The organism is Streptosporangium sp. NPDC004631 (assembly GCF_053601935.1).
Map to the genome: position 1 here is coordinate 1 of NZ_JBSGCR010000028.1, position 99,645 is coordinate 99,645.

The 99,645-nt window shown below is 71.8% G+C and carries 75 protein-coding genes; 36 read left to right on the top strand and 39 right to left on the bottom strand.

What is annotated here, in order from left to right; translation table 11 throughout:
• Nucleotides 1–350 precede the first annotated feature (350 nt).
• Together ACWEF2_RS24290 and ACWEF2_RS24295 are read right to left on the bottom strand one after the other, a co-directional pair.
• A complete protein-coding gene (locus tag ACWEF2_RS24290) occupies nucleotides 351–1,568 on the bottom strand; it encodes a helix-turn-helix domain-containing protein (protein WP_453818655.1) in 1,218 nt (405 codons plus the stop codon).
• A gap of 248 nt (nucleotides 1,569–1,816) precedes the next feature.
• On the bottom strand, nucleotides 1,817–2,143 hold the full coding sequence (locus ACWEF2_RS24295) for a TraR/DksA family transcriptional regulator (RefSeq protein ID WP_453818656.1): 327 nt from the start codon (nucleotides 2,141–2,143) through the stop codon (nucleotides 1,817–1,819).
• A 199-nt stretch (nucleotides 2,144–2,342) separates the two neighbouring features.
• Between ACWEF2_RS24295 and ACWEF2_RS24300 the strand changes: the two genes are divergently transcribed.
• From ACWEF2_RS24300 to ACWEF2_RS24315, 4 genes are all read left to right on the top strand, one after another.
• The gene (locus ACWEF2_RS24300; RefSeq protein WP_453818657.1) at nucleotides 2,343–2,786 is read left to right on the top strand and encodes a pyridoxamine 5'-phosphate oxidase; all 444 of its coding nucleotides are present in this window, start codon (nucleotides 2,343–2,345) and stop codon (nucleotides 2,784–2,786) included.
• 146 nt (nucleotides 2,787–2,932) lie between these two features.
• Nucleotides 2,933–4,615, top strand: coding sequence for a DNA polymerase/3'-5' exonuclease PolX (polX, locus tag ACWEF2_RS24305; protein WP_453818658.1), 1,683 nt, complete (start codon nucleotides 2,933–2,935; stop codon nucleotides 4,613–4,615).
• A gap of 81 nt (nucleotides 4,616–4,696) precedes the next feature.
• Nucleotides 4,697–5,905, top strand: a complete 1,209-nt coding sequence (locus ACWEF2_RS24310) for a sulfite oxidase (RefSeq protein ID WP_453818659.1) — start codon at nucleotides 4,697–4,699, stop codon at nucleotides 5,903–5,905.
• A gap of 273 nt (nucleotides 5,906–6,178) precedes the next feature.
• Complete coding sequence (locus tag ACWEF2_RS24315; protein WP_453818660.1) at nucleotides 6,179–7,654, top strand: WS/DGAT/MGAT family O-acyltransferase; 1,476 nt, start codon at nucleotides 6,179–6,181, stop codon at nucleotides 7,652–7,654.
• 25 nt (nucleotides 7,655–7,679) lie between these two features.
• On the opposite strand, the gene ACWEF2_RS24320 is transcribed toward ACWEF2_RS24315, so the two are convergent.
• Nucleotides 7,680–8,273 (bottom strand): TetR/AcrR family transcriptional regulator, encoded by a 594-nt coding sequence (locus ACWEF2_RS24320; protein WP_453818661.1) that lies wholly within the window; start codon nucleotides 8,271–8,273, stop codon nucleotides 7,680–7,682.
• Between the two features lie 275 nt (nucleotides 8,274–8,548).
• On the opposite strand from ACWEF2_RS24320, the gene ACWEF2_RS24325 reads away from it, so the two are divergent.
• The gene (locus ACWEF2_RS24325) at nucleotides 8,549–9,472 is read left to right on the top strand and encodes an aldo/keto reductase (protein WP_453818662.1); all 924 of its coding nucleotides are present in this window, start codon (nucleotides 8,549–8,551) and stop codon (nucleotides 9,470–9,472) included.
• 111 nt (nucleotides 9,473–9,583) lie between these two features.
• Here the strand turns inward: ACWEF2_RS24325 and ACWEF2_RS24330 are convergent, their stop codons facing one another.
• The 9 genes from ACWEF2_RS24330 to ACWEF2_RS24370 all read right to left on the bottom strand — a co-directional run bounded on the left by ACWEF2_RS24330 (nucleotide 9,584) and on the right by ACWEF2_RS24370 (nucleotide 17,624).
• A complete protein-coding gene (locus tag ACWEF2_RS24330; RefSeq protein ID WP_453818663.1) occupies nucleotides 9,584–11,194 on the bottom strand; it encodes a solute symporter family protein in 1,611 nt (536 codons plus the stop codon).
• The gene (locus tag ACWEF2_RS24335; protein ID WP_453818664.1) at nucleotides 11,191–11,817 is read right to left on the bottom strand and encodes a DUF485 domain-containing protein; all 627 of its coding nucleotides are present in this window, start codon (nucleotides 11,815–11,817) and stop codon (nucleotides 11,191–11,193) included. Before ACWEF2_RS24335 ends, ACWEF2_RS24330 begins: the two co-directional genes overlap by 4 nt.
• Nucleotides 11,703–12,959: a YcaO-like family protein gene (locus ACWEF2_RS24340; protein ID WP_453818665.1), complete on the bottom strand. Its 1,257-nt coding sequence runs from the start codon at nucleotides 12,957–12,959 to the stop codon at nucleotides 11,703–11,705. Before ACWEF2_RS24340 ends, ACWEF2_RS24335 begins: the two co-directional genes overlap by 115 nt.
• Before the next feature lie 5 nt (nucleotides 12,960–12,964).
• Complete coding sequence (locus ACWEF2_RS24345; RefSeq protein ID WP_453818666.1) at nucleotides 12,965–13,105, bottom strand: hypothetical protein; 141 nt, start codon at nucleotides 13,103–13,105, stop codon at nucleotides 12,965–12,967.
• A 78-nt stretch (nucleotides 13,106–13,183) separates the two neighbouring features.
• Nucleotides 13,184–14,683 (bottom strand): sodium/solute symporter, encoded by a 1,500-nt coding sequence (locus ACWEF2_RS24350; RefSeq protein ID WP_453818667.1) that lies wholly within the window; start codon nucleotides 14,681–14,683, stop codon nucleotides 13,184–13,186.
• Nucleotides 14,680–15,078 (bottom strand): hypothetical protein, encoded by a 399-nt coding sequence (locus tag ACWEF2_RS24355; RefSeq protein WP_453818668.1) that lies wholly within the window; start codon nucleotides 15,076–15,078, stop codon nucleotides 14,680–14,682. Before ACWEF2_RS24355 ends, ACWEF2_RS24350 begins: the two co-directional genes overlap by 4 nt.
• On the bottom strand, nucleotides 15,075–15,836 hold the full coding sequence (locus ACWEF2_RS24360; RefSeq protein ID WP_355600160.1) for a LytR/AlgR family response regulator transcription factor: 762 nt from the start codon (nucleotides 15,834–15,836) through the stop codon (nucleotides 15,075–15,077). Before ACWEF2_RS24360 ends, ACWEF2_RS24355 begins: the two co-directional genes overlap by 4 nt.
• Before the next feature lie 258 nt (nucleotides 15,837–16,094).
• Nucleotides 16,095–17,291, bottom strand: coding sequence for a sensor histidine kinase (locus tag ACWEF2_RS24365; protein WP_453818669.1), 1,197 nt, complete (start codon nucleotides 17,289–17,291; stop codon nucleotides 16,095–16,097).
• Between the two features lie 120 nt (nucleotides 17,292–17,411).
• Complete coding sequence (locus ACWEF2_RS24370; protein ID WP_453818670.1) at nucleotides 17,412–17,624, bottom strand: hypothetical protein; 213 nt, start codon at nucleotides 17,622–17,624, stop codon at nucleotides 17,412–17,414.
• 262 nt (nucleotides 17,625–17,886) lie between these two features.
• Between ACWEF2_RS24370 and ACWEF2_RS24375 the strand changes: the two genes are divergently transcribed.
• Nucleotides 17,887–18,582: a TenA family protein gene (locus ACWEF2_RS24375; RefSeq protein ID WP_453818671.1), complete on the top strand. Its 696-nt coding sequence runs from the start codon at nucleotides 17,887–17,889 to the stop codon at nucleotides 18,580–18,582.
• Nucleotides 18,583–18,631: 49 nt separating this feature from the next.
• Here the strand turns inward: ACWEF2_RS24375 and ACWEF2_RS24380 are convergent, their stop codons facing one another.
• From ACWEF2_RS24380 to ACWEF2_RS24390, 3 genes are all read right to left on the bottom strand, one after another.
• Nucleotides 18,632–19,207, bottom strand: a complete 576-nt coding sequence (locus tag ACWEF2_RS24380; protein WP_453818672.1) for a hypothetical protein — start codon at nucleotides 19,205–19,207, stop codon at nucleotides 18,632–18,634.
• Nucleotides 19,208–19,845: 638 nt separating this feature from the next.
• On the bottom strand, nucleotides 19,846–20,577 hold the full coding sequence (locus tag ACWEF2_RS24385) for a DUF3618 domain-containing protein (protein WP_453818673.1): 732 nt from the start codon (nucleotides 20,575–20,577) through the stop codon (nucleotides 19,846–19,848).
• Complete coding sequence (locus tag ACWEF2_RS24390; RefSeq protein WP_453818674.1) at nucleotides 20,574–20,975, bottom strand: phage holin family protein; 402 nt, start codon at nucleotides 20,973–20,975, stop codon at nucleotides 20,574–20,576. The genes ACWEF2_RS24385 and ACWEF2_RS24390 overlap by 4 nt, the downstream gene beginning before the upstream one ends.
• Nucleotides 20,976–21,200: 225 nt before the next feature.
• Here ACWEF2_RS24390 and mads6 point away from each other — a divergent pair, with 225 nt between their 5' ends.
• On the top strand, nucleotides 21,201–22,613 hold the full coding sequence (gene mads6 / locus ACWEF2_RS24395) for a methylation-associated defense system protein kinase MAD6 (RefSeq protein WP_453818675.1): 1,413 nt from the start codon (nucleotides 21,201–21,203) through the stop codon (nucleotides 22,611–22,613).
• A gap of 89 nt (nucleotides 22,614–22,702) precedes the next feature.
• Here mads6 and ACWEF2_RS24400 read toward each other — a convergent pair whose 3' ends face one another.
• The 3 genes from ACWEF2_RS24400 to ctaD form a co-directional block, all read right to left on the bottom strand.
• A complete protein-coding gene (locus ACWEF2_RS24400; RefSeq protein ID WP_453818676.1) occupies nucleotides 22,703–23,641 on the bottom strand; it encodes a diacylglycerol/lipid kinase family protein in 939 nt (312 codons plus the stop codon).
• Nucleotides 23,642–23,795: 154 nt separating this feature from the next.
• Nucleotides 23,796–26,570 (bottom strand): immune inhibitor A domain-containing protein, encoded by a 2,775-nt coding sequence (locus ACWEF2_RS24405; protein WP_453818677.1) that lies wholly within the window; start codon nucleotides 26,568–26,570, stop codon nucleotides 23,796–23,798.
• Nucleotides 26,571–27,091: 521 nt separating this feature from the next.
• On the bottom strand, nucleotides 27,092–28,762 hold the full coding sequence (gene ctaD / locus ACWEF2_RS24410; RefSeq protein WP_453818678.1) for an aa3-type cytochrome oxidase subunit I: 1,671 nt from the start codon (nucleotides 28,760–28,762) through the stop codon (nucleotides 27,092–27,094).
• Nucleotides 28,763–29,054: 292 nt separating this feature from the next.
• Between ctaD and ACWEF2_RS24415 the strand changes: the two genes are divergently transcribed.
• From ACWEF2_RS24415 to ACWEF2_RS24440, 6 genes are all read left to right on the top strand, one after another.
• Entirely contained in the window at nucleotides 29,055–30,416 is a 1,362-nt protein-coding gene (locus ACWEF2_RS24415; protein ID WP_453818679.1) for an FAD-binding oxidoreductase, read from the top strand.
• 158 nt (nucleotides 30,417–30,574) lie between these two features.
• On the top strand, nucleotides 30,575–32,377 hold the full coding sequence (locus tag ACWEF2_RS24420) for a protein kinase domain-containing protein (protein WP_453818680.1): 1,803 nt from the start codon (nucleotides 30,575–30,577) through the stop codon (nucleotides 32,375–32,377).
• A 94-nt stretch (nucleotides 32,378–32,471) separates the two neighbouring features.
• Nucleotides 32,472–33,284, top strand: a complete 813-nt coding sequence (locus tag ACWEF2_RS24425) for an enoyl-CoA hydratase-related protein (protein WP_453818681.1) — start codon at nucleotides 32,472–32,474, stop codon at nucleotides 33,282–33,284.
• A gap of 258 nt (nucleotides 33,285–33,542) precedes the next feature.
• The gene (locus tag ACWEF2_RS24430) at nucleotides 33,543–33,749 is read left to right on the top strand and encodes a hypothetical protein (protein ID WP_355600069.1); all 207 of its coding nucleotides are present in this window, start codon (nucleotides 33,543–33,545) and stop codon (nucleotides 33,747–33,749) included.
• 151 nt (nucleotides 33,750–33,900) lie between these two features.
• A complete protein-coding gene (locus tag ACWEF2_RS24435; RefSeq protein WP_453818682.1) occupies nucleotides 33,901–34,752 on the top strand; it encodes a helix-turn-helix domain-containing protein in 852 nt (283 codons plus the stop codon).
• A 67-nt stretch (nucleotides 34,753–34,819) separates the two neighbouring features.
• Complete coding sequence (locus ACWEF2_RS24440; protein ID WP_355600067.1) at nucleotides 34,820–35,080, top strand: hypothetical protein; 261 nt, start codon at nucleotides 34,820–34,822, stop codon at nucleotides 35,078–35,080.
• A gap of 15 nt (nucleotides 35,081–35,095) precedes the next feature.
• Here the strand turns inward: ACWEF2_RS24440 and ACWEF2_RS24445 are convergent, their stop codons facing one another.
• From ACWEF2_RS24445 to ACWEF2_RS24475, 7 genes are all read right to left on the bottom strand, one after another.
• On the bottom strand, nucleotides 35,096–35,728 hold the full coding sequence (locus ACWEF2_RS24445; protein ID WP_453818683.1) for a TetR/AcrR family transcriptional regulator: 633 nt from the start codon (nucleotides 35,726–35,728) through the stop codon (nucleotides 35,096–35,098).
• 84 nt (nucleotides 35,729–35,812) lie between these two features.
• Nucleotides 35,813–37,795, bottom strand: coding sequence for a glycosyltransferase family 39 protein (locus tag ACWEF2_RS24450; RefSeq protein ID WP_453818684.1), 1,983 nt, complete (start codon nucleotides 37,793–37,795; stop codon nucleotides 35,813–35,815).
• Complete coding sequence (locus ACWEF2_RS24455) at nucleotides 37,792–38,979, bottom strand: glycosyltransferase (protein WP_453818685.1); 1,188 nt, start codon at nucleotides 38,977–38,979, stop codon at nucleotides 37,792–37,794. The genes ACWEF2_RS24450 and ACWEF2_RS24455 overlap by 4 nt, the downstream gene beginning before the upstream one ends.
• A 190-nt stretch (nucleotides 38,980–39,169) precedes the next feature.
• Nucleotides 39,170–40,525: a sensor histidine kinase gene (locus tag ACWEF2_RS24460; RefSeq protein WP_453818686.1), complete on the bottom strand. Its 1,356-nt coding sequence runs from the start codon at nucleotides 40,523–40,525 to the stop codon at nucleotides 39,170–39,172.
• Nucleotides 40,525–41,235 (bottom strand): response regulator transcription factor, encoded by a 711-nt coding sequence (locus ACWEF2_RS24465; RefSeq protein WP_453818687.1) that lies wholly within the window; start codon nucleotides 41,233–41,235, stop codon nucleotides 40,525–40,527. The genes ACWEF2_RS24460 and ACWEF2_RS24465 overlap by 1 nt, the downstream gene beginning before the upstream one ends.
• Before the next feature lie 44 nt (nucleotides 41,236–41,279).
• Complete coding sequence (locus tag ACWEF2_RS24470; protein ID WP_453818688.1) at nucleotides 41,280–41,480, bottom strand: ferredoxin; 201 nt, start codon at nucleotides 41,478–41,480, stop codon at nucleotides 41,280–41,282.
• Nucleotides 41,477–42,574, bottom strand: coding sequence for a cytochrome P450 (locus tag ACWEF2_RS24475; RefSeq protein WP_453818721.1), 1,098 nt, complete (start codon nucleotides 42,572–42,574; stop codon nucleotides 41,477–41,479). Before ACWEF2_RS24475 ends, ACWEF2_RS24470 begins: the two co-directional genes overlap by 4 nt.
• 193 nt (nucleotides 42,575–42,767) lie before the next feature.
• On the opposite strand from ACWEF2_RS24475, the gene ACWEF2_RS24480 reads away from it, so the two are divergent.
• Nucleotides 42,768–43,355 carry a TetR/AcrR family transcriptional regulator gene (locus ACWEF2_RS24480; RefSeq protein WP_453818689.1) on the top strand — a complete coding sequence of 196 codons (588 nt, stop codon included), beginning with the start codon at nucleotides 42,768–42,770 and terminating at the stop codon, nucleotides 43,353–43,355.
• Nucleotides 43,356–43,374: 19 nt separating this feature from the next.
• On the opposite strand, the gene ACWEF2_RS24485 is transcribed toward ACWEF2_RS24480, so the two are convergent.
• Nucleotides 43,375–44,271: a LysR family transcriptional regulator gene (locus ACWEF2_RS24485; protein ID WP_355600060.1), complete on the bottom strand. Its 897-nt coding sequence runs from the start codon at nucleotides 44,269–44,271 to the stop codon at nucleotides 43,375–43,377.
• Nucleotides 44,272–44,539: 268 nt separating this feature from the next.
• Here ACWEF2_RS24485 and ACWEF2_RS24490 point away from each other — a divergent pair, with 268 nt between their 5' ends.
• The 4 genes from ACWEF2_RS24490 to ACWEF2_RS24505 all read left to right on the top strand — a co-directional run bounded on the left by ACWEF2_RS24490 (nucleotide 44,540) and on the right by ACWEF2_RS24505 (nucleotide 49,406).
• Entirely contained in the window at nucleotides 44,540–45,574 is a 1,035-nt protein-coding gene (locus ACWEF2_RS24490; RefSeq protein ID WP_453818722.1) for a YeiH family protein, read from the top strand.
• 116 nt (nucleotides 45,575–45,690) lie between these two features.
• Nucleotides 45,691–46,629: a pseudouridine-5'-phosphate glycosidase gene (locus ACWEF2_RS24495; RefSeq protein WP_453818690.1), complete on the top strand. Its 939-nt coding sequence runs from the start codon at nucleotides 45,691–45,693 to the stop codon at nucleotides 46,627–46,629.
• 7 nt (nucleotides 46,630–46,636) lie between these two features.
• Nucleotides 46,637–47,587 carry a carbohydrate kinase family protein gene (locus tag ACWEF2_RS24500; RefSeq protein WP_453818691.1) on the top strand — a complete coding sequence of 317 codons (951 nt, stop codon included), beginning with the start codon at nucleotides 46,637–46,639 and terminating at the stop codon, nucleotides 47,585–47,587.
• A 64-nt stretch (nucleotides 47,588–47,651) separates the two neighbouring features.
• Nucleotides 47,652–49,406, top strand: coding sequence for a hypothetical protein (locus ACWEF2_RS24505; protein WP_453818692.1), 1,755 nt, complete (start codon nucleotides 47,652–47,654; stop codon nucleotides 49,404–49,406).
• 73 nt (nucleotides 49,407–49,479) lie between these two features.
• Here the strand turns inward: ACWEF2_RS24505 and ACWEF2_RS24510 are convergent, their stop codons facing one another.
• On the bottom strand, nucleotides 49,480–49,920 hold the full coding sequence (locus ACWEF2_RS24510) for a DoxX family protein (protein ID WP_453818693.1): 441 nt from the start codon (nucleotides 49,918–49,920) through the stop codon (nucleotides 49,480–49,482).
• Nucleotides 49,921–49,998: 78 nt separating this feature from the next.
• Here ACWEF2_RS24510 and ACWEF2_RS24515 point away from each other — a divergent pair, with 78 nt between their 5' ends.
• Nucleotides 49,999–50,484, top strand: coding sequence for a MarR family winged helix-turn-helix transcriptional regulator (locus ACWEF2_RS24515; RefSeq protein ID WP_453818694.1), 486 nt, complete (start codon nucleotides 49,999–50,001; stop codon nucleotides 50,482–50,484).
• On the opposite strand, the gene ACWEF2_RS24520 is transcribed toward ACWEF2_RS24515, so the two are convergent.
• From ACWEF2_RS24520 to ACWEF2_RS24535, 4 genes are read right to left on the bottom strand one after another with little or no spacing between them, the layout of a single operon-like run.
• On the bottom strand, nucleotides 50,471–51,646 hold the full coding sequence (locus ACWEF2_RS24520; RefSeq protein ID WP_453818695.1) for an acyl-CoA dehydrogenase family protein: 1,176 nt from the start codon (nucleotides 51,644–51,646) through the stop codon (nucleotides 50,471–50,473). The genes ACWEF2_RS24515 and ACWEF2_RS24520 overlap by 14 nt on opposite strands.
• 2 nt (nucleotides 51,647–51,648) lie before the next feature.
• Nucleotides 51,649–52,593 (bottom strand): hydroxymethylglutaryl-CoA lyase, encoded by a 945-nt coding sequence (locus tag ACWEF2_RS24525; RefSeq protein WP_453818696.1) that lies wholly within the window; start codon nucleotides 52,591–52,593, stop codon nucleotides 51,649–51,651.
• Complete coding sequence (locus tag ACWEF2_RS24530) at nucleotides 52,593–54,698, bottom strand: acetyl/propionyl/methylcrotonyl-CoA carboxylase subunit alpha (protein ID WP_453818697.1); 2,106 nt, start codon at nucleotides 54,696–54,698, stop codon at nucleotides 52,593–52,595. The genes ACWEF2_RS24525 and ACWEF2_RS24530 overlap by 1 nt, the downstream gene beginning before the upstream one ends.
• An 8-nt stretch (nucleotides 54,699–54,706) precedes the next feature.
• Entirely contained in the window at nucleotides 54,707–56,275 is a 1,569-nt protein-coding gene (locus ACWEF2_RS24535; protein ID WP_453818698.1) for a carboxyl transferase domain-containing protein, read from the bottom strand.
• A gap of 90 nt (nucleotides 56,276–56,365) precedes the next feature.
• Here ACWEF2_RS24535 and ACWEF2_RS24540 point away from each other — a divergent pair, with 90 nt between their 5' ends.
• Nucleotides 56,366–56,965 carry a TetR/AcrR family transcriptional regulator gene (locus tag ACWEF2_RS24540; RefSeq protein ID WP_355599204.1) on the top strand — a complete coding sequence of 200 codons (600 nt, stop codon included), beginning with the start codon at nucleotides 56,366–56,368 and terminating at the stop codon, nucleotides 56,963–56,965.
• A 194-nt stretch (nucleotides 56,966–57,159) separates the two neighbouring features.
• Here ACWEF2_RS24540 and ACWEF2_RS24545 read toward each other — a convergent pair whose 3' ends face one another.
• Nucleotides 57,160–58,551 (bottom strand): hypothetical protein, encoded by a 1,392-nt coding sequence (locus tag ACWEF2_RS24545; RefSeq protein WP_453818699.1) that lies wholly within the window; start codon nucleotides 58,549–58,551, stop codon nucleotides 57,160–57,162.
• Between the two features lie 262 nt (nucleotides 58,552–58,813).
• Between ACWEF2_RS24545 and ACWEF2_RS24550 the strand changes: the two genes are divergently transcribed.
• A complete protein-coding gene (locus tag ACWEF2_RS24550; protein WP_453818700.1) occupies nucleotides 58,814–61,012 on the top strand; it encodes a thiamine pyrophosphate-dependent enzyme in 2,199 nt (732 codons plus the stop codon).
• A gap of 133 nt (nucleotides 61,013–61,145) precedes the next feature.
• Here ACWEF2_RS24550 and ACWEF2_RS24555 read toward each other — a convergent pair whose 3' ends face one another.
• Both ACWEF2_RS24555 and ACWEF2_RS24560 read right to left on the bottom strand, forming a co-directional pair.
• Entirely contained in the window at nucleotides 61,146–62,252 is a 1,107-nt protein-coding gene (locus ACWEF2_RS24555) for a magnesium and cobalt transport protein CorA (protein ID WP_453818701.1), read from the bottom strand.
• Between the two features lie 47 nt (nucleotides 62,253–62,299).
• Nucleotides 62,300–62,587: a hypothetical protein gene (locus ACWEF2_RS24560; RefSeq protein WP_453818702.1), complete on the bottom strand. Its 288-nt coding sequence runs from the start codon at nucleotides 62,585–62,587 to the stop codon at nucleotides 62,300–62,302.
• Nucleotides 62,588–62,869: 282 nt separating this feature from the next.
• Between ACWEF2_RS24560 and ACWEF2_RS24565 the strand changes: the two genes are divergently transcribed.
• The 8 genes from ACWEF2_RS24565 to ACWEF2_RS24600 all read left to right on the top strand — a co-directional run bounded on the left by ACWEF2_RS24565 (nucleotide 62,870) and on the right by ACWEF2_RS24600 (nucleotide 73,141).
• Nucleotides 62,870–63,571: a M50 family metallopeptidase gene (locus tag ACWEF2_RS24565; protein WP_453818703.1), complete on the top strand. Its 702-nt coding sequence runs from the start codon at nucleotides 62,870–62,872 to the stop codon at nucleotides 63,569–63,571.
• A gap of 153 nt (nucleotides 63,572–63,724) precedes the next feature.
• A complete protein-coding gene (locus tag ACWEF2_RS24570; RefSeq protein ID WP_453818704.1) occupies nucleotides 63,725–64,474 on the top strand; it encodes a sensor histidine kinase in 750 nt (249 codons plus the stop codon).
• Between the two features lie 147 nt (nucleotides 64,475–64,621).
• On the top strand, nucleotides 64,622–67,288 hold the full coding sequence (lanKC, locus tag ACWEF2_RS24575) for a class III lanthionine synthetase LanKC (RefSeq protein WP_453818705.1): 2,667 nt from the start codon (nucleotides 64,622–64,624) through the stop codon (nucleotides 67,286–67,288).
• Nucleotides 67,285–67,413, top strand: a complete 129-nt coding sequence (locus tag ACWEF2_RS24580) for a SapB/AmfS family lanthipeptide (RefSeq protein ID WP_355599212.1) — start codon at nucleotides 67,285–67,287, stop codon at nucleotides 67,411–67,413. The genes lanKC and ACWEF2_RS24580 overlap by 4 nt, the downstream gene beginning before the upstream one ends.
• 32 nt (nucleotides 67,414–67,445) lie before the next feature.
• Nucleotides 67,446–67,577 (top strand): SapB/AmfS family lanthipeptide, encoded by a 132-nt coding sequence (locus tag ACWEF2_RS24585; RefSeq protein ID WP_355599213.1) that lies wholly within the window; start codon nucleotides 67,446–67,448, stop codon nucleotides 67,575–67,577.
• Nucleotides 67,578–67,701: 124 nt separating this feature from the next.
• The gene (locus tag ACWEF2_RS24590; RefSeq protein WP_453818706.1) at nucleotides 67,702–69,408 is read left to right on the top strand and encodes an ABC transporter ATP-binding protein; all 1,707 of its coding nucleotides are present in this window, start codon (nucleotides 67,702–67,704) and stop codon (nucleotides 69,406–69,408) included.
• Nucleotides 69,409–69,446: 38 nt separating this feature from the next.
• Nucleotides 69,447–71,138, top strand: a complete 1,692-nt coding sequence (locus tag ACWEF2_RS24595) for an ATP-binding cassette domain-containing protein (RefSeq protein WP_453818707.1) — start codon at nucleotides 69,447–69,449, stop codon at nucleotides 71,136–71,138.
• Nucleotides 71,135–73,141 carry a prolyl oligopeptidase family serine peptidase gene (locus ACWEF2_RS24600; protein ID WP_453818708.1) on the top strand — a complete coding sequence of 669 codons (2,007 nt, stop codon included), beginning with the start codon at nucleotides 71,135–71,137 and terminating at the stop codon, nucleotides 73,139–73,141. The genes ACWEF2_RS24595 and ACWEF2_RS24600 overlap by 4 nt, the downstream gene beginning before the upstream one ends.
• Here ACWEF2_RS24600 and ACWEF2_RS24605 read toward each other — a convergent pair.
• The gene (locus ACWEF2_RS24605; RefSeq protein WP_453818709.1) at nucleotides 73,123–73,779 is read right to left on the bottom strand and encodes a response regulator; all 657 of its coding nucleotides are present in this window, start codon (nucleotides 73,777–73,779) and stop codon (nucleotides 73,123–73,125) included. The two genes, ACWEF2_RS24600 and ACWEF2_RS24605, sit on opposite strands and share 19 nt — an antisense overlap.
• Nucleotides 73,780–74,016: 237 nt before the next feature.
• Between ACWEF2_RS24605 and ACWEF2_RS24610 the strand changes: the two genes are divergently transcribed.
• Complete coding sequence (locus ACWEF2_RS24610) at nucleotides 74,017–75,180, top strand: cytochrome P450 (protein ID WP_453818710.1); 1,164 nt, start codon at nucleotides 74,017–74,019, stop codon at nucleotides 75,178–75,180.
• Here ACWEF2_RS24610 and ACWEF2_RS24615 read toward each other — a convergent pair.
• Entirely contained in the window at nucleotides 75,119–75,946 is an 828-nt protein-coding gene (locus tag ACWEF2_RS24615) for an SAM-dependent methyltransferase (RefSeq protein WP_453818711.1), read from the bottom strand. The genes ACWEF2_RS24610 and ACWEF2_RS24615 overlap by 62 nt on opposite strands.
• 91 nt (nucleotides 75,947–76,037) lie before the next feature.
• A complete protein-coding gene (locus ACWEF2_RS24620) occupies nucleotides 76,038–77,180 on the bottom strand; it encodes a Scr1 family TA system antitoxin-like transcriptional regulator (protein ID WP_453818712.1) in 1,143 nt (380 codons plus the stop codon).
• 349 nt (nucleotides 77,181–77,529) lie between these two features.
• Here ACWEF2_RS24620 and ACWEF2_RS24625 point away from each other — a divergent pair, with 349 nt between their 5' ends.
• Genes ACWEF2_RS24625 through ACWEF2_RS24640 form a run of 4 tightly spaced genes read left to right on the top strand, consistent with a single transcriptional unit; the run spans nucleotide 77,530 to nucleotide 84,687 of the window.
• The gene (locus ACWEF2_RS24625; protein WP_453818713.1) at nucleotides 77,530–78,747 is read left to right on the top strand and encodes a hypothetical protein; all 1,218 of its coding nucleotides are present in this window, start codon (nucleotides 77,530–77,532) and stop codon (nucleotides 78,745–78,747) included.
• Nucleotides 78,737–80,050 carry a hypothetical protein gene (locus tag ACWEF2_RS24630; RefSeq protein WP_453818714.1) on the top strand — a complete coding sequence of 438 codons (1,314 nt, stop codon included), beginning with the start codon at nucleotides 78,737–78,739 and terminating at the stop codon, nucleotides 80,048–80,050. Before ACWEF2_RS24625 ends, ACWEF2_RS24630 begins: the two co-directional genes overlap by 11 nt.
• Before the next feature lie 14 nt (nucleotides 80,051–80,064).
• Nucleotides 80,065–83,301 carry a chromosome partitioning protein ParA gene (locus ACWEF2_RS24635; protein ID WP_453818715.1) on the top strand — a complete coding sequence of 1,079 codons (3,237 nt, stop codon included), beginning with the start codon at nucleotides 80,065–80,067 and terminating at the stop codon, nucleotides 83,299–83,301.
• 39 nt (nucleotides 83,302–83,340) lie between these two features.
• The gene (locus ACWEF2_RS24640; protein ID WP_453818716.1) at nucleotides 83,341–84,687 is read left to right on the top strand and encodes a threonine/serine ThrE exporter family protein; all 1,347 of its coding nucleotides are present in this window, start codon (nucleotides 83,341–83,343) and stop codon (nucleotides 84,685–84,687) included.
• 135 nt (nucleotides 84,688–84,822) lie between these two features.
• Here the strand turns inward: ACWEF2_RS24640 and ACWEF2_RS24645 are convergent, their stop codons facing one another.
• Together ACWEF2_RS24645 and ACWEF2_RS24650 are read right to left on the bottom strand one after the other, a co-directional pair.
• The gene (locus ACWEF2_RS24645) at nucleotides 84,823–88,794 is read right to left on the bottom strand and encodes an AAA family ATPase (protein WP_453818717.1); all 3,972 of its coding nucleotides are present in this window, start codon (nucleotides 88,792–88,794) and stop codon (nucleotides 84,823–84,825) included.
• Entirely contained in the window at nucleotides 88,795–89,922 is a 1,128-nt protein-coding gene (locus ACWEF2_RS24650; protein WP_453818718.1) for an exonuclease SbcCD subunit D, read from the bottom strand.
• Nucleotides 89,923–90,116: 194 nt separating this feature from the next.
• Between ACWEF2_RS24650 and ACWEF2_RS24655 the strand changes: the two genes are divergently transcribed.
• Together ACWEF2_RS24655 and ACWEF2_RS24660 are read left to right on the top strand one after the other, a co-directional pair.
• Nucleotides 90,117–91,580: an alpha/beta hydrolase family protein gene (locus ACWEF2_RS24655; RefSeq protein ID WP_453818719.1), complete on the top strand. Its 1,464-nt coding sequence runs from the start codon at nucleotides 90,117–90,119 to the stop codon at nucleotides 91,578–91,580.
• A 709-nt stretch (nucleotides 91,581–92,289) separates the two neighbouring features.
• Nucleotides 92,290–98,985, top strand: coding sequence for a polymorphic toxin-type HINT domain-containing protein (locus ACWEF2_RS24660; protein WP_453818720.1), 6,696 nt, complete (start codon nucleotides 92,290–92,292; stop codon nucleotides 98,983–98,985).
• Nucleotides 98,986–99,645 lie beyond the last annotated feature (660 nt).

Consider the following 99,645-nt stretch of genomic DNA (forward strand, 5'->3'; position numbering starts at 1 on the left):
ACGCTCCATCCACGACCGCAGCGGAGACCGATCCGGCCAGACGACACCGTCCATCCGATTGGCGTAGAGCCCCAGACCGATCCGGTGATGGCAACAGGCCCGGATCCCCCGCTCCCTGAGAAGCCGCTGGACCACGGCCAACGCCCTGTCATGCAGATCCGCCGTTGCCTCGTCGATTACCTCCGGAGCTTCGCCGTGTGCCGTGTGCCGTATCACTCGCCCTCCAAAGTCGGAACCATGAGATTCGGACAACGAGGCCTGTAGCTCTCGCTGTCAGCGCGACCTTAGAAACAGTCAAGGGGCCTGGTGTGCACAAGCTGTGCACACCAGGCCCCTTGACAAGGGAACTGCTAAATGCCCATGCGGCTTTCCAGTGCCCGTAAAGGCTCCGGAATGTTCCGATGGACTCGCAAAAGCTGACGAACTGTCTCTCTCGCCGAGGGATGGAAGCGTGTCATCTGCGGCGCGGTCCGCTCAGCGTTGATCATGCGCTTGAGTGCTTTAACGTGATCATTAGTCCACAGATAAGCCCGCGCCATGTCCATCTCATGATGCGCCCGGCGCTCATCGGTGATGTCGGGCCTGGAGAGGTTAACCCCTTGGTCCAACCGGATGGCCTGATCGGGGTCACCCAGTTCGACAGCCACCGCGCATCCATGAATGGATGCGTTTCCCGGATTCATTTGGAGGCCGTAGGGGTCACGCCGGTCTCTCGGGTTGACCCGGGCCGCCGCTTCGGTCGCGGTCCCGTGATGATCCCAGGCATCCGCCGTCTTCCCGGCTCGCGCGGCGGCGATGGCCGCGCTGAGATGCAACGAGCCGAAGACCTCCGTTGACGTCGGATTGTCCTGATCAACCTTGTCGGCGGTCTTTTTGATCATCTTGAGCGCGACGTCCCACGAACCGAGCGTCATCAAAAGCCGCGCCCGGCCCATGGTGACCAGATGGGGCAGGTACAGGTCTTCGGCGCGCTGGGAGGAAATCGATGTCCGTTCCACGACAACCTGCGCCAGGTCGTTGTAGCCGAGGCGTCTTGCCAGGGAGCCGGCGAGGCTCTGAGCACGATTCAGCAGGCGCCACGCGCGAGCGGAGTCCGACTCCATGACCTGCACGGTCAATTCCTCCAGGGCCGCAGGCAGGAGAGCCCCGAGCTGGACATGTGACGCGGACTTCTGGAGTTTCTGAAGTCCGCGAAGCTCAGCGGCCAACTCGTCCAGCGTCCGGGGAGGCGTATCCAACTCGGGCGGAATGTCTACGTACGCCAAGGCAAGGCGAATAGCGGGAATCGCCGCGTGTACGGCATCCGTTCGCTTATCAGCCCCTCTATAAGGCTGACCATTGACCTCGGCGGCATCGACCCCGCAGGCTCTTGCCACCGCCGCTACAAGCGATGGGGTAGCCGGTTTACGACCTGATTCAACTTGCGCGATCAGACTACGGGAGATGTTGGCCTTAGCGGCCAAGCCGGTCTGAGTAAGCCCCCGACGTTTCCGGACCCTGGCAATTCGGCGGCCCGTTGTTTCACCCTCGCCACCGCCCAGATCAGGATCCCAGTCACGCCCGGTCATCTCGGCCCCTCCTCACACGGTGCGGCGCCTCTACCCTAACGACTTGACCAGTTCAAGGAGATGGACATTCATCACAACGTCCTTCTCCTATACGAAGATCACTCCGCTCCAGTCATAGAGGCGCAGTCTCACCATGCGCATGCTGATGTCGGAGATCGAGTCCGGCTGACGACCACGGGGGGCCGCCCCCGCCGGGTGATCCTGCGGGAGACGGAGGCGTGTCACCGGGTGGGTCCGGCGAGGTGCGGCTAGCGCCGGCCCGCGCAGGTGATACAGAGAACCGCCCACGGCAGGGCCTCCAGGCGGCCGGGGGCGATGGCGGCGCCGCAGCGGTCGCACGAGCCGTAGGTGTCCTTCTCCAGCTTGACCTGGGCCCGGCGCACGTCGGCGAGCATGGTGCGCAGGCGCTCGTGCGAGCCGACCTGGGACATCCTCTCGACGGCGAGGCTCGTCCAGTCGCCCACCCGCTTGCCGAAGGAGATGCCTCCCTGCTCGTCCGGCGAGGCGGAGAGTTCCGCCAGCGTGCCTTCGAGTTCGGCGCGCTTACGTTCCAGTACCACTGCGACATCGTTCACGGTTACCTCTACCTCCTGTTCACTAATGACCCGGCGGGCTACGGGCTGCGGGGATGGACGCGCGTTCGCGGTGGGCGGCGGAGCCCGGACCGGGAATGACGACCGTTTCATTGGAACCCCCCGGAACCGCGGGACATTCCCGGCCGCCGCGCGGAGGTGTCCGCCATCGGGCGGGAGGAGGCCGGGTTAGGCTCCGGAGATGACCGATCTCTCGGAATTCGCGCGCCTGGTCACCGAGGACCACGGGCTGTGCGTCGTCTCCACCCTGCGCCCCGGCGGAACCATCCGCTCCTCGGTGGTCAACGCGGGGGTGCTCGACCACCCCGTCACCGGGCTGCCCGTGGTCGGCTTCGTCGCCAGGGGGGACGCCCGCAGGCTCTCCGACCTGCGGGCCAGGCCGTACGCCAACGTCGTGGTCCGGGCGGGATGGCGGTGGGCCTCGGCGGAGGGCCCGGTCGAGCTGATCGGTCCCGGCGATCCGTTGCCGGGTGTCGACGCCGAGGGGCTCCGGCTGCTGCTCCGCGCGGTCTTCGGCGCGGCGGGCGGCACCCACGACGACTGGGCGGCCTACGACCGTGTCATGGCCGAGGAGCGGCGCACCGTCGTCCTGCTCGCACCCGAGCGGCTCTCCGCCAACTCCTGAGCCGGCCCTCGGGGAGGTGACAGGCCTCGCGGCCAAGCCCGTGCCCGGTTTCCCGGCTCGGCGAGCTCCGGCGGCCTGCCGGGGTGTGGGCCGCACCCCCGGAGGGGGGATCGGAAAATGTGGGCGGAGCCTTCTAGGCTGGGCTCATGGCACGAGCTAACGACGCCGTGGCGGCGGCGCTGGAGGAGTACGCGGAGCTCTTCGCGATGACGGGCGGCGACGCGTTCCGAGTGCGCAGTTACCAGAAGGCCGCCAAGGCGATCGCGGGGTTCCCCGAGGACATCGAGGTCACGGCGGTGCGGAACGTGCCGGGGGTGGGCGAGGCGATCGCCGGGAAGGTGGAGGAGTTTCTGGACAGGGGCAGCTTCCGGCAGCTCGACGACCTGCGCGGGAAGGTTCCCGAGGGGGTGCGGAGGCTGACCCGGATCGCCTCCCTCGGGCCGAAGAAGGCGATCTTCCTCTTCCAGGAGCTGGGCATCGACTCCCCCGAGGCCCTGGCCGGGGCGATCACGCAGGGGCGGCTGCGGGGGGTGAGGGGCTTCGGCGCCAAGACCGAGGAGAACCTGCTCAAGGGGATCGAGCAGCTTGAGCGGGACGGCGCCAGGGTGCACATCGGCGTGGCCATGGACCTGGCCGAGCGGATCGTCGCCTCGCTGCCCGCCGAGCGGATCGCCTACGCCGGGTCGCTGCGCCGGATGAAGGACACCGTCGGCGACATCGACATCCTCGCGGTCGGCCCCGAGAGCCTGATGGACGACTTCAAGAGCCGGCCGTACGTGGCGGAGGTCATCGCGTCGGGTGGGAAGAAGACCTCGATCCGCACCGCCGAGGGGCTCCAGGTCGACCTGAGGGTGGTGCCGGCGGAGTCGTGGGGCGCGGCGATGCAGTATTTCACCGGGTCGAAGGAGCACAACGTGCACCTGCGCGAGATCGTGGTGAAGAAGGGGTGGAAGCTCTCGGAGTACGGCCTGTTCGACGGGGAGCGGGTGATCGCGGCCGAGCGGGAGGAGGACGTCTACCGGGCGCTCGGCATGCGGTGGATCCCTCCCGCGCTGCGCGAGGACGGCGGGGAGATCGCCGCCGCGCTCAAGGGCGAGCTGCCCGTGCTGGTCACCGAGGAGGATCTCCGGGGTGACCTGCACACCCACACCGACCTGACCGACGGCATCGCCTCGCTGGAGGACATGGTCGCGGCGGCCCACGCGCGCGGTCACTCCTACTACGCGGTGACCGATCACGCCCCCGATCTCACGATGCAGCGGATGACGCTGGACAAGGCCCTGCGGCAGCGCGAGCGGTTGCACCGCCTTCAGGCGAGATATCCGGATATGCGGCTGCTGCACGGCACCGAGCTCAACATCGCCCCCGACGGCTCGGTCGACTGGCCGGCCGAGGTGCTGGCGGGCTTCGACGTGTGTGTGGCGAGCGTGCACTCGCACTTCACCCAGTCGCGCGCGGAGATGACCCGGAGGTTCGTCACCGCGTGCGAGAACCCGCACGTCCACATCATCGGGCACCCCACCACCCGCAGGATCGGCAGGCGTCCGCCGGTGGACGCCGACTGGGACGCGGTGTTCCGCGCCGCCGCCCGCACCGGCACCGCGATGGAGATCGACTCCTTCCCCGACCGCTCCGACCTCCCCTCCGACCTGGTACGGCTGGCACACCACCACGGTGTGAGGTTCTCCATCGACAGTGACGCCCACGCGGTGCCCCATCTGGCCAACCAGCGCTTCGGCGTCGGCATCGCGCAACGGGCCTGGCTGACCGCCGACGACGTGATCAACACCTGGCCGCTGGAACGGCTGCTGGCCTTCCTGGGACGTTGAGCGTCACGGGGTCGTCATCCCCCTCCACAAATTACATGGTTTCCTGGTAGGAAATAAATGTAGAAGAAGAGGAGGTGCCTCATGCCGTACGAGGAGCTGGGGAGCACGGAGGTTCACCGGCGCGCCCGCGCCGGACGGCCCGTCCGGGGGGAGCACGACCGGCTCAGGCCGGTCACCGCCGCCGGGGGGACGACTCGGGACGACGGGATTCCGACGATCGTCAAGCCGCTGCCGCCCGAGCTGTTCATCGCGCACGACACCAACGCCGAGATGCGCTGGGAGGCGATGCGCGACGTCGGCTACCACGTGCCCAACGACCGCTTCTTCGTGCGCAGCCACACCTCCACCCCCATCGTCGACGCGGCGGCCTGGCGGCTGAGGCTGCACGGTTCCGGGCTGCGCAACCCCAGGGGCTTCGGCTACGAGGAGCTGCTCGCCATGTCCCCGGTGACCGTGGACATGGCGATCGAGTGCGCCGGCAACGGCCGGAGTCTCTTCGGCAACCAGCAGGGGCAGGAGATCTCCGGCACCCCGTGGCGGCTCGGCGGCATCGGGGTGGCCCGCTGGCGCGGGGTGCCGCTGGCCTCGGTGCTGGACCTGGCGGGGATCACCCCCGACGCCGTCGACGTCATGCCCCGGGGGCTCGACTCCGACTACGTGGCCGAGGGCGTCAACCACGGTCCGGCGCGCCGGCCGTTCCCGGTGTCCAAGGCGCTCAAGGACGTGATCCTGGCCTACGAGATGAACGACCGGCCGCTCCCGCCCGACCACGGTTACCCGGTACGGCTGATCGTCCCCTCCTGGATCGGCCTGGCGTCGATCAAGTGGGTGGGTGACATCGAGGTCTCCACCTCGTCGCTGTTCTCACCGTGGAACACGGTGTTCTACCGCATGTTCGGCGAGGGGTACCCGCCGGAGGGCAGCGCCCCGCTGAGCGTCCGGGGAGTCAGGAGCGCCTTCGAGCTGCCGTGGGAGGCCACCGTGGTCGCCGGACACCCGCATGTGCTGCACGGGCGGTCGTGGTCGGGCAACGGCCGGATCACCCGGGTGGAGGTGAGCTTCGACGGCGGGGCCACCTGGCGGTGCGCCCGGCTGCGCGGCCCGCATGTCGCGTCGGCCTGGACCCGCTGGCACATCACCTGGAACCCCCGGCATACCGGCCCCTGCACCCTGCTCGCCCGGGCCGGCGACGAGACGGGCGCGGTCCAGCCGTCGCGAACCCCGTACAACAGGTACGGGTATCTCTTCGACGCCGTCGTGCGCCACCCGGTGACGGTGGTGAACGGCTAGCCGTAGCCCCCGCCCGCGACCGGCGCCGCTCACGACATCGGAGGTTCATGGCGTTTGAATACGCAACTCTTACCTCCCCGGCACGGCGTGCCGCGTTCTCCCTGTACGGCGTGCGTATTGAGTGATAGGGCAGGACATCTCACCGGAATCCACCGCCGAACCACCTCATATCGTCTGGAAGACTCCCAGAGTCACCCAGGCGAAACAGAACGGAAACGAGCCGGAGTGATGATGGCCTTATCCGCTCCCGTCTTCCGCCAGGAGGTTCGACCGATGCGCCAGCTGACCGCGCTCGACGCGCAGTTTCTGCACGCCGAGTCGGCGACCACCGCGGCCCACGTCGCCGGGGTGGCGATCCTCGACGCGGCCCAGAGCCCGGTGGGGGCCGTCACGCGCGAGGCCCTGATCGGACTGCTCCGCGAGCGGCTGCACCTCGCCCCCGCGCTGAGCCTGCGCCTGGTGGGTGTGCCGTTCGACCTCGACCGTCCGTACTGGGAGGAGGTCGTCGACCTCGACGTGGCCGACCACGTCCACGAGGTGACCCTCCCGCTGCCCGGTGACGAGGCCCAGCTCGCCGAGCAGGTGGCCCGCATCCACGAGCGGCACCTGGACCGTGGCCGCCCACTCTGGGAGATGCATCTCATCCAGGGGCTGACCGGCGGCCGGGTCGCGCTCTACGCCAAGATCCACCACTGCGTCGTCGACGGGGTGACGGGCACCGAGACCATGGCCGCCCTGCTGGACCTCACCCCCGAGCCCCGCGCGGTCGAGCCGCCCGCGGCGTCGCCGTCCGTGACCACGGCTCCCGGACCACTCGCGATGCTCACGGTGGCCGCGGCCCGGTCCGTGGCGCATCCCGCACGGGCGCTGCGCGCGCTGGGCCGGCTGGTGGCCGATCTCGACGCGATCCCGGTGGCCTCGGCGCTGCCGGGAGCCCGGGTGGTGGCCGAGACGGCCCGGACGATCGGGGGGAACCCGGGGGAGCTGCCCGAGCTGCCCGTGCTGTCCGCCCCGCGCACGCCGTTCAACGGCCCGATCAGCGCCGAGCGGCGCTTCTCCTACGGCTCGGTCCCGCTCGCGGACGTCAAGCGGGTCGCCCGCGCCTTCGGGATCAGCGTCAACGACGTGGTCATGACACTGTGCGCCTCGGCGTTGCGCGCCTGGCTGTGCGAGCACGACGCGCTGCCCGACCGGCCGCTGGTCGCCGCGGTCCCGGTCGCGCTCCGTACCACGGGAACGGAGGAGACGGTCGGCAACCGGCTCTCCGTGATGATCACTCCGATGCCGACGGACATGGCCTCGCCCCTCGAACGCCTGCGGGCCATGGGGCAGACGATGCGCCGGGCCAAGCGCCGTTTCGCCGGCTCCCCCGCCACCTGGCTGGGCGAGCTGTCCTCGGTGCTGCCCTCGGCCGTCACCGCGCTCGCCACCCCCGCGGTCTTCCGGCTGGCCTCGATCGTGCTGCCGCCGATCAATCTGATCGTGTCGAACGTGCCGGGACCGCAGCTCCCGCTGTACCTGTGCGGGGCCCGGGTGCTCGCCTACCACCCGATGTCGGTGCTGACCGACATGAGCGGCGGGCTCAACATCACCTGCTTCTCCTACGACGGCTCGCTGGACTTCGGCGTCCTCGCCTGCCCCGACCGGGTGGAGGACGTGTGGCGGCTGATGGGTCACCTGCAGGAGGCGATGGACGAGCTGGTGGAGCTGGTCGGTCCCAGCCCGGCCAAGGAGATGATTCCCGTCTGAGAGGCCGCCGACGCCGGCGCGGACGTCACCCCAGGGCGTGGGCGATGAGCTCGGCGACGGCGTCGGCGTCGATGTGGTGGCCGGTGAGCTGGCAGAGGTTCTCCTGGTAGAGCAGGACCGCGGCGAAGGTGACCGCGGCCACCTCCAGCCGGGCGGCGTCGCCGCGGGGCGTGGGCAGCGCCAGCTCCAGCGCGAACCGGGCCCGCCGGATGATCTCACCGTTCAGCCGGCCGAGCCGGTCACGGACCGAACGGTGGGTGTCCGCCTCGCGGAACAGGATGCGGCGCATCGCCGGGGAGGCGCTGAGCGGCAGGCGGCGGGCCAGCCGGGACAGGGCCCCCGCCGCGTCGCCGGGGACAGCCTCCACCTCGGGAACCTCCTCGACGAGGGTGCGCTCGTCGATCAGCGCGACGAGCACGTCGATCTTCTTCGGGAAGTAGTGGAAGACCAGGCCCTTGGGCACCCCGGCCAGCCGGGCGATCTCCGCGGTGGGGGTCGCCTCGTAGCCGATCCCGGCGAAGAGCTCCTCGGCGGCGTCGAGGATGCGGGTGCGCGCGCCGGAGTCGGAGGCGTCACGCGTGCGCCTGGACATGCCGGAGCGCTCTCTGAAGCTGGCCACAGCCCGACCATAGCCCCGGATCCCGCCGGTTTTCCATGCCGCCGGGGGGAGAGCACCGTACGCCTCGGGGACCGGCCCGGATCCGCGGCGCCATCGACGCATCCCGGGAATCCGCAAAATCCTAAAAATCTGGAACATACCGGCAATCGCCAACGCCGCGACGGAGGTGCCGGGAGAATCCCGGAGGCCCCTGCCGGTACCGCGGGTAATGACGTCCAGTCGGCCAACAAGGGGCCCATTAAATCCATATTTATCCAGCAAATAGGGTGATAAGTATGAGCATTGCTGAGCTGAACCTCTTCCCGCTCTGCCTGGGCGGCAACGTATTCGGCTGGACCGCGGACCGGGACGCGTCCTTCGCCGTCCTGGACGCCTACGCCGAGGCGGGCGGCAACTTCGTGGACACCGCCGACGTGTACTCCGAGTGGGTTCCCGGGCACACCGGCGGCGAGTCGGAGACCGTCCTCGGCGACTGGATGGCCGCCAGGGGCAACCGCGACCGGATGGTGGTGGCGACCAAGGTCGGCTCGCTGAGCAGCCGCCTCGGGCTATCGGCGGCGAACATCCGCCGGGCCGCCGAGGACTCGCTGCGGCGGCTGCGGACCGACCGCATCGACCTGTACTGGGCGCACATCGACGACGCCGGGACCCCGCTGGAGGAGACCCTCGGCGCGTTCGACGACCTGATCGGCGAGGGCAAGGTCCGCAACATCGGCGCCTCGAACCACGGAGCCGAACGGCTGGCCGAGGCGCTGGCCGTCTCCGATCGGGAGGGCCTGGCCCGCTACGGGGTGCTGCAGCAGCACTACAACCTGGTGGAGCGCGGCTACGAGGGCGCGCTGCGCGAGGTGGTGCGCGCCGAGGGGCTGACCAGCACGCCGTACTTCGGGCTGGCCCGCGGCTTCCTGACCGGCAAGTACCGGCCCGGGGTCACGGTGGACAGCGCCCGCGCGGGCGCGGCGGCGGCCTATCTGACCACCGAGCGCGGTCCCCGGGTGCTGGACGCGCTGGACAAGGTGGCGGCCGACCGCGGCGTCGCCCCGGCCACCGTCGCCCTCGCCTGGCTGGCCGCCCAGCCGACCGTGGCCACGCCGATCGCCAGCGCCCGCAGTGTCGAGCAGCTCCGGCCGCTGCTCGCGGTCGCCGAGCTGAAGCTGGGCGAGGACGAGCTGGCACTGCTGGACGCGGCCTCCCGGTAGACGCCTCCCCCGTATGCGCCTACCGGCGGACGGTAGGCGCCTACCGGTGAAGATCGGCACGGCGCCGGGCCCGGCCGCGTCACGGCCGGGCCCGATCCCCCTCGTCCGGGCTCAGTGCCGGACGGCTCCCTCCGCTCCGACGCCGGTGAGCGAGCGGACCTCGATCTCGGCGTACTTGGCGGGGTTGTACTCCTTGCTGAGCCGTGTGCCGGCGAAACCGGCCAGGAACCCGAGCGGGATCGAGACGATGCCGGGGTTGCTCAGCGGGAACCAGGCGAAGTGGGCGTCCGGGAACAGCGAGGTCTCGCTGCCCGACACGACCGGTGAGAAGACCACCAGGAGCAGCGCGGAGACCAGGCCGCCGTAGATGGCCGAGACGGCTCCGGCGGTGTTGAAGCGCCGCCAGAACAGGCTGTAGAGGATGGCGGGCAGGTTGCCCGACGCGGCCACCGCGAAGGCCAGCGCGACCAGGAAGGCGACGTTCTGCCCCTGGGCGAGGATGCCGAGCCCGATGGCGACCGCGCCGATGACGAAGGCGGAGACCCTGGCGACCAGGACCTCCTCCCGGTCGGTGACGTCTCCGCGCTTGAACACGTGGGCGTACAGGTCGTGGGCGAAGCTCGACGAGGAGGCCAGCGTCAGGCCGGCGACGACCGCCAGGATGGTGGCGAAGGCGACCGCGGCGATGACGGCCAGCAGGATCGTGCCGCCCACATCGCCGAAGATCTGCTCGCCGATCGCCTGGGCCAGCAGCGGCGCCGCGGTGTTGCCCGCCTTGTCCTGCGCCGCGATCGCCTTGCCGCCGACCAGCGCCGCCGCGCCGAAGCCGAGCGTGAGGGTGAGCAGGTAGAAGACGCCGATGATGCCGATGCCCCAGAGCACCGACTTGCGGGCCTCCCTGGCGGTGGGGACCGTGTAGAAGCGGATCAGGATGTGCGGCAGGCCCGCGGTGCCGAGCACCAGCGCGAGACCGAGGCTGATCAGGTCGATCTTTCCGGCGAGCCCCTGCGCCGCGGTGCCGTACTTCAGGCCGGGGACGAGGAACTGGCCGCCCTTGCCGCTCCGGGAGGCGGCCTCGCCGAGCAGTGCCGAGACGTTGAAGCCGTACTTGCCGAGCACCAGCAGCGTGACCAGGGTCGCGCCGCCCATGAGCAGCACGGCCTTGACGATCTGCACCCAGGTGGTGCCCTTCATGCCGCCGACGACCACGTAGACGACCATCAGCAGGCCGACGCCGACGATGGTCAGCGCCTTGCCCGCCGGCGACGTGACGCCGAGCAGCAGGCCGACCAGCGCGCCCGCGCCGACCATCTGGGCCAGCAGGTAGAAGATCGACACGGTGATGGTGGAGACGCCCGCCGCGGTGCGGACCGGGCGCGGGCTCATCCGGAAGGCCAGGACGTCGGCCATGGTGAACTTGCCGGAGTTGCGCATCAGCTCGGCGACCAGCAGCAGCGCCACCAGCCAGGCGACCAGGAAGCCGATCGAGTACAGGAAGCCGTCGTACCCGGAGAGGGCGATGATCCCGGCGATGCCCAGGAAGCTCGCGGCCGACATGTAGTCGCCGCCGATCGCCAGGCCGTTCTGCACGCCGCTGAAGGACCGGCCCCCGGCGTAGAAGTCGGTGGCGTCCTTGGTGTTGCGGCTGGCCCAGAAGGTGATCGCCAGCGTTCCGGCGACGAAGATCAGGAAAAGGGTGGTGGACAGCGTCTGGTGGTTCACGCGTTCTCCTTCTCGGCCTCGTGCTCGGCCTCCTGGCGGATCTCGTCGGCCAGCGGGTCGAGCCGCCTGCCGGCGTACCGGGAGTAGGCCCAGGCGATCAGGAAGGTCGAGACGAACTGGAGCAGTCCCAGGATCAGCGCCACGTTGACGTTGCCGAACACCTTGACGGCCATGAGGTCGCGCGCCCAGCCGGACAGCACCACGTAGAGCAGGTACCACGCGAGGAAGGCCCCGGTCATCGGAAACGCCCACGACCGGAAGCGCCGTCTCAACTCCTGGAACCTGTCATCGGCCTCTATTCGTTCATAAACCGATGAGTCATGTTGCCTGGCGGTCATCGGACCTCCCACAAATGTGATCTGGATCACGGACAACGTAGGAGGGGAAGGTACCCCGCGACGAGCCCCTGACGTGGGCTCTTCGCCCAGCCGCCGACGAGTCGCGTTTAGTTGGGGATGGCTTGCGGTGAAAGGTCCGTCTTGTGCGCCCAGCGGTTGGACCGGCCTCGTCACCGGTGGCCGGCGAGCCGCCGTACCGCCCGGCCGGTGGGCAGAACCGGAACCGCGCTGTGGACCATGGAGAACGTCTCCAGGCCCGGGACGATCACCGTGAGCACCGGGCATCTGTCGTGCGCCGGATTCCAGCGGAAGAAGTACGCGGCGAAACCGGAGCGCTCCAGCGTCTCCAGGATCACGGCGACCTGTTGGTCGACGCCCTCGGGCCCGGCGGCGGGCAGCCGCGCGTCGAACACCAGCCGGCCGATCAGCGGGGCGGGGTCGAGGCGGGCGCAGCGTTCGAGCAGCGGCCACCGCCGCAGGCTCTCCAGCCTGCGGCCCAGGGTCAGGTCCACGCCGAGAGACAGGTTGAACGACGACTGCACCACCTCGGTGAGCGCCCGCTCCACCGCGTACTCGGGGTCCAGTGAGGCACCGGAGCCGATCACCCCCGGGTACGGCCCGGCACGCGAGGGAAGCGCGCAGTAGGTGGGGATGCCCAGGTCGGAGGTGATGTCGACAACCAGTGGGGGTGTGCCGAGCTGGGCGGCGACCTCGCCGTGGAGCTGGCGCAGGTCCGGCGGAAGGAGACCGGGGTCGAGCACCGACAGCGGCGACTCCCCGTCGAGGTACCAGTCGAGGAAGGCGTGGGAGAGCGCGTCCCGCTCGACGACCTCCAGCAGGCCGTGCAGGAGCGCGTCCCGCTCGGCGACCCCGGTGGCCGTGCCGCTGTCGTAGGCGTAGCGGAGATAGGGCTCGTAGCACAGGTCGTCGCCGGGGATCGGGTGGCTGCGGCAGGACGGCGACCTGGAGAAGGCCGGGTACCAGAGCGCGGACCGCCCCGGGGTCATCGGTTCGGCGCGCAGGCAGGCGAGGTCGGCGCCGGGATAGTCACGGGCGAGACGGTGGATCATCTCCTCCCCGCGCAGCTCGGGCTGTGACACCACGGCCGTGACGGACAGCGCCCGCACCCGCCGGCGGTGCCGGTGCTCCCGGTGCTCCCGGGCGAGCGCCGCCTGCCCCTCCTCGTGCTGGAGGTGCTGCCAGGCCTCGAACAGCGCGCTGACCCTGCTCTGCGTGCCGGCCCCCTTGCCGAGGGATGCGGTGACCGCGCGCCCAGCCGGGTCGCGGACGGTGCAGCGATGCACGGGAAACTCCGCCGAGCCGGCCGAGATCAGCTCCGTCGACAGACCTCGGTCTGCGAGAACGGACTCGATGACGGCCAGCGCGCCGACGAGACCGGTGCCGCGTTCCCGCTGGGCGCGCGTCACCACGGTCAGCGCGTTCCGGGAGCGAACCTCAGGGTGAAGAACTGGTCGAGGAGGACCTTCTCGGCCGGAGTGACCGAGAAGGTGTCCTCCAGTTGGAAGCCATCCGGTTTGAGAAGCGACTGACCGTTGGAGTTGCTGTTGCCCATCGCGCACTCCTTTACGCCCGCTTGACTACCCGAAATGCCGGATATTACTGATCATTTCGACATAGGTAATGGATCTTGTCAAGGGGAGCGTGGGCGCCAGTCCCCCCGATCGAGATCCAGCGTCTCGGGAGTGTGCAGACGGACCATGATCCTGGCCACTCCCGGCGGGATACGGCCCGGGGTGAGCAGCGAGACCACCACCATCACCGCGAAGGCGACCGGCACCGACCAGGCGGCCGGCTGGGCCAGCAGTGCCCCGGTCAGGCCGGTGTGCGGGCCCCCGACGAGCGTCAGCAGCACCGCCCCGCAGGCCAGCCCGCCACCGGCGAGCAGCCCGGCCGTCGCGCCCGCGGACGTCAGCCGCCGCCACCAGATGCCCAGCACCAGCAGCGGGCAGAAGGAGGACGCCGCCACCGCGAAGGCCAGCCCCACCACGTCGGCGACCGGTAGCGCGCGGGCCAGGGCCGCCAGGCCCAGCGGCATGACCACGGCCACCACCGTCGCCGCCCGGAACGAGCGCACCCCGCCCCGGAGGATGTCCTGCCCGATGACCCCCGCGACCGAGACCGTCAGCCCCGAGGAGGTCGACAGGAACGCCGCGAAGGCCCCGGCCGTCACCAGCGCGGTCAGCAGGTCCCCCGCCACTCCCCCGAGCAGCCGCCCGGGCAGCGTCAGCACCACCGTGTCGCCGCCCCGCAGCCCGGGAAGGTAGATCCGGCCCAGCGTGCCGTAGACGGCCGGCATCAGGTAGAAGGCGCCCAGCAGCGACAGGACCACCAGCGTGGTACGGCGTGCGGCCCGGCCGTCGGGGTTGGTGTAGAAGCGGACCAGCACGTGTGGCAGCCCCATGGTGCCCAGGAACGTCGCCAGGATGAGCGAGTAGGTCGAGTAGAGGCCGTACTCCCTGCCGCCGGACAGCGGCAGCGCCCAGGTGGCCGTGTCCCCGGCGCTCAGCCCCGGCGCGCCGCCCGCCCGCCAGGCCGACAGCAGGAACACCAGCGGCACGGCCAGCGCGGTGAGCTTGAGCCAGTACTGGAACGCCTGCACGAACGTGATCGACCGCATGCCCCCGGACAGCACGTTCGCCGCCACCACGGCCGCCACCAGCAGCCCTCCGGCCCAGTCCGGCGCCCCGGTGATGGCGCGCAGCACCAGACCCGCGCTCTGGAACTGCGGCATCAGGTACAGCCAGCCGATCAGCACGACCAGCACACCGGCCGTCCGGCGCACGGCCATCGACTCCAGCCGCGCCTCGGCGAAGTCGGGAAGGGTGTAGGCGCCCGAGCGGCGCAGTGGCGCGGAGACCAGGACCAGCAGCACCAGATACCCACCGGTCCAGCCGACCGGCAGCCAGAGCATGTCCGCGCCGTGGACGAGAATCAGCCCGGCGATGCCCAGGAAGCTCGCCGCCGACAGGTACTCCCCGCCGATGGCCGAGGCGTTCCAGAGCGGGGAGACCGTGCGGGAGGCGACGTAGAAGTCGGAGGTGGTACGCGAAAGCCGGATGCCGAACGCGCCGATCAGCACGGTCGCCAGCATCACCAGCACGACCGCGGTCACGCCGTACGCGGTGCTCACCGCGCCCGCTCCACCAGCTCGGCGAAGTGGCGCTCGTTCCGCTCGGCCTGCCGCACGTAGAGCCAGGCTCCGGCGACGAACGCCGGGTAGATCAGACCGGCCAGCACCACCCAGGGCAGCGGGATCCCCAGCAGCCGGATCTCGCGCAGCCGGGGCACCAGCAGGAACAGCAGCGGAAGGCCGCCGACCACGCAGCCGAGCACCGTGCAGACGAACAGGGCCAGCCGGAACTGGGTGCGCACCAGCGAGCGCATGTAGACCTCGCCCAGCCGGGTCTGCTCGTCGATCTCCCGGGTCACCGGGTAGCGGGGGTGACGGGCCGCCGTGGTGCGGGGGCTGGTCACGACCTCGCGTCTCGGCCGCCCCGGCTCGGGGGACTCCGGTCCCCCGCTCATTCGGGCCGGCCCCTGCGCGCCCGGCGGACCAGCAGGTCACGCAGTTCGCGGGTGTGGCGCCGGCTCACCGGGATCTCGGTCTCGCCGATGCGGACCACGCAGCGGCCCGAGTCGATGTGCAACTCGTCGATGTGCCTGAGGGCGACCAGGTGACTGCGGTGCACCCGGACGAACCCCGCCGACGACCAGCGCTCCTCCAACGTGGCCAGCGAGATGCGGACCAGGTGGCTGCCGCCCGCGGTGTGCAGGCGCGCGTAGTCGCCCTGCGCCTCGACGTAGCGGACCTCGGAGCCGGCCACGAACCGGGTGACGCCGCCCAGCTCGACCGGGATGGTGCCGGGGTCGGTACGGCCGGCCCCGTCGCCCTCCGGCAGCTCGGCCGAGACGCACACCCGCCGGACGGCCTCGGCGAGCCGCTCCGGTCGTACCGGTTTGAGCAGGTAGTCCTCCGCCTTGATCTCGAAGGCGTCCACCGCGTGCTCCTCGTAGGCGGTCACGAACACCACCCGCGGCGGGCTGGCGAACTGCGACAGCAGCCTGCCGAGCACCACCCCGTCCAGGCCCCGCATCCGGATGTCGAGGAAGACCGCGTCGATCGGCCGCCTTTCGGCGATCGCCCGGTCCAGGACGCGCAGCGCCGCGGCCCCGTCCCTGGACAGGAAGACCTCGCCGATGCGGGGATCGTCCCGCAGCAGGTAGGCCAGATCCTCCAGGGCGGGAAGCTCATCGTCCACCGCCAGGACACGAAGGCCGTTCACGCTCACTCCTCCGGATCGGCGACGGCTGAATCCCTAGAGGGTGATGAATCAGATATCGCCTGTCAACAGTTCCAGAATCCCCGAATCCATCGGACTCCCCGGAAATCACCTTGGTTCCCCTGCCGATCCGGAACACCTCCCCGCAGCGTCCACCGAAGAACGGGGCCGAGAACGAGCCGGCCCCCTGGAGATCTCCCCCTCTTCCGCGCGCAGTGTCCGGCAGGGCAGGCCCGAGGGCGTGACCCGAGAGGGGGAAGGTCAGTGGGCGGAGACCCCGGGACGGTACTTCGGCAGGCGGACACTGACCCTGGTGCCCGCTCCCTCGCCGGTCTCGGCCACCAGGCCGTACTCGTCGCCGTAGACCTGGCGCAGCCGCTCGTCGACGTTGGCCAGGCCCACTCCCCCCGTCCCCGAGCGCTCGTCGGCGTCACCGGCCAGGATGCGGCGCAGCCGATCCGGGTCCATGCCGATGCCGTCGTCCTCGACGCTGATCCGGCACTCGGCCCCCGCGTCCTCCGCGACGATCGAGATGCGGCCGGCGCCGGGCTTGCTCTCCAGGCCGTGTCTCACCGCGTTCTCCACCAGCGGCTGCAGGCACAGAAACGGCACGGCCACCGCGAGCACCTCGGGGGCGATCCGCAGGGTCACCTGGAGCTGGTCGCCGAACCGGGCACGCTCCAGGGTGAGGTAGCGGTCGATGGAGCGCAGCTCCTCGGCCAGCGTGGTGAACTCCCCGTGCCGCCGGAAGGAGTAGCGGGTGAAGTCGGCGAAGTCCAGCAGCAGCTCACGGGAGCGGTTCGGGTCGGAGCGGACGAAGCTCGCGATGGTCGTCAGCGAGTTGTAGATGAAGTGCGGGGAGATCTGCGCGCGCAGCGCGCGGACCTCGGCCTCCATCAGCCGCGTCCGGGACCGGTCGAGCTCGGCCAGCTCCAGCTGCGAGTCCACCCAGTTGGCCACCTCGTGGGTGGCCCGGACCAGGCCGGCCGAGGCGTGCCCGCCGTAGGCGGCCAGCGAGCCGACCACCCGGCCGTCGGTGGTGAGCGGCACCACGACGGCGAACCTGATGGGGCACTCGGGGATCTCGCACGAGACGACCTCCGGGCCGAGGACCTGGGTACGGCCCCCGGCGAGGGTCTTGGCGGCGTACGCGAACGCCTCCCGGGCGTGGTGGTCGCCCTCACCGTCGTAGACCAGCAGCCGCTGCTCGTCGGTGATCGCCAGGGCGGGAGAGCCGAGCAGCGCGCGCAGATGCCGTGAGGCCCGCTGGGTGCCCGCCTCGGTCAGCCCCCCGCGCAGCGGCGGCGCGGCGAGGGAGGCGGTGTGCAGGGTCTCGAAGGTGGCGCGCTCGGCCGGGCTGCTGCCCAGGTCGCGCCTGCCGCGCAGCACGCGCCACAGCACCAGGGCCGGGACACCGACCAGGGTGACCAGCAGCAGCACGGCGACGAGGGGTTCCACGTCCCGGACCCTATCTGTGCGGGTTCGGCGGCGCCGGTGGGACAGGCATCACGCCGGGCCCACACCTGGCCCCCGGCTGCTCACAGGCCGCCCGCACCGGCCGGGATCGGCCCGGTGGCGTCAGGGCAGGCGTCCTCGCAGGAGGGCCTGGGTGACCTGAACCATCCGGATGGCCTGGAGCCCCATGGCCGCAGGTCGCGTCTCGCCGGGCGGGCCCTCACCGTTCTCCGGGGGGTGGCCGGCGCCGTGGAGGTTGCCCGTCTGGAACCGGACGGGGTCGGCGTAACCGGGGGGCACGATGACGCAGCCCCAGTGGTAGAAGGTGTTGTCCATCGCGGGGATCGTGCTCTCCTTTCCTCAGTGCGGCGTCGCGGCGACGTCGAGACCGACCGGTCCGGCACGGCCCCGTGTCCTTCCCGGCCCGCCCCCGCCGGCCCGCCCCGCGGAACGTGCCCGACCGTCTCCGAGGAAACCCCCTCCAACCTGCAAAGACTCCTTGATTCGGAGAATTTTCGGCTCCGGCGGCGCCGCTTACCGCGGACCGGCGGCTAGCATTCACGCTGATCGACTTCCCAAGATCCCGAGGAGAGGTTCCGTGGACCCGATTCCCTACCGCGAGTGGCGCATGGACGTCGTCGATCCCGGCTTCAGCGAGTGGCTGCGGTCGGGGTGCGAGCCCGAGTGGACGGCGGTGGTGACCCATCCGTTCGCGGCCTCGATCACCCGGGGCGACACCCCCGACGACGACATGCGCCGCTACCTGCTCCAGGACTTCCAGTTCGTCGACTCGTTCACCGCGCTGCTCGGCGCGGCCGTGGCGAGCGCCGACAACTTCGAGTCGCGGGTGCCGTTCAGCCGGTTCCTGGGCGAGACGGCCACGGCCGAGGAGAAGACCTACTTCCACCGCGCGCTCGCCGCCCTCGGCGCCACCCCCGCCGACGTGGCCTCCGCTCCGGCCGAGCCGGTCACGGCCGACTTCCGCGCCCTGATGGACGAGGCCAGGACCAGCCTGGACTACCCGGTCATCCTGGCGATCCTGTGCGTCGCGGAGTGGAGCTATCTCGGCTGGGCCGCCCTGGCCGAGGGGCCGCCGCCGGAGAGCTTCGTCCACCGCGAGTGGATCGAACTGCACGAGGGGCCGGCGTTCCGGGCCTGGGTGAGGTTCCTCCGCGGTGAGCTCGATCGCCTCGGCCCCGAGCTCACCGCCGCCGAACAGCTCCGCGTGTTCGGCTTCTTCCGCCGCGCCGTACAGCTGGAGCTGCGGTTCTTCGACATGGCGGCCGGTTCCTGACCGCCGGTGCCCCGGTGGGCGCCGCCCCGCGCGCCCGTCCCGGGCTCCGTCAGGGGTGCACCGTCGTGGTGACGGTCTTGGTGAAGCGGTAGTTGCAGAACCGTTCGCGTGACTCCCGACGGCTGTCGTGCCGGGCGAAATCCTGCTTGCTGAGCCCGTCGAAGCTGTCGAAGCCGAGCTTGGCGACCGCGGTTCCGGCGCCGTGGCGGGGAAGCCGGGCGGTGAGGACGATCCGCCCCTTGTGCGGGATCTCGCCGCCGGCGGCGCACCAGACGCCGTCGGGGTGCTTCCCGCAGGGGAAGGTGGCGACCCGCCTGCCCGCGGTGTCGAAGAGTGTGGCCTTGGCCGGGCCCCGGGCGCCCTTGGGGAACGTACCGCCCACCCAGAAGGAACCCCAGTAGGGGGCGAAGGACTCCATCCAGGTCATGGAGTAGTTCAGGGTGTAGGTGACGCGTCCGGCCCGGTGGACGTGGGGGGTGGCCTTGGCCGCCACCTTGATGCTGATCAGGGGGTCCCGCTGGCATTTCTTGGCGGTGCCGACGCAGGCGGCCTCAGCCGGGGCGATCGGGGACAGCGCGACTGCGACAAGGGCTAAACCTGCGGTGAGGCCGAGAGCACGGCGCATAAGATCTCCTTGGTGTTCTGCCGGAGAACGCTACTTCCGCCACGGCGTCTCCGTTCCGGATTTCGGAGGGACCAGGCCGGGCGGGCGGTTGGGGAAGAGTCGCGGAGCCGCGTCACGACGGCGGCGGAGGCGACCGGCGGGCGGTGGCCGTTGCTCATGCGCTGCCCGTCCTGAAGAGGTTGACGGATCCCGACATCGACCACAACGTACGGGCCGCCCGAACGGTTCAGCGGACGCGTCACCGAATGCGGCGGAGCGCTGGAAAGGGCCTCCTCGCGGGTGAGAACCGGCACGGGATGTTCCGGGCAGACGGAAAGGAGGGGGTCCGCCGCCCACCCGGAAGCGGCCAGATTACTCCGGCGCCCCGGAGGTCGGCGCGCCCGGCCGTACGGACGGGACCCGGGGCTCCGGAGGTGGCTCGACCGCCGTGCGGACGAGGTCCGGGGGGTTCAGGGGGTGGCTCGACCGCCGTGCGGACAAGGCCCGGGGCCTCGCGCCGCACGCCGGGAAAAGCCCGGCAGGAGGTTCGCGAGCGGGCCACGACGGGCGCCGCGCGGCACACCGGGAGAACACGGCGGCAGGCCGCCCCCGGAGACGGAGACGGCCTGCCGATCCGCGTGTATCCGCTTCTCCCCGGCCTACCTCCTCTTTCTCCCGCCCCTGCCCCTGCCGCGGCTCAGCGCGCGGAACACGACCAGCCCGAGCACGGCCGCCGCCGCGACGAGCGCGACGGGACGCTTGCCGGCCTCGGTCGTCACCCGCCCCGCCGCGTCCTTGATCTCGACGGGGGTGGCCTCCTTGACCCGCCCCACCATCTCGGTGGCGGTGGTGGCCGTAGCCGCCCGCACCCTGCGCAGTTCGTCGCCCACCTGGGTGGCCGTCTCCTGAACGCGGCCTTTGACGTCGGTCTTGTGCATCAGAGCCTCCACGGTGTCGCCCAGTTCACGACGGTCTCTCTCGATGTCCCGCCGTACGGATTCCTTACTCGTCCCGCTGTCCGCCCCGTCGGCGGCGCCGCCCGTCCCGGCCTGGCCCGACCCGGCAGGGTCCGGCCTGGCATCGGTCGCGGAAACGCCGGTCCTCCCGACGTCGCCGGTCCTGCGGGCCGCCCCGGCGGCCCCCGGCGCGGGGGCGGCCTCCGGGGCTCCGGTCCCCCCGGCCGTTCCCTCCGGCAGCCGGGGTGTCCCGTCGTGCCGGGACGGCGGCACGCCGGGGTGCGCGACGGACACGCCGTCCAGTTCCTTCGGCGGGAGGTTCAGCGACATCCGCTCGTCGGAGGGGATCGGCGTACCGACCTCCTCCCGGCGGGCTCCGACGGTTCCGGCATCCGGAATGTCGTGGTCGCCACTGCCCGGATCGTTCTCGGTCATCGGTGCGCCCTCTCCCTCACCGCGTCGATGTCGTGCTTGATGCTCTCGATGGTCCGCTCGGGAGCCGGTGGAGTGGCCTCGGCCACCTGACGCCTGCCGAGGAGGCCGAGAAGGGCGGCCACGGCCAGGAGCACCACGCCCACGATCACGGCGGCCACCCATCCGGGCACGGCCTGGGCCAGGAGCAGGATCACCGCGGCCACCAGGGAGCCGCCCCCGAACAGGGCCACGACGCCCGCCCCGCCGAACAGCCCCGCGCCGATCCCCGCGTGCCTGCCCTTCTCCGCCAGTTCCAGCTTGGCCAGGCGGAGTTCGTCCCCGACCAGGCGCGACACCTCCTCCGACAGCTGCCGGATCAGCTCGGCCGTGGACAGGGCGTCCTTGGAACCGTTGCTCATGGCATTCCTCCTCCCTCCAGGAGAAGGCGTCTACCCTCTCCCACCGTGGCAAACCTCCGCCCGGCGGCGATGGACCGTGACGTTGCCCGTCCTTTTCCCGGTCGGTACGGTCCGTTTCCCCGCGCCCCCGCTCCCGGCGCCCCTGATCTCCGCGCCACGGCCGCCCTCGTCGTGAGACCCTTGCCCCAGCTTCGGAACACGGCGAGGAAGGGCGGCGCGCTAGAAATGGCACAGATCGTCGGTGGCGGACGCCCGGTCAACGACGCCGAGCGGCGGGTCATCGCGCATCTGCGGGACAACTCCCCCGACGACTGGCTGTTGCTGCACAACATCGAGGTGCCGCGCGGCGACGACGCCTTCGAGGTCGATGTGATCGTCATGACCCGCCACTCGCTCTGCCTCATCGACGTCAAGGGCACGCGAGGCCGGATCGAGGTCGCCGGAACGCGCTGGTTCCCCGCGCGGCGGGACGCGTTCGGTTCCCCGGTGGCCAAGCTCCGCGGCAACGGGCGCGCGCTCAAGGGGCTGCTCACCCAGGAGCGGCGGGAGCTGGAGCGGGTGTACGTCGACAGCGTCGTCGTGCTGACCGGGCCCGGCACGGAGCTGGTCGACCCGGTCGGCCGTGACTCGCGGCACGTCACCGACCTGCCCGGGCTGATCGGCACGCTGAGCGACGTCTCACGTATCAGGCGCGGCTACACGCCGGACGCGACGCCGTACCGCACCGCGATCATCGAGGCGCTGAACGGCAGCGTGCGGCGGTCCACCGCGCCGCCGAGGTTCGGCAACTGGGAGGTGCGGGAGCAGCTGGGCGGGGACAACCGGACCACCGAGTACCGGGCGACCAGCGCGACGATCCCGGGGAGCGAGACGGTACTGCTCCGGGTGTACCGGGCCGATCCGCTGGCCGAGAAGGAGCCTCGGGCGGCCGAGCGGCGGCTGATCGCCAACGCCTACCAGTCCCTCACCCGGATCCCCCCGCACCCGTGTGTCGTGCGGTCCCGCGACTTCTTCGCGATCGACGACGAGAGCCGGTTCGTCCTGGTCCTCGACGACGTGCACGGCCAGGCGCTGCAGCTGCACCTGACCGCCTCCCGCAGGACACTGTCCACCGCCGCCAGGCTCGACGTGGTCGAGGACATGCTGCTGGGGCTCGCCCACGTCCACGCCAACAACGTCGTCCACCGGGCGCTCAGCCCGGCCCGCGTCCTGGTCACCGAGGACGGCCGGGCGATGCTGACCGGGTTCGACTACGCCAAGCCCGGTCCGCGCGCGCACACCGTGGCAGGCGAGCTGCCCAACGTGCTGGACGCCCACTACGTCGCCCCGGAGTGCCAGGCCAGGCCCGAGCGGATGACGGCCGCCGCCGACGTGTACGCGGCCGGAGTGATCGCCTTCCGGCTGCTCGCCGGTGAGCGGCCCCCGGCGGGAACCGGCGCCGAGACCGTCGTGGACGGCGTCCCGCCGGGGGTCGTGGAGGTGCTGCGGCGCATGCGCGACCACACGCCCGCCAGGCGGCCGAAGGCCGTGGAGGCCCTGGGCGACCTGCGACGGGCCCGCGAGGGGCTCACACCGGAGCGGGAGTCCCTCCTGCTCGACAGGGTCCGCAACCGGCTCCTTCGCTCACTCGGGCGGTAGGCCGGGACCTGCCGTCCGGAGGGGCGGCCCCCCTCCCCGGCCCGGCCAGCCCGGCGTGGGACGCTCCCGGCGGGGCGGCCCGGGGCCGCTCAGGAGTCGACGAAGTGGTCGGGGACCATCACCCGCAGGCCGTTGGGAACGGTTCGGATCGTGATGGGGGTCATCAGGCGGACCTCGCCGTCGACGTCCGCGGCCATCGGGGGGTCGGTCTCCAGGTAGATCTCCCTGCCGACGACGAAAGGGCCGCCCGCCAGACTGCGCCAGCGGCCGGAGGTGGCACGGACCAGGGTCTCCAGCAGGAGCCTGAGACGTTTGCCGGAGCCGAGCTGGTAGGCGACCAGCCTGCCGTTGTCGATGCTGATGTCCCTGGCCACCTGCCAGCCGCCGTGGAAGCGCCCGTTGGCGATGTTGAGCTGGTGGGTGAGCAGCTCGTGGCGGCGCCCGTCCGCCGTGATGAAGGCGCGGAACGGCCGGTGGCGGGGGAGGATCGTCAGGGCGGTGAGCGGGTAGGCCGCCCTCCCGAGAAGGCGCTTCAGCCAGGGCTTGACCTTGCCGGCCACCTCGACGGAGACGCCGAAGCTGGCCAGGTTGGCGAACTCCCTGTCACCGGCGACGCCCAGGTCGATGTCGGCGACCTTGCCGGTGCGGAACACCCGGATCGCGCCGGGCGGGTCCAGCGGAAGGCCGAGACTGCGGGCGAAGTTGTTGGTGGTGCCCAGCGGCAGCACGCCGAGTGCGACGTCACGGTGGGCGACGTGCTTGACGGCGGCGCTGAGGGTGCCGTCGCCGCCGCCCACCACGAGCAGGTCGGGTCCGGCGGCCAGGGCCTCGTCCAGCGTGGCGCGCAGCCGCCGGGGATCGACCACGGCGAAGGCGCGGATCGGCTCGAAGCCCTCGGCGCGGAGCGTGCTGATCACCTGGGGGTAGAGGCGACGGCCGCGGCGCGAACGCGTGTTGACCACCACGCAGATGCGGCGCTCGGTGCGGACGGCCTCGGTGTGCTCGGCCTTGCTGCGAAGCTCTCCCACGCTGCCCCTCTCCGGTCGGGCGCCCTCCCCGGGAAGGCGGGGAAGGCGGTGAACTCGTGCCGGGTGCCCTCCCGGGTGAGGCCGGGGGTTCTCCCGGTGAAATCGTAGGGCCCCGCCGTCGTCGACGGCGGGGCCCACTGCCGGTGATCCGGGGCTACTTCCTGGGCGGGGTCACGTGGACGATCGCGCCGAGGTTGCCCGGCAGCGGCATGAGCAGCTTGAACCTGACACCCAGGGCCTTGCCCTCGTCGCCGGGGTCGCCGGTGCCCAGGACGTTGCCGTTGCCCAGGTCGATCCCGTACATGTCGGTCGCCGGGCTGCCGTCGGCGTTGACGACACGGGTGCTGTACGGCTGGTCGCCCTTGGACGGGACGACCGCCGAGGCGTCGAAGTCACGGTAGAACAGGCTGCCGTCGCGGGATTCGAAGCCCGGGTACCAGGTCTTGGCGTCGGTGAACTCCGATACGGCGGGCAGCCCGCCGATCTTGGTGCAGTACTCGCTGTAGGGCTCGCCCGGCCCTTCGAAGCACTCGGTGAAGGGGTAGGTCCTGCCGAAGGAGAAGGCCGCGTTCGAGGTCTGCACGCGCCCCTGCATGTTCTTCAGGCGGGTGGGGTCCTTCTCCGCGGCCGTGCCGGTCCGCCGCAGCGGGTCGAAGTGGGAGTCGACCAGGAGCAGGCTGCCCTTGGAGCCGATGCTCGGCGGCAGTTCGAGGTTGTCGCCGAGGGTGTTGTTGGTGAAGGCCGAGTCGCGGTACCAGACGAGCATGCCGGGGGCGTTGTACTTGACCTTCTCCACCTTCCAGGCGCCGTCGCGCGAGTAGTTGGAGGTGTAGGCGTACTGCAGGCCCTTGTCGAAGCCGTCGAGGTTGCGCCACTCGGCGAGGTAGAACCGGGAGACCTCGCGGGAGCCGTCGTTGACGATCCAGCCCTGGCCGTGGGTGTTGGTGAACGTGCCGCCGCTCGTCGACCAGCCGTTGGCGCCGCCCTCGACGTCGTCGCTCCAGACGGTCTGGGTGCCGTTGGTGAGCGCGAAGTCGTCGGTGTGCCAGCTGCGCGGGGTGAAGGCCGCGTCGGTGTTGTAGGTCAGCCGGAGCTTGACGGTCCTGCCGGCGAACGAGGTGAGGTCGACGTAGTCGTGCCGCCATCCCGCGGTGCCGCCGGTGAGGCCGTACTTCCTGTCGCCGAACTTGGAGAGGCTCTTGTTGGGGTCGGGGTAGGCGTCGCCGGTCGAGACCAGGGCACCGCCCTCGGTGTAGACCTTCTGCTGGGTCCAGGTGGCGCCGCCGTCGGCGGAGACCTCGACGAAGCCGAAGTCCCAGTCCTGCTCGATCTCGTAGTTGTTCCAGAGCCAGAACCTCACGTCGGTCCCGGCGGGCACCTGGATCTCGCGGGCGAGCTTGACGTCGGCCCACTCCTGGTCGTGGTTGGACCACCACATCTTGGTGCCGCTGTGCGGATCGATCATCTTCAGCGGCGTGCCGGCCACGTTCACCCGGACGCCGTCCTCGGTGTGCCTGGGCGTGCGCGAGGACTGGCCGACGGTCACCGCGCGGGCGCGGTCACCGGGGTTGAAGACCTTGGGGTTGGCCCAGCCGAGGATCCACTTGTCCCACAGGCCCATGTGGGTCGGCATCGACTGGAAGAGGGGGCCGCTGTGGGAGCCGCTGGACATCAGGTCCCAGAAGTCGACGGCCGAGGAGGCGGCGCCCGTGGTGTCGTAGAGGTCGGGCAGGCCGAGGTCGTGGCCGTACTCGTGGGCGAACACGCCGACGCCGGAGTCCTCCGGCTGGACGATGTAGTTGGAGATCTTCACGCCGGTGCCGGGGACCTTGTAGCCGCCGGCCACCGCGCTGGAGTGCGCCCAGATCGCGTAGGGCCCCTCGGCGCCGCCGTCGGAGGACTTGTCCTTGCCGGCGTGGACCAGCACCAGGTGGTCGACCACGCCGTCGGGCTCGGCGAAGTCGCCGTCACCGTCGGCGTCGGCGACGTCCTCGACGTCGTAGTCGGCCCAGGGGAAGTGCGGGTCGGCGGCGGCCAGGGCGTTCACCGCGTCGACGGCGAGCTGGCCGGGGCCGAGCGGGTTGGCCGGGTGGCCGCTCATGTCCTGCACCTCCTTGCCGCAGGCGCGCGCGCCGTAGTAGGCCTCGGAGTGCGGGACCTTGGTCCACGGGCTGGCCTGGCCGGTGACCGTGTAGGCGCCCTTGGAAAGCTCCTCGTACATGTTCTTCATCGTGTATTTGGAGATGTCGACGCCCTTGCGGCCGTCCCGGGGATCGGTCAGGTCCGGGCGGACGCGCTGGGTGATGCCCTCCGCGCTGTAAAGCATCTTGTTGAAGTGGCCGGGGCTGAAGTCGGGCACCCAGAAGCTGTTGTTGTCCTTGCGGGACAGGGACGCCGGGTTGGGGATCCTGTTGTGCAGGGGGCCGTTGAGCAGCGTGCCGGGCGGCTCGACGACGCACGCGGCCGGGTCCTCACTTCTGGAGTCGGCGGGGCGCTTGAAGCCGGAGAAGTCGTCGTCGGCCTTGTCGTTGAACTCCACCAGCAGCGTGAGCAGTTTGGCCTTCTTGGCGGTCTTGGCCTTCTTGAACAGGAGGTCCGCCGGGTTGAGACCCGTCCTGATCGCCTCGGCCTCGCGAGCGGCCAGCACCCGGGCGGCGACCGGGTTACCCTCGGAGTACTTCTGGGCGATCTTCTTGGAAGGGCTGATCCTCCGCGCTCCGGAGGTGGGGGCGGCCGGGTCGCCCACCTCCGGCTCGTCCCTCGGCGGCGCGTAGTTGATGTAGTAGTCGGCCGCGGTCGGTTCGTACCGCGCGACCGAGTCGCCGGCCTCCGCCGACGCACCGCCCGCCGCCAGTCCCGCAGCGGCCAGGCCGAGCACGGGCACTATCGCGAGCAGGCGCCTTCTGGCGCCCCTGCCTCTGCTGGACAACGCATACCCTCCCTGCCCGGGTTCGCCGGGCGCGGACGTTCCCGGCGCGCCGGATGCACGCGCCGAGCGGGACGTTAGACGAGAAGGTAAAGCAGCAGTAAAGTCATCAGATGATGTTGTGAAACCGTAATCAGTCACAACTTGTCAGGAAATCGTGATGATTTTCACTGCAATTCCCCTGAAAGGCTTTTCACGGCAGGTCAGCGAGGTGAAGGGGCGGCGTCCGGCGTCCCGGAGGCGATCTCCGGGACGGGAGGCGGCCGAGCACGCGGCGCGGGCGGCGGAGTGCGCGCTCCCGGCCGGCGGAGTGGACCCCGGCTCCGGACAGCGCGCGGCCGGGCACCCGGTGACGGGTACCCGGCCTGAAACGACGGGTCACGGGGATTACAGGGCTCCGGCCCTGGACGCCCGCGCCGGGCGCGCGGCGCCGGGGACGAGGCGGGGGACGACCGTTTACCTCATCGAAACCCTTTGAGCGGGGGGACCGCCGCCTTCAGGCGCGGGGAGGAGGCCGATGCCTGTCAGGTCTCCTCGGCGGGGGCCGCCGGGCCGATCCGGCGTGGCGGCGCCTCAAGCCGGGGGTAGTGCAGGTCGAACGCCGGGCGCTCGGACCGGATGCGCGGCAGCGAGGTGAAGTTGTGCCGCGGCGGCGGGCAGGACGTCGCCCACTCCAGGGAGTTGCCGAACCCCCAGGGATCGTCCACGGTCACCCTCGGCGCGTGGCGGGCGGTCCACCAGACGTTGTAGAGGAACGGCAGCGTGGAGACGCCGAGCACGAAGGAACCGATCGAGGAGAACAGGTTCAGGCCGGTGAAGCCGTCGATCGCGCTGTAGTCGGCGTAGCGGCGCGGCATGCCCTCGACGCCGAGCCAGTGGTGCACCAGGAACGTGGCGTGGAAGCCGATGAACAGCAGCCAGAAGTGGACCTTCCCCCAGCCTTCGTGCAGCATCCTGCCGGTCATCTTCGGCCACCAGAAGTAGAAGCCCGCGAACATGGCGAAGACCACGGTGCCGAAGACGACGTAGTGGAAGTGGGCCACCACGAAGTAGGAGTCGGTGACGTGGAAGTCCAGCGGCGGCGAGGCCAGGATGACGCCGGTCAGCCCGCCGAACAGGAAGGTGACCAGGAAGCCGACGGCGAACAGCATCGGCGACTCGAACGTCAGGTGCCCGCGCCACATCGTGCCGACCCAGTTGAAGAACTTCACCCCGGTGGGGATGGCGATGAGGAACGACATGAACGAGAAGAACGGCAGCAGCACGTGGCCGGTGGCGAACATGTGGTGCGCCCACACGGTGATCGACAGACCGGCGATCGCGATGGTGGCGCCGACCAGGCCGATGTAGCCGAAGATCGGTTTGCGGCTGAAGACCGGGATGACCTCGGTGACGATGCCGAAGAACGGCAGGGCGATGATGTACACCTCGGGATGGCCGAAGAACCAGAACAGGTGCTGCCAGAGCAGCGATCCGCCGGTCCGCGCGGCGTAGATGTGCGTGCCGAGCTTGCGGTCGGCCTCCAGGGCCAGCAGCGCGGCGGCGAGCACCGGGAAGGCGATCAGCACGAGCAGGCCGGTCAGCAGGACGTTCCAGGTGAACAGCGGCATGCGGAACATCGTCATACCGGGCGCGCGCATGCAGATGATCGTGGTGATGAAGTTGACCGAGCCGAGGATCGTCCCGAGGCCGGACATCACCAGCCCCATGATCCACAGGTCCCCGCCCATCTGCGGGGAGAAGCCGGCGGACAGCGGCGAGTATCCCGTCCAGCCGAAGTCTGCGGCGCCCCCGGTGGTGAAGAGGCCGGTGAGCACGATGAGCCCGCCGAACAGGAACAGCCAGTAACTCACCATGTTCAGCCGGGGGAACGCCACGTCCGGCGCGCCGATCTGCAGCGGCATGATCACATTGGCGAACCCGGCGAACAGCGGCGTGGCGAACAGCAGCAGCATCAGGGTGCCGTGCAGGGTGAAGAGCGCGTTGTACTGGTGGTTGTTGACGTACTGGAGTCCCGGCTGGGCCAGCTCCGCCCGGATGATCAAGGCCATGACCCCGGCGAGCAGGAAGAACAGGAAGGAGGTGATCATGTACAGGTAGCCGATGACCTTGTGGTCCGTCGTGGTCAGCCACGACGCCAGCTTCGCTCCCCTACGGCCGGGCCTGGCCACAGGTCGCTGTCGCACAGTCGTCACAGCCCGCTCCCTCCGGTTGGGCGGCAGCCGTACACACCGAGCACTCCCCTGGGGGCCGCCGTGTCAACTCCCTTGGTAGGACCCTCACCCGCCCGCGCCCGGTGTAATCAGGTCATGGGGCGTTCTTGCGCGAAGTTTCACCTCGCTGTCGCCAAGCGGGAGGCTCCTCGTCCCCGAGCCCGGAGACTTCCGCCGCGCGGGCCCGGTCACCCGAAACCGCGGGCGCGGTGACGGCCCCCAGGGGAAGGCCGGTACGGACCGGCCACCCGAGAGGAGGCCGTACAGTCCCCTTGTGACCGTTATTTCCGACCTTGTCGCTGCGCTCACCTCGGAGAAGGTGCTGACGGACCCCGACGTGACCGACTCCTACGCCCGGGACCGGACCTTCCTCGAACCGGGCAGGCCGCTCGCCGTCGTACTGGCCGAGACCAGGGACGACGTGGTCGCCACGCTCAGGTGGGCCACCGGGCACCGGGTACCCGTGGTGCCGAGAGGGGCCGGGACGGGACTGGCCGGCGGGGCGACGTCGGTGGAGGGTGGCGTCGTCCTGGCACTGCACCGGATGAGCGCGATCAGAGAGCTCTCCCCCGCCGACGAGATCGCGGTGGTCGAGCCCGGCGTGATCACGGCGGACCTGGACCGGGCGGCCCGCGAGCACGGGCTGATGTACGCGCCCGACCCCTCCTCCTACGAGATCTCCACGATCGGCGGCAACCTGGCGACCAACGCGGGCGGGCTGCGGTGCGTGAAGTACGGCGTGACCCGCGACTCGACGCTGGGCCTGGAGGTCGTGCTGGCGGACGGACGGGTGATGAACACCGGCCGGCGCACGATGAAGGGGGTGACGGGCTACGACCTGACCGGGCTGTTCGTGGGCTCGGAGGGGACGCTCGGGGTGATCACGGCTGCCACCGTACGGCTGCACCGGGCGCCCTCGGTCTATCCGGCGACGGTCGCGGCCGAGTTCACCTCCCTCGGGGACGCCGCCGCGGCGGCGTCGGCCGTCATCGCCGCCGGGTGCCGTCCTTCGCTGCTGGAGATGCTCGACCGGACCACGCTCAAGGCCATCGACGACTGGCGGAACATCGGGCTGGAGGACTCCACCCGGGCGATGCTGATCGCGCAGTCGGACGCGGCGGACGGCCCGGCGGTGGCGGAGCGCATGGCGGAGCTGTGCACGGCGAACGGTTCGCCCTTCGTGGCGGTGTCGTCGTCCGCGCAGGAGGCCGAGGAGCTGATCGGGGTCAGGCGGATGGCCTACCAGGCGATGGAGCGGCTCGGCAAGTGCCTGGTGGAGGATGTCTGCGTGCCGCGTTCCGCGCTGCCGTACATGATCGAGAAGATCGAGGCCGTCGCGGCCCGGCACGACGTGCTGATCGCCACGGCCGCGCACGCCGGCGACGGCAACCTGCACCCCGTCTTCATCTTCGACCACGGCCTGGCCGAGCCGCCGCCGAGCGTGTGGACGGCGGCGGACGAGGTCTTCAGGGAGGCCCTGGAGATGGGCGGAACGCTGACCGGCGAGCACGGTGTCGGGCTGCTGAAGCGGCGCTGGCTCTCGCTGGAGGCGGGGCCGGTCACCGAGGAGATCCAGCGCGGGATCAAGCGGGTCTTCGACCCGCTCGGCATCCTCAACCCCGGCAAGGCCATCTGATCCGCGAGCCGTCCCGGCCCCTCCAGGCCCGGTCGGGCACACCCGGACGGCCCGTGGGGCGCCGGAGGACGGATCCGCTGAGCTCATCCGTACCACCGCCCACGCTGGTAGCGTTCTGCAACACATAACCCAATTTGTAGGTTTTGTCGGGGGTCATTGTGGTGCAGCCGCTCGCCGCGGAGGATCCTCCGCGGCTCGGGACGTTCGAGCTGATCGGCCGGCTCGGCGCGGGGGGACAGGGGGTCGTCTACCTCGGCCGGGGGCCGACGGGTGAGCAGGTCGCGGTCAAACTCCTGCACCACGGGCTGGCGTCCGACCCCGAGGCGCGGACGCGGTTCCTGCGGGAGGTGTCGGTCGCCCAGCGGGTGGCCCGTTTCTGTACCGCCTCCGTGCTCCACACCGACCTCGCGGGCAGCCGGCCGTACATCGTGAGCGAGTACGTACCCGGCCCGTCCCTGCGCCAGCTGGTCGACCGCGAGGGCCCGCGGCACGGCGCCGCGCTGGAGCGGCTCGCCGTCAGCACGGCCACCGCCCTGTCGGCGATCCACCGGGCCGGGATCCTGCATCGGGATTTCAAACCGGCCAACGTGCTGATGGGCCCCGAGGGCCCGGTGGTGATCGACTTCGGTATCGCCAGGGCACTGGACTCCCCCGGGACGACCTCGACCGGGACGGCGATGGGGACGCCGTCCTATCTCGCCCCCGAGCAGCTCGGCGCGGGCGAGGTGACGGCCGCGGCCGACGTGTTCGCCTGGGGTGTCACCATGGTCTTCGCCGCGACCGGGACACCGGCGTTCGGCGCCGACTCCATCCCCGTGGTGATGAACCGGATCCTGACCGTGGAGCCCGATCTGAGCCGGTTGGAGGGGCAGCTGCGCCACCTGGTCGCCGCGTCCCTGTCCAAGGACCCGTCGCTGCGCCCCACCGCGGAGCAGCTCGTCAACCACCTGATGGGGGCGACGATCCCCTCCCCGCTCCGGAGGCGGGCCCCGGCGCCCGGCGCCCAGCCCGCTCCCCGGTCCTCCGCCGAACCTCCCACCGGACCCGCTGGGCCGGTCCAGGTCTCGCCGGAGTCCGGGCGGAGGACGCGGCGGCCGGTCGGCCCGCTGCTCGCGGCGGCGGCGGGCGTGGTCGCGCTCGGCGTGGCCGCGGGAGCCGTGGTGATCCTCCAGGGTGGCGAGGTCTCCAGCGCGCGGGCCGCGCCGTCGGTCTCTCCGCCACAGGCGGCCGAGAGACCGAGGCCGCTCACCCCCGGCACGCCGACCCCGGCGCGGGAGTCTCCCCGGCCGAGCCCAGGCGGTCCGGACAGCCCGGACGGGAGGGCCACCGCGCCCGCCGTCCGCGACACCGGCGCCCCGGTGTCCCGGCGGACGGCCGCCCCGTCCCCGGCGCCCACCCACGCCCCCACCAAGAGGGCGAGCGGAGACCCGAGCGGGTCTCCGGAGCCGAGCCGGGGGACTCCGGAGACGCGGGTGCCGGTCGAGCCGTCCGCCACCGTGAAGCCCACCGTCAAACCCACGGCCAGACCGACGCTCACACCCACCGTCAAACCCACGACCGCGCCCACCGTGAAGCCCACCGTCAAACCGACGGTGAAGCCAACGGTGAAACCGACGACCGCGCCACCGAAGCCCAACCCCTACACCGCGGCCGGCGTCTGCGGCTCGGGCTACAAGGTGATCGACTCCAGGGCCCTCGGTGGCGGCACCGCGACCGTCTACCTGCTCTACAGCTCCGCCGCGGGCAAGAACTGCGTCGTCACCATGTCCAGGTACGTGATCCCCGGAAAGATCAAGATGAATGCGACGCTCCAGGTCCAGGGCGGCCCGTCGGGCGGCAATCCGGGCAGTTTCACCGTTTACGCCGGCCCGGTACGGCTCGCCGCCGCCAAGAGGTGCGTGATCTGGGGCGGCTCGCACGGCACCCTGTCGTGGAAGAGCGGCTGGAGCCACTGCGGCTGAGCACGGACGCCCCGGGCTCCCCGCCGGCCCCCGCGCCGGGTACCGTGCTGTGCGTCGAGGCGGGAGCCGTACCGGCCGTGATCAAGGAGATTCGATGAGCAGCGACGTGGGCTGGCCGGTGGAGCGCCTGGTGCGCCGGGAGGTCTCCGCCGGGGTCGCGACGATCACCCTGGACTCCCCGCGCAACCGTAACGCGCTGTCCGTACGGCTTCTGGGCGATCTGGAGGACCGGCTCAACTGGGCGCTGGCCGACGAGAGGGTACGGGTGATCGTGCTCACCGGGACCGGACCGGTGTTCTGCGCCGGCGCGGACCTCAAGGAGCAGCGGGTCGAGCCGGGCAACGCCCACGAGGCGCCGGTCACCGCCTCCTTCCCGGGGATCATGAGTCTCATCTGGGAGAGCCCCAAGCCGGTCGTCTGCCGGTTGAACGGCACCGCGCGCGCCGGAGGACTGGGCCTGGTGGCGGCGTGCGACTTCGCGATCGCGCCGGACTCGGCGTCGTTCGCGTTCACCGAGGTACGGCTGGGCGTGGTCCCCGCGATGATCTCGGTGACCGTGCTGCGGCGGCTCGACCCCCGGGCCGCGGCCGAGTACCTGCTCACCGGGGAGGTCTTCGACGCCGCCCGCGCGCAGGAGATCGGCCTGCTCACCCGGGCCGTGCCTCAGGAGAACCTGGACGGCACGGTCGCCCACTACACCGACATGCTGCTGCGCGGCGGCCCCGAGGCGCTGGCGCTCACCAAGCAGCTCGTGCGGACCGTGCCCGCCCTGCCGATGGAGGAGGGGATGCGCCGGATGGCCGAGCTGTCGGCCCAGCGTTTCACCTCGGCCGAGGGGCAGGAGGGCATCGCCGCCTTCACGCAGAAAAGGCCGGCCTCCTGGGTCCCGGGGCCGGAAGGGTCCTGACGCCGCGGCGGGGGGAGTCCGGCCTGCCGGGGCCCGCCCGCCCCGGTCGGGCCCCGACCGGACCTCGACGACGGGTCGGTCACACCTCGCCGGTCATGATCTCGGGCACTCAAGCCCCTCCGGCGCAGCGAACATCCGGTTCATCCGCCGCCTGAGCGCAATGAAGGTGGTCCAGCTATCGAAACCTTCCCGTAACCTTTCAAACTCTAGGATTGCCGACAATTGCACGAAGATGCTGGATCGGGGAAGGAAATACTCATGCGTCTGCGATTTCTCGGCTCCACCTCGGAGGCGGGCGCCTGCCCCTCTCTCTACGAGACCGACCGCGGCACCATCGTCGTCCAGGGGCTTCAGGTCACCGACGCCGACGCACTGTCCGATCTCCGCCACGTTCTGGCCGGTGAGGCGGTGATCGAGGTTCCCCGCGAGCTTATCTCCGACATCGCGCGCCACGTTCTTTCGTAAATATTGATCACGATTGGGGAGTCCTCTATGGTGGGACCCGCTCCCCGATCTACCCTCATGCGCACCATGCGGAAGATGAAGTGAGCGCGCGGAACAGGCGAGCCGGCAGCGGCGGGGGCGCTGTGCCCCGACTGCCGGCGGAGGAGATCGGGTGAGCGAGTTCCAGCAGGTCCGGACGGAGCTGGGTATCCAGCTCCGCCAGCTGCGCGAGGCCGCGCAGCTGTCCGGCAAGGAGTTGGCCGAGCGGTTGAGGTGGCAGCCCTCCAAGGTCTCCCGGATCGAGAACGCGCGTCAGACCGCCACCGAGGACGACATCACCCTCTGGGGGCGGGTGGTGGAGGCCACCCCCGAGGTCGTCGAGGAGCTGGTCGAACAGGCAGCCGGCCTGCTGGAGCGCCAGGACTCCTGGCGCCAGCGGCACCGCAGCGGTCTGGCCGCGCTCCAGGAGGACATACGCGACCTGGAGGGGCGGACCACGATGTTCCGGGTGTTCGAACCAGGCGTGATCATCGGCCTGCTGCAGACCACCGAGTACGCCCGGAGCATCTTCACCCGGATCAAACGCCTCTACAACGCGCCCGACGAGATCGACACCGCCATCCGGGTGCGCATGCAGCGCCAGGAGATCCTCTACGACCAGGGGCGGAGGTTCCGCTTCATCCTGCCCGAGGCCGCGCTGCGCTACCGGCTGGCACCGCAGGAGGTGATGTGCGGCCAGCTGGACCGGCTGCTCGCCGTGACCACGCTCCCGAACGTGGAGTTCGGGGTGATCCCCTTCGAGAGCCCGCTCCCGTCCGCGCTGCTCAACGGCTTCTGGATCTACGACGGGGATCAGGTGGCGGTGCCCACCAGGACCCGGGACCTGGTCCTGCGCGATCCGGAGGACGTCGCCTTCTACGAGCGGACCTTCGAGGAGTTCCAGGACGTGGCGTGTTTCCGGGAGGAGGCCAGGGCGGTGATCGTGCGGGTCCTTGAGGACTTCGCGAAACAATCAGCGGATTAGTCTTCGCAATTGCTTGATTAACCTCCCAAGATCGTGCAATTCTCTGTCGAGACGGAGGTGACGCACGATGCTTGACATGCTTTCCTGCCTGGAAAGGTTCGCCATGGCGACCCGTCAGCACGCCGATCTGGCGGTGCAGAGGGTGTCGATCGGAGATCCCGCCTACGTGTGCATCCGTAACCGCTTCAGCAACACCCTGGTCGAGACCGTGACCTGCTCCCAGGACGGCGGATTCATCACCTCGTGGGGTTACCGGCTCGGCAGCGCCGACAACGTGGAGGACGCCGCCGCCCGCCTGGCCTTCCTGCTCGCCGCGCTGCCCGCCTGACCCCCTTCGAGGAGGTCAGCCCTCGAAGATCGCGGGGTCCAGCCCGACCTCCCGGGCGGCGGCCACCCTGGCGTGGTGCAGCAGCCGGCCCCGGGACATGTTGCCGGCGTGCAGGGTGTAGCGGACCACCAGGCCGTCGAGCATGCCGTCGATCCGCTCGGCCGCCCCCTCGGGGTCGTCGCAGACGAACTCGCCCGCCGTCACACCCTCCGTGATCACTTCCGCCAGGGTCTCGATCCAGGCGCCCTCCAACTCCAGCAGGATGGCCCGGACGTGCGCCTCGCGCACCCCGACGGCCCAGGCGTCGAGCCAGAGAATCCAGCTCTGATCCGACCTGGACGCCGGGATGTAGAAGCGCAGGACCCGGTCGAGCCGCTCGACGGCGGTCCCCGGATCCGTGACGATCTCCTTCAGCCGCTGGACCTCCGCCCCGCTGGTGCTGCGGAGCATCGCGGTGATGAGGTCGTCCTTGGTGGCGAAGTGGTAGTGGATCAGACCACCGCTCACGTTGGTCGCCCTGGCGATGTCCGCGACGCGGGTGCTGGCCAGCCCTCGCTCCAGCACGACCCGCCGGGTGGCTTCGAGCAGCTCCGCCCGGCGGTGGTCGGCCTGGTCCGCGCGGCTACCGCGCGCTCCTCCGCTTTGCACCGCGCAAGACTACAGCAGCGTGACCGCAAGGCCTCGTTACCACTGGTCAACCGATCGGTTAACCGTTCTCGACCGCGACCGGGCCTACGATTCGGTCGCGACGGTACCGCAGTCGTAGAGCGACCGGCCCTGCTGGACCCCGCCGTACTCGGCGGGGGCGACGACGGCGCAGTTGGCCCGCGCCCACCCGGCCACCGCGGATCCACCCCCGTCGGGGCCGCCCCGGTCCTCACCGGGCAGCAGGTAGCGGAGACGGCCGGAGGCGAGGAGTCCTTTCAGCCGGTCCACGGTCATGGCCGGGTCGCCACCGGTGAAACCACCCATGGCGATGGCGGGCAGACCGGTGGACAAGATGATCGACGAGGCGCTCTGCGCACTGCCCACCGCCACCAGCCAGGTCGCCTCGCCCAGGTTCGCGCGCAGGTAGACGATCATCTTCTGGTCCACGGCTCCGCCGGGGCCACCGCGCATCCGGCCGGCCGAAAACCCCTGCGGGCGGCCGTCGGGCACCATGCCGGGTCCCCGTATGCCGCCGAAACCGCCTCCGCCGGGGCCCGCGGTGGGGTTGGTGCCGTTGACCGCCGAGCCCAGCGGGGTCACGGCGTAGGCCGCCGGACCGGCGAGGCCCGCGACCAGGACCGCGGCCAGGGTGACCGCGGCGAGCCGCCGCCGGGGAGCGCGGCCCGGCCTGGCCGCGAGCAGGCCGATCACCGCGGCCACCGCCGTACCGGCCACCGTCCAGGCCAGCCAGGGCACGAAGTCCGGGGTACGGCGGAGCACCGCGAAGGACCACGCCCCGGTGACCGCGATGCCCACGGGCAGTGCCCATCCCCAGACCCCGGCCTGCCGGCGGGCCCGCCACATGAGCACCCCGCCGATACCGGTCAGGGCCGCGACGGCCGGGGCCATGGCGGTGGAGTAGTAGGGGTGGAAGGTGCCGCGGGAGAAACTGAACACCACGTAGTGCACCACGAGCCAGCCGCCCCAGAGCAGCAGGGCGGGGCGGGCGCCGCCGAGGGGTCGCCGGGCCGTCAGGGCCACCCCGGCGACCAGGGCGATCACGGCGAAGGGCAGCAGCCAGGAGATCTGCCCGGCCATGACGTCGTTGAAGAGGCGCCCGGCGCCGGACGCGCCACCGAACCCGCCACCGGGACCGCCGAACCCGCCGGGAACGGCGGACGGACCGCCGAGGTCCCCGGCGGGGGCTACAGGGAGGTCTCGGGCAAGGCCGCCCGGGGCACCGTCGCCGAACCCGCCGCCGAGGATCCGGCCGAGGCCGTTGTAGCCGACGACCAGGTCCCAGGCGGAGTTGTCGGTGCTGCCTCCGACATAGGGGCGGCTCACGGCGGGCCAGAGGTCCACGATCACCATCCACCAGGCGCTGGAGACCACCAGTGCGGCCCCGGCCCCGAGCAGGCGGACGAGACGGCGCGGCACCGTACCCGGAGCCGCGGCGAGGTAGACAAGGGCCAGAGGCGGGAGCACCAGGTACGCCTGGAGCATCTTGGTGTTGAAGGCGAGGCCGACGAGGACGGCCGACAGGACGAGAAGGCGCGTGCGACCGGCACGGATCGCCTCCTGGCAGCACCAGGCGGCCAGGACCAGGAGCAGCACGAGAACGGTGTCGGGGTTGTTGTCCCGGTTGATCGCCACCGTGATCGGGGTCAACGTCATCACCAGGGCCGCGACCAGCCCGGCCGCGTGACCGGGCGTGCCGGGCAGGGCGCGCCGTACGGCCGAGTGGACCACGCCGACGGCGGCGACGCCCGCGAGGGCCTGGGGCAGGAGCATGCTCCACGTGCCGAACCCGAACACCCTCGCGGAGAGCCCCATCACCCAGAGCGCGAGCGGCGGCTTGTCCACGGTGATGAACGACCCGGCGTCCAGCGCCCCGAAGAAGAACGCCTTCCAGCTCCGGGTGCCCGACAGGATCGCCGCCGAGTAGTAGTCGTTGGCGTGGCCGTTACGGCCGAGCGCCCAGCAGTAGAGGACCGCGGCCAGCGCGAGCACCCCCCACAGCGCCGGGCGCGCCCAGCGGGGGGCTCCGGTGCCGGGATGGGCGGTCATCGGGTGCCTCCGCCGGTCCGGCGCGGATTGAAGACCCAGGCGCGCAGCAGGAGGAAGCGGACCAGGGTGGCGAGGGCGTTGGCGGCGACGAGCGCGACGGCCTCGGCGGCGGTGGGGGCGTCGGGGGCGAACCGGTCCAGCAGGGCCAGGCCGCCGGTGCTCAGCAGGAGGCCGACGAGGAAGGCCAGCCCTCCTCCGAGCTGGTGGCGTACGGCGCCGGCGCGGCCGGTGACGCCGAAGGTGAAGCGGCGGTTGGCCGCGGTGTTGGCGACGGCGGTGACGAGCATGGCCACGCCGTTAGCGACCACGGCGGGCATCACCGGCCGCAGGAGGACGAAGAGACCCAGGTGCGCCAGGGTGCTGACCACGCCGATGACGGCGAAGACGGGCAGCTGCCTGGCCATGCCCTCCGGCAGCCGGGCCAGCTGGACACGCGGCGGCACCGGAATCCTGACCGCGCCCGACAGGGTCTTCCGCGCCATCCTGGCCATCCCCCGCAGGTCGTCCAGGGCGGTTCTGAGGATGTCCACCCGGCTGTCGGAGTCGTCCACCCAGTCGACGGGCACCTCGTGGATGCGCAGGCCGTGCCGCTCGGCGAGCAGGAGCAGTTCGGTGTCGAAAAACCACTCCTCGTCCTCGACGGCGGGCAACAGCGCCTGGGCGATCTCGGTGCGGGCCGCCTTGAAGCCGCACTGGGCGTCGGAGAAGCGGGCGCCGAGGGCCGAGCGGAGCAGCAGGTTGTAGGTCCGCGAGATGAACTCCCGCTTCGGCCCGCGGACCACGTTGGCGCCCCTGGACAGCCGGGTGCCGATGGCCAGGTCACTGTGGCCCGACAGGAGCGGCGCCACCAGCGGCAGGAAGGCGTCGAGGTCGGTGGAGAGATCCACGTCCATGTAGCCGACCACGTCGGCGTCGCTGGCCGACCACACCAGGCGCAGCGCCCGCCCCCGCCCCTTGCCGTCCAGGTGGACGGCGCTCACCCGCGGCAGTTCCCGGCTCAGGCCGGTGGCGATCGGCCAGGTGGCGTCGGTGCTGGCGTTGTCGGCGATCGTGATGCGGAAGCCGTAGGGGAACTCGGCGGTGAGATAGGCGTGCAGGCGGCGGACGCTCTCGGCGAGCACCCGCTGCTCGTTGTGGACGGGGATGACGATCTCGACCAGCCGGGTGCGTGCGGGTGCGGTCATCTGCTTCACGCTGCCCCCCAGGGGTGACGACTCGGATCTCTCATGCCCCCAGGCTGATCAAGTGATCTTGAACGGGCCTGAGCCGATCGTTAACGTCCGGTGAGAAAAACCGGCAAATCACAGAATGACCGGAACTAGATAGATCCGATAGGGAAACAGGCGGACAGCGACCGCCTTCCGGCGCGGGTCGTCAGCCCCTGGCAGGGGAGCCGGGCAGCCGCACCCGGGCGACGGTCCCGCCGCCCGCCGCGTTCTCCAGGACGACCTCCCCTTCGGCGTCCCTCACGGCCTGCGCCACGATGGCCAGCCCCAGCCCCGAACCCGGCATGCTCCGCGCCGAGGGGGAGCGCCAGAACCGGTCGAACACGTACGGCAGCTCGTCGGCGGGGATACCCGGACCGTGATCCCTGACGGTCAGCTCGCCGTCGCCGAGCCGCACGGTCACCGGCCCCGTGGAGAACTTCACCGCGTTGTCGAGCAGGTTCACCACGGCCCGCTCCAGGGCGGCCGGATCACCGTGGACGTACCACGACTCCAGATCGGCGTCGATCGGGGTGTTCGGGGCGCGGAGCCCGGCCCGGCGCACGGCCGACCCGACCACGTCGTGGAAGGCGACCTCGATGTACGGCTCGTGCTCGTCCGCCGGGCGCGAGAGCTGAAGCAGGTCCCCCACCAGCGTGGACATCTCCTCGAACTGGGCCTTGAGGCCGGCCAGCAGCCTGCGCTTGGCGGCCGGGTCCAGCGGCCGGCCGGTGTTCTCGCTGCGCAGCAGCAGATCGACGTTGGTGCGCAGGCTGGTGAGCGGGGTGCGCAGCTCGTGCCCCGCGTCGGCGATCAGCCTCCGCTGGCGTTCACGGGACCCGGCCAGCGCGGCGGTCATCGCGTTGAAGGAGGCGCCGAGCCTGGCGATCTCGTCGGTGCCCTCGACCGGTATGCGGGTGCCGAGGTCCTCGGTCCTGGCCACGTGCTCGACCGCCTCGGCCAGACGGCCGACCGGGCGCAGCGCCGTACGGGAGACGAGCAGCCCGGCGGAGGCCGCGCCGACCACACCGAGTGCGGCGACCCCGGCGAGGATCCAGGCGAGCGTGGCCAGGGTGGACTGGAACTCGGCCAGCGGCCGTGCCTCCATCACCGCCAGCCCGGACCCGACGCTTCTGACCAGCACACGGACCGGAGCCCCGTCGTCCGTCACGCCGTCCCGGAACTCCCCACTCCCCTCCGGCGCCCCCACCAGGGTCCGGTCGGACGGGACGACCCTGACGCCGGTGGTGCCGACGACGCATCTGCCGCCGCCCGCGTCGATCACCTGGAGGAGCTGGAAGCGGGGCGGCGGCGGCATGCGGCCGACGACGGCCCCCGAGCAGTACTGCCCGATCCACTCGACGCCCTGCGGCCCCTTGGGCACGTCCAGGGAGCGTTCCACCTGACCGAGCAGCTCGCCCCTGACAATGAACCAGCAGACAGCCGCGCACACCGCGATCGCCAGCGCGACCGCCGCCGTGACCAGCAGGGTGAGCCGGGAGCGCAGGGAGCGGCGGCGGCTCATCAGGGGGTCCGCAGCACGTAGCCGACACCGCGGACGGTGTGGATCAGGCGGGGGCGGCCCACGCCCTCGGTCTTGCGGCGCAGATACATGACGTAGACGTCGAGGGAGTTGGAGGACGGCTCGAAGTCGAAGCCCCACACCTGGTTGAGGATCTGCTCGCGGGTGAGGACCTGACGGGGGTGGGTCATGAACAGCTCCAGCAGCAGATACTCGGTCCGGGTCAGCTCCAGCTGCTCACCGGCCCGGATGACCTCGCGACCGGCGGTGTCCATCCGCAGATCGCCGTAGACGAGGACACCGCCCCCGTCATCCGAGGCGGCGGGCGCGGCCAGGGCGCCGCGCCGCAGCAGCGCCCGCACCCGGGCCAGCAGCTCGTCCAGCTCGAACGGCTTGACCAGGTAGTCGTCGGCCCCCGCGTCCAGCCCCGACACCCGGTCACCCACCGCGTCGCGGGCGGTGAGCATGAGCACCGGCACGTGGTTGCCCGCGGCCCGGAGCCTGCGGCAGGCGGTGAGCCCGTCCAGCCGGGGCATCATCACGTCGAGCAGCACCAGATCGTACGGCTCCCGCCTCAGGGTCTCCAGCGCGGCCAGGCCGTCGGAGGCCAGCCCGACCCGGTACCCCTCGAACTCCAGGCTGCTCTGGAGCGCCTCCCTGAGCGCGGGCTCGTCGTCCACGACCAGCACCCGCGCCGCCTCACCGTCGCCCATGGACCCCAACGCTAGAGGCTCAACATGAGAGCACGATGAACGGCTCAGCCGTGCCCGGCCAGACCGAGCGCCCCGGCGGGGCAGAGCCGCACCACCAAGCGCAGATCGGCGACGTCCACCGCCGCGGCGTCGCCGACCATCGTGACCAGCCCGTCGTCGTCGGAGTCGAAGACCTCCGGCAGGACGAGCGCGCACTGCCCCGCGCCGACGCAGCGGTCCCGGTCGGCGACGATCCGGGCGGTCACCACGCCACCGGGAGCGAGCCCATGCCGAAGACCACACGGTCGTACTTGAACGGCAACTCGTCGTCGTCCCCCACCACGCGCAGGCCGGGGATCCGTTCGAAGAGCGTGCGGTAGGCGATCTCCAGCTCGGCACGGGCCAGGTTCTGCCCGAGGCACTGGTGCACGCCGTACCCGAACGCCACGTGGTTGCGGGCGCCGCGCCGGACGTCGAGCTCGTCGGGACGCTCGAAGACCCGCGGGTCCCGGTTGGCGGAGGCCCCGAGCACGAAGATACCCTCTCCAGCCCGGACGGCCTGGCCGCCGATCTCCATGTCCTCGGTCGCGACACGGTCGAAGCCCACCCAGTCCACGATCGAGTGGTACCGCAGCAGCTCCTCCACCGCCGAAGGCCATCCGGCGGGGTCGGCACGGAGCCCGGCGAGCTGCCCGGGGTCGCGCAGCAGCGTCAGGACACCCAGCGGGATCATGTTCGCCGTGGTCTCGTGCCCCGCCACGAGCAGCAGGAAGGTCATGCCCACCATCTCGTCGTGGGAGAGCTCGCCGGTCTCCCGCCGCGCGGTTACGAGCCGCCCGACGAGGTCGTCCCCGGGCCGCCGCCCGGCCTTGGTGATCAGATCGTCGAGATAGTTCCAGACCTCTACGGCCGCGGTGATCCCGCCCCGCGGGGAGCCGACACCGGCGTCGATCATCTCGCGGGTCCTGGACTGGAAGAAGTCGCGGTCGGCATCGGGGATGCCGAGGAGCCGGCAGGTCACCATGGACGGCAGGGCCATCCCGAACGCCTCGACCAGGTCGGCGGAGGAGCCCTGTTCGAGCATGCCGTCGATGAGCCGGTCGGTCACCTCCTGGATGCCGGGGCGCATCTCCCGGACCCGCCGGACGCTGAACTCGGGGATCAGCATCCGCCGGTAGACCCCGTGGCGGGGCGGGTCCATGTCGATGAACTGGCCCGCCTGGAACCTCGCCCGTATCCGTTGCTCCTCCTCGGAGGGGACCTCGGCCGTCATCGCGGCCATCGGGTGCCCGGGGGTGGCGGGATCGGTGCTGATCCTGGGGTCGCCGAGCACCTGCTGCGCCTCGGCGTGCCGGGTCACCAACCAGGCCCACCCTCTGGGGAGCTCTGCTCTGACCAGCGGCGCCTCCTCACGGAGACGTTCGTATTCGGGTGGGGGCGCGAATGGGCAACCGCGCGGAACGGGAAAGTTCACAGCCATAAGGTTGCTCCTCAACAGGCATGGTCAACTTTACTTACATGAAAGTAAGTAAAGGCGGGATGACCGTCAAGGCATGGCACGGAAGAAGAACGGCGGAACGGCGATGAACGCCCGGCGCAGTGACACGAGGGAACGGATCCAGCAGGTCGCGCTGGAACTGTTCGCCGAGCGAGGATACGAGAAGACCTCCCTGCGGGAGGTCGCCGAGCGGCTGCAGATCACCAGGCCCGCGCTCTACTACCACTTCAGCGCCAAGGAGGACATCCTCACCGGCGTCATCGAGGACCTGAACGACTCGATAGACGAAATCGTCGCGTGGGCCAATGCCCAGCCGCGCACGGAACAGGCCGTGACGGAGATTATGCAGCGGATCGCGATGCTCCTTAACGACCGATGGCGCCCACTCCTGCGATTCGCCCGGGTAAATCAGGCGGTCATGTCCCGGCTGCCGGCCGGCGAGCGGATGCACCACCGGATGATGGCCGTGATCTCGGTGCTGTCCGTCCCCGGGACCGACCCTGTCAGGCAGTTCGAGGCCCGCCTCGCGGTGGTAGCGCTCATCCTGGGCAGCGTCCCGTTCGTCATCGGCCTGGATCTGCCCGAGGAGGAACGGATGACGACGGCGCTGACGGTCGCCGCGAAACTGGCCTCGGGCCGCTAGCGGAAACCCGCGATCGGGGTCACTCCCGGGCGGCGGAAAGAGTGATCTTCAAAAGGGTGGCGGCGGGCCCGGTGGGCGGGCGCCCCCGCCGCCAGACGGCCCGCAGGCGGCGTTCGAGGTTGATGCCCCGGGTGGCCACCTCGATCAGCCGGCCGGTGGCCAGCTCGCCCTCCACCGCGTACCCGCTGAGCACGGCCGGAGCCGCCCCTTCGCGGGTCGCCCCCTTGACCGCGGTGTTGGAGCCGAGCTCCAGCCTCGGCGCGGCGCCCCGATGACCGGCCAGCGCGCGATCCAGTGTCTCGCGGGTGCCGGAACCCCGCTCCCGGACGACCAGCGGCGTCGCGGCCAGCTCCGCGGAGAGCAGTGCGGTACGGCGACGCGCCCACGGGTGGCCCGGCGCGACCACCACGACGAGCCGGTCGGTGGCCACCACCCGGGAGGCCAGTCCCGGCGGGACCGAGGGCCCCTCCACGAACCCCAGCTCGATGCCGCCGCCGACCAGCCTGGCGACCTCGGCCGAGTTCTGCACGTCCAGCCCGACCTGGACCTGGGGCTCGCGGTTCTGCAGCTCCCCCAGCCAGCGCGGCAGCAGGTACTCGGCCACGGTCATGCTGGCCGCGATGTGCAGGTGGGCCTCCCTGCCGTGCCGTACCGCCTCCGCCCCGCGCATGAGCTCCTCGGCCGCCGCGAGCACCTGGGTCGCCCAGGCGGAGACCATCACCCCCTGCGGGGTGAGGGTGGAGCCTCGGGGGGTGCGTTCGAGCAGGAGCAGTCCCAGGCGCCGTTCCAGCAGCGCGATCCGCTTGCTCGCCGACGGCTGGGCGATGCCCGCCACCCTGGCCGCCTGGCCGAGGCTGCCCAGGCGGTCCACGTCGACGAGCAACCGCAGGGACTCAAGGTCAGGCAGATCGCTCATAGCTATAGGCTATGGCCTACCAGGGAGATGACGCCTACCGGGTACATTTCCCTTCTTCGACACTCGAAATATGACAATCTCCCCACCTTCCGACCCTCGTACCCCGGATGCGGACGGTCCGGAGAGCCAGCGGCTTTACAGTGTAGATTCCGAAGGCTCCCCTCCCCCCTCCTCGTCCGGCTCCTCGTCCGGCCGGGATCGGGGGGACGAGGCCGAAAGGCCGCTCCCCGGGACGGCCTCCGGCCCGCGGGCGGAACCTCGGGAGGCGATCTGGCGGGCACGTGCGGCGAAGACCGGCGCGCTCGTCCCCGGACTCGCGCTGACGGCCGTCGCGGTGGCGGCCTCCCTGCTGGTGAGCCGCGCGCTTCCCGGGGCGAGCCCGGCCGTGGTCGCGGTGGCCCTCGGGGTCGCGCTGACCAATCTCGGGGGGCTGCGCGCCACGTTCCGCCCCGGACTGCAGTTCGCCGCCCGCAGGGTGCTCCGGCTGGCGATCGTGCTGCTCGGGCTGCAGATCGCCCTGCCGGAGGTGCTGGCGCTCGGCTGGCAGGCCCTCGCGGTGATCCTCGCCGCCACCGGGGGCACCTTCCTGATCACCCGGTGGCTGGGAGCGCGTATGGGGGTGAACCCCCGCAGATCACTGCTCATCGCGACCGGGGTCTCGGTCTGCGGAGCCGCGGCCGTGGCCGCCATGCACGAGGTGGCCGACAGCGACGACGACGACGTGGCGAGCGCGCTCAGCGTGGTGGTCCTGTACGGCAGCGCGGCGATGCTGGTGGTGCCCGCGCTCGCCGGGCTGCTCGGCCTGACACCGCACCAGCTCGGCCTCTGGACCGGCGCGTCGGTGCACGAGGTCGCCCAGGTGGCGGCCGTGGGCGCGGCGGCCGGAGCCGGGGTGCTGGCGAGCGCGGTGGTGGTCAAGCTGGCCAGGGTCGTGCTGCTCGCCCCGATCGTGGCCCTCACCTCCGTGGCCCTGCGCGGGAGCGCGGCGGCGCGGACGGGACAGGACACCGGGCAGGGCACGGGGCGGCGGACCTCGGCGGGGCGGCGTCCCCCGCTGGTCCCCCTGTTCGTGCTGGGATTCCTCGCGACGGTGGCGGTGCGGAGCCTGGGCCTGGTGCCCGCCGGGATCAGCCGGACGATACCGGAGGTGACGGCGATCCTGCTCGCCGCCGCGCTCTTCGGGCTGGGAACGGGCGTCAACCTCAGGGAACTGCTCCGCGGCGGGCGTTCCCTGTTGCTCGGCGGGGCGGCCACGGCTGTCATCGGCGTGATCTCACTGATCGGCGTCATCGCCGTCGGCTGACCTTCAAGTGGACTCCGTCCGGCAACCGCCGTAACGTGCTCTTTCTGGAACAAGCTGCTTGTTTATACGGTTCCGAGGGCGCCCATCCGGTCCGGACGAGGAGACAGAACCCACTTATGCGTATCACCCACCAGCCCATCGACAGCGTGCTCCGGCCGTCCCGCGAGGTGGCCGAGGCACTGGCGCGGGGCGTCCCGGTCGTGGCCCTGGAGTCCACGATCATCTCGCACGGCCTGCCCCAGCCCCGCAACCTTGAGGTCGCGGCCGAACTGGAGGAGATCGTCCGCGAGGCCGGGGCCGTCCCCGCGACGATCGCGGTGCTGGACGGGGTGGCGCGCGTCGGCCTGGACGAGGAGGGGCTGAAGCGGATCGCCACCGACCCCGGCCTGCGCAAGCTCGGCTTCCGTGACCTGCCGGTCGCCGCCGCGCTGAGGGCCTGCGGGGCGACCACGGTCTCGGCGACCTCGTTCCTGGCCGCGCGGGCGGGTATCCGGGTCTTCGCCACCGGCGGCCTCGGCGGGGTGCACCGCGAGTGGGCCGCCACCCAGGACGAGTCGGCCGACCTCGACATGCTGAGCCGTACCCGGATCACCGTCGTCTGCGCGGGCGTGAAGTCGATCCTGGACGTCCCGGCCACCCTGCAGCGGCTGGAGACCCGTGGCGTCGCCGTGGTCGGTCTCCGCACCGACGAGTTCCCCGGCTTCTACCTGCACACCTCGGGCGAGCCGATCGACTGGCGGATCGAGACCGCGGCCGAGGCCGCGGACATCATGCGGGCCCAGGACGCGCTCGGCGGCCCGGAGGCGGCGCTGATCGTGGCCAACCCCGTGCCACGGGCCGAGCAGCTCGATCCCGCCCTCCACGACCGGGTCCTCACCGAGGCCCTGGCGGCGGCGGAGCGGGAGGGGATAACCGGCCAGGCCATCACCCCGTTCCTGCTGGACTACCTGGTGCGGGGGACCGACGGCGCCTCGCTTGAGGCGAACCTGGCGGCCGTGCGGGGCAACGTCCGCGCCGCCACCGAGATCGCGGTGTCCTGGGGCCGGGGAGACTGAGGCGGTCGTGACCGGAACGGGGCTGCTGGTCATCGGCGACGTCGTCACCGACGTCGTCGCGCTGCACGAGGGGCCGGCCCTGGCCGGTCTGGCCGTCGGGACGGACACCGCCGCCGACATCGTGCTGCGGCCGGGCGGATCGGGCGCCAACACCGCCTCCTGGGCCGCCCACCTGGGCGCCGACGCCCGCATCCTCACCCGGGTCGGTTTCGACACCGGCGAGTGGCACGCCGCCGAACTCCGGCGCGGCGGTGTCCGGCCGCACATGCGGGTGGACCCCGAGCGGCCGACCGCCGTGGTGATCGCCATGGTCGACCCGACCGGAGAACGCTCCATGCTCACCAACCGGGGGGCGGGAGGGCACATCGGCACCGACGACTGGGACGAGAGCCTGCTCGACGGGGTGGGCCACCTGCACCTGTCGGGGTACACGCTGTTCGCCGAGCCGGGGCTGCAGCTGTCCCGGCTGGCCTTGGCCGAGGCCGCCCGGCGCGGCGTCACGATCAGCGTCGATCCGGCCTCGACCGGCTTTCTGCGCTCCTTCGGCCCCGAGCGGTTCGTCCGGGAGACGCTGGCCGCCCAGCTGATCATCCCCAACCTGGACGAGGCGCTGCTGCTCACCGGCGAGACCTCCGCCGAGGGTGCCGCGGAGGACCTGAGCCGCCGGTACGGCGCGGCCGCGGTGAAACTCGGCTCCCGGGGCGCCCTGATGGCCAGGGAGGGAAAGTTGGCCGCACGGGTTCCCGGACTCGCCACCGAGGTGGTTGACTCGACGGGAGCAGGTGACGCGTTCGCCGCCGGCCTGTTGACCGCCCTGCTGACAGGGGCCGGCGACGAGGCCGCACTGGATGCGGGACGCCGGGCCGGAGCCGAGGCCGTGACAGCCGTCGGCGGCCGCCCGCGTATCCTCACGGCTGATTTGGGTACCAACCAGCTTTACCCTCTTAACACCAATTGATAGCTTGCGGCGTAGGCTGCACCATTAGCCACATGCGTCACCTTGGGGAGGTTGCGGTCCGCCGATGGATGCCGAGTCATCGATCTGCCTGAGTGATCTGGTCCCGGCCCTGCGCTGGAGCAGGCCCCAGCAGATCGCCGAAGTTCTGGCCGATCCCCGCCTGCCCGCCGGGTGGTGGTCCTCGGTCAACCTGCCCAAGGCTCTCGGCACAGCCGGGCTCGACTGGGTCTGCGACCGGCTGGCCCGGCTCTCGCTGTCCCGCTGGGACCACCTGCCGTTAAGTGACGTACTACCCGCGCTGCACGTGCACACGGTCGACCCCACCCTGCCCGACTGGCCCGAGTCCGCCCGCTCGGCCATCACCGGGCTGGGCGGCTGGTCCCGGCTGCGCCGGCTGACCGCCGGAGACCTGGGCTCCCCCTCGGCGTCCACCGCCCCCGAGGTCGTGGTGACCGCCATGTTCCGCGAGGTGCTCAGCCGGATTCCGGTGACCGCCGAGCAGCCCGTGCAGACCGCCCCCCAGACCGCGCAGGCCACCACGCAGACCGCGCAACCCGCCCAGGCCCCGCAGGCCGCCCGGACCGCTCAGCGGCCCGCTCCGCAGACCACGGCGCCGGCCGCCGTACCGGCCCCGGCTCCCCACGCCCCGGTCCCACACGCCCCCGCCGGGCAGGGGCAGCAGCCGGAGCGGCGGGCGCCGGCCACGCCTCCGGTTCCCCGGCAGCCGCACCCCGCGCCGGTCCCCGAACCCCCGATCCGCCTCGGCGACTACCCGCTGGTGGGCCTGGTGGACAACATGTTCCGGGACTGGAACCCGCTGGAGCGCGCGATCGCCGTGGAACGGCTGTTCGCCGTCGACCCGATCAGCCTGCGCGCCCTCGCGCACAAGCTCAACGCCGACCTCGCCGCGCTCTCCGCCGCCCAGCGGGCCGCGGAGGAACGCATCCTGCTCTGGCTGCGCTCCTCGGAGTCCGCCCCGCTCACCGGCCACATGTTCGGCCTCACCGAGTGGCTGGGCGCCGCCGCCACCCAGGACCAGCTCATCGGCGCCGACTCCGCGCACCCCGTCGAGGTTCCCACGCTCCGCACCCCGCTCTGGCGGGTGCTGGTCACGCTGATGCCCGACCGGCGGCTCCAGGACGGCTGGCTCGTCGTCGGCGACCTGGGCGGCCTGCGGGAACGCACCCGGCAGCTCCTGGCGGGCAAACCGGCCGACGCCGACGCGGTCGCCCTGATGGAGCACCGGCTCGGCATCCGCGCCCACTCGGCGCAGGCGTGGCTGGACGCCCTCGCCGCCAGCGACACCTCCCAGGAGGCGTCCGCCCCGGAGAGCGCCCCCGAGAACAAGCAGCTGCCCCGCCGTACGCCGGGGTCGGCCGGCCATCACCACCGCGGCGGGCAGCCGATCCCGCAGGTGAGCGCCGGCTCCATCGACCCCCGCGCGGCCCTGGCCACGCTGTCGGCCCTGGCCGCCGGCAACCCCCGGCCCCACCTGATCACCAGCCAGCGTGCCCCGCTCCACCCGCCGACCAACCCGACCACCGATCCAAGCCGCTGGCAGCGGATCGAGGTGACCAGCGAGCATCTGCGGGGTGGCCCCGTGGCGGTGCCGGAGGGATACGCCACCCGGCTGGGCATGCGCCCGGGCACCCTGCTGTCGGTGACCGGCCCCGGCGACAACGCGGTGGTGCTGGTCTGGCGGGACCACCCGGTCTTCGACTCCCTGCAGCCCGTGCTGATGCGCCTGAACGCCCGGCCGGGCGACCAGGTGTACGTCACCGTGGACGGCTACCGCCTGGACGCCCAGCTGCCCAGCTGACCACCGGGCTCGGGCGAGGCGCGGAGCCCGTCCCCCCGAGCCCGGTCCGCCGGGCCCGGACCGGGCCCGGCGGCTACGCCTCGCCTCTCCGGCTCCGCCCCCGTCGCCCCCGTCGCTGCCACAGGCTGTCGAGGGCGAGCGCCCCACCCCCGCTGAAGGCCACGGCCAGGGTGCCCGCGGCGAGCGCGAGGACGAACTCGTAACCGCCCTTGGCCACCGAGAAGCCGTGCGCCGCGTGGACGAGGACGAACGCGCCGATCATGTCCAGGACGAGCAGGGAGCCGAAGATCGGCAAGGCCGCGCCCAGGATGAGCGCGATGCCGCCGATGACCTCAAGAACGGCCACCGCCGGTGCCGTCAGGCTCGCCGCCGGGACTCCCATCGACTGAAAGGCCGCCGCCGTACTGTCCAGCCCGGCCGCGAACTTCTGCCGGCCGTGCACGAGGAAGATCGCGCCGATGCCGATCCGCGCCAGGAGCAGGGCGACGGGCTGTATCCGATCGGCCACTGACATGAGGGCCCCTCATTACTGTTCGAATATGAACCAACGATAGTTGGTGGTTCATATTCGAACAACCCATACACTGGGAAAGTGGCGGACACGAGATGGTTAACCGAGAGCGAGCTGGGCGCGTGGGCGGCCTATCTCAGCGCGTCCCATCTGCTGGAGCGGCACATCGAGGAGCGGCTGAAGGCCGACTCCGGGCTCACCCACGCCCACTACGAGATCCTCGCGAAACTCTCGGCCGCCCCCGGCCGGCGGCTGCGCATGAACGACCTCGCGCGCAAGGTGGTCGTCTCCAAGAGCGGGCTCACCTACCAGGTCGGCCGGCTGGAGAAACGCGGCCTCGTCGAGCGGACGACCTGCCCCTCCGACGACCGGGGGGTCCTGGCCGTGCTCACCGACGAGGGCGCGCGCCGCCTGGAGAAGAGCACACCCGGGCACGTGGCCGTCGTCCGCGCCTTTCTGATCGATCGGCTCACCCCCGACGAGCTCCGGAGCATGACGCGGATCATGTCGAAGGCCATCGCCGCGATGACGTCCGCCCCGGCCGGCCCTCCGCTCAGAGCCCCTTGAGACCCAGTTCCCGGGCGATGAGCATCCGCTGGACCTCGCTGGTGCCCTCGCCGATCTCCAGGACCTTGGCGTCGCGGTAGAAGCGGCCCACCGGGTACTCGTTCATGAAACCGTAGCCGCCGAAGATCTGGGTGGCGTCGCGGGCGTTGTCCATGGCCGCGTCGCCAGCGACGAGTTTGGCGATGGCCGCCTCCTTCTTGAACGGCTCGCCGGCCAGCATCCTGCCGGCCGCGTGGTAGTAGGCCAGCCGGGCGGTGTGGGTGCGGACCTCCATGTCCGCGATCTTGAACTGGATGGCCTGGTAGTGACCGATCGGGTGACCGAACGCCCTCCGCTCGCGGACGTGGCGCAGCGACTCGTCCACGCAGCCCTGGGCCAGGCCCGTCGAGAGGGCGGCGATCGCGACGCGGCCCTCGTCGAGGGTCTGCAGGAACTGCGCGTAGCCCCGCCCCCGCTCGCCGAGGAGGTTGCCGGCCGGAACCCGGCAGCCGGTGAAGGAGAGCTCACGGGTGTCGGAGCAGTTCCAGCCGACCTTGGAGTACTTCTTGGAGACGGTGAAACCCGGGGTGCCGGACGGCACCAGGATGGTGGAGATCTCCGGCCGCCGGTGCGGAGACGTCTCGTCACCCTCGCGGTAACCGGTGATCGCGGCGACGGCCACCACCCCGGTGATGTCGGTGCCGGAGTTGGTGATGAACGCCTTCGAGCCGTTGATCACCCACTCGTCGCCGTCCAGCGTGGCGGTGGTGCGCATGCCGCCCGGCACGTCGGAGCCGCCCCCCGGCTCGGTCAGGCCGAACGCGCCCAGCACCTCGCCCGACGCCATCCGGGGAAGCCACTCGGCGCGCTGCTCGGCCGTACCGAAGCGGTGGATCGGCATCGCGCCCAGCGAGACCGCGGCCTCCAGGGTGATGGACACGCTGGAGTCGACCCTGGCCAGCTCCTCCAGGACCAGGCAGAGGGCGAAGTAGTCGCCGCCCATGCCGCCGTACTCCTCGGGGAGGGGCAGCCCGAACAGGCCCATCGCGCCCATCTGGCGGACGATGTCGTAGGGAAACTCCTGGCGCTCGTACAGGTCCCCGATCACCGGGGCCACGACGTCGCGGGCGAACGCCTCGACGGTCTTGCGGAGGTCTTCGTATTCCTCGTTGAGCTGGGGCATGGTCACTCCTTGACGTGTCGATCGGTGGCCCGGCCGGCTCCCAGCGCCTGCACGACCCGTGACGGGCTGGGGCGGCCGAGCTCGGCAGCCAGCCACATGCTGGTCTCCACCAGCGATTCGAGGTCGAGCCCGGTCTCGACACCGAGGCCGTGCAGCATCCACACCAGGTCCTCGGTGGCGAGGTTGCCGGTGGCGCTCTCGGCGTACGGGCAGCCGCCGATGCCACCGGTGGAGGCGTCGACCACGGTCACGCCCGCGCGCAGGGCCGCGAGGGTGTTGGCCAGTGCCTGACCGTAGGTGTCGTGGAAGTGCACGGCCAGCCGCGAGGGCCCGCCGAACGCCTCGACGAGGGCGGTCACGTGCCCCGGGGTGCCGACGCCCGTCGTGTCGCCCAGCGACAGCTCGAAACAGCCGAGGTCGAGCAGCCTGCGCCCCACCGCGACCACCTGCCCGATCGGGGTCGGCCCCTCCCACGGGTCGCCGAAGCACATCGACAGGTACGCCCTGACCCTCAGACCGTGGCCGAGCGCCCGCGCCACCACCGGCTCGAACATCTCGAACTGCGACTCCAGCGTCCGGTTCAGGTTCCGGCCGGCGAACGTCTCGGTGGCGCTACCGAAGATCGCTATCTCCTGGACGCCGTGTTCCAGCGCCCGGTCGAGACCCCGCTCGTTCGGCACGAGCACCGGGTAGCGCACGCCGGGGACCCGTTCCAGACCGGCCAGCAGCTCCGCGGCGTCGGCGAGCTGGGGCACCCACCCGGGGTGCACAAAGCCGGTCGCCTCGATCACACGGTGCCCCGCGGCGGTCAGCCGGGCGATGAACTCCGTCTTGACCTCGACGGGAACCATCACCGGCTCGTTCTGCAACCCGTCGCGCGGGCCGACCTCGTAGATCGTGACCCGCTCGGGCAGCCCCGCCTCCGCGACCCTGTACGGCTCCCGCATCACGACTCCCCGTCCCGCCGCACGACCGCCAGCACGGCGTCCATGTCGACCGGCTGGCCGGCCCGGACCGGCAGCTCGGCGACCGTCCCGGTGACCGGGGCGGTCACGGTGTGCTCCATCTTCATCGCCTCGACGACGAGCAGCGGCTGCCCCTCGCCGACCCGCTCCCCGGCGGCCACCTTGACCACGAGGACGGTGCCGGGCATCGGGCTGCGGACCACCCCGTCGCCGTCGCCGCCCGCGCCCTCCCGGTCTCCGGGGTCGCCCAGGTGGTGGCGGGTGAGCGCCCACGCGTCGCCGTCCCTGCCGAGCCAGACCACGTCGCCGTCCCGGGCGACGGCGTAGCGCCTGCGGACCCCGTCCAGGGTGATCAGCAGGTCGTCGCCGTCCACGTCCAGCCTCGCCGGCACGCCCCGGCCCCGGACCGCCGCCCGCGCGCCGCCACCGGGCGGACCGGCGGGCACGGGCGCCGGGACGTCGCCGGGCGGGCCGCCCTCGGCCCCGGAGACGCCGTCCCCCGGCGGGCGGACCTCGACCTCGGCGCCCGCCGAGGGCAGCCCGCGCACCAGGACCTCGGTCACGCCGTCGCGGCCCTCCAGCCGCCAGGTGGTCCACGCGGCCTCACCCAGCCGCCAGCCGTCGGGCACCTCCCACGGGTCGGCCGGCTCGGCGGGCGTCCGCTCATGGTGCAGGATCAGGGCCGCGGCGACCGGCACGTCGGCGGGGACGCCCCCCGCGGGGACCAGCGTGTCCAGGTGACGTTCGACCAGGCCGGTGTCGAGGTCGCCGGCGACCACCCTCGGGTGGGTGATCAGTGCGCGCAGGAAGGCGATGTTGGTCGGCACGCCCAGCACGCCGGTGGCGGCGAGCGCCCCGTCCAGCCGCCGCAGCGCGCTCGCCCGGTCGGGACCCCAGGCGATGATCTTCGACAGCATCGGATCGTAGTCGCTGCCGACGACACCGCCGACCGCCAGGCCGGAGTCCACCCGGACGCCGCCGGGCTCGCGGAGCGCGAGCACCCGGCCGCCGGTCGGCAGGAACCCCCGTGAGGGGTCCTCGGCGTAGACGCGGGCCTCGACGGCGTGGCCGCGGAGCCGCACCTCCTCCTGGGTGAGCGGAAGCGGCTCGCCCGCGGCGACCCTGAGCTGGAGTTCGACCAGGTCCAGGCCGGTGACCAGCTCGGTGACCGGATGCTCGACCTGGAGCCGGGTGTTCATCTCCATGAAGTAGTAGTCGCCGGTGGCGCCCTGGACGATGAACTCCACCGTGCCCGCGCCGGTGTAGCCGACGGACCTGGCCGCCTCGACCGCCGCCGCGCCCATGCTCGCCCGGGTCTCCGCGTCGAGCAGCGGAGAGGGGGCCTCCTCGACGATCTTCTGATGGCGGCGCTGCAGGCTGCACTCGCGCTCGCCCAGGTGGATGACGTTGCCGTGGCCGTCGGCCATCACCTGGATCTCGATGTGCCGGGGGTTCTCCACGAACCGCTCGATCAGCAGCGTCGCGTCGCCGAACGCGGCGGCGGCCGTACGGCGGGCGGACTCCAGGGCGTCCGGCAGCTCCCCGGCCGAGTGCACCAGCACCATCCCCTTGCCGCCGCCGCCCGCCGAGGGCTTGATCAGCGCGGGGAAGCCGATCCGGCCCGCGGCCTCGACCAGGTCGTCACCGGGTTCCGCGCCGCCGGGGACGACGGGAACCCCGGCCGCCGACACGACGGCCTTGGCCCGGATCTTGTCGCCCATGGCCTCGACGGCCTCCGGCGGCGGGCCGACGAACACCAGCCCCGCCTCGGCGCACCGCCTGGCGAAGGCGGGGTTCTCGGCCAGAAAGCCGTAGCCGGGGTGCACGGCCTGGGCCCCGGTCGCCGCGGCCGCCGCCAGGATCCGGTCGATGTCGAGGTAACCGCCGCCGAGCCGTACCGCGACGTCGGCCTCGCGGACGTGACGGGCGTCGGCGTCGGCGTCGCTGTACACCGCGACGGAGCGGATGCCGAGCCTGCCGAGCGTGCGGATGATCCGCAGGGCGATCTCGCCCCGGTTGGCGATGAGAACGGTGCCGAACAGCCCAGGCGATCCGGGTGCCGGGCGGGGGGCTGGTGAGCGGTTCATGGGTGCGGTCACATCCGAAAGACGCCGTAGCCGATGGGGTCGAGGGGGGCGTTGGCCGCGGCGGACAGGGCCAGGCCGAGGACGGTCCGGGTGTCGAGGGGGTCGATGACGCCGTCGTCCCAGAGGCGGGCGGTGGAGTAGTAGGGGTTGCCCTGGTCCTCGTACTGCCGGCGGATGGCGTCGGGGTCGGCGTCACCGACCGTGGAGAGCACGTTGGCCGCCTGCTCGCCGCCCATCACCGAGATTCGCGCGTTCGGCCACATCCACAGGAACCGGGGCGAGTAGGCCCGGCCGGCCATCGCGTAGTTGCCCGCGCCGAACGAGCCGCCGACGACCACGGTGAACTTGGGCACCCTGGCGCAGGCCACGGCGGTGACCATCTTGGCGCCGTGCTTGGCGATGCCCCCCGCCTCGTACGCCCTGCCGACCATGAAGCCGCTGATGTTCTGCAGGAACACCAGCGGGATGCTGCGGCGGTCGCACAGCTCGATGAAGTGCGCGCCCTTGAGCGCGGACTCGCCGAACAGGATGCCGTTGTTGGCCACCACCCCGACGGGGTGACCGTGGACGCGGGCGAAGCCGGTGACCAGCGTGGGACCGTACTCGGCCTTGAACTCCCCGAACCTGCTGCCGTCCACGACCCGGGCGATGATCTCCCGCACGTCGTACGGCGTGCGGGTGTCGGCGGGGACGAGCCCGTAGAGATCACGGGGGTCGTGCGCCGGCTCCTGGGAGGGGGCGCGCTCCCACGGGCTGGGGGCGCGCGGCCCGAGGGTGGCCACGATGTCGCGGACGATCCGCAGCGCGTGGGGGTCGTTCTCGGCGAGGTGGTCGGTGACGCCGCTGACCCGGGCGTGCAGGTCGCCGCCGCCCAGTTCCTCGGCGGTGACCTCCTCCCCCGTGGCGGCCTTCACCAGCGGCGGGCCCCCCAGGAAGATCGTGCCCTGGTTCCGGACGATCACGGCCTCGTCGCTCATCGCGGGGACGTAGGCGCCGCCCGCCGTGCAGGAGCCGAGGACCGCGGCGATCTGCGGGATGCCCCGCGCCGACATGGTGGCCTGGTTGTAGAAGATGCGGCCGAAGTGCTCCCGGTCGGGGAAGACCTCGTCCTGCCTGGGGAGAAACGCGCCGCCCGAGTCGACGAGATAGAGGCAGGGCAGGTTGTTGTGGAGGGCGATCTCCTGGGCCCGCAGGTGCTTTTTGACGGTGATCGGATAGTAGGTGCCGCCCTTGACGGTGGCGTCGTTGGCGACCACCACGCACTCGCGGCCGGAGACGCGGCCCACGCCGGTGATGATCCCCGCCGCGGGGGCCTCGTCGCCGTACAGCCCGGTGGCGGCGAGCTGGGAGAGCTCCAGGAACCGTGAGCCCGGGTCGAGCAGGGCGTCGACCCGGTCGCGGGGCAGCAGCTTGCCCCGGGCGACGTGCCTGGCCCGCGAGCGCGCCGGACCGCCCGGCGCGGCGGCCGCGATCCGTTCCGCGAGGTCGGCGACCAGCCGCTCGTTGACCTCCGCGTTGCCCTTGAACCCCTCACCGCCCGGGTCGCAGGCGCTGCGCAGCACCGGCCAGCCACTCATGTGAGCCCCTCTCGTCCGGCTCCGCCGCCGTGGGCCAACGGTCGCCAACACCACTGGCGATGTTAGTCATTATTAACACCACCGTCTACCATGCGAGATGTGACGACTGCCCACCCCTCCACCCGCGGTCGCGGGGCACGGCGTCTGGAGATCCTGGACGCCGCCGCCGGGCTGTTCGCGGCACGCGGCTTCCACGGCGTCTCCATCGAGGACATCGGCGGCGCGGTCGGCACCACGGGCCCCGCCCTCTACCGCCACTTCAGCGGTAAGGAGGCGCTGCTGGCGGAGATGCTGCTGGACGTCAGCGAGCGCCTGCACACCTCGGCGGCGAGCCGGGTGACCGAGGCCCTCGACGCCGAGCACGCCCTGGACGCCCTGCTCACCGTCCAGATCGAGTTCGCGCTCAGCCACCCCTCGCTGATCACCGTGCACGACCGCGAGCTCGGCAACGTTCCCGAGCCCGCCCGCCGCCAGATCCGCCGCCTCCAGCGGCTGTACGTGGAGGAGTGGGTCACGGTGCTGAGCGAGCTGTATCCCGGCTGCCCCCCGCCCCGCCTGCGCGCCGCGACGCACGCCGTCTTCGGCCTGCTCAACTCCACCCCGCACAGCGCGGGCGAGCTGCCGCCCGAGGCGATGGCCGGGCTGCTGCGGGGCCTGGCCCGCGCGGCGCTCGCCACGGTTCACGGCTAGGAAAAGTTAGGGACTGCTAACAGCCAAGCCGCCGGCCCCGGCCGGGCGCGGAAACATCCGCCGGGGGCAGGGAAGGCCGGCCGGGGCGGGGAAACGGAGAACGGCGGCCGGGGAAAAGGGGACGGCCCGGGTGCCTGAGCACCCGGGCCGCCTTATGCCGGGTCCGCTCCCCGCGAGGGGAGCGGACCCCGCCGTCACCGCCGGTGCCTGACGACCTTCACGTAGTCACTGGCGCCGGTGTCACCGTAGAAGTCGTGGTCGCCCTTGAAGACGAACCTCCAGTAGCCGGAGCGGTAGGTCTTGGCCTTGGTGAGGATCCGGCCGCCGTCGGCGGCCCGGGTGGTCTTCACGTACTGCCACTTGTGCGAGCCCTTGGGCTTGAAGTACAGCCTGACCTTCGCGCCGTAGCCCTCCCATCCGTCGCCGTCACGGACCTGAAGGCTGCCGGTGAACGTGAGGTACCGGCCGTAGCGGCCGGGCTCGGGCGAGGCGTTGAACCGGACGATCCGGCTGTCGGCCCGCTCGGGCTCGGGCGCCGGGCCGGACGTGAGGACCGTCACGTGGCCGGTGGCGCTGCCCGCGCCCTCGACGCCCTCGGCGCCGGCGAACTCGGCACGCCAGTCACCGGAGCGCGTGGCGGTCAGGTCGGCGCCGAACCGCCCGTGACCGTCGGTCCAGTCGGTGGCCACGGCGGTCCACCGGTACGCGTCGTCGGCACGGAACAGGATGACGACCTTGCGGTCCCGGTAGCCCTCCCAGCCGTACTGGGTGTCGAGCAGCAGACGACCGCGGACGCTGATCCGGTCTCCCCGGTCCACCGGGTCGGGCCTGGCGCCGAAGTCGACGATCCTGGTCTGCCGGAGCGCGGCCTTGACGTCGACCCTGTCGGTCTCGCTTTTGGCGCCGAGGCTGGTCGGCGAGCCGTCGTACTCGGCCCGCCAGTGGCCGGTCCTCGTCGCCTTGGCCTTGAACCAGAACCTGCCCTGGCCGTTGGTCTCGACGCTGCCGGGGAGCCGGTCGTAGGAGCCGCCCAGCGGCCTGAAGGCCAGGTGGACCCGGGCGCTGGGCAGCGGCGCCCAGCCGTTCGTCCCGTTCTGCCGGAGCACGCCGCCGAGGGTGATCAGGCCGCCCTCGCGCACCACCGCGGGGGTGGCCGCGATGTCGTCGAAGTCGGTCTCGAAGACCTGCTTGACGGTGAACTCGACGGACTTGGCCGCCGAGTTGCCCGCGACGGCCCTGAAGGTCCACTTGACGGGGGCGAACTGACGGTTGAAGTCCTTGGTGTACTTCCACCGCGCCTTGCCGGAGCCGAGGTCGTCGCTCTTGGTGAGCTTGAACTCGGTCTCGGCGCCGAGTTCGGGCTTGATCCAGCCGGTGACCGCGGAGGCGTCCCCGCCGGTCTCGGCGGTGAAGGTGACCTTCACCGTCTCGGCGCCCTTCACCTCGACGGGGCTGGGACTGACTGATACGTCGCTGACGGCGGGATCGGCCTTGCCTGTTCCCGCGGACGCCGTCGTGACCGGGCCCGCAACCAGAGTTGCGACGCCCAGCGCTGCCACGACGGCGACACGAATGCGTTTCACCATTCGGGCCTTCCGTCCTTCCCGTTGGTTGAACGCGGCTTGAGGGTGCCGCGTCGTTACCTCCAAGTAGACGTATTGGTCAGGTTATCGGTTGATAAATTGACAACCCGTCATGCAGAACGGTCGAATAGGACCGGTCCATCCCCATATAGACCCCCGATACATGATCTGAGAGGTTCAAATACGTGGTTGGTAAGGTCCCAAAGCGGTTAAGGTCCGCTACAGGACCGGTCGATGGGGTCATAATCGGGCTGTGGCGCGCGACATGGTTGAGACCTGTTTCACCGAGGCGGTGGCCGCCCTCTCCCCCGGGGCCCCGCACGATCCCCGTCTTCCCGTGCGGGAGGGCACCGGCCTGACCGGGGCCCGCTGCCGGGAGCTCTTCGGGTTCCAGCTCGGCAGCAGACTGCTGGACGTGACCGCGCGCCGGCTGAGAGAACAGGGCGAGGGCTTCTACACCATCGGCTCGGCCGGCCACGAGGGCAACGCCGCCGTCGCCGCCGCGCTGCGCGCCACCGACCCCGCCCTGCTCCACTACCGCTCGGGGGCCTTCTACCTCGCCAGGTCGGCGATGGCGGGACGCCTGCCGGAGGAGGGGCTGCGCGACGTGCTGCTCGGCCTGACCGCCGCGGTCGAGGAGCCGATCGCGGGCGGCCGTCACAAGGTCTTCGGGCACCCCGACCTGGCGGTGATCCCGCAGACCTCCACGATCGCCAGCCACCTGCCGCGCGCGGTCGGCGTGGCCTTCGCCATCGAGCGGGCGCGGCTGCTCGGCCTGCCGGGCGCGTGGCCACAGGACGCGATCGCGGTGTGCAGCTTCGGCGACGCCTCCGCCAACCACGCGAGCGCGCTGTCCGCGCTCAACACCGCCGGCTACGGCGCCTACCAGGGGCTGGCCCTGCCGGTCCTGTTCGTCTGCGAGGACAACGGCCTGGGCATCAGCGTCCGCACGCCGAAGGGCTGGGTGGAGGCCTCCCGCCACCGGCAGCTGGAGTACTTCGCGGCCGACGGCTGCGACCTGGCCGACGCCCACGACGTGGCCCTGGCCGCCGTCGAGCACGTCCGCACCCGGCGCTCCCCCGCCCTGCTGCGACTGAGCACGGTCCGGCTGATGGGACACGCCGGCTCCGATGTGGAGCTGTCGTACCGGACCAAGCGGGAGATCAACGCCGACCTGGAGCGCGACCCGCTCGTCGCCACCGCACGGCTGCTCGTCGAGGCGGGCCTGGCCACCCCGGACGAGCTGCTCTCGCAGTACGAGACGACGCGCGAGCACCTGTTCAAGATGGCCATGGAGAGCTCTCGGCGCCCCCGGCTGACCTCCGCCGCCGAGATCATGGAGCCGCTGGCCCCCCGCACCCCCCGGGCCGTCGCCCGGGCCTGCACGGTGGCCGCCGACTCCAGGGAGAAGGCCTTCGGCGGCAGGCTGCCCGAGACGGAGGGTCCGCTGACCCTCTCCCAGGCGATCAACCGGACCCTGTCCGACACGATGGCCGCCCACCCCGACGTGCTGGTCTTCGGCGAGGACGTGGCCCGCAAGGGCGGCGTCTACGGTGTCACCCGGGGCCTGCAGAGGCGCTTCGGCGTGGGCCGGGTGTTCGACACCCTGCTGGACGAGCAGTCCGTGCTCGGCCTGGCGCTCGGCTCCGGTGTGTCGGGACTGCTGCCGGTGCCCGAGATCCAGTATCTCGCCTACCTGCACAACGCGCTGGACCAGATCCGGGGCGAGGCCGCGACGCTGCCGTTCTTCTCCCAGGGGGCGTTCCGCAACCCGATGGTGGTCCGCATCGCCTCCTACGCCTACCAGAAGGGCTTCGGCGGCCACTTCCACAACGACAACTCGATCGCCGCGCTGCGCGACATCCCCGGGCTGGTCGTGGCCTCCCCCGCACGGCCCGACGACGCCGCCTCGATGCTGCGCACCTGCCTGGCCGCCGCCCGCGTCGACGGCGCCGTGTGCGCCTTCCTGGAGCCGATCGCCCTCTACAACACCCGTGACCTGTTCGACGAGGGCGACAACGGCTGGCTGGCGCCGTACACCCCGCCGGCCCGCTGGGCGGAGACGCACATCCCCATCGGCCGCGCCCGCAGTTACGGCGACGGCCGCGACCTGACCATCGTGACCTTCGGCAACGGCGTGCGGATGAGCCTGCGGGCCGCGGTCAGGCTCACCGCGGAGGGCTACGGCTGCCGGGTCCTGGACCTGCGCTGGCTCTCCCCCCTGCCGGTGGAGGACCTGCTGCGCGCGGCGGAGCTGACCGGCAAGGTGCTGATCGCCGACGAGACCCGCCGCGCGGGCGGCGTCTCCGAGAGCATCGTCGCCGAGCTGATCGACGCCGGCTTCACCGGCGGGATCTCCCGGGTGACCTCCCTGGACAGCTTCATTCCGCTGGGCGACGCCTCCAAGCACGTGCTGCTCTCGGAGGCGGACATCGAGGACGCCGCCCGCAAACTGCTCGGCTGAGAGCCTCCCCGCCGGACGCGGCAGGCGCGCCCCCGGGGCCTCCTGCCGTTCCGGCGTTCCTCCGGCGGGCGCCGGCGTGCGCCGTCCGCCGGTCCGGGGGCCGGTGGCGCCACGGCGCCCGGCGGGAGGGGCTCTACAACCAGTCGCGTCGTTTGAAGACCACGTACAGGGTCACGCAGACGGCCACCATCAGCAGCACGGCGAACGGGTAGCCCCACGCCCAGTGGATCTCGGGCATGACCTCGAAGTTCATTCCGTAGATGGTGCCCACGAGGGTGGGGGCGAACAGGATCGCGGCCCAGGCGGAGATCCTCTTCACCTCCTCGTTCTGGGCGTTGCTGGCCTCGGTGAGCCTGGTCATGTGCTCGTTCTGAGCCTGGGCGACCATGGTCGAGTTGACCACGAGGATGTCGTGGAGCATCTGGCGGAAACCGCCGACCCGCTCGGCCACGGTGATCGCGTGGTCGGCGACGTCGCGTAGGTATCTCTGCAGTTCCTCGTCAACCCCGTACTTGGCCGCCCCGGCGATGAAGCCCTCGATCATGCCGAGCAGCGGCCGGGTGGCCCGCTGGAACTCGATCACCTCCCGCGAGAGCTCGTAGATACGGCGGGAGACACCCGGCCGGTTGCCGAAGACCTCGACCTCGATCTCGTCGATGTCGTTCTGCAGGCCCGCGACCACCGGGGCGTAGCCGTCCACGACCGCGTCGAGGATGGCGTAGAGCACCGCCTGGGGGCCCTGGCGGAGCAGGTCGGGGTCGCTCTCCATCCGGCGGCGGACCTGGGACAGGTCCGGGGCCTCGCTGTGCCGTACGGTGATCACGAAGTTCCGGCCGACGAAGACGTGCAGCTCGCCGAAGTCGACCTCCTCGATCTCGTCGAGGTATCTGGCCGGGCGGAGGACCACGAACAGCGTGTCGCCGTACCGGTCGGCCTTGGGCCGCTGGTGGGCCACGATGGCGTCCTCGACGGCGAGCTCGTGCAGGTCGAACTCCTCGGCGACGTTGTAGACGGCCGCGTCCTCCGGCCGGTAGAAGCCGATCCAGGCCATGCTGTCCGGCGTGTTCTTCAGCCGGTCGAAAGCCTCGGGCAGCGACGCCGGGGTGGCGTCCCTCTGCCCGTTGACGTAGATCGCGTTGTCGATGAGGTGTGACCGGGGCGAGAGCGGTTCGTCACCCGTGGAGCGGGGGTCCATCGAGCGCTCGGGAGAGTCCCGCGCCCCGCCGGAACGCCCGCGCATGAGACTCCGTATGCCCCGCGTTCGCCGATCAGCCACACCTGTCCTCCTCATCCGGTGTTCAAGAACTCCTCCACCGACCGCGTCGCCCTGCCCCGGATCGTCACCCGGAACATCGGGGGCCGGCCGAGCAGCGGGCCCACCGGCCCGCCCCGAGCCGTCGTGGACCAGTGCCTGAGGTCGGAGTCGTCGTGGTGACGGATGATCAGGCCGTCCTCGGACCGGGGCAGGGCCTCGGTGTCGTCGACCACCCGCCTGCCCGCGTCGGCGAAGGTGTAACGGGCCCTCCACCGTGCCGTGCCGTCGTGGGATCGTGCGCCGACGTCCTGGACGGTCACGTCGATGTCGTGACCGCGGCCGAGTCACCCGCCGGGAGAACTCCCATGACCGAAGTGTAGTCGGCGGCAAGATCGAGCAGGCGGAGGGTACCGTCCGGCGGACCGTCCCGGGCCGTCGACCGGGCCGCGGCGCTCCGTGTGCCCGGACAGGAGGCGGACACGCGGCCCGGGGTCTCCGGCACCCCTTTTTCTGGAACCATGTTCTGCGCATCACCGCTTTATCGCCAGCACACCGGATGTCATGGGACGATTTGCTCCGACATCGCGAAGGAGAAGTGATCGTTGTCCGAGGTCTGGGTGACTCTGACCAGGGCCCAGTCGGGGCCACCCCCGTGGGTCGTTCTGTTGTCGGCGCTGGCCGCGCTGGGAGTGGTGGCGTGGTCCGGCTCCTGGCATCTCTCCAGGGGGCTGATCACGATCGCCCACGAGGGCGGGCACGCGCTGATGGCGCTGCTCACCCGCCGCAAGCTCCAGGGCATCCGGCTGCACTCCGACACCTCGGGGGTCACCCTGACGCGGGGCAGGCCCACGGGTCCGGGGATGGTCCTGACCGCCTCCGCCGGATACGTCGCCCCGTCCCTGCTGGGACTCGGCGGGGCCTGGCTGACCGCCTCCGGCCGTGTGGCGATCCTGATCACGATCATGATCGGACTGCTCTTCTGCATGCTGCTGGTGATCCGCAACCTGTTCGGAGTGGTGAGCCTGCTGGTCACCGGCGGGGCGATATTCGCCTTCACCTGGTACTCCGCGCCCGACATGGACGCCGTCCTCGCCTATCTGGCCGTCTGGTTCCTGCTGTTCGGCGGGATCCGGCCGATCCTGGAGTTGCAGAGCAAGCGCCGCCACGGCCGCACCCCCGACTCCGACGCCGACCAGCTCGCCCGGCTGACCTTCCTGCCCGCCGGGTTCTGGGTGCTTCTTTTCCTGCTGGTGGCGGGAGCCGCCCTGCTGGGCGGCGCCTACCTGCTGAATCCGCTGCGCTGAGCGCCCTGGACCGGCCCGTAAAGAGCCTAAAAACCCACCGATAAACCATTTCACAGGACGAATCGGACACTATTCTTTTCGGCTCGACCCTTACCGGTGATTACTGTTCTTAGTTATTGACAATTAAATGATTTTTTGGATTTATCACCATGTATGAACCCCTTCCGGGAATATCAGCAGATAACACAGCAACCGTACGCCGCGCCGGTGATCGCGGCCGGGACAGCGCTGGTCTCGCTGATCTCGCTGATCTCGCTGAGCGTCACGGTCGCCCTGGCCCTGCGGATCCGGCGGCTCCGCGCCGAGCGGGACAGGGCCGTCACCCGGGCCCGCGAGGAGCTCGCCCGCGACGTGCACGATCTCGTGGGGCACTGGCTCTGGCTGGCCTCGCTCAAGAGCGAGCTGGCCTACCGGCGCACGGCCGGCGACTCCCGCCTCCACGGCGAGCTGGGCGAGGTGCTCCAGGCGGTACGGCACGCCGCGCACGCCGTACGCCAGGCGTCGAAGGGCGACCGGCGGCCGTCGCTGGGGGATGAGAGCGCGCGGGCGCGGGCCCTTCTCACGGGCTTCGGAGCCGAGTGCTCGATCAGGGCCGCCTCCGCCGGGCTCCCGGAGGAGGTGAGCGCCGTACTGGGAACCGTGGTGCGCGAGGGCGTCACGAACATGCTCCGGCACAGCACGGTCGGACGGTGTGTGATCGAGCTGACCGAGGACGGCGACCGGCTGCGGCTGACCGTCGCCAACGACGGCGCCCCCGGCCCGGAGCGTCCGTGGAGCGCCGGCTGCGGCCTGGGCAACCTGCGGCACCGCGTGGCCGCGCTCGGCGGTTCGGTGCACGCCACCGCCGGCGAGGACGGCTGGTTCAGGCTGGTCGCCGAGGTGCCCCGGAGTTTTTCCGAATAATTTTCACTTCTACCGCAAAACCGCAGGTAAAGCACACATTCATGATTAAATCTGTGATTTTCGCATGCACGAGTAGTGGGGTTTGTAACTAGTCATTTCTCGGGTTATCCGGAATTCTCTCTTCTGGAAGACAGCAGGGAGATTGCCGTGAATGACCAATATGAGCTTTATTGCCTCGCGGATCCACTCTTTTACGACACTCTCGACGGCCACCGGGGCGACCACCCCGATTTTCCACCGGCCGCCAGGGCCGTCCCCGATGGCTGGGCGCACCAGGCGACCGACACCTGGATGCACTACGCGCCCCTCGGCGCGCGGATGCCGTCACAGGGTTGGAAGATCCACGTCTCGGCGTGCGCCGGGGACGCCGAGCGCGCCCTGGAGGCCGTGTGGGACTACTGCGTGCCGCGGAACATCCCGTTCAAGTTCCTGCGGAGCCTGCCGGTCATGACCATGCTGAACTCCAAGGCCGCCGACCGCGGCTCCAGCGGCAAACTCGTGACGATCTATCCGCTGGACGAGGACGGGCTTGAGCTCACGTTGAAGGAGCTCGACGAGTCGCTGAGGGGCGTCGAGGGGCCGTACGTGCTCAGCGACCTCCGCTACGGCGAGGGCCCGCTCTTCGTCCGCTACGGCGGCTTCGTGCCGCAGCGCTGCCTGGGCGAGAACGGCGAGCTTGTGCTGGCCATCGAGGACGGCGACGGGCGGCTGGTCCCCGACGTGCGGGAACCCGCCTTCACCGTGCCCCCCTGGGTGACGCTGCCGGAGTTTCTCCGGCCCCATCTGGCGGCCCGCAACGCGGTCACCACCACCGGCCTGCCGTACGAGGTCGAGAGCGTCATGCAGTTCTCCAACGGCGGGGGCGTGTATCTCGGGCGGGACGTGCGCACCGGCGAGCGGGTGGTGCTGAAGGAGGGCCGCCCGCACGCCGGGCTCGACGCCGCCGGCCGGGACGCCGTGGCGCGGCTGACGCACGAGCGCGACATGCTGGAGCGGCTGTCCGGGCTCGACGCCGTACCCGCGCTGATCGACTACTTTACGCTCGGCGACCACCACTTCCTGGTGCAGGAGTTCGTCGACGCCGGCCCGCTGCAACGGCTCCTGGTGCAGCGGTATCCCCTGACCCGGGCGGACTGCGACGACGAGACCCTCGCCGCGTACACCTCGTGGGTGCTCGACGTGCTTCCCCGGGTACGTCAGGCGGTCGAGTCCCTGCACGGGCGCGGGGTCGTCTTCGGCGACCTGCACCCCAACAACATCCTCCTCACCCCCGCCGGGCGCCTCGTCCTGATCGACTACGAGGTGGCGACCCTCGCCGCGGACCGCGGTCGCGCCGCCCTCGGCCATCCGGCCTTCGGCGCCCCGCCGGACCGGCAGGGTGTCGACGTCGACGCCTACGCCCTGGCCTGCCTGTGCCTGGGACTGTTCGCCCCCCAGCTCACGATCATGCTCCCGCTTGACCGGGCCAAGGTCCGCCGGCTGGCCGAGCTCATCACGAGGACCTTCCCCGTCGCCCCCGAGGTGATCGCGGAGGCCGTGCGGACCATCGAGGGCCCGCGCCCCGCGACGGTACGGCCGACCCCCGAACCCGGCCGTGCCGGCTGGCCGGAGGTCAGGGAGGCGATGACCCGGGCGATCCTGGCGAGCGCCACCCCCGACCGCGAGGACCGTCTCTTCCCCGGCGACGTGGCCCAGTTCAGGCCGGGCGGGGGCGTCAACCTCGCCCACGGCGCGGCGGGCGTGCTGTACGCCCTGAAGTCGGCGGGGGCCGGCAGCCTCCCCGAGCACGAGGAGTGGCTCCGCCGCAGGGCGCTGGCCCCGGCCCCGGGGACGGGCATCGGGTTCTACGACGGGCTGCACGGCGTGGCCCACGTCCTGGACCTGCTCGGACACCGTCAGGACGCGCTCGACCTCGTGCGGATCTGCCTGCGGCAGAAGTGGGAGTCGCTGGAGCTCGGCCTGTCCGGCGGCCTGGCGGGGATCGGGCTGAACCTGTTCCATCTGGGCGAGCGGACCGGCGAGCGGGAGCTCGTCGACCTGGCGCACCGGATCGCCGGCGTCTGCGCCGACCGGCTCGGCGGCCCCGGCGACGTGCCGGAGATCAGCGGCGGCGCCAACCCCCGCGCGGGGCTGATGTACGGCTCGGCCGGACCCGCCCTGCTCTTCCTCCACGCCTACGAGCGCACCGGTGACACCGCCCTGCTCGACCGGGCGGCCGTGGCGCTCCGCCAGGACCTGCGACGGTGCACCACGGGTGAGGACGGCTCACTCCAGGTCACCCAGGGATGGCGCGTCCTGCCCTACCTGGACGAGGGGTCGGTGGGCATCGGCCTGGTCCTGGCCCGCTATCTGTCCCACCGCGACGACGAGGACCTCCGGACGGCGCTGGACGGCTGCCGGCGCGTCACCCGGGGACGCTACTACGTGCAGCCCGGCCTGTTCACCGGCCGGAGCGGCATGATCGCCGCCATGGCCACGGGCCTGGGAGCGGACCCCGACGTGACCCCCCCGGCCGCCGGCACCGATCTGGCCGGCCAGATCCGCGGGCTGGACTGGCACGCGCTGCCGTACGGCGGCGGGCTGGCCTTCCCCGGCGACCAGCTGCTCCGGCTCTCCATGGACTTCGCGACCGGCACCGCCGGGGTGCTGTTCGCGATGAGCACCGCGCTCCACGACGAGCGGGTGTTTCTGCCCTTCACCGGGCCGCCCGGCGGCACAGGCGTCCTTGGCACGGCACCGCCTGTGCACGAATCCGCCGGGCGACTTCACTCCCATTCACTCCCACGAGCCACCGAAGGAGGTGTGACCACATGATACTTCTCGACCTCCAGAGCCTGGAAGCCCCGACCGGGGGCGGACACGGCGGCGGCAGCACTCTCACCGTTCTCGGCTGCGAGTCCTGCACCCCGAGCAACCTCAGCGTCGTCCTCTGCCACTAACCGATCCCTCACCCCAGAAAACGAGGCACACAATGATCCTTCTCGACCTGCAGACCCTGGAGACCCCCGGCGGCGGCCACGGCGGTGGCGGCGGCAGCACCCTGACCGTCCTCGGCTGCCAGTCTCACGCGCCGAGCAACCTCAGCGTGGTGCTCTGCCACTAGCCGGCCGGGTGCCCGGGACGGCCGGCGACGGCGGCCGTCCCGGGCACCACCCTTTCCGCCACGACCTCTCCCCGGGTCCGCTCAGGCGCGAAGGCCCCCAGTGCCCATCCACGAAGGAGGACCGGTGCGGACGGCAGATCGGCTGGTGACGCAGACCGTGCGTAACGGCGGTCCCTGGCTGTACGTGCTGGCGCTCACCTCCTTCACCGGGGCGTTCACCGAACTCACCATCCCGTTCCTGCTGGGCAGGACGGTCGACGGCCTGGCGGCGGCCGACCCCGCGGGCGGAACCTGGCTCGGAGCCTGCGCGGCCGCGGTGACCCTGACCGCGATCTGCGACGTTCTCGGCGTCCAGGCGGCCGGAGGCAGCGGGGCGCAGGCCACTCAGTGGCTGCGCCTGCGGGTCCTGCGGCACGTGCTCGGGGTCGGGCCCGCGATGACCCGCCGCTTCGCCGAAGGGGACCTGGTGACCCGGATGGGGGTGAACGCCGAGGAGGTGGGGCACGCCCCGGAGTCGATCGTCACCGGGGCCGCGTTGATCGTCCCCACCGTGGGCGGCGTGGTGGCGCTCACCCTCATCGACCCCTGGCTGACCCTGACCCTCCTCGCCGGCCTCGTCCTCATCGCGCTGGTGCTGCGGGCCTTTCTCCACACGACCACGTCGATCGCCGGTGACTACCAGAGGGCGCAGGGGGACATCGCGGCCCGCCTGGTCGACGCCCTCGCCGGAGCCCGCACGATCGCCGCGGCCGGCACGGAGGACCGGGAGAGGGACCGGGTGCTGACCGCCCTCCCGCTGCTCCGCCTGCACGCCATGGACATGTGGCGCGCCAACGCGCTGGCCGGTGTGCGGGCGGGGGCCGTGGTGCCGCTGCTGGAGGTGGCCGTGCTGAGCGTGGGCGGCCTGCAGCTGGCCTCGGGAGACCTCACGGTGGGCGAGCTGTACGCCGCCGCCCGCTACGTCGCGCTCGGGGCCGGCATGGGCGCGGCCCTGGGATACGTCAACCGCCTGGCCCGGGCGCGCGCCGCCGCCGGACGCGTCACCGAACTGGTCGCCGAGCGGCCGGTGCCGTACGGCGGGCACCCGCTCCCCCCCGGCCCGGGCACCCTGGAGCTGCGCGGCGTCACCTCGGACGGCCTGGGCGAGATCGACCTGGTCGTCCCCGGCGGATGCTCGGTGGCCGTGGTCGGCCGGTCGGGGTCGGGAAAGTCGCTGTTCGCCGCCCTCGCCGGCCGTCTGGTGGACCCCGACCGCGGAGAGGTGACCCTCGACGGCGTGCCGCTGCGCGCGCTCTCCGCCGAGGCGCTGGGCGCGGCCGTCGGCTACGCCTTCGAACGCCCCGTCCTGGTCGGTGACACCGTCGCCGACGCCATCGGCCTCGGTCGCGCCGACCCGGACCCCGGGACCGTGCGGGCCGCCGCCCACGCGGCGTGCGCCGACGCCTTCGTACGGAGGCTCCCCCGGGGGTATGACACGCCTCTGGACGACGCCCCGATGTCCGGCGGGGAGCGGCAGCGTCTCGGCCTGGCCCGCGCCTTCGCGCACGGGGAACGCCTGCTCGTCCTGGACGACGCCACCTCCAGCCTGGACACCGTCACCGAACGCCAGGTCGGCCGGGCGCTCTCCGGCGAGCTGCGTCACCGTACCCGCCTGATCGTGGCCCACCGGGCCGCGACCGCGGCCGCGGCCGACCGGGTCGTCTGGTTGGACGGCGGCCGGGTGCGCGCCTACGACAGGCACCTCACACTCTGGCGGAACCCCGACTACCGGGCCGTCTTCCAGGCCGTCCCGCCCCCGCGGGGATCCTCGCCGCAGCCGGGGGTCCCGTGAAGGGCCGCCACCACGCCCCTTTCCGGGGGCCGCACCCGGTGAACCGCCCGGTCCTCAGAGCGCTCGGGCGAGATCCCCTCCAGTTGCTCAGGCTCGGCGCCTGGTCCGTCGCGGAGACCGCGCCCGCCCTCGTCGTCGGCCTGGCCGTCGCGCGGGCGATCGACGAGGGCTTCGCCGCGGGACGGCTGGCCACCGGCTTCGCGTGGCTGGCCGTCCTCGGTGGCGCCTGGCTGGTGGCCGCGGTCGGCGCGCGCCAGGTCGTGCTCGCCGTCGCCTCGATCGTGGAGCCGTTCCGCGAGGATCTGCTCCACCACGTCGTGGAGGGCACGCTGCGCCGTTCGGCCACGGCGGGACGGGGACCCGGCACGGCGGCGGTGGCGCGCTCCAACCTCCAGGTCGAGCTGGCCCGTGACGCCCTCGCCTCGGTCATCACCGTGGTCAGGTCTTTCGTGTTCACCGCGGTGAGCGTCGTACTCGGCCTGGCGACCCTCATCCCGCAGGTGCTCGTGCTGGTCCTGCCGCCGTTCGCCGCCGGTCTCGGCCTCTTCCTGCTCTCGCTGCCCACCCTGGTCCGGCGGCAGCGGGACTTCATCGTGGCCGACGAGCACACCGCCGAGTCGTTCGCCGCCATGGCCGGCGGGCTGCGCGACATCGCCGCCTGCCGGGCCGGGGACCGGGTGGCCGCCTCGGTCGGCCGCCGGGTGGTGGAGCAGGCCGGCGCGGCGCGCGCGCTCGCCCGGGTGACCGCGCTGCGCACGGTGTCGCTGACGGTGGGCGGCCGGCTGCCGGTCCTGCTGATCCTGGTCGGCACCCCCTGGCTGCTCCGGCAGGGAGCCGGGGCCGGGGTGATCCTCGGGGCACTGGTCTACGTCACGCAGTCGCTGGCCCCGGCGCTCGGCAACCTGGTGCAGGGGCTGGGGATGAGCGGGGTCCGGCTGCGGGTGGCGCTGGAGCGCATCCTGCGGTCCGGTGGCCCTCCCCGTCCGGTGGCCGGGCTGCGCTCCCCCTCCGGCGCGGGGGTGGAGCTGGACGGTGTGACGTTCGCCTACGGCCCGCACGCCGAGCCGGTGATCTCGGATCTCGACCTGTACGTCCCCGACGGGGACCACATCGCCGTGGTGGGCCCCAGCGGCATCGGCAAGTCCACGCTGGCCGCACTCGTCACCGGCGTGCTGCCGCCGGGCGCCGGGCGGGTACTGGTCGGCGGTGTCCCGGCCGGCCTGGTCGTCCCGGCCGGGCGGGTGCTGATCCCCCAGGAGTCCTACATCCTGCGGGGCTCACTGCTGGAGAACCTGACCTACCTGGCCCCGGCGCCTCAGCGGGCGGTGGACGACGCGGTGACCGCGGTCGGCCTGACCGCCCTGGTGGCGCGGCTGGGCGGCTACTCCGCCGAGATCCACGCCGGTCTGCTCTCGCCGGCCGAACGGCAGCTGGTCGCGCTGGCCCGCGCCTACCTGTCCCCCGCCCGCCTGATGATCCTCGACGAGGCGACCTGCCACCTGGATCCGGTGGCCGAGGCCCGCGCCGAGGAGGCGTTCACCCGCCGGGGCGGCACGCTCGTGGTCGTCGCCCACCGGCTGACCTCCGCGCTGCGGGCCCGGCGGATCCTCGTCATGGACGGCACCAGCGTCCGGCTGGGAGGGCACGAGGAGCTGCTCGCCTCCTGCCCGCTCTACGCGGACCTGGCCGGCCACTGGAACCCCTCGGACGCACAGGAGCTGGTGCCGTGATCTACCCCTCCGCCGAACGGCAGCCGATCGTCGACCGGCTCCACGGCCACGCCGTACCCGACCCGTACCGGTGGCTGGAGGATCCGGCGAGCCCGCGGACGCGGACGTGGCTGGCGGCCCAGGACGAACTGTGGCGCGGCCACGCCGCCGAGCTTCCCGGGCGCGACGACTGGCACGCCCGGGTGGCCGAGCTCACCGGTGCCGGGACGGTCAGTTCGCCGCTCTGGCGCGGGGAGCGCCACTTCCTGCTGCGCCGTACGGCGGCGCAGGAGCACCCGGTCCTCTACGTCTCGGCCCCCGGACAGCCCGAGAGGGCGCTGATCGACCCGGTGGAGCTCGATCCCAGCGGGCTGACCACGCTCGACCACTGGCAGCCGGACGCGGACGGCCGCCTGCTGGCCTACCAGGTGTCCAGGAGCGGCGACGAACGCTCACTGCTGTACGTCATGGACGTCGGCACCGGGCAGGTCGTCGACGGCCCGATCGACCGCTGCCGATACGCGCCGGTGGCGTGGCTGCCGGACGGGAAGGCGTTCTTCTACGTCCGCTCCCGCCAGGTCCGCCTGCACCGGCTCGGCACATCCGCCGAGGACGACGCGGTGATCTGCGCGGGCGACCGCTCCTACGGCCTGGGGATCAGCCCGGACGGCCGCTGGCTGACGATCTCGGCGGCGGCTCCCGGCGGCAACGACCTCTGGCTGGCCGACCTGTCGGCCTCCCCCGCCGACCGCCCGGTGCTGCGGGTCGTCCAGGAGGGGGTGGGCGCGGTGACGGCGCCCGCCGTCGGCCCCGACGGCCGCCTGTACCTGCTGACCACTCTGGACGCGCCCCGGGGGCGCCTGTGCGTCGCCGACCCGGAGCGGCCCACCCCCGGCGACTGGGCCGAACTGGTCGGCCAGGACCCCGAGGCGGTGATCGGCGACTTCGCGATCGTCGGCGGCGCGAGGCTCCTGGTCGGCAGGACCCGGCACGCGATCAGCGAGATGGACGTCCACGACCTGGCGACCGGCGAACGGCTCGGCCGGGTACCGCTGCCCGGTCTCGGCTCCGCCGGGCGGATGGCCACCCGGCCCGAGGGGGGGCACGAGGTCTGGTTCACCTACACCGACGGTGTCACGCCGGGAAGCGTGTACCGCCACGACACGCGCACCGGGCACACCTCGCTCTGGGCCGCCGCGCCCGGCGCCGTCGAGGTGCCGGAACTTGAGGCCCGCCGGATCGTCTACACCTCGGCGGACGGCACACCGGTGCGGATGATGGTGCTCGCGCGGCCGGGAACCGGCCCCAGGCCGACGATCCTGTACGGCTACGGCGGGTTCGGGCTCTCGCTGGCGCCCTCCTACTCCGGCTACGTGCTGCCCTGGGTCGAGGCCGGCGGGGTCTTCGCGCTCGCCCAGCTCCGGGGCGGCGGCGAGGAGGGCGCCGAATGGCACCGGGACGGCATGCTCGACCGCAAGCAGAACGTCTTCGACGACTTCACGGCGGCGGCCGAACGGCTCATCGCCGACGGCTGGACCACCGCGGCGCAGCTGGGCGCCTGCGGCGAGTCGAACGGCGGGCTGCTGGTCGGCGCCGCGCTGACACAGCGCCCCGAGCTGTTCGCCGCCGCGGTCTGCTCGGCGCCGCTGCTCGACATGGTCCGCTACGAACTGTCGGGGCTGGGCCCCTCCTGGCGGCCGGAGTACGGCTCGGCCGACGACCCCGAGCAGCTGGGCTGGCTGCTGGGCTACTCCCCCTACCATCGCGTCCGCCAGGGGGTGGACTATCCGGCGACCCTGCTGGCCGCGTTCGGCGGAGACTCCCGGGTGGACCCCCTGCACGCCCGCAAGATGTGCGCGGCGCTGCAGCACGCGACCTCGGGCTCGCGCCCGGTCCTGCTTCGCCACGAGAGCGACGTCGGGCACGGGGCCCGCGCGGTCAGCCGGTCCGTGGGGCTGGCGGCCGACATGCTCGCCTTCTTCGCCCGGCACACCGGGCTCGCGGATCAGGCGCGGGGCCGGTAGCGGACCAGGCCGATCCTGCTGACGTCGTCGGGCCAGAGCCAGCCGGCCTCCTGGGCGATCGTGACGGCCTCCACCCTGGTCCGGGCGCCCACCTTGGCGAGGATCCGCGACAGGTAGTTGCGGACCGTGCCGCCGGACAGGAAGAGCCGCTTGGCGATCTCCCCGACCGGCTCCCCCTCGGCCGCGACCGTGAGCACCTCCAGCTCGCGCGTGGTGAGCGGGTTCTCCCTGGCGTGGAGCGCGGCGACGGCGAGTTCGGGGTCGATGACCCGCTCACCGCCGGCCACCCGGCGCACGCACCGGGCGAGCTCCCCGGCGGGCGCGTCCTTGACGACGAATCCCCGCACCCCGGCGTCCAGCGCCCGCCGCAGCGCCACCGGCGTCGCGAGGCCGGTCAGCATCATCGTCCTGCACGCCGGAAGCCTGCGGTTCAGCTCGGAGGCCGCCGCGAGACCGTCGGTACCGGGCAGCCCGATGTCGAGGAGCGCGACGTCGGGCCTGTGGCGCAGGCAGAAGGGCACCACGTCGTCACCGTGCCCGACCTGCTCGACCACCTTGATGTCCTGCTCGGTGGAGAGCAGGGCGACCATCGCTCCACGGATGAGGTGCATGTCCTCGGCGATCAGGACGCTTATCACAGGTCGTCTCCCCTGTTCGGTTGTGTGCCCGCGCCCTCCGGCGCGGTCTCCCCCGCGACGGTCACCCGGCCACCCGCGCCCGGCCACCCGCGGAGGCCGCGGAAACCGTTGCCCTACCCCTCAGGCGCCGCCTAATCGTCGGCGCCCGGCCGAACTCCGCCTCCGGCGTCCCATTGCCGCGGGCACCCGGCGCGCCCATGATGAGGGTCACGTCCGCCGCGCCCGAGTGGGGGTCCATTGCTCTACAACCCTTTCGACCACGCGCTACAGGAGAACCCGTACCCCGTCTACACGTGGCTGCGCGACCGGGCGCCGCTGTACCGCAACGACGAACTGGACTTCTGGGCGCTGTCACGGCACGCCGACGTCAGGGCCGCGCTCCGCGATCCGGCCCTGTTCTCCAGCGCCCACGGCGTCACCCTGGAACTGTGGGACGCGAACGCCGCCGATCTGGTGGGGTTCCTCGCCATGGACCCGCCCCGGCACACCCGCATGCGAGCGCTCGTCTCCCGGGGTTTCACCCCCGCGACGGTGGCCGGCCTTGAGCCCGCCGTACGGGCCGTCGCCCGGCGGCACCTGGCTCCGGCTCTGGAGGCCGGCGCGTTCGACTTCGCCGGGGTGGTGGCCGCGATCCCGGGGGACGTCGTGTCCGAGCTGCTCGGCGTCCCGGGGGAGGACCGGGCGGAGATGTCACGCCTCTCCGACGTCCTCGTCACCCGGTACGACGGGGAGAGCGAGGCGCCGGGGGAGTTCTGGGAGGCCGCCGCCACCGTCGGCGCCTACTACCGGCGGCTGATCGCCGACCGGCGGATCCGGGCGCGCGCCGACCTGGTCAGTACGCTCGTCTCGGCCGGCGCCGGCGGAGACCGGCTCTCCGACGACGAGATCGTCGCCGTTCTCCTGCTGATCGGCGTGGCGGGCAACGAGTCGGTGACGAAGCTGGCGGCGAACGCCTGGTACCAGGCGTGGCTGCACCCCGGGCAGCGGGAGATCGCCTGGCGGGGGGCGATCAGGGCGTGGGTGGAGGAGACGCTCCGCTACGACGGCTCCGCGCAGATGGTCGCCCGCCGGCTCACCCGCGACGCCCCGCTGCACGGCACGGTGGTCCCGGCCGGCGCCCGAGTGGTGCTGCTCGGCGCCTCCGCCAACCGTGACCCCCGGGTCTTCCCGCACGCCGACCGCTACGACCTGACCCGTGACACCGGCCAGGCCGTCGCGTTCGGGTCGGGCCCGCACTTCTGTCTCGGCGCGGCCCTCGCCCGTCTCCAGCTCAGGGTCATCCTGGAGGAGCTGGTCTCCGCCGTGGACCACTACGACATCGACGAGACGGGCATCGCGTTCACGCACTCGCCGAATCTGCGCGGCTTCCGCGCGCTGCCCACGACGGTCGGCCTCCGATAGGGGACCGCTCCCCGCCGGGGAGGCGCCCGACACCGCCGTACAGTCCGGTGAGGGCGGGATCGGGGTCGGCGGGGCGCCAGTTCGCCACATCCACCAGGCCGGGCTCCAGCAGGTCGAACCCGGCGAACAGGCCGGCGATCTCCTCACGGGTACGGACGTACGCCTGCGACGCCCTGCGTATCTGCTCCTTGCGGTCCTCCCAGCCCTCCACCCCGCCGTGGGAGATCGCCAGGAAGCTTCCGGCCGGCAGGGCGTCCCGGAAGGCGGCCACGATCGACGCCGGGCCCTCCTCGTCGGACACGAAGTGCAGCAGCGCCACCATCAGCAGGCCGACCGGCTGCGACCAGTCGATGAAGTCCCGCACCACGGGGCCGGTGAGGATCTCCCGCGGCCTGGTGGCGTCGCCGGCGACGACGCGCACCCTGTCCGACCCGGCCATGAGCGCGCGGGCGTGCGCCAGCACGATCTCGTCGTGGTCGACGTAGACGACCCGCGTGTCCGGGGCGATCGCGTGGGCCACCTCGTGAACGTTGCCGCTCGCCGGAAGTCCGGTGCCGATGTCGAGGAACTGGCGGACGCCCCGTTTCACCAGGTAGGCCACCACCCTGCCGAGGAAGCGGCGGTTCTCCAGGAACGACCTGCGCACATCGGGGTTGAGTTCCAGGATCTGCCGCGCGGCCTCGCGGTCGGCCGGGAAGTTCTCCCGGCCACCGATCATCCAGTCGTAGACGCGGGCCGGGTGCGGCCTGGTCGTGTCGAAACTCACGCGTGATCACCTTCGCTGGCGGGGCGGGACGAGCCGTCCGGTAACCGCCCAGCGTAGATCGTTTCGCCGGCGCGCCGCTCGGATGGCCGGGTCAGGCCGGCGCGGGAAGCCCGTTCCTGACCTCCGTGAGCACGTCCACCGTCTCCTCCGGCATGCACGCCGCCACCGTCAGCCTGGCGAACGCCTCGTGGTAGGCGTCCACGTCCGTGCCGTCCAGCACGAAGTCGTTGTTGAACTGATGGGCCGACACCACCGGCTCCGCGTCGGGAAACCTGAACATCGTGAACGGCGCCGAGCGCGGCACATAGGGAGAGGTCAGCCTGGTCACCTGCAGGGTGACATGGGGCTCCTTCGACATGCGGACCAAGTGGTCGAGCTGCTCGGCCTGCGCCCGGGGCCCGGCGATGCACCGCATCAGCGCCGCCTCGTCGACGACGGCCCAGAGTCTCGGGCCGCCGTTCCCCGCCAGCGCGTCCTGCCGGCGCATCGTCGTCTCCACCGCCACCTCGACGAAGTCAGGGGCGGGGGGAGGATGCTGGGAGACGTGGACCGCCGCCGCGGCGTACTCGGGGGTCTGCAACAGCGGGGGGACGAACTGGAGCTGGTAGGTGCGGATCAGCTCCGCGCGCTGCTCCAGCCCGAACGTCGCCGACACCCACAGCGGGATGGCGGACGCGTCCCACCAGCCGGGGGCACGCTCGCCCCGGGCGATCGACAAGACCGCCTCCCGTTGGAAGCGGGCGGTCACGCCGTAGAGGGTGAGCAGCGCCTCGACGTCGTCGAGTGGGGTCTCGGTCCCGGCGACGCCGTTCTCCACGGACGTGACCACCCGCTCGTCGACGTCGACCATGTCCCCGGCCTGCGCCGGAGACAGCCCGCGTGTCTCCCGGAGGAGTCGCAGCCGCTCGCCCAGAACGGCGCGCTGGTCGACGTCGAGCCGCCCGACGACGCGGATCGGCCTCTCCTCGATGTCCGGGAGGGCCGAATCGCTGTCGCCGGAAGAGAAAGGGCCGGGCACGTCGTCCCCGGCGAGCCACCCCAAAGGGACCTGGAGCAGTACAGCGAGCGCTGTGAGCTGCTCCAGGGTCGGGTTGGTCCGCCGCCCCCTGCTCAACTGGTGGATGTAGACGTGAGTGGTCTGGAGTCCCGCGTCGGTGAGGGCCCTCGCCGCCTTACGGGTGGAGTAGCCGCGCCGGCGCAGCGCCTCCCCCAGCCGGTCGGCCAGATATGCCACCCAGGTAGCTCCTGTTCGGAAATAGTGCCCTACATGACGCGAGGAGCACAGCGTACGCCCGTTAACTGGGAGTTAACAACCCGGGAAAATCTTCAGCCGGCCTCCCGTGGTCGCGCCCTCGGCCCCGGCAGGCCCCCGATCATCGCTCCGGAGTCGCCCGGCCGGGCGAGGAGAACCGTCCGGACGTCGAGCACCGGGCCGGCAACCGGCCGCTCCCGCGGGAGGTCGCCGGCGGCCGGCTCCGAGGGGGCGGCGGCATGTCCGGCCGCCGCCCGGCGACACGGCGGCGTCACCGCGCGTCTCCCGTTCCGTGCCTGAAGTGTCGGGGGCAACCCTTACGGTAGGGCGCGTGCCAGAGACCAACCACGAGATCACGCTCGACTCGGCCCTCTCGGAGGAGGCCGTGCTCGCGACCTACCGCCGGATGTTCGCCGCCCTCGCCCGCGACAGCGGCGCGGTGGTCGACGAGCCCGCGCTGGTCGACATCGCCGAAACGCTGTTCGCGGCGTTCGCCGAGGCGGGCGAGGAGTGGCTGACCCACGAGCAGATGCGCCACGTCTGCCGGGCCTACCCGCTGGACCGGTTCGAGAACCGGCTGCGGGTCCTCAAGGGCCTCGGCGCGATCCGCGAGGTGTTTCCCAAGCCCAACCAGCTCCGTTACCGCGCGTCGTTCACCAGCGTGGTGGGGCTGATGTTCATCCGGCGGATGATGGACGACGGCGGCCAGTCGGAGATGCACCGCCTGCTCGCGCTGGAGGACCTCAACGTCGCCGACCCCCGCACGACCATGGAGGAGGCGCGCCTGAGCGCGCGGAACCTGTCCCGGGCCTTCCGGCTCTGGGCGCTGGAGCTGATCACGTTGACCGGCGGCACCATCGAGGAACTGCGCGAGCAGGCCCCCAAACTCTGGGGCACCGAGGAGATCGCCCGCCGGGCGCAGAGCCTGCACGGCACCATCCTCACCCGATGGCCCGACCTCGACCGCACCTGCACCGAACTGCGCTCGGCGATCTACTCCTACAGCGACGCCTCCCGCCGGGCCGCCGGACGGCTGGCCGACTCCGCCGGCACCACCCGGAACCTGACCCTGCTCCCCGCGGAGACCTGGCGGACCTTCGCCCAGACCGCCACCAAGGAGCGCCTCGCCGCCGTGCTCGACGGATTCGTCTTCGACGCCCCCGCGCCCTGGCACGACCCGGCGGCGATCGTCCGCGCCGTGGACGAGAGTCCCCGTCCGGCGCCCGCCCAGCCGACGCCGCCGCGTTCGTCACTGCCCGATCCGGGCCCCGCCGACGTCCACCGGCCCGAGGGCGGCGACCTCGACCGTCTGGCCGCCGTCGCCGAGACCGCGCTCGGCGGGCGCGCCACCGCGCGGCTGGAGGAGCTGCTCACCGCCGACGGCGAATGGGTCTCCGCCCGCCGCCTGCTGGCCGACCTCGTCTCGGCCGACCTGCGCCCGGAGTCGCCCTACCGGCTGCGATGGTCCGACGCCCTCACCGTCGACCCGGACGCCGAGCCCGGCTGGCTGTCCCACGGCTCTCTGGAGAGGGTGGGGCATGACGCCTGAGTCGGCTGAGTCGGCGCACGCGCGGGCCAGGGCGGCCGGCCCGCTCCCGCTCGCCGAGGGTGAGGCCGCCCCCCGCGGGATGACCCGGCTGACCCTCGGCGACGGGACCGGCCTGGCGCTGCCGGCGTGGCCGGACGGGGCGACCCCGTCGCTTCTGGAGGAGTATCAGGTCGCGCCGGTCGCCGTGGAGCGCTCAGGAGAGACCCGGCGGGTGCTGGCCGCGGCGCTGAAGTGCTGCTGGACGGACGTGACCGCCGATCCGTGGCCGGGCGTCCCGGCCCCGGTGGAGGAGGTCCTGTCCGCCTACCGGGCGCTGATCGGGCGCGGCGACGACCTCATGCGCAACTGGGCGATCGGCGCGCTGCGCCGCCTGCACGACTCGGCGTGGCTGGAGGTGGACGCCGGGACCGTACGGCTCGGCCCCCGCTGCGCCTGCTGGCCGGCCGAGTCCCACGCCCAGCTCAGGGAGCTGATGCGCCGCCTGCCGTCCGGCGGGAACGACTCCCCCGGGCCGGCCGCTCTGCCGGTTCTTCCCGTCACCGTCACCGTCACCGTCACCGGGACCGGGACCGACCGGGGCGCCGGGAGCGCCAAGGACGCCGGAGGCAGCGGGGAGACCGGGGACGCCACCGGCTCCGGGGACATCGGGGGTGTCGGGGGCTCCGGAGGCGAGGCGTCCGCCGGCGTCGCCGTCCCCGGCGGCGTGGACGAGGATCTGCTGGACCCGTTCGACGAGCGGCGCAGGGCCGAGATCGTGGCGGCCTTCATGGCGGTGGAGCACGCGGCCGAGCCGGCCCACGAGGCGCGGTTTCCCGCGCTGCGCGATCCGGTGCCGCGCCGTACGATCGCGGAGATGCTGCTGCGGCGCGGCCGGACCCTGATCCAGGATCGTGAGGCGTGGACCTCGGGATACGCCGACGGGGTGGCCTCGGAGACGGGCACCACCGTGGGTGAGGCCGAGCGGGCGGTGCTGGTGCTCGTGCTGATCCACTCGGTGGCGATCCCCCGCGCCGAGGGCCTGCTGCCCGCCGACAGCTGGCTGTCGTCGTTCCCCGCCCAGGTGGACGAGCTGCGGCGGCACACCAGGCTGCCGGTCGGCGAGCTGGAGTCCGCGCTGCGGACGCTGCGCCAGGCGGGTCTGCTCACCCAGGTCAAGGCCGGTGAGGAGGCCGGGGGCTACGTGCCGGGCCCGCAGTTCCACCGGCTGACCCCGCAGGCCAGAAGGCGCCTGCAGGAGGAGCTGATCCTGGCCGCGGGGCCGCACACCCCGCTGGCCTCGGCCGTGAGGGCCAATCGCCGATGAAGGGAACGACAGGGGTGACCGGACAACCGGACCGGGCCGAGCCGGGATCGCGGAGCGGCGGCGCCGACGGAAAAAACGGGGCCGACGGGGAGAACGAGGCCGGGGAAACCGGGACGCCGGGCCGGGCACACGGGAGCCAGGCGAGCCTGATGCCGGTGGAGGCCCGGGCCGGCGCGCCCGGGGAGAACGTGGTCGGCGACCGCGTGCTGATCGCGGTGCAGGCGGTCAACGTCTCCCGGTTGTCCACCCATCCGGTGCCGATCGTGCCGGGCACGCTGGTCGTGGTGGCCGGCGCGGGGCCGAAGGACTCCAACGGCGCGGGCAAGTCCTCGTTCATCGCGATGATCACCGCGCTGCTCGGTGACGAGCAGTGGCGTTTCGCCTCGGGGGCCAAGGCGGTGTCGGAGCTGCTGTTCAACGCCGAGCTCGCCGCGGGCGGCGGAGGCAGGACGTGGGCCAGCGCCGACCACGGCTACATCGTCGGCGTCTTCGCCGGGGCCGACTCGGTGGACGACGCCATGACCGTGTGGCTGCGGGTCAACCAGGAGGCACCACACCTGGAGATCCGCTGGACCCAGGGGGTGTGCGTGGCGTCGGCCGCCTCGGAGGCCGAGCGGGTGACGCGGGCCGACGAGCTCTGGGCGACGCTGCCGCGCTCGGCGGGACGCCGGGACGTGGTGGCGCGAGACCTGACCAGGTTCCTCTACGGCGACCGGGTCAGATGCGTGTCGTTCCTGTCCACCTCGGTGCGGAGCAAGGTCGCCACCAACCTGCTCTCCCAGCCGCTCAACGAGATCTCCCCCGAGCGGGTCTTCGAGGCGATCGCCGCGCTGACCGGGCTGGACACCGAGCTCGACCAGGAACGCGAGGCCAGGCGCGACGAGCACGCCAAACGGGTGCGGGCGGCGCGGGCCGTGGAACTGCTCAAGGAGTTCGAGGGCGAGTCCCGGGTGCTGCTGGAGACCTTCGACCGACGTGACCGGGCCCGGGTACGGCTGGCGGAGGCGCTGCGCTGCCGGCGGGGGCGGCTGGCCCGCAGGCTCGCCGACGCGGCGCGCCGGGACGAGTCGCTCGCCGCCGACCTGGAGCGGTTCCACACGGCGGGCGAACGCGCGGCCGAGGCCGTCGCCGAGGTCAGGGCGGAGATCGCCACACTGAAGGACGACACGCTGGAGCGCGGCCTGGCCGAGGCGCGCAGGGAGCTGACCACCCTGCAGGCCCGCGCCGCCAAGCTGGACGCCGACCGGGCGGTGGCGGAGAACTCGGTGGACGAGCTGCGCGGCCTGCTGCCCGGACTGGAGGAGCGGCGGCGGTCGGCCGACGGCCGCGACGTGAGGACTGCGGAGGCCGAGCTGGCCCGGACCAGGCTCGGGCTCAACGAGGCGCTGAAGGCGCTTGGCGTGGCAGACCGTGAGGTCGACGGCGCCGGGGCGGCGCTGGACGACGCCGAGGGCGGTCCGGCGGCCGCCCAGCTCAACGCGCTCGCCGCGGCGGGTGTCGGGGCGACCGGCCTGCTCGACGCGCTCGACGTGGCCGAGCAGGCCCGTGACGGGGAGACGGCACCGGGCCGCCCGGGAGAGGCGGCGGACTCCGCGGAGCGGGCGGCCCCCGACCACACCGGACAGGGCCGGGCGGGTGTCACGGGAAAAACGGCGGCGGACTCCGCGGAGCAGGCCGCGGACCACGCGGGACCGACCGCGGCGGGCGCCGCGGGGCGGGTGGTGGCGGCGGTTCTGGGCGCCCGGGGGTGGCCTCGGGAGCACGCCGTGATCGTGGACACGGCCGACCTGGCGTCCGCGACGCGCGCCCTGGCCGCGCTGCCCGGATCGGTGCTGGTCAGCGCGGCGGGTGTCACCGTCGTGGGGGCGTTCGACGCGGTGGCCACCGGCCGGGAGGCCCGGATCAAGGCGGCCGAGCAGCGACTGCACCGGGCCCGGGACGTCCAGGAGACGGCCGCGAAGGCGGTGCGGGCTGCCGAGGACGAGGTGGCCGAGGCCGAGCGGCGGCTGGAGGGGGCCAGGGCCGCCGTGCAGCTGGCCGACGTCGAGCGGCGGATGGCCGAGCGGCGCGGCGCGCTCACCGAGCTCACCGAGGCGCTGGCCGGGATCGTGCCCAAGGTGGCCGAGGCCGAGCGGCGGGCGAGCACACTCGACTTCCGCGCCCGGACCAGGAGCATGGAGGTCGAGCGCCTGGAGGGCCGCCGGGCCCGGCATGAGGCGGAGCGCGACCAGGCCGCGGAGCGGGCGGCCGGGGTCACCGCGGAACGGGCGGCGCTCGGGATGGGCGCGCTGGCCGAGGAGTGGGGCGGCACGGCCGACGGCGCCCGCGAGTGGCTGGAGGCGCTGAGCGAGCAGGAGCTGCCCCTGACGGCCGAGGAGTGGTGGCGGGCCGCCGAGCGCCACCTCGACGAGGCGCTGCGCGACACCTTTCCCGGCGAGCACGACGAGATGCCCGAGGAACTGGGGTTCCTGATCCGGCGGCGGACCGAGCCCGGTGCCGGGCGCACCGCGCGCGAGCAGGCGACGTTCCCCGGTGTCTGCACGGCGCTCGCGTCCTACCTACGGGGCCAGGAGGAGTACGAACACCATCAGCGCCGCCAGATCGAGAGCCAGCTCACCACCCGGCAACGGGACCTGGCCGCCGCCGCCAAGGGCGCCGAGGAGGCCGCCCAGTCCACCGCGGTGCACAGGGCCGCGCTGACCGCCGCGATCAGGGCACGGCTGGCGCGGGTGGCCGAGGAGTTCGAGAGGCTGGACACCTCCTACGGCGGTTACGGCGCGACACTGGAGTTCCCGGTGCCGCCCGCGCCCGCCGATCCGGAGCAGCGCTGGGCGTGGCGGGTCACACCCAAGTGGCGCCGGGGTGAGGGGCAGGGTTTCGTGCCGTACAACCGGCGGGCCAACACCGCGCTGATGGACGAGAAGGCGGTGAAACTGGTCTGCGCGGCGGCGATCGCCTCCTCCGGTGGCGGCCATCTCTGCCTGGTCCTGGACGAGCTGGGGCGCAACCTCGGCAAGGAGCATCGCAGGGAGGCGGTGGCGCTGTTCCGCCGGATCGGCGAGACCTACGGGATCACGGTGATCGGCGCGCTCCAGGACGACATGGAGCCCTACGCGGTCGACGCCTGCGGGCAGTACATCAAGCTGCGGCGCTCCTCCGACGCCATGCCGTACAACGAGCCCCCCGTGATCATCGGTCATGACCGCCACACCGAACGGGTGCGTGCGCTCGCCTCGGCGGTGGGGAGGTAGCCTCGGCGGGGAAGTGACCGTGCGAGGTCGGGAGAACAGGTGTCGGCGTCACCGCTGGAGCGGGCACCCGCCAAACAGGACCTCTACCGGGCGATGGCGCTGGCACTGCGGGTGGGCGAGCTGCTGCTCGGCAGCGGTGAGGGCACCGAGACGGTCGCCGGCGCCATGCGCAGGATCACCAACGCCTACGGCGTTCCGCACTGTGAGGCCGACGTCAACCTGTCGGCCATCACGCTGTCGCACGTCCCCTCCGACGGCAGCGTGCCGGTCACCGCGGAACGCCGGGTCCGGCGGCGCCTGCCCGACTACGACCGGCTGATCGCGGTCCACGAGATGCTCAGGGAGACCTCCGGCGGTTCGGTGCCGCTCGACGAGGCCGAGATCAGGCTGCGGAAGATCACCCGGCGGGTGCGGGTCTACCCCGACTGGTTCCTGGTCACGGCGCTCGCGCTGATCGCCTCCTCCGCCAGCATCCTGGTCGGCGGCGGCGCACTGGTGGCGGTGGCCGCGTTCGCCGCCACCGTGCTGGGCGACCGGGCCAGCGCCTGGCTGGCCCGGCGGGGTGTGGCGGAGTTCTTCCAGCTCACGGTGGCGGCGATGCTCGGCTCGCTGACGGCGGTGCTGATGGTCGCGCTCGGTGTGCCGGTGCGGGCGGAGGCCGTGGTGGTCGGCGCGGTCATCGCGCTGCTGCCCGGCCGCCCGATGGTGGCCTGCGTGCAGGACGGCATCGCCGGGGAGTACGTCACGGCGACCGCCCGGCTGTTCGAGGTGTTCTTCATCCTGACCGCGGTCATCTCCGGTATCGGCATCACGCTGTACGCGGCCGTCCGCATGGGCGTGCCGCTGACCGTGGAGGACGTGCCCGCCGCACCACTGCTGATCAGGCCCGAGCAGCTGCTGGGAGCCATCGGGGTGACGCTGTCGTTCGCCGTCGCCCTGCTCGTGCCGCCCCGCCACCTGATCCCGGCGGCGATCTGCGGAGCGATGATCTGGGTGATCTTCGTGCAGCTGCACGCCTGGCAGGTCCCGATGATCCTGGCGACGGCGATCTCGGCGGCGGCCGTGGGGCTGTTCGGCAGCGCCTACGCCGGACGCGCCCGGGTGCCCTCGATGGTGATCACAATCCCGGCGATCGGCTCGCTGCTGCCCGGCACCGCGCTCTACCGGGGCATGCTCGACGTCAGCCTCGGCCACGGGGACGCGGGCCTGGCCGGTCTGCTGCAGGCCCTGTCGACCGCCCTCGCCCTGGGCGCCGGGGTCATCCTGGGCGCGGAGATCCTGCGCGCGATCACCGGCTCCGACCTGACAAGACGGGTGCGCCGCCCGACCCCCCGTCCGAAGCCGTTCATCAGCCGCCCCGCCGCCCGCCGCACCCGAGGCTACTGACCGGCTCACCTCTCTCCCGCGCCCCCATCACCGCGCGCACGACCACCGGTCCACCTCACAGGCCGCACGGCCACCCGCCCCTCCCCGAGGGCCCGGACGAATCAGGGATGAGAATCACCGGGATTCTCCGAACCGTCAGGAGACGGAGACCGACAGTGTGGAGCCACGGCGCTCCTTGCGGACCCGCAACCGCGCGGGGACGCGGGTGCGCAGCTCGGCGACGTGACTGACGATGCCGACGGCCCGGCCGCCGTCGCGGAGGCCGTCGAGGATGTCGAGCACGCCGTCGAGGGTGTCCTCGTCCAGGGTGCCGAAGCCCTCGTCGACAAAGAGGGTGCCGAGCTCGACTCCTCCGGCCTCGCCGGTGACCACGTCGGCCAGGCCGAGGGCGAGCGACAGCGAGGCGATGAAGCTCTCGCCGCCGGACAGTGTCGCCGGATCCCGGTCCATCCCGGTCCAGCCGTCCAGGATCCGCAGGCCGAGCCCGCCACCGGACCTGCTCCGGTCGCCCGCCGAGCGGCCGAGGTCGTGCTGAAGGAGGTAACGTCCGCCCGACATGTGGTCGAGCCGCTCGTTGGCCGACTCGACCACCTGGCGCAGGCGCTCGCCGAGCACGTAGGACGACAGCCGCATGTTCCACCGGTTGTCGCCGGAGGTCCCGCCGGTCAGGGCCGCGAGCCGGTCGGCGAGGCGGTGCCGTCGCGCCGCGGGCAGCCAGCGGTCCAGGCATCCGGCCAGTTCGACGTGGAGCGCGGCCAGCCGGGCCCGGCGCGCCTCGGCCCGGTCCCGGGTGGAGAGCAGCCCCGCGTGAGCGGCGTCGGCGGCGTCCCGCGCGGCCTGCAGCTCGCCGAGATCGGGCTCCGGCTCGGCCGCGGCGGCGATCAGCTCGGGGTCGGCCAGCAGGTCGGCGACGGCGGAGCGCTCGCCGTCGAGCTCGCGGAGCCGTTCGGCCTTCTCCTCCCGCTCGGCGGGCGGGCGGGCCGCCGCGAGCGCGTCGTCGACCCCGAGGAACCCCGCCTCGGTGACCGCGGCCAGTGCCCCGGCCCGGGCCGTCGCCAGCTCGGTCGCGGTGGCCAGTTCCTCCCGGGTGGCCTCGACCGCCTCGCCGAGCAGCCCGGCCTCGCCGGCCAACCGGTCCAACCGGGCGGCCAGGGTCGGATCCGCTCCCCTGGCCTCGTCGACACGTGCGGTCAGCCGTTCGACGTCGGCGGTCAGTCGTTCCGCCGCCGTACCGCGGGCGGCCAGCGTGACCGCGAGCCCCCGTGAGCGCTCCTCCAGCTCGTTCAGCTCGACCCCGATCAGGTCGGCCTCGGCCACCAGCCCGGTCTCCGCCGCGGCCGACTCCCGCAGCATGGCCAGCGCCCGCTCGGCCGTCTCAAGCGCTCGCGCCGCGGACTCCACGGTGAGGTCCGTCCTGTCTCCGGCCTCGCGGTGGGAGACCGCCGCGTCGGCGACACGGGTGGCCGCCAGACACGCGGAGGCCAGCAGGACGGCCTCCGCCGCGAGGCGGTCGCGGCGGGCCTGAACGGTGGGGTCCGCGCCACGGGCCCCGTCCAGACGAGCGGCCAGCCGGTCGCGCTCGGCCTGCCGACCCGCTTGACGGACACGGCCCTCGGCCAGCAGTCCGGCGGCCTCCGCCGTCCGGGTCCTCACCTCGTCCAGCTCGGCCGTGACGCGGTCCGCCTCCTCGGCGAGCGCCGTCTCGGTGTCCGCGACGGCCGTCAGGGCGGCCAGTTCCCCCCCGATCTCGCCGAGGGCCTCCTGCGCCTGGCGCGCGGACAGGTCACCCGCCACGGCGAGCGCCTCGTCGAGACGTGAGGCCAGAGCGGTGGCGGTGTTCTCAGCCGAGCGACGCCGCTCGGCGGCCTCGTCGAAGGCGCTCTGGGCGGCGCGCTCGTCGGTGGCGGTGGGTGCCTCGCCTGCCGGGGCGGCCGGGGCGGGATGGTCGGGCGAACCGCAGACCGCGCAGGGCTCGCCGAGCACGAGCTTGGCCGCCAGCTCGGCGGCCATGCCGTCGATCCTGGCCTGGCGGAGGTCCTGGTAACGGTCGCGGCACCGCTGGGCCCGGTCCGTCGCCTCGGCCTGGGCGGCCCGAGCGGTCTCCAGCTCGGCGCGGAGGGCGTCACGGCGCCGGGCCGCGTCGAGCCTGGCGGCGGCGGCGTCGGCCCGCGCCCGAACGGCGGGGATCTCGGCCATCCGGCCCCTGGCCGTGGTCAGCCGCGCCGACACCTCGCCGAGCTCGGCGGGCAGCTCCTCCAGCCTCCGGCGGAGCACGGACTCCCGGTCGGCCGTCGCCCGAAGCTCGGCGTCGAGCGCGGCGAGCGAGTCGGCGAGCTCGGCCAGGTGGACCTCGTCGTCCCGGAGCCCCTCCAGCCCGGCGATCTCCTCCCGGCGCTCACGCTCCCAGAAGGCCAGCAGCTCCCGGACCTCAACCGCCTCCGGCGGGGTCTCGTCCGCGACATCCCCCGCCGACGGGCCCTCTTCCGGGACGTCGGCGTCCGGGAGACACCCCTTCGGCACGGTCTCATCCAGCACGGCGGACAGGGCGGAGAGTCCGGCCGCGAGGTCGTGACGGGCGGCGGCCAGCTCGGCTGCCAGTCCGTCACGGTGTTCGGCCGCCCGCAGGCGGTCTGCCGCGACCTCCACGGCCGACTCGGCGGCCGGGATCCTGGCGGCGTCCAGGCGAGCGGCCGAAAGGCGGGCCTCCAGGTCCCGGCGGAGGCCGGGAAGGATCGCGAGGCGGGCGTCCACCCCGGCCTGGGCCGCGCTCAGCTCGGTGATCTCACGGACGGCCAGATCACGCTCCTGGACGATCCGCACCAGGCGCGGCTCCTCGGCGCGCAGCTCACCCAGCCTGGTGATCTCGTCCTGACGGTCACGCGCCAGCGCGGTCAGCCGCTCCGGGGTGACGTCCCCGCCCGCCTCGACGAGGGGAAGCGCGCGGGCGACGGCGTCGGCGGCCAGGCGGCGGGCCTTGGTCGCGGCCTCGGCACGCTGCTCGGCGACCTGGATCAGCGGCAGCACCCGCTCGGCGCGGGCCGCCTCCGCGAGGACGACCTCCAGATCCGCCCGCTCCTCGGCGGTCTCCTCCAGCGCCCGGCCACGGGTCAGCGCATCGGCACGGCGGCGCCGCCGGTCGGCCAGCGCGACGCCCTGCTCCAGTCTCGCCCGCGCCCGCCGTACCGCGTCCTCGTGGACGGCGGAGTCGTGGCTCACCCCGGCGACCGCCTCCGCGGCGAGCGCCTCCAGCGCGGCGGCCCACCCGCGCGGGTCGTCCTCGGCGGAGACCGCCCCCGGGGACCCGGCGTGGCCGTCAGGAGGACCGGACTCCGACTCGGAGGGACCGGACTCCGGCGGGGAGCCCGCGCCTGCCGTCCCATCCACGGCGGCCTCCCCTCCGGGGACGGGGCCGTGGGCCAGGGCTGCGAGGAGGTCGGGGCCCGCGGCCTCCTCCAGGCGCTTGACCGCGAAGTCCACCTCCTTGCGGAGGGCCTGCTGCTCGCGGTGGGCCTCGGTCCGCCGCTCCGCGAGCCAGGACTCGGCGTTGGCGTAGACCTTGACGGAGAAGAGGCGCTCCAGGACCCTGCGTCGGTCCTCGCCGTCGGCGCGGAGGAACCTGGCGAAGTCCCCCTGGGGCAACATCGCGACCTGGAAGAACTGGTCGGCGTTCATGCCCAGCAGGGTGGCGATCAGGTCTCCGGCCTCGTCGACCCGGGTGGTCAGACCCGCCCACTCCCCCGAGGGGGCGAGCTCCTGGACGATCGCCTTCTCGTTCTCCCTGGTGGTGCCGGTTCCCCGGAGTTTGGGACGCTGCCAGGCGGGTGACCGGCTGATCTTCAGCCGCCGCCCCCTGATGGTGACCTCCAGCGCCACCGACGGCCCCCTGCCCGGAGGCGCGTGGTCGCAGCGCAGGCTCTTGGCGCTGTCGCGTCTGCCGGGCACCCTGCCGTAGAGGGCGTAGCAGAGCGCGTCCAGCACGGTGGTCTTGCCCGCCCCCGTGGGGCCGTGGATCAGGAACAGCCCGGCCTCGGAGAGGGCGTCGAAGTCGACCTCCTCCTCGGCGGGGAAGGAGCCGAACGCGGTGATCCACAGACGGTGCGGACGCATCTACGCCATCGCCTCCTTGATGCGGCAGGACTCGACGGCCTGGCGGATCAGCCGGGCCTCGTCGGCGTCGGCGGCCTCGCCGCGCACCTCCCGGATGAAGTCGAGCACCACCTCGATCTCGGGGCGGCCCGCCACCCTCGGCCGTGCCTCGGCCTCCGGGACGCCGCCCTCGGGATCGAAGGAGAGCGCGAGGGTGTGCTCGAAACGGGACCTGAGTCGTTCCATGGCACCCTTCGGGCGGATCGGATCGGTGAGCGTGACCTGGAGCCAGTGGTCCTCGTGGGGGGCGTACTCCGCCGAGGCGAGCAGATCGTCGAGGCGTCCCCGGAGCCGGGCGACCGGCCGGGGCACCGGCGCCTCTGCGAACTCCGCACCCACCCGGCCGTCCGGGCCGATCTCCACCAGCCAGGAGCCCTTCAGCTGACCGGCCTCGGAGAAGGAGTAGGCGATCGGGGAGCCGGAGTAGCGCACGGTCTCGCTCATCCGCTGGCGGCCGTGCAGGTGGCCCAGGGCCACGTAGTCGACGCCGTCGAAAGCGGAGACCGGGACGTGCGCGACGCCGCCGACGCTGATGTCGCGCTCGCTGTCACTGGCCTGTCCCCCGGTGACGAAGGCGTGGGCCAGGACCACCGACCGCCGGCCCCGGCGCGCGAGGTCCGCGCGGACCAGGGACATGGCGTGCTCGATCGCGGCGGTGTGGGTGCGCTCGGGCAGGTCCCAGGGGCCGCGCACCAGTTCGGGCTCCAGGTAGGGGATGCCGTAGAACGCCACGTCATCGACGATCACGGGCTCACCGGACCGTTCCGCGTCGGTGCGCAGGTGGACGCCCGCGGCGTCGATCAGACGGGCACCGAAGCCGAGCCGGCGGGCCGAGTCGTGGTTGCCGCTGATCAGCACGGTGCGCACGCCCTCGGCGACCAGGCGCTGGAGTGCCTGGTTGCACAGGTCCACCGCGTCGACGGGTGGCAGTGCCCGGTCGTAGACGTCGCCGGAGACGACGACCACGTCGACCCGCTCGGCCCTGACCGTCTCGATCAGATGGTCGACGAAGACCCCCTGGGCGGCCAGGAGGCTCTCGCGATGGAACGAACGGCCCAGATGCCAGTCCGATGTGTGCAGCACCCGCATGTCGCTTGAAGCTAACAGGCCCCGGCGGCAAATGCGGCCACTCCCATCACTCGCCTCCCGCTCCCCCTGCCCTGGAGGGCCGGTCGTGAGTACGCTTGAAGATCGAAGGGAACGATATCGGCATACGTTCATCCCGGAGGCGGGCGACGATCGGGGAGCGGGTCGGCATGCGGGTTGGCCGAGGCGTGTTGAGCATGGCAGCGGGCGTGGTCCTGCTGGTCCTCGCGACGGTGGGCTACACCCTGCCGCCTCCCTTCGACCCACCGCCGCTGACCGTGGATCCGGTCTTCCAGGCCCTGCCCGCCCAGCCGCCCGCGGAGATCAGGGCGGTCTCCGCCAACGGGCAGATCTCCGTGGAGGACATCACCGTCGACGTCGGCGACACCAGGCTCGGCGCCACGGTCCGGGCGCCGCTCACCCCCGGCAGACACCCGGCCCTGATCTTCGTTCAAGGGGCGGGGCCGGGCGCCCGGGGCGAGTTCACCACCCAGGCGGAGTGGCTGGCCAGGGCGGGAATCGTGACGCTCGTCTACGACAAGCGAAGCGTTCGCTACGACTTCCGCAACCGCGACTTCGCCCTGCTGGCCGACGACGCGCTGCGTGTGCTGGCCCGGCTGCGCCTGCGCGCCGACGTCGATCCGGCCAGGACCGGGCTCTGGGGGGTGAGCGAGGGCAGCTGGGTGGTCCCGATCGCGGCGGCCAGGAGCGACGACGTCGGGTTCACCGTGCTGGTGTCGGCCCCCAACGTCTCGCCCATGCGGCAGGTCACCTGGGCGCTGAGCGAGCAACTCGACCGGCTGCACGCCCCCGCCGGGGTGCGGGAGCTCCTCACCCGGGCGATGAGCGCGGTCCACATGAACTTCCTGCGCTACGACGGCCTGCCCGCGCTGCGCCGGATCCACCAGCCGGTCCTGGCCCTGTACGGCACGCGCGACCCGTCGATCCCGTTCGTGGAGAGCAGCAAGGCCCTGACCGGCGCGCTCGCCGAGGGCGGCAACACCGACTACACGATCCGCTACCTTGAGGGCGCCGACCACGGCATGCGCGTCCACGGCGGGCCGTTCGCCCCCGGTTACCTGCAGACGCTGGCCAACTGGGTCAGGGGGCTGCCGGGCACGGCCGCCCCCGCCGCGCACATCGCGGGCGCCGTCCCGGTCCAGCGCTACGAGGCCAGCGACGTGCCTCCCGCCCCGTGGTACGCCGGGGGAACGGTCCTCGGGCTGGCGCTCTGCCTGGCCGCCGTCGGATACGTGGTCGGCCCGGTGGCCGAGATGGTGGTACGGCTCCGCGGCCGGCAACTGCCCGCCGAGGCCAACGCCCTGGTGTGGCCGCCGATCCGGCGCCGGCTCCGCCGTATGGCGTGGACCGGGGCCGGGCTGCTCGTCTCGGTGCTGGCCTTCATCACGCTGCTGGTGCTGTTCTCGGTCAACCAGGCCGGGGCCTGGCCGGCGGTGCTCGCCGGGTGGCTGGTCATCAGGATCCTGGCCGTGCTCATGCTGCTGCAGGAGGTCACCGCCGTCGCGGCCGTCGTGTCGGGACTGCGCGAGGGCTGGGAGCCCAGCCGCCCGCAGCGGGCCGCGATCGCGGGTGTGCTGGGCGGCACCGGCCTGCTCCTGATCGCCGGGGCCTACTACAGCCTGTTCACCTTCCCCTGGTAGCAGCCGAACCGGCGGTCCATCCCGGCGAACGTCCGCTCACGCACGCACGGGCGCGGCGGACGGCACCGGGTCGTGCCCGGCACCCGGCATACGATCGCGTGATCGGCGTACCCCCGTGAACCCTGATATGCCCGCGTGAATCCTGAGGTGAACGTTTATAAGCGGGGGGCGATACCGGCTGGATGAATCCGTAAGACGCGAATCGGCGACCGGAGTGGTTGCTTATTCATTTACCCTCAAATGAGGGGTGCCGGCGGCGAATACGCCGGCCACGGGTTCCGGTTCTCCTCGACGGGATGCCGGTCGCACGGGGAGCCGTCGTCCTCTCTCCCGGATGTGTTTCCGGTGTGCTGAAATCAGGTTTTCGTGCCACGGGTGGCGGCTCGGTTTCACGCCCTCCCCTTCATTGGTGTCGGTGGATATCGGGGTTTTGGTGTGCGCTGTGACGTACATCACACTCACCTTTTTTCGCCTCTCCGACCTGGACGTTCGCGTCGATGACTGCACCATTGACCAGGGTTAACCAAGGTTGAAAATTACAGCATCCATGTCATGTCACATTAAGCAGTCAGTGAACTGCTTTCTGGTGCATTGACCATTCCCGCTGCCGCGATCATCATCCATGTTGATCGTCCTTTGTCTGCTCTCCGACGTCTTCCGGCCCCCTTTTCCCGGGGCCTGTGTCGGCATGCCTGCGAAAGGGACCGAGATGCGGGTTCGGCGCGCGCGACTGTGGTTGACGGCATTGGTGGCCGGGATCGTGGTGACCCTTCTCCTCTCCGGGATGGGTGTGCCCGAGCCTCTGCTCCAACGCGCCTCCGCCGCCGCACCCGCCTCCGGCCCCGAACCGTCGGTGAAGGGCCGCGCCGTTCCCAAGCCCAAGGTGGGCAAGGGGGCGGAGGAGACCTCACCGCCGGTGGCGAAGGCGAAGCCGCCGGTATGGCCCAAGCCGGGCAGCGCCGAGGTCGCGGTGACCTCCGCGCCGGTCAGGGCCGGCACCCTCCCGGTCCGGGTCGCCTCCACCCGCCAGGGGGGCGGGATCGGCAAGGTCAAGATCGAGACCCTGGCCCCGGAGACGGTGCGCGAACTGGGCGGTGTCGGGGTGGCCGCCAGGATCGAACGGGCCGACGGCCGTACCGGCCCGGGGAGGGTGCGCGCGGAGTTCTCCTACGCCGCCTTCCGCGACGCCTACGGCGGTAACCTCGCCACCCGCCTCCAGTTGGTGCGGCTGCCCGCCTGCGCCGTACAGACCCCCCGCCCGCGCACCTGCGTCGCGCGCCCGCGGGCGGTCACCACGACCAACGACCTCAAGGCCGGGGCGCTGACCGCCGAGGTGGAACTCGGCCAGGCCACCCCCGCCACGCCCCCCGCCCCGGCCAAGGGCGACGCCAAGGCCGCGGTGCGGGCGGCGGCCGAGGCGACCGCGGCCAGGCAGATGGCCGAGGGGTCGGTGTATGTGCTGATGGCCGGACTGACCGGCCCGGACGGCAACTTCGGCGCCACCGACCTCAAACCCTCGGGCACCTGGCAGGCCGGCACCTCCGGCGGTTCGTTCAGCTACGACTACCCGCTGCCCGAGGCGCCGTCCGCAGCAGGGGACGGCCCGGAGCTGTCGTTGTCCTACGACGCCTCGTCGGTGGACGGCCAGGGCAACTGGACCAACAACCAGTCCAGCGCGGCCGGCGCGGGCTGGGAGCTGAACGCCGGCTTCATCGAACGAAAGTTCCGCCGCTGCACGGTGGACAACTTCTACGACGCCCAGGCCAACCTGATCTGGACCGCCGAGGAGACCGGCAGCTTCGGCAAGGCGCTGTGCTGGGAGTCGCCCGACGCCGGCGACGGCGACCCGTCCACCAACGACATGTCACAGTCGGAGCTGGTGCTGAGCGTCGGCGGCCGCTCGGCGCAGATCGTCAAGGACCGCGCCTCCGGCGCCTGGAGGACGGTGCCCGATTTTGGGTGGAAGGTCGAGCAGCTGGCCGGCGGCGCCGACGCTCAGGAGTACTGGAAGATCACCTCCGCCGAGGGGCAGGTGTCGCGGTTCGGCTACACCAGGGACGCCCAGTGGCAGACGCCGTATGTCGGCAACGACGTCGGCGAGCCGTGTTATGACCGCTACTACCACAACAGGGTCCCGCCGACCTGTACCGGGGTGTGGCGCTGGAACCTGGACCAGGAGATCGACCGCAACGAGAACGTCGTCGACTACGCCTACACCTTCGAGACCAACCACTTCTGCCTGCCCAGCTGCCTGCACGAGCTGAACCGGGTACTGCCCTATCAGCGGGGCGGGTTTTTGGCCAAGGCCGAGTGGGGCCACAACACCCAGGTCGCCGGGAGTGTGCCGACCGCGCGCACGATCTTCACCACCTACGACCGCGGCGGCCTGGACGTGCCGGGCGACCTGCGCTGCGACACCCCGGCGGCTTGCGCCAACTCCGCGCTCGCCTTCTACTCCACCCGCAAACTCGATTCGGTGCTGACCGAGTCGCTGAATCCCGCCGGCCTGGGCTGGGACTCGGTGAGCCGGTTGGATCTGACCTACGCCTGGATCTACACCCGCACCGATTTCGGGGCGCCGTATGATCCGGTGCTGTGGCTGGACACCGTCCAGCACACCGGCCTGGCCGGTACCCCCACCACCACGCTGCCGGTCACCGACTTCGACGCGGTCATGCTGTCCGGCAAAATGTCGTATGACGCCATGTCGGACTGGTTGCAGCGTCTGTCGTGGCGGATGGTGCCGCGGATCGGCGCGATCGCCAACGGCATGGGCGGCCGGATCGAGGTCTCCTACGGTCAGGCCGACCCGTGCTCGGGCGGCAACGGCCGCGACGGCGGCGACTACCTCGCCGACCACGCCGGCGACTGCTACAAGGTCGACCAGAGCATCCCCGGCAACACGGCCTGGACGGTCTACTACAAGCAACTCGTCACCAAGGTCGTCGAACGCGACCTGGTGGCCGCCTCCCCGGACATGGTCAACACCTACGAGTATCGGGACGGCCCCGGCTGGGCCTCCCCCCGCCAGCACGTCGAGCCGAACCTCGCACCGCCGTCCACCGACTGGCGCGGCTACGGCACCGTTCGCACCACCCACGGCTCCGGCACCGACCCCTCCGACTTCACCGTCACCTCCCACACCTTCTTCCGCGGCATGGGCGCCACGATCACCGACTTCGAGGGCGGCACCGTCATCGACACCCCGGCCCTGCAGGGCCAGGTGCTGCAGGAACAGGCCTGGAAACTCACCGCGCTGACCCCCCGCGCCTACACCGAGGCCGAATCCACCAGGTATGAGTACACGGTCCAGCCCACCGGCAGCGGGACCGGCGCCCACGACCCGGCGTTCGTGCTGCGCACCCGCGAACGCGGCCGGGAACTCCTGACCGGCGGTACCTGGCGCTACACCGACGAAACAACCGCCTACAACGCCGACGGCCTCCCGATCAGGGTCAACGACCACGGCGACACCACCACCGCAGCCGACAACACCTGCACCGCCACGACCTACGCCCGTAACGTGGCCGCCGGGCAGTGGTTCACCGGCCTGCCGTCGACGGCCGAGCGCCGCGCGGGAGACGACTGCGCCACCGGCGCGCTGATCGGCAGGAGCATCAGCCTCTACGACGGCGGCTCCGACCCGGCGACCAACACCCCCAGCGACGGCAACGTCACCGAGACCCGCACCTACGCCGACGCCACCACCGTCTCCACCACCAAGGCCACCTTCGACGACTACGGCCGCCCGCTGACGGCCACCGACCCGCTGGGCAAGACCACCACCACCGCCTACAGCCCGGCGGTGGGCTGGCCACACACCGGGGCCACCGTCACCAACCCGCTGGGACACACCGTCACCACCCAATCGTCCCACCTGAACGGGCTGCCGACCTCGCTGGTCGACGCCAACGGCAAACGCTTCGAGATCGACTACGACGCGCTCGGCCGTACCAGCACCCTGTGGGGACCGGACGAGCCGCGCGGCGGCGGCACCCCGTCAGCGACCGTCGCCTACGACGTCTCGGCGATCGCGCCGGCCACGACGACCATGCGCAAGCTGCTATCGGGCACCGGGGCGGCCGCGAAGTATCTGACCACCTACTCCTACGACGACGGCCTCGGCCGTACCCGGGAGGTGCAGACGGACTCCCCGGCAGGTGGACGGGTGGTCGTGGCCACCGTCTACGACGGCCGGGGCCTGCCCCGGGCCGCCGGCCAGCCGGCCCACAACACCGCCGCGCCGGGCAGTGGTCTGCTCAACCCCGCGCTGACCAGCCTGCCGCAGTGGACCGAGACCGTCTACGACACCCTGCAGCGGCCCACCGCGGTGATCGAGCGCAGCCTGGCCGCCGAGCTGCGCCGTACCACCACCGCCTATCCGGGCGCCGACCGCGTCGAGGTCACCCCGCCGGTCGGCGGTAAAACCGCCACCGTGACCGACGCCGCCGACCGCACGGTCAAGACCGAGGAGTGGAAGGACGCCGTCGTCCACCACGACACCACCTACGACTACACCGTGGCCGGGCTGCTTCACAAAATCACCGACGCCAACGGCAACGTCCGCACCTTCACCTACGACTGGATGGGCCGGCGCACCGCCGCCACCGACCCCGACTCCGGCAACACCAGCACCGGCTACGACGCCGCCGGACGCATCCTGTCGAGCGTCGACGGCAACAACAGCAAGATCTCCTACAGCTACGACGACCTGGGCCGACGCACCGCCCAGTGGATCGGCGAGCCGACCGTCGGCGTCAAGGCCGCCGAATGGGTCTACGACACCCTCGCCAAGGGGCGACTGACCTCCTCCACCCGCTACAGCGGCGGCAACGCCTACACCGACACCGTCACCGGCTACGACAGCTCCTACCGGCCGACCGCCACCAAGCTCACCATCCCCGCCGCCGAAGGCGCCCTGGCCGGCGACTACGCCTTCACCTCCGCCTACGACCGCGCCGGAAACCCCACCGCCCAGGGCATGCCCGCCGCCGGCGGCCTGGCCGCCGAAACCCTCGCCCTGTCCTACACCGACCTGGGCCTGCCCAAGACGCTGACCTCGAACCTCTCGGGCGCCACCACCTACGTCAAGGACACCCTCTACACCGCCACCGCCCGGCTGGCCGAACGGCACTACGGCGCCAACGCCCAGGTGAAGCGATCCTTCACCTGGGATGAGGCGACCGGCTGGCTGAACCGGCTGACCACCACCGCCAAGGCCGACACCCCCACCCCGCAGCTTGCCCAGGACGACCGGCTCACCTACAACGCCGCCGGTGAGATCACCCGCATCCTGGACGCCGCCTCCGCCGTCCCCGGCACCAGCCCCGGCCAGTCCGAATGCTTCACCTACGACGGCCTGTCCCGGCTGACCGCCGCCTTCACCACCACCGGCGCCTCCTGCGCCTCCGGCGCCAACACCCAGGGCGTGGATCCGTACAACCAGAGCTACGCCTACGACGCGGTCGGCAACCTCACCACCCTGACCGACGCGGGCGCCGCCGCCACCTACACCTACCCCACCCCCGGCGCCGCGGCGGTCCGCCCCAACGCGGTCACCGCCATCACCCGGCCGGGCCGCACCGACACCTACGGCTACGACAACGCCGGAAACCTCACCGCCCGCACCGTCGCCGGCAAGCAGGCCACCTTCACCTGGAACCCGCTCGGCGAGCTGGACAAGGCCGTCGTCGACGGCCGGCAGACCTCCATGGTCTACGACGCCGACGGCGACCGCCTCATCCGCCGCGACCCCGACGGCTCCGCGACCCTCTACCTGGGCGCGATGGAACTGAAACTCGCCGCCGGCACGGTGCAGGGCACCCGCTACTACACCGGCCCCGACGGCTCCACCGTCGCGATGCGCACCACCTCCGGCGTGAAATGGCTGGCCTCCGGCCTGCACGGCTCGGCCCAGCTCGCCGTCGACGACACCACCGGCCAGGTCAGCCGGGAGCGCTACCTGCCCTACGGCCAGCGCCGCGGCACAGACGACCTGCCCTTCACCGACCGAGGCTTCCTCGGCAAGATCGAGGACGACTCCACCGGCCTGACCTACCTGTCGGCCCGCTACTACGACCCGTCCATCGCCCGCTTCGTCTCCACCGACCCCCTGCTCAACCTCGACAAACCCCAGTGGATCAACCCCTACAGCTACGCCGGAGACAACCCCATCGGGGCATCGGACCCCACGGGCCTGAAGCCGACATCACACTCCGGCCGAGCCGCCCCCTGCTCCAAGCCCAGCAGCATGGCCTGCAAGCTCCAGCGCAAACAGCAGGCCGACGCCAACGCCGCCGCGGCCAAGGCGGAGGTCGACCGGCAGCTCAAACTGCTGGTCGCCGCAGTCACCGCGCTGGCCAAGATCGCCGCCGACGAGCTCGGTATCACCGCGGGCATCCAGTGCTTCACCACCGGAAACCTCGGCGCCTGCGGCGAGACCGCGCTCAACGTCCTGGCCTCCCTCGCCGGCGGCCTGGTGGGCAAACTCGCCGCCAAATACGCGGCGCCCTGGAAATGGGCGAGGGCCTACGAACTCGGCAAACAGATCGGGAAACACGTCGGGGACGCCGTCAGCGGCTTCAAGGGCTGGCTGGCCGCCAAGGACAAACTCAAGATCGCCGAAAAGGCCCGGGAAGCCGCCCAGCACGCCTTCTCAGCATGCGCCAGACCAAGACCGAACAGTTTCGTGCCCGGCACCCCGGTGCTGATGGCCGACGGCACCCACAAGCCCATCGAACAGGTCAAGACCGGCGACAAGGTCCTGGCCACCGACCCCGACACCGGCCACACCGAGGCCAAGCCGGTAGTGGACCTCATCACCGGCGAAGGCGCCAAGAACCTCGTTCAAATCACCGTCGACACCGACGGCGTCAAGGACGGCAAAACCGGCGTGGTCATCGCCACCGACGAACACCCCTTCTGGGTCCCCAACCTGCGCGAATGGGTCCCCGCCACCCGGCTCACCCCCGGAGCCTGGCTACGCACCAGCACCGGAACCCACGTCCAGGTAAGCACTGTCACTAAATGGACCACCACCCACCAAAAAGTCCACAACCTCACCATCGCCGGCACCCACACCTATCATGTGGGGGGTGGAGTGGTTGGCGTCCTCGTCCATAATGCGAATGGCTGCGACTGGAGGGTTGGCGATGCTGACGATATTGCGCGCGGACACGCAGGTGGAAAACATGCCGGCGATTTCCCCGGAATGTCTCTTCGTGATCTTTCCAAGCATATCGAGGAGGTGATGAAGAATCCTTTGAAAATAAAGGAACTGAGTAATGGAAGAAGGGCCTATATGGGGCGAGATGGGACGGTCATCATCCATAACCCTGCGGGTGACGATTTCGGAACTGCGTTTAAGCCAAAAAGCCTGGATGAATACTGGGAAGGGCTCAAATAAGAGGGCGTGGATTAATTGGGAGCTTCTGAGGTATTTCCACTCTCCGACGAAGAGGTACGGCTGCTGCAACACGGGCTCTTGGAGTGGGCCGGGCCAGCTCGCTGTACTGAGGAGCTTGCTATCGCTATGGGGTTCTCAGGAGTATCGGACTTGCTTTCCTGCGGGCGCAGGATTAGATCTCTTCTTGACCAAAGAGAATGCCTTGAGCCAATTGATTGGGCTCGATCCCTACTGGCAACTGAGGTAGCTTTTGCGAGTGACGTGATGGGCTCTGGATGCGAGTGGGCGACTACTACAGGCTTATCTGACGAAGTCACAATCAAGATGCTTCGAGGTGTTCAGAAAAAACTAAGGGCCGAGATTAATCTGATCCCCATTGATCTGGAGACGAGGCCGCCCATGACGGCATCTGAGTAGAACCTTTGAGATACCGAATCTCGTTCGACGCCACAGGCAAACCCATCGAACAGGTCGAGCTCGGCGACAAAGTTTGGCCGCCGGCGCCGGAACAAGCACCATTGCCGCAGGGCCCGTCTTCACGCTTATCACCAGCCAGGGTGTCAAGCAAGGCGGAGGCGTTCTCGACCGGTGAGACGGCCGCGGCCCTGCACCGAGCTGGTGGTCGAGGGCACCCCGATGTGTAGATGACAAACGCGACCC

Bases quoted from the DNA above. Each gene is read 5' to 3' on its own strand.
- ACWEF2_RS24290 (WP_453818655.1), bottom strand. From the start codon at position 1,568: ATGACCGGGCGTGACTGGGATCCTGATCTGGGCGGTGGCGAGGGTGAA.
- ACWEF2_RS24300 (WP_453818657.1), top strand. From the start codon at position 2,343: ATGACCGATCTCTCGGAATTCGCGCGCCTGGTCACCGAGGACCACGGG.
- polX (WP_453818658.1), top strand. From the start codon at position 2,933: ATGGCACGAGCTAACGACGCCGTGGCGGCGGCGCTGGAGGAGTACGCG.
- ACWEF2_RS24310 (WP_453818659.1), top strand. From the start codon at position 4,697: ATGCCGTACGAGGAGCTGGGGAGCACGGAGGTTCACCGGCGCGCCCGC.
- ACWEF2_RS24315 (WP_453818660.1), top strand. From the start codon at position 6,179: ATGCGCCAGCTGACCGCGCTCGACGCGCAGTTTCTGCACGCCGAGTCG.
- ACWEF2_RS24325 (WP_453818662.1), top strand. From the start codon at position 8,549: ATGAGCATTGCTGAGCTGAACCTCTTCCCGCTCTGCCTGGGCGGCAAC.
- ACWEF2_RS24335 (WP_453818664.1), bottom strand. From the start codon at position 11,817: ATGCCCGGTGCTCACGGTGATCGTCCCGGGCCTGGAGACGTTCTCCAT.
- ACWEF2_RS24345 (WP_453818666.1), bottom strand. From the start codon at position 13,105: ATGGGCAACAGCAACTCCAACGGTCAGTCGCTTCTCAAACCGGATGGC.
- ACWEF2_RS24355 (WP_453818668.1), bottom strand. From the start codon at position 15,078: ATGAGCGGGGGACCGGAGTCCCCCGAGCCGGGGCGGCCGAGACGCGAG.
- ACWEF2_RS24370 (WP_453818670.1), bottom strand. From the start codon at position 17,624: ATGGACAACACCTTCTACCACTGGGGCTGCGTCATCGTGCCCCCCGGT.
- ACWEF2_RS24380 (WP_453818672.1), bottom strand. From the start codon at position 19,207: ATGCGCCGTGCTCTCGGCCTCACCGCAGGTTTAGCCCTTGTCGCAGTC.
- ACWEF2_RS24385 (WP_453818673.1), bottom strand. From the start codon at position 20,577: ATGACCGAGAACGATCCGGGCAGTGGCGACCACGACATTCCGGATGCC.
- ACWEF2_RS24390 (WP_453818674.1), bottom strand. From the start codon at position 20,975: ATGAGCAACGGTTCCAAGGACGCCCTGTCCACGGCCGAGCTGATCCGG.
- mads6 (WP_453818675.1), top strand. From the start codon at position 21,201: ATGGCACAGATCGTCGGTGGCGGACGCCCGGTCAACGACGCCGAGCGG.
- ACWEF2_RS24425 (WP_453818681.1), top strand. From the start codon at position 32,472: ATGAGCAGCGACGTGGGCTGGCCGGTGGAGCGCCTGGTGCGCCGGGAG.
- ACWEF2_RS24430 (WP_355600069.1), top strand. From the start codon at position 33,543: ATGCGTCTGCGATTTCTCGGCTCCACCTCGGAGGCGGGCGCCTGCCCC.
- ACWEF2_RS24440 (WP_355600067.1), top strand. From the start codon at position 34,820: ATGCTTGACATGCTTTCCTGCCTGGAAAGGTTCGCCATGGCGACCCGT.
- ACWEF2_RS24450 (WP_453818684.1), bottom strand. From the start codon at position 37,795: ATGACCGCCCATCCCGGCACCGGAGCCCCCCGCTGGGCGCGCCCGGCG.
- ACWEF2_RS24455 (WP_453818685.1), bottom strand. From the start codon at position 38,979: ATGACCGCACCCGCACGCACCCGGCTGGTCGAGATCGTCATCCCCGTC.
- ACWEF2_RS24460 (WP_453818686.1), bottom strand. From the start codon at position 40,525: ATGAGCCGCCGCCGCTCCCTGCGCTCCCGGCTCACCCTGCTGGTCACG.
- ACWEF2_RS24465 (WP_453818687.1), bottom strand. From the start codon at position 41,235: ATGGGCGACGGTGAGGCGGCGCGGGTGCTGGTCGTGGACGACGAGCCC.
- ACWEF2_RS24480 (WP_453818689.1), top strand. From the start codon at position 42,768: ATGGCACGGAAGAAGAACGGCGGAACGGCGATGAACGCCCGGCGCAGT.
- ACWEF2_RS24485 (WP_355600060.1), bottom strand. From the start codon at position 44,271: ATGAGCGATCTGCCTGACCTTGAGTCCCTGCGGTTGCTCGTCGACGTG.
- ACWEF2_RS24495 (WP_453818690.1), top strand. From the start codon at position 45,691: ATGCGTATCACCCACCAGCCCATCGACAGCGTGCTCCGGCCGTCCCGC.
- ACWEF2_RS24505 (WP_453818692.1), top strand. From the start codon at position 47,652: ATGGATGCCGAGTCATCGATCTGCCTGAGTGATCTGGTCCCGGCCCTG.
- ACWEF2_RS24510 (WP_453818693.1), bottom strand. From the start codon at position 49,920: ATGTCAGTGGCCGATCGGATACAGCCCGTCGCCCTGCTCCTGGCGCGG.
- ACWEF2_RS24520 (WP_453818695.1), bottom strand. From the start codon at position 51,646: ATGCCCCAGCTCAACGAGGAATACGAAGACCTCCGCAAGACCGTCGAG.
- ACWEF2_RS24525 (WP_453818696.1), bottom strand. From the start codon at position 52,593: ATGCGGGAGCCGTACAGGGTCGCGGAGGCGGGGCTGCCCGAGCGGGTC.
- ACWEF2_RS24530 (WP_453818697.1), bottom strand. From the start codon at position 54,698: ATGAACCGCTCACCAGCCCCCCGCCCGGCACCCGGATCGCCTGGGCTG.
- ACWEF2_RS24535 (WP_453818698.1), bottom strand. From the start codon at position 56,275: ATGAGTGGCTGGCCGGTGCTGCGCAGCGCCTGCGACCCGGGCGGTGAG.
- ACWEF2_RS24540 (WP_355599204.1), top strand. From the start codon at position 56,366: ATGCGAGATGTGACGACTGCCCACCCCTCCACCCGCGGTCGCGGGGCA.
- ACWEF2_RS24545 (WP_453818699.1), bottom strand. From the start codon at position 58,551: ATGGTGAAACGCATTCGTGTCGCCGTCGTGGCAGCGCTGGGCGTCGCA.
- ACWEF2_RS24550 (WP_453818700.1), top strand. From the start codon at position 58,814: ATGGTTGAGACCTGTTTCACCGAGGCGGTGGCCGCCCTCTCCCCCGGG.
- ACWEF2_RS24555 (WP_453818701.1), bottom strand. From the start codon at position 62,252: ATGCGCGGGCGTTCCGGCGGGGCGCGGGACTCTCCCGAGCGCTCGATG.
- ACWEF2_RS24570 (WP_453818704.1), top strand. From the start codon at position 63,725: ATGAACCCCTTCCGGGAATATCAGCAGATAACACAGCAACCGTACGCC.
- ACWEF2_RS24580 (WP_355599212.1), top strand. From the start codon at position 67,285: ATGATACTTCTCGACCTCCAGAGCCTGGAAGCCCCGACCGGGGGCGGA.
- ACWEF2_RS24585 (WP_355599213.1), top strand. From the start codon at position 67,446: ATGATCCTTCTCGACCTGCAGACCCTGGAGACCCCCGGCGGCGGCCAC.
- ACWEF2_RS24630 (WP_453818714.1), top strand. From the start codon at position 78,737: ATGACGCCTGAGTCGGCTGAGTCGGCGCACGCGCGGGCCAGGGCGGCC.
- ACWEF2_RS24645 (WP_453818717.1), bottom strand. From the start codon at position 88,794: ATGCGTCCGCACCGTCTGTGGATCACCGCGTTCGGCTCCTTCCCCGCC.
- ACWEF2_RS24650 (WP_453818718.1), bottom strand. From the start codon at position 89,922: ATGCGGGTGCTGCACACATCGGACTGGCATCTGGGCCGTTCGTTCCAT.
- ACWEF2_RS24655 (WP_453818719.1), top strand. From the start codon at position 90,117: ATGGCAGCGGGCGTGGTCCTGCTGGTCCTCGCGACGGTGGGCTACACC.
- ACWEF2_RS24660 (WP_453818720.1), top strand. From the start codon at position 92,290: ATGCGGGTTCGGCGCGCGCGACTGTGGTTGACGGCATTGGTGGCCGGG.